102 protein-coding genes, 1 tRNA gene, 1 pseudogene and 1 riboswitch (1 of these 105 cut by a window edge) are annotated in these 113799 nt (G+C 62.1%); of the genes and pseudogenes, 44 read left to right on the plus strand and 60 right to left on the minus strand.

The features are described 5' to 3' along the window. The 4 genes in view from fliD to ACT5M9_RS20265 are tightly spaced (at most 29 nt apart) and all read left to right on the plus strand, a layout consistent with a single transcriptional unit that may run on beyond the window. Positions 1–741: the 3' portion of a flagellar filament capping protein FliD gene (gene fliD / locus ACT5M9_RS20250; protein WP_457979337.1), read on the plus strand. 672 nt of this gene lie to the left of the window's left edge; the window shows 741 of its 1413 coding nt (coding positions 673–1413); its start codon lies off the left edge, out of view; its stop codon occupies positions 739–741. Positions 742–770: 29 nt separating this feature from the next. After that, positions 771–1193 (plus strand): flagellar export chaperone FliS, encoded by a 423-nt coding sequence (fliS, locus tag ACT5M9_RS20255; protein ID WP_457979335.1) that lies wholly within the window; start codon positions 771–773, stop codon positions 1191–1193. After that, a complete protein-coding gene (locus tag ACT5M9_RS20260; protein ID WP_457979333.1) occupies positions 1190–1516 on the plus strand; it encodes a hypothetical protein in 327 nt (108 codons plus the stop codon). Before fliS ends, ACT5M9_RS20260 begins: the two co-directional genes overlap by 4 nt. Continuing rightward, on the plus strand, positions 1516–3609 hold the full coding sequence (locus ACT5M9_RS20265) for a motility associated factor glycosyltransferase family protein (RefSeq protein WP_457979332.1): 2094 nt from the start codon (positions 1516–1518) through the stop codon (positions 3607–3609). Before ACT5M9_RS20260 ends, ACT5M9_RS20265 begins: the two co-directional genes overlap by 1 nt. An 84-nt stretch (positions 3610–3693) precedes the next feature. Here ACT5M9_RS20265 and ACT5M9_RS20270 read toward each other — a convergent pair whose 3' ends face one another. The 14 genes from ACT5M9_RS20270 to ACT5M9_RS20335 all read right to left on the minus strand — a co-directional run bounded on the left by ACT5M9_RS20270 (position 3694) and on the right by ACT5M9_RS20335 (position 16671). Continuing rightward, positions 3694–4359, minus strand: a complete 666-nt coding sequence (locus tag ACT5M9_RS20270) for a class I SAM-dependent methyltransferase (RefSeq protein ID WP_457979330.1) — start codon at positions 4357–4359, stop codon at positions 3694–3696. Positions 4360–4370: 11 nt separating this feature from the next. Continuing rightward, the gene (gene pseI, locus ACT5M9_RS20275; protein ID WP_457980590.1) at positions 4371–5408 is read right to left on the minus strand and encodes a pseudaminic acid synthase; all 1038 of its coding nucleotides are present in this window, start codon (positions 5406–5408) and stop codon (positions 4371–4373) included. Positions 5409–5423: 15 nt separating this feature from the next. Then, positions 5424–5975 (minus strand): UDP-4-amino-4,6-dideoxy-N-acetyl-beta-L-altrosamine N-acetyltransferase, encoded by a 552-nt coding sequence (gene pseH / locus ACT5M9_RS20280; RefSeq protein WP_457979328.1) that lies wholly within the window; start codon positions 5973–5975, stop codon positions 5424–5426. A gap of 2 nt (positions 5976–5977) precedes the next feature. Continuing rightward, the gene (gene pseG, locus ACT5M9_RS20285; RefSeq protein WP_457979326.1) at positions 5978–7102 is read right to left on the minus strand and encodes a UDP-2,4-diacetamido-2,4,6-trideoxy-beta-L-altropyranose hydrolase; all 1125 of its coding nucleotides are present in this window, start codon (positions 7100–7102) and stop codon (positions 5978–5980) included. Between the two features lie 73 nt (positions 7103–7175). Beyond that, the gene (locus ACT5M9_RS20290) at positions 7176–8465 is read right to left on the minus strand and encodes an aminotransferase class III-fold pyridoxal phosphate-dependent enzyme (RefSeq protein ID WP_457979324.1); all 1290 of its coding nucleotides are present in this window, start codon (positions 8463–8465) and stop codon (positions 7176–7178) included. After that, the gene (locus ACT5M9_RS20295) at positions 8462–9217 is read right to left on the minus strand and encodes a cytidylyltransferase domain-containing protein (RefSeq protein WP_457979322.1); all 756 of its coding nucleotides are present in this window, start codon (positions 9215–9217) and stop codon (positions 8462–8464) included. The genes ACT5M9_RS20290 and ACT5M9_RS20295 overlap by 4 nt, the downstream gene beginning before the upstream one ends. After that, the gene (locus ACT5M9_RS20300) at positions 9214–10059 is read right to left on the minus strand and encodes an aldo/keto reductase (RefSeq protein WP_457979320.1); all 846 of its coding nucleotides are present in this window, start codon (positions 10057–10059) and stop codon (positions 9214–9216) included. The genes ACT5M9_RS20295 and ACT5M9_RS20300 overlap by 4 nt, the downstream gene beginning before the upstream one ends. Further along, the gene (gene pseC, locus ACT5M9_RS20305) at positions 10050–11192 is read right to left on the minus strand and encodes a UDP-4-amino-4,6-dideoxy-N-acetyl-beta-L-altrosamine transaminase (RefSeq protein ID WP_457979318.1); all 1143 of its coding nucleotides are present in this window, start codon (positions 11190–11192) and stop codon (positions 10050–10052) included. Before pseC ends, ACT5M9_RS20300 begins: the two co-directional genes overlap by 10 nt. Continuing rightward, positions 11189–12193 carry a UDP-N-acetylglucosamine 4,6-dehydratase (inverting) gene (gene pseB / locus ACT5M9_RS20310; protein WP_457979316.1) on the minus strand — a complete coding sequence of 335 codons (1005 nt, stop codon included), beginning with the start codon at positions 12191–12193 and terminating at the stop codon, positions 11189–11191. The genes pseC and pseB overlap by 4 nt, the downstream gene beginning before the upstream one ends. Before the next feature lie 97 nt (positions 12194–12290). Next, positions 12291–13100, minus strand: coding sequence for a cobalamin-binding protein (locus tag ACT5M9_RS20315; protein WP_457980588.1), 810 nt, complete (start codon positions 13098–13100; stop codon positions 12291–12293). Between the two features lie 19 nt (positions 13101–13119). Next, complete coding sequence (locus ACT5M9_RS20320; RefSeq protein WP_457979314.1) at positions 13120–14019, minus strand: cobalamin biosynthesis protein CobD/CbiB; 900 nt, start codon at positions 14017–14019, stop codon at positions 13120–13122. Positions 14020–14078: 59 nt separating this feature from the next. After that, positions 14079–14771, minus strand: coding sequence for a 5'-methylthioadenosine/S-adenosylhomocysteine nucleosidase (gene mtnN / locus ACT5M9_RS20325; RefSeq protein WP_457979312.1), 693 nt, complete (start codon positions 14769–14771; stop codon positions 14079–14081). A 131-nt stretch (positions 14772–14902) separates the two neighbouring features. Beyond that, positions 14903–15658 carry a substrate-binding periplasmic protein gene (locus ACT5M9_RS20330; RefSeq protein WP_457979310.1) on the minus strand — a complete coding sequence of 252 codons (756 nt, stop codon included), beginning with the start codon at positions 15656–15658 and terminating at the stop codon, positions 14903–14905. Positions 15659–15741: 83 nt separating this feature from the next. Then, positions 15742–16671: a ZIP family metal transporter gene (locus tag ACT5M9_RS20335; RefSeq protein ID WP_457979309.1), complete on the minus strand. Its 930-nt coding sequence runs from the start codon at positions 16669–16671 to the stop codon at positions 15742–15744. A 339-nt stretch (positions 16672–17010) separates the two neighbouring features. On the opposite strand from ACT5M9_RS20335, the gene ACT5M9_RS20340 reads away from it, so the two are divergent. Next, on the plus strand, positions 17011–18642 hold the full coding sequence (locus ACT5M9_RS20340; protein ID WP_457979307.1) for a methyl-accepting chemotaxis protein: 1632 nt from the start codon (positions 17011–17013) through the stop codon (positions 18640–18642). Between the two features lie 115 nt (positions 18643–18757). Here ACT5M9_RS20340 and gloA read toward each other — a convergent pair whose 3' ends face one another. The 8 genes from gloA to rsxA all read right to left on the minus strand — a co-directional run bounded on the left by gloA (position 18758) and on the right by rsxA (position 25850). Beyond that, complete coding sequence (gene gloA / locus ACT5M9_RS20345; RefSeq protein ID WP_457979305.1) at positions 18758–19171, minus strand: lactoylglutathione lyase; 414 nt, start codon at positions 19169–19171, stop codon at positions 18758–18760. A gap of 97 nt (positions 19172–19268) precedes the next feature. Further along, positions 19269–19910, minus strand: a complete 642-nt coding sequence (nth, locus tag ACT5M9_RS20350) for an endonuclease III (protein ID WP_438549686.1) — start codon at positions 19908–19910, stop codon at positions 19269–19271. 48 nt (positions 19911–19958) lie between these two features. Next, positions 19959–20714, minus strand: a complete 756-nt coding sequence (gene rsxE, locus ACT5M9_RS20355; protein ID WP_457980587.1) for an electron transport complex subunit E — start codon at positions 20712–20714, stop codon at positions 19959–19961. Between the two features lie 38 nt (positions 20715–20752). After that, positions 20753–21385, minus strand: coding sequence for an electron transport complex subunit RsxG (gene rsxG, locus ACT5M9_RS20360; RefSeq protein WP_438549685.1), 633 nt, complete (start codon positions 21383–21385; stop codon positions 20753–20755). Positions 21386–21428: 43 nt separating this feature from the next. Next, positions 21429–22481 carry an electron transport complex subunit RsxD gene (gene rsxD, locus ACT5M9_RS20365; RefSeq protein WP_438549684.1) on the minus strand — a complete coding sequence of 351 codons (1053 nt, stop codon included), beginning with the start codon at positions 22479–22481 and terminating at the stop codon, positions 21429–21431. 3 nt (positions 22482–22484) lie between these two features. Further along, on the minus strand, positions 22485–24695 hold the full coding sequence (rsxC, locus tag ACT5M9_RS20370) for an electron transport complex subunit RsxC (protein WP_457979303.1): 2211 nt from the start codon (positions 24693–24695) through the stop codon (positions 22485–22487). 2 nt (positions 24696–24697) lie between these two features. Continuing rightward, entirely contained in the window at positions 24698–25264 is a 567-nt protein-coding gene (gene rsxB / locus ACT5M9_RS20375; protein ID WP_438549682.1) for an electron transport complex subunit RsxB, read from the minus strand. Positions 25265–25268: 4 nt separating this feature from the next. Beyond that, on the minus strand, positions 25269–25850 hold the full coding sequence (rsxA, locus tag ACT5M9_RS20380) for an electron transport complex subunit RsxA (RefSeq protein ID WP_349921806.1): 582 nt from the start codon (positions 25848–25850) through the stop codon (positions 25269–25271). Between the two features lie 114 nt (positions 25851–25964). Between rsxA and ACT5M9_RS20385 the strand changes: the two genes are divergently transcribed. Both ACT5M9_RS20385 and ACT5M9_RS20390 read left to right on the plus strand, forming a co-directional pair. Continuing rightward, a complete protein-coding gene (locus ACT5M9_RS20385; protein ID WP_457979300.1) occupies positions 25965–26861 on the plus strand; it encodes a DMT family transporter in 897 nt (298 codons plus the stop codon). 51 nt (positions 26862–26912) lie between these two features. Next, positions 26913–27110: a hypothetical protein gene (locus tag ACT5M9_RS20390; RefSeq protein ID WP_457979299.1), complete on the plus strand. Its 198-nt coding sequence runs from the start codon at positions 26913–26915 to the stop codon at positions 27108–27110. A 63-nt stretch (positions 27111–27173) separates the two neighbouring features. On the opposite strand, the gene ACT5M9_RS20395 is transcribed toward ACT5M9_RS20390, so the two are convergent. The 3 genes and pseudogenes from ACT5M9_RS20395 to ACT5M9_RS20405 form a co-directional block, all read right to left on the minus strand. Beyond that, on the minus strand, positions 27174–27644 hold the full coding sequence (locus ACT5M9_RS20395; protein WP_520395679.1) for a methyl-accepting chemotaxis protein: 471 nt from the start codon (positions 27642–27644) through the stop codon (positions 27174–27176). Positions 27645–27713: 69 nt separating this feature from the next. Next, positions 27714–28487: pseudogene (locus ACT5M9_RS20400) on the minus strand (PAS domain-containing protein); the annotation flags it as partial. A gap of 411 nt (positions 28488–28898) precedes the next feature. Continuing rightward, positions 28899–29351 carry a DUF4124 domain-containing protein gene (locus ACT5M9_RS20405; RefSeq protein ID WP_457979297.1) on the minus strand — a complete coding sequence of 151 codons (453 nt, stop codon included), beginning with the start codon at positions 29349–29351 and terminating at the stop codon, positions 28899–28901. Between the two features lie 310 nt (positions 29352–29661). Here ACT5M9_RS20405 and ACT5M9_RS20410 point away from each other — a divergent pair, with 310 nt between their 5' ends. The 5 genes from ACT5M9_RS20410 (at position 29662) to ACT5M9_RS20430 (ending at position 34737) form a co-directional block, all read left to right on the plus strand. Then, positions 29662–30018 (plus strand): ArsR/SmtB family transcription factor, encoded by a 357-nt coding sequence (locus ACT5M9_RS20410; protein ID WP_457979295.1) that lies wholly within the window; start codon positions 29662–29664, stop codon positions 30016–30018. A gap of 34 nt (positions 30019–30052) precedes the next feature. Continuing rightward, positions 30053–31117, plus strand: coding sequence for an ACR3 family arsenite efflux transporter (gene arsB, locus ACT5M9_RS20415; RefSeq protein WP_457979293.1), 1065 nt, complete (start codon positions 30053–30055; stop codon positions 31115–31117). A 35-nt stretch (positions 31118–31152) separates the two neighbouring features. Next, a complete protein-coding gene (arsC, locus tag ACT5M9_RS20420) occupies positions 31153–31575 on the plus strand; it encodes an arsenate reductase (glutaredoxin) (RefSeq protein WP_457979291.1) in 423 nt (140 codons plus the stop codon). Positions 31576–31907: 332 nt separating this feature from the next. After that, the gene (fabV, locus tag ACT5M9_RS20425; RefSeq protein WP_457979289.1) at positions 31908–33101 is read left to right on the plus strand and encodes an enoyl-ACP reductase FabV; all 1194 of its coding nucleotides are present in this window, start codon (positions 31908–31910) and stop codon (positions 33099–33101) included. Positions 33102–33261: 160 nt separating this feature from the next. Next, entirely contained in the window at positions 33262–34737 is a 1476-nt protein-coding gene (locus tag ACT5M9_RS20430; protein WP_457979287.1) for a YfcC family protein, read from the plus strand. Between the two features lie 65 nt (positions 34738–34802). Here the strand turns inward: ACT5M9_RS20430 and ACT5M9_RS20435 are convergent, their stop codons facing one another. After that, positions 34803–36017 carry a pyridoxal phosphate-dependent aminotransferase gene (locus tag ACT5M9_RS20435; protein ID WP_457979285.1) on the minus strand — a complete coding sequence of 405 codons (1215 nt, stop codon included), beginning with the start codon at positions 36015–36017 and terminating at the stop codon, positions 34803–34805. 338 nt (positions 36018–36355) lie between these two features. Here ACT5M9_RS20435 and ACT5M9_RS20440 point away from each other — a divergent pair, with 338 nt between their 5' ends. Beyond that, positions 36356–36565, plus strand: a complete 210-nt coding sequence (locus ACT5M9_RS20440; RefSeq protein ID WP_457979283.1) for a DUF1653 domain-containing protein — start codon at positions 36356–36358, stop codon at positions 36563–36565. Positions 36566–36629: 64 nt separating this feature from the next. On the opposite strand, the gene ACT5M9_RS20445 is transcribed toward ACT5M9_RS20440, so the two are convergent. The 5 genes from ACT5M9_RS20445 to ACT5M9_RS20465 form a co-directional block, all read right to left on the minus strand. Further along, entirely contained in the window at positions 36630–36887 is a 258-nt protein-coding gene (locus ACT5M9_RS20445; RefSeq protein ID WP_349921817.1) for a GrxA family glutaredoxin, read from the minus strand. Positions 36888–37141: 254 nt separating this feature from the next. Further along, a complete protein-coding gene (dacB, locus tag ACT5M9_RS20450; protein ID WP_457979281.1) occupies positions 37142–38596 on the minus strand; it encodes a D-alanyl-D-alanine carboxypeptidase/D-alanyl-D-alanine endopeptidase in 1455 nt (484 codons plus the stop codon). A gap of 85 nt (positions 38597–38681) precedes the next feature. Continuing rightward, positions 38682–40442 (minus strand): DNA repair helicase RadD, encoded by a 1761-nt coding sequence (gene radD, locus ACT5M9_RS20455; protein WP_457979279.1) that lies wholly within the window; start codon positions 40440–40442, stop codon positions 38682–38684. 127 nt (positions 40443–40569) lie between these two features. Beyond that, on the minus strand, positions 40570–41607 hold the full coding sequence (locus tag ACT5M9_RS20460; protein WP_438549669.1) for an HlyD family secretion protein: 1038 nt from the start codon (positions 41605–41607) through the stop codon (positions 40570–40572). Positions 41608–41617: 10 nt separating this feature from the next. After that, positions 41618–41950 carry a DUF3302 domain-containing protein gene (locus tag ACT5M9_RS20465; protein ID WP_438549668.1) on the minus strand — a complete coding sequence of 111 codons (333 nt, stop codon included), beginning with the start codon at positions 41948–41950 and terminating at the stop codon, positions 41618–41620. Between the two features lie 223 nt (positions 41951–42173). On the opposite strand from ACT5M9_RS20465, the gene ACT5M9_RS20470 reads away from it, so the two are divergent. Next, positions 42174–43817: a mechanosensitive ion channel family protein gene (locus ACT5M9_RS20470; RefSeq protein WP_457979277.1), complete on the plus strand. Its 1644-nt coding sequence runs from the start codon at positions 42174–42176 to the stop codon at positions 43815–43817. A 73-nt stretch (positions 43818–43890) separates the two neighbouring features. Here the strand turns inward: ACT5M9_RS20470 and ACT5M9_RS20475 are convergent, their stop codons facing one another. From ACT5M9_RS20475 to adhE, 5 genes are all read right to left on the minus strand, one after another. After that, complete coding sequence (locus tag ACT5M9_RS20475) at positions 43891–45315, minus strand: carbon starvation CstA family protein (RefSeq protein ID WP_457979275.1); 1425 nt, start codon at positions 45313–45315, stop codon at positions 43891–43893. A gap of 164 nt (positions 45316–45479) precedes the next feature. Beyond that, positions 45480–46184: a two-component system response regulator BtsR gene (btsR, locus tag ACT5M9_RS20480; RefSeq protein ID WP_457979273.1), complete on the minus strand. Its 705-nt coding sequence runs from the start codon at positions 46182–46184 to the stop codon at positions 45480–45482. Further along, on the minus strand, positions 46181–47872 hold the full coding sequence (locus ACT5M9_RS20485) for a LytS/YhcK type 5TM receptor domain-containing protein (RefSeq protein ID WP_457979271.1): 1692 nt from the start codon (positions 47870–47872) through the stop codon (positions 46181–46183). Before ACT5M9_RS20485 ends, btsR begins: the two co-directional genes overlap by 4 nt. 353 nt (positions 47873–48225) lie before the next feature. Beyond that, positions 48226–49458, minus strand: a complete 1233-nt coding sequence (locus tag ACT5M9_RS20490; RefSeq protein WP_457979270.1) for a cyclic di-GMP phosphodiesterase — start codon at positions 49456–49458, stop codon at positions 48226–48228. Between the two features lie 110 nt (positions 49459–49568). After that, positions 49569–52244 carry a bifunctional acetaldehyde-CoA/alcohol dehydrogenase gene (adhE, locus tag ACT5M9_RS20495; RefSeq protein WP_438549662.1) on the minus strand — a complete coding sequence of 892 codons (2676 nt, stop codon included), beginning with the start codon at positions 52242–52244 and terminating at the stop codon, positions 49569–49571. Positions 52245–53257: 1013 nt separating this feature from the next. On the opposite strand from adhE, the gene ACT5M9_RS20500 reads away from it, so the two are divergent. The 7 genes from ACT5M9_RS20500 to ACT5M9_RS20530 all read left to right on the plus strand — a co-directional run bounded on the left by ACT5M9_RS20500 (position 53258) and on the right by ACT5M9_RS20530 (position 61013). Continuing rightward, positions 53258–53893: a YchE family NAAT transporter gene (locus ACT5M9_RS20500; RefSeq protein ID WP_438549661.1), complete on the plus strand. Its 636-nt coding sequence runs from the start codon at positions 53258–53260 to the stop codon at positions 53891–53893. A gap of 279 nt (positions 53894–54172) precedes the next feature. Continuing rightward, positions 54173–55792, plus strand: coding sequence for an ABC transporter substrate-binding protein (locus ACT5M9_RS20505; protein WP_457979267.1), 1620 nt, complete (start codon positions 54173–54175; stop codon positions 55790–55792). A 97-nt stretch (positions 55793–55889) separates the two neighbouring features. After that, positions 55890–56810, plus strand: a complete 921-nt coding sequence (gene oppB / locus ACT5M9_RS20510) for an oligopeptide ABC transporter permease OppB (RefSeq protein WP_438549659.1) — start codon at positions 55890–55892, stop codon at positions 56808–56810. Positions 56811–56824: 14 nt separating this feature from the next. Next, complete coding sequence (gene oppC / locus ACT5M9_RS20515; RefSeq protein WP_457979265.1) at positions 56825–57736, plus strand: oligopeptide ABC transporter permease OppC; 912 nt, start codon at positions 56825–56827, stop codon at positions 57734–57736. 54 nt (positions 57737–57790) lie between these two features. After that, positions 57791–58771: an ABC transporter ATP-binding protein gene (locus ACT5M9_RS20520; RefSeq protein ID WP_349921832.1), complete on the plus strand. Its 981-nt coding sequence runs from the start codon at positions 57791–57793 to the stop codon at positions 58769–58771. Further along, positions 58772–59767 carry a murein tripeptide/oligopeptide ABC transporter ATP binding protein OppF gene (oppF, locus tag ACT5M9_RS20525; RefSeq protein ID WP_349921833.1) on the plus strand — a complete coding sequence of 332 codons (996 nt, stop codon included), beginning with the start codon at positions 58772–58774 and terminating at the stop codon, positions 59765–59767. Positions 59768–60056: 289 nt separating this feature from the next. Then, positions 60057–61013 (plus strand): TerC family protein, encoded by a 957-nt coding sequence (locus ACT5M9_RS20530; protein ID WP_457979263.1) that lies wholly within the window; start codon positions 60057–60059, stop codon positions 61011–61013. Between the two features lie 57 nt (positions 61014–61070). Here the strand turns inward: ACT5M9_RS20530 and alr are convergent, their stop codons facing one another. After that, positions 61071–62297, minus strand: coding sequence for an alanine racemase (gene alr / locus ACT5M9_RS20535; RefSeq protein WP_457979261.1), 1227 nt, complete (start codon positions 62295–62297; stop codon positions 61071–61073). Between the two features lie 173 nt (positions 62298–62470). Here alr and ACT5M9_RS20540 point away from each other — a divergent pair, with 173 nt between their 5' ends. Next, positions 62471–62917, plus strand: a complete 447-nt coding sequence (locus ACT5M9_RS20540) for a methyltransferase family protein (protein ID WP_457979259.1) — start codon at positions 62471–62473, stop codon at positions 62915–62917. Positions 62918–62972: 55 nt separating this feature from the next. Here ACT5M9_RS20540 and ACT5M9_RS20545 read toward each other — a convergent pair whose 3' ends face one another. The 4 genes from ACT5M9_RS20545 to ACT5M9_RS20560 form a co-directional block, all read right to left on the minus strand. After that, positions 62973–64232, minus strand: a complete 1260-nt coding sequence (locus tag ACT5M9_RS20545) for a dicarboxylate/amino acid:cation symporter (RefSeq protein ID WP_457979257.1) — start codon at positions 64230–64232, stop codon at positions 62973–62975. 198 nt (positions 64233–64430) lie between these two features. Then, entirely contained in the window at positions 64431–64907 is a 477-nt protein-coding gene (locus tag ACT5M9_RS20550; RefSeq protein WP_457979256.1) for a CC0125/CC1285 family lipoprotein, read from the minus strand. Between the two features lie 121 nt (positions 64908–65028). After that, positions 65029–65105, minus strand: a tRNA-Pro gene (locus ACT5M9_RS20555). A gap of 352 nt (positions 65106–65457) precedes the next feature. Next, positions 65458–66801, minus strand: coding sequence for a dihydroorotase (locus tag ACT5M9_RS20560; RefSeq protein WP_457979255.1), 1344 nt, complete (start codon positions 66799–66801; stop codon positions 65458–65460). Between the two features lie 79 nt (positions 66802–66880). On the opposite strand from ACT5M9_RS20560, the gene ACT5M9_RS20565 reads away from it, so the two are divergent. Next, positions 66881–67756, plus strand: coding sequence for a 6-carboxytetrahydropterin synthase (locus tag ACT5M9_RS20565; protein ID WP_457979254.1), 876 nt, complete (start codon positions 66881–66883; stop codon positions 67754–67756). A 74-nt stretch (positions 67757–67830) separates the two neighbouring features. Here the strand turns inward: ACT5M9_RS20565 and ACT5M9_RS20570 are convergent, their stop codons facing one another. Both ACT5M9_RS20570 and ACT5M9_RS20575 read right to left on the minus strand, forming a co-directional pair. Continuing rightward, positions 67831–68463 (minus strand): LysE family translocator, encoded by a 633-nt coding sequence (locus ACT5M9_RS20570; RefSeq protein WP_457979253.1) that lies wholly within the window; start codon positions 68461–68463, stop codon positions 67831–67833. Between the two features lie 158 nt (positions 68464–68621). Further along, positions 68622–70634, minus strand: a complete 2013-nt coding sequence (locus ACT5M9_RS20575; protein WP_457979251.1) for a methyl-accepting chemotaxis protein — start codon at positions 70632–70634, stop codon at positions 68622–68624. Between the two features lie 256 nt (positions 70635–70890). Between ACT5M9_RS20575 and hinT the strand changes: the two genes are divergently transcribed. The 9 genes from hinT (at position 70891) to secF (ending at position 79057) form a co-directional block, all read left to right on the plus strand. Continuing rightward, positions 70891–71241 carry a purine nucleoside phosphoramidase gene (gene hinT, locus ACT5M9_RS20580; protein ID WP_033129807.1) on the plus strand — a complete coding sequence of 117 codons (351 nt, stop codon included), beginning with the start codon at positions 70891–70893 and terminating at the stop codon, positions 71239–71241. Then, positions 71241–72653 carry a COG3014 family protein gene (locus tag ACT5M9_RS20585; protein WP_457980585.1) on the plus strand — a complete coding sequence of 471 codons (1413 nt, stop codon included), beginning with the start codon at positions 71241–71243 and terminating at the stop codon, positions 72651–72653. The genes hinT and ACT5M9_RS20585 overlap by 1 nt, the downstream gene beginning before the upstream one ends. Before the next feature lie 72 nt (positions 72654–72725). Then, on the plus strand, positions 72726–73127 hold the full coding sequence (locus ACT5M9_RS20590; protein WP_457980583.1) for a YcfL family putative periplasmic lipoprotein: 402 nt from the start codon (positions 72726–72728) through the stop codon (positions 73125–73127). Continuing rightward, the gene (gene lpoB, locus ACT5M9_RS20595; protein WP_457979249.1) at positions 73127–73723 is read left to right on the plus strand and encodes a penicillin-binding protein activator LpoB; all 597 of its coding nucleotides are present in this window, start codon (positions 73127–73129) and stop codon (positions 73721–73723) included. Before ACT5M9_RS20590 ends, lpoB begins: the two co-directional genes overlap by 1 nt. Then, on the plus strand, positions 73713–74597 hold the full coding sequence (locus ACT5M9_RS20600) for a phosphotransferase (protein WP_457979247.1): 885 nt from the start codon (positions 73713–73715) through the stop codon (positions 74595–74597). The genes lpoB and ACT5M9_RS20600 overlap by 11 nt, the downstream gene beginning before the upstream one ends. A gap of 93 nt (positions 74598–74690) precedes the next feature. Further along, positions 74691–75551: a DUF6279 family lipoprotein gene (locus ACT5M9_RS20605; RefSeq protein WP_457979246.1), complete on the plus strand. Its 861-nt coding sequence runs from the start codon at positions 74691–74693 to the stop codon at positions 75549–75551. A 68-nt stretch (positions 75552–75619) separates the two neighbouring features. After that, the gene (locus ACT5M9_RS20610) at positions 75620–76087 is read left to right on the plus strand and encodes a hypothetical protein (protein ID WP_457979244.1); all 468 of its coding nucleotides are present in this window, start codon (positions 75620–75622) and stop codon (positions 76085–76087) included. A gap of 146 nt (positions 76088–76233) precedes the next feature. Next, positions 76234–78036, plus strand: coding sequence for a protein translocase subunit SecD (gene secD, locus ACT5M9_RS20615; RefSeq protein ID WP_457979243.1), 1803 nt, complete (start codon positions 76234–76236; stop codon positions 78034–78036). 103 nt (positions 78037–78139) lie between these two features. Next, positions 78140–79057: a protein translocase subunit SecF gene (secF, locus tag ACT5M9_RS20620; protein WP_457979241.1), complete on the plus strand. Its 918-nt coding sequence runs from the start codon at positions 78140–78142 to the stop codon at positions 79055–79057. 72 nt (positions 79058–79129) lie between these two features. Here secF and ACT5M9_RS20625 read toward each other — a convergent pair whose 3' ends face one another. Continuing rightward, on the minus strand, positions 79130–79732 hold the full coding sequence (locus ACT5M9_RS20625) for a DUF924 family protein (protein WP_457979239.1): 603 nt from the start codon (positions 79730–79732) through the stop codon (positions 79130–79132). A gap of 210 nt (positions 79733–79942) precedes the next feature. Between ACT5M9_RS20625 and ACT5M9_RS20630 the strand changes: the two genes are divergently transcribed. The 6 genes from ACT5M9_RS20630 (at position 79943) to ACT5M9_RS20655 (ending at position 87664) form a co-directional block, all read left to right on the plus strand. Continuing rightward, the gene (locus tag ACT5M9_RS20630) at positions 79943–80854 is read left to right on the plus strand and encodes a DUF808 domain-containing protein (RefSeq protein WP_457979237.1); all 912 of its coding nucleotides are present in this window, start codon (positions 79943–79945) and stop codon (positions 80852–80854) included. Between the two features lie 144 nt (positions 80855–80998). Beyond that, positions 80999–82777 (plus strand): M3 family oligoendopeptidase, encoded by a 1779-nt coding sequence (locus ACT5M9_RS20635; protein ID WP_457979236.1) that lies wholly within the window; start codon positions 80999–81001, stop codon positions 82775–82777. 135 nt (positions 82778–82912) lie between these two features. Continuing rightward, complete coding sequence (locus tag ACT5M9_RS20640) at positions 82913–84721, plus strand: M3 family oligoendopeptidase (RefSeq protein WP_457979234.1); 1809 nt, start codon at positions 82913–82915, stop codon at positions 84719–84721. A gap of 294 nt (positions 84722–85015) precedes the next feature. Beyond that, positions 85016–85555, plus strand: a complete 540-nt coding sequence (gene ycfP, locus ACT5M9_RS20645) for an alpha/beta hydrolase YcfP (protein WP_438549637.1) — start codon at positions 85016–85018, stop codon at positions 85553–85555. Positions 85556–85635: 80 nt separating this feature from the next. Then, complete coding sequence (locus ACT5M9_RS20650; protein ID WP_438549636.1) at positions 85636–86928, plus strand: NAD(P)/FAD-dependent oxidoreductase; 1293 nt, start codon at positions 85636–85638, stop codon at positions 86926–86928. 64 nt (positions 86929–86992) lie between these two features. Next, positions 86993–87664, plus strand: a complete 672-nt coding sequence (locus ACT5M9_RS20655; RefSeq protein ID WP_457979232.1) for a hypothetical protein — start codon at positions 86993–86995, stop codon at positions 87662–87664. Between the two features lie 40 nt (positions 87665–87704). Here ACT5M9_RS20655 and ACT5M9_RS20660 read toward each other — a convergent pair whose 3' ends face one another. Further along, positions 87705–88880, minus strand: coding sequence for an OmpP1/FadL family transporter (locus ACT5M9_RS20660; protein WP_457979230.1), 1176 nt, complete (start codon positions 88878–88880; stop codon positions 87705–87707). A 217-nt stretch (positions 88881–89097) separates the two neighbouring features. On the opposite strand from ACT5M9_RS20660, the gene ACT5M9_RS20665 reads away from it, so the two are divergent. Together ACT5M9_RS20665 and ACT5M9_RS20670 are read left to right on the plus strand one after the other, a co-directional pair. Further along, a complete protein-coding gene (locus ACT5M9_RS20665; protein ID WP_457979228.1) occupies positions 89098–89415 on the plus strand; it encodes a heavy metal-binding domain-containing protein in 318 nt (105 codons plus the stop codon). 149 nt (positions 89416–89564) lie between these two features. Next, positions 89565–90575 carry a S66 family peptidase gene (locus tag ACT5M9_RS20670; RefSeq protein ID WP_457979226.1) on the plus strand — a complete coding sequence of 337 codons (1011 nt, stop codon included), beginning with the start codon at positions 89565–89567 and terminating at the stop codon, positions 90573–90575. A 123-nt stretch (positions 90576–90698) separates the two neighbouring features. Here ACT5M9_RS20670 and ACT5M9_RS20675 read toward each other — a convergent pair whose 3' ends face one another. Beyond that, a complete protein-coding gene (locus tag ACT5M9_RS20675) occupies positions 90699–92963 on the minus strand; it encodes an LTA synthase family protein (protein WP_457979224.1) in 2265 nt (754 codons plus the stop codon). 252 nt (positions 92964–93215) lie between these two features. Between ACT5M9_RS20675 and ACT5M9_RS20680 the strand changes: the two genes are divergently transcribed. Beyond that, entirely contained in the window at positions 93216–94304 is a 1089-nt protein-coding gene (locus ACT5M9_RS20680) for a protein kinase family protein (RefSeq protein ID WP_457979222.1), read from the plus strand. A gap of 103 nt (positions 94305–94407) precedes the next feature. On the opposite strand, the gene lysC is transcribed toward ACT5M9_RS20680, so the two are convergent. Together lysC and argA are read right to left on the minus strand one after the other, a co-directional pair. Further along, positions 94408–95760, minus strand: coding sequence for a lysine-sensitive aspartokinase 3 (gene lysC, locus ACT5M9_RS20685; RefSeq protein ID WP_457979220.1), 1353 nt, complete (start codon positions 95758–95760; stop codon positions 94408–94410). An 86-nt stretch (positions 95761–95846) separates the two neighbouring features. Continuing rightward, positions 95847–96071: riboswitch (Lysine riboswitch) on the minus strand. Positions 96072–96204: 133 nt separating this feature from the next. Next, positions 96205–97533 carry an amino-acid N-acetyltransferase gene (argA, locus tag ACT5M9_RS20690; protein WP_457979218.1) on the minus strand — a complete coding sequence of 443 codons (1329 nt, stop codon included), beginning with the start codon at positions 97531–97533 and terminating at the stop codon, positions 96205–96207. Positions 97534–97779: 246 nt separating this feature from the next. Here argA and msrA point away from each other — a divergent pair, with 246 nt between their 5' ends. Further along, the gene (msrA, locus tag ACT5M9_RS20695; protein WP_457979216.1) at positions 97780–98412 is read left to right on the plus strand and encodes a peptide-methionine (S)-S-oxide reductase MsrA; all 633 of its coding nucleotides are present in this window, start codon (positions 97780–97782) and stop codon (positions 98410–98412) included. A 335-nt stretch (positions 98413–98747) separates the two neighbouring features. Here the strand turns inward: msrA and ACT5M9_RS20700 are convergent, their stop codons facing one another. From ACT5M9_RS20700 to ACT5M9_RS20710, 3 genes are read right to left on the minus strand one after another with little or no spacing between them, the layout of a single operon-like run. After that, positions 98748–99083 (minus strand): DUF3802 family protein, encoded by a 336-nt coding sequence (locus ACT5M9_RS20700; protein WP_438549762.1) that lies wholly within the window; start codon positions 99081–99083, stop codon positions 98748–98750. Between the two features lie 47 nt (positions 99084–99130). Beyond that, positions 99131–99682, minus strand: coding sequence for a GNAT family N-acetyltransferase (locus ACT5M9_RS20705; RefSeq protein WP_457979215.1), 552 nt, complete (start codon positions 99680–99682; stop codon positions 99131–99133). A gap of 8 nt (positions 99683–99690) precedes the next feature. Continuing rightward, the gene (locus ACT5M9_RS20710; protein ID WP_457979213.1) at positions 99691–100068 is read right to left on the minus strand and encodes an MmcQ/YjbR family DNA-binding protein; all 378 of its coding nucleotides are present in this window, start codon (positions 100066–100068) and stop codon (positions 99691–99693) included. 108 nt (positions 100069–100176) lie between these two features. Between ACT5M9_RS20710 and ACT5M9_RS20715 the strand changes: the two genes are divergently transcribed. Then, positions 100177–100965: an alpha/beta fold hydrolase gene (locus ACT5M9_RS20715; RefSeq protein ID WP_457979212.1), complete on the plus strand. Its 789-nt coding sequence runs from the start codon at positions 100177–100179 to the stop codon at positions 100963–100965. 229 nt (positions 100966–101194) lie between these two features. Here ACT5M9_RS20715 and ACT5M9_RS20720 read toward each other — a convergent pair whose 3' ends face one another. The 4 genes from ACT5M9_RS20720 to ACT5M9_RS20735 all read right to left on the minus strand — a co-directional run bounded on the left by ACT5M9_RS20720 (position 101195) and on the right by ACT5M9_RS20735 (position 106417). Continuing rightward, entirely contained in the window at positions 101195–102019 is an 825-nt protein-coding gene (locus tag ACT5M9_RS20720; protein WP_457979210.1) for a hypothetical protein, read from the minus strand. A 202-nt stretch (positions 102020–102221) separates the two neighbouring features. Then, a complete protein-coding gene (locus tag ACT5M9_RS20725; RefSeq protein ID WP_457979209.1) occupies positions 102222–103295 on the minus strand; it encodes a lipocalin-like domain-containing protein in 1074 nt (357 codons plus the stop codon). Continuing rightward, entirely contained in the window at positions 103292–105691 is a 2400-nt protein-coding gene (locus tag ACT5M9_RS20730; protein WP_457979207.1) for an ABC transporter permease, read from the minus strand. The genes ACT5M9_RS20725 and ACT5M9_RS20730 overlap by 4 nt, the downstream gene beginning before the upstream one ends. Before the next feature lie 45 nt (positions 105692–105736). Continuing rightward, positions 105737–106417 (minus strand): ABC transporter ATP-binding protein, encoded by a 681-nt coding sequence (locus ACT5M9_RS20735; RefSeq protein WP_457979206.1) that lies wholly within the window; start codon positions 106415–106417, stop codon positions 105737–105739. A gap of 152 nt (positions 106418–106569) precedes the next feature. On the opposite strand from ACT5M9_RS20735, the gene ACT5M9_RS20740 reads away from it, so the two are divergent. Next, positions 106570–107037: a DUF4357 domain-containing protein gene (locus ACT5M9_RS20740; protein ID WP_011706372.1), complete on the plus strand. Its 468-nt coding sequence runs from the start codon at positions 106570–106572 to the stop codon at positions 107035–107037. A 97-nt stretch (positions 107038–107134) separates the two neighbouring features. Here the strand turns inward: ACT5M9_RS20740 and ACT5M9_RS20745 are convergent, their stop codons facing one another. From ACT5M9_RS20745 to ACT5M9_RS20765, 5 genes are all read right to left on the minus strand, one after another. Then, positions 107135–108328 carry a Bcr/CflA family multidrug efflux MFS transporter gene (locus ACT5M9_RS20745; protein WP_457979204.1) on the minus strand — a complete coding sequence of 398 codons (1194 nt, stop codon included), beginning with the start codon at positions 108326–108328 and terminating at the stop codon, positions 107135–107137. A gap of 157 nt (positions 108329–108485) precedes the next feature. Then, positions 108486–110156, minus strand: coding sequence for a putative glycosyltransferase family protein (locus tag ACT5M9_RS20750; RefSeq protein ID WP_457980581.1), 1671 nt, complete (start codon positions 110154–110156; stop codon positions 108486–108488). A gap of 95 nt (positions 110157–110251) precedes the next feature. Next, positions 110252–111517, minus strand: a complete 1266-nt coding sequence (locus ACT5M9_RS20755) for a hypothetical protein (RefSeq protein WP_457980580.1) — start codon at positions 111515–111517, stop codon at positions 110252–110254. Between the two features lie 127 nt (positions 111518–111644). Next, positions 111645–112202: a hypothetical protein gene (locus ACT5M9_RS20760; RefSeq protein WP_457979202.1), complete on the minus strand. Its 558-nt coding sequence runs from the start codon at positions 112200–112202 to the stop codon at positions 111645–111647. 114 nt (positions 112203–112316) lie between these two features. Further along, a complete protein-coding gene (locus tag ACT5M9_RS20765) occupies positions 112317–113741 on the minus strand; it encodes an FAD-dependent oxidoreductase (protein ID WP_457979201.1) in 1425 nt (474 codons plus the stop codon). Positions 113742–113799: the final 58 nt, after the last annotated feature.

The following is a 113799-nucleotide window of genomic DNA, read 5'->3' on the forward strand; positions in this document are numbered from 1 at the left end:
ATCAACGTGGATGGCAACGTCCTCAAGAGCGATACCAATACCTTCGACGACTCCGTTCAGGATCTCAAGATAACCGTACTGCGCCTCTCGGATGTGGACAAGGACAGCGGCGTGCCAGGAGCGCGAAAGTCCAACAAGGTGGATATCACTACTGATAAGACCTCCATCCAAGAGTTGGTACAGCAGTTTGTCGATGGCTACAACACCCTGCAAGACAAGATGAACGCCTTGGACAAGCGAAGCACCTTCGTTGGCGGGGTAAAGCAGGATGACGGTGGCGCCCTGGCCGGAGATGCGACTACCCGCGCCATCAGCTCTTTCATGAGCAATCTGCTGGTCAGCCCCTCCAAGAACAGTGGCACCTATTCCACCGTCTTCGAGATCGGCATGAAGATGGATAACAAGGGCAAGCTGTCTCTGGACAAGACGAAGTTTAGCGAGGCTATCGACAAGAATTTCGATCAGGTCGTGGCGCTCTTTGGTGGGGATGATGGCTTGGCATCCACCTTGAACAAGGGTCTGAAGGAGTACACCAAGAGTGGCGGCATGCTGTCCCAACGAGAAGATGTGTTGAACTCGGATCTGCGGGCTCTTACTCAGAAGTCGGCGACTGCCACGGCGCAATTGGCCAAGTATGAGGCCTCTTTGCGTGCCCAATACGGCAGCCTGGATGCCCTGTTGGTCAAGATGAATAACTCGGCATCCGCCCTGACGTCGCTGCAAATAAACAATAAGAATTGATTAATCGCGATATTACGAGGACTCATATCATGTACAACCGTAATCTGAAGGCATATAAGGCAACCAGCATCGCGGCTGATTTGACGGTTGCCGATCCTCATCGTGTCATTCAGCTTATGATGCAAGGCTTTCTCGAGCGCCTGGCCCAGGCCAAGGGCGCCATCGAGCGCAGCGATATGGAAGCAAAATCGGTTGCCATCTCCAAGGCGCAAGGGTTGTTGCATGGGTTGCAGGATGCGCTCGATATGAGTCAGGGCTCCATGGCAGAAGATCTTTATGGACTCTATGCGTATATGGACGAACGTATCTGGGATGCCAGTCTGGCACGAGATATAGCGCCGCTCGAGGAAGTCATGGGTCTGATGGTGACCATCAAATCCGGTTGGGACCAGCTGCCAGAGGCAGAAAAACAGCAAGGCTATCAGATGAGACAACAGCTGGGTGTACTGTGAGCGTCACACTCGCCTTCCTTGATGAGGCATTGACGGAAAATGCCCATCAGATGGAGGTGTTGTTGCAACAGCATCAATATGATAGGGCGCTGCTTTGTATGGATGAAAGGCTGGCCTTGATAGCGAGTCTTGTACAGCTAGCCAAGGAGGATCCGGCGCAGCGGCAGGGCGTCGCTATTCTGGCAAATACACTTGCCACTCAAGAAGCCAGCATGACAGCCCTGGCTGCCAGTCACCATCAAACCATTTTCAAGCAGCTGACTCAGGTTGGGAGAGCCAACAAGGCTGGGCGAGCTTATCGAGTGAACAGCAAGGAGTTCTGATGTCCGTCAATATGGATGCAGCCCTGGCCAAGGCCGAACAAGAGGCACTGCGACTTCAACAACAAGCAGAGCAGGAAGCAGCCATGGCGGCGGCGTTACCGCTGCGCTTCGAACAGAACATGGCGGCGTTTCGCCAATATATCCCCCATATTGCGGATATGTATGAAACCTACCAACCCCAGCGTCCGTTCCGGTTCTTCTGCAACGAGAATGGCCAGCCCAATCTGGCATGGCTCGACGATGAGGTCGCCGTTTACGGCAAAGAGCCCTACCTTATTTGCGAGACTCTGGTGAAGGAGTTTATGGAGACGGGGGCACTGTCCAAATTCTCCTTCAGCCAGGAGGCCAATCCCCTTGGCTTCATGCATGTGGAGTACCTCAACAAGCTCAACGCCTATCTTGATGAGATTGCCTCACGGGAAGAAATGCTGACCCAGGTACCCCACGAGGTGCCGAGTGCTCTGGTGTTCGGGGTCGGGTTGGGTTATCACCTCGGTTATCTCTATGAACAGTGCAAGATAGGCACCTTGTTCCTGTTCGAACCGGATCTGGATCTGTTTTACGGCTCGCTGTTCTGTTTCGACTGGGCGCCTCTGCTTGCCTATTTGCATCAAGAGAACCTCGGTCTGCATATTCTGCTGGGGCAGGATGAAGAGACCATCGTCAAGGATTTCTCATCGGCCATTCATAGCCGAGGCTCCTTCCTGATTGCCAATGCCTTCATCATGTGGGGGTATCAGAATGAAAAAATCAGGAAACTGATAGAGAAGGTGCAGCAGGAGTATTACCTGCTGGTGATGGGATGGGGCTTCTTTGACGACAACCTGATCGCCCTGTCTCACACAATCAGCAATATCGAGCGCGCCGTCCCCTTCCTGAAAAGTGGTCTCAGGATCTCGCCCAAGCATCAGCGCACCCCCATTTTCATCGTTGCCAATGGCCCCTCGCTGGACGAGTCCATTGCCGTCATCAGGAAGAATCAAGACAAGGCCATCATCATCTCCTGTGGCAGTGCCATCTCTGCCTTGCACAAGGTGGGGATCAAGCCGGATATCCATGTTGAAACCGAGCGCACCAAGATTGTCTATGACTTCCTGGTCAACCTGGATGATCCCGAGTATCTGCGGGATGTGCTGTTTCTGAGCACCGACGTCATCCATCCCGATTGCGCGACACTGTTCGACCATTCTGCGCTTGTCTTCAAACTCAGCGAACCTGGTATCGTGCTCTATCGCAACTATTTCTCCGGCTTGCAGTCTTGCGCAGGCCTGGGGGGGGTAAACCCGCTGGTGGGTAACATAGGCATCAGTGCACCCGTTCATTTGGGCTTCAAACACCTCTATCTGTTTGGTCTGGACAATGGTTACAAGCACAAGGGACACCATCACTCCAAGCTCAGCTCCTATTACAACAATGAGGAGAGTGCCGGAGCCTTGGGGGATCTGATGTATGGGGATAGTCAGTGGCAGCGGAAAGGCAATTTTGGTGGCATGGTCACCAGCAATGCCATGTTTGATACCTCCCGTCGCGTAATGGAGCAGGTATTGGCCACGAACGACGATGTCCAATGCTTCAACTGCAGCGATGGCGCCAAAATCGAGAAAACCCGAGCCTTGCCAAGTGCCGAGATAAGCCTCCAGATGTCGATTGACAAGCAGGCTCTGATTGGGGAAATCGCCGCGCTCTGTGTACCGATTCCCTTGTCAAAGCAGGATTTTGTCCCGCTGCTCGACATAGAGTTCTTCAATATTTTTGTCGACAAGATGATGGCCGAGTGGCAGCAGGAGTTTTCGTCCCGCAACGAGTTGAACCAGTTGATGCTGCGCAACTTTGGCTACCTCGCCCAGATAGCCGCGACCCGTCAGCAACATATTTCCCAGACCATGGTGGGGTCGATGAACTATGTGTTTACCCTGCTGAGCTCCATCCTCTACTCGTTCGAGGGGGAAGAAGAGACGCTGGCACTGATGAAACCCGCCATCGAGTTGTGGCTAGAATTCCTGGGCAAGGTGAGGGAGATGTATCCCAAGGCTCTCGACAGCGTCGATATGATCGATAACGAGGTGATGGCCCTCTTCAGGAAGAAGGCTTAGCAAGTAAATGAGTAAAGCTGCCTAAAGAGCAGGGCTGGAACTAAACCCAGATATAAAAAATGCCGACCCAAGGGTCGGTATTTTTTATCGCTTCGGATAGGGATTTTGCGCCGCCAGCAGCCGTGTATCCTTTCGCAGGATCTGCACCGAGATCAGCGCATCCGGCTCCAGTTCTGTACCGCCATCATGGTGCTGCACGTGCTCGAACAACCTGTGGTAACTCGGATGCCAGCCAAACAGTTCGCCGTAATTCATCTTGTAGCTGAATAGGTTGGCGTGATGCTGGTAGTCGTTGCGATAGTGCCCCGCCGGTGGATTGAAATCCAAGATGGTCATCAGGCCCCGATCGGCCAGCAGGGCATCGCTGCCGGCGGCGATCTTGAACAGATCCTGCGGGTCGCACAGATAGAGGCAAAAACCGAAGATGATGAGATCGACGGGCTCGATTTCGGGCAAGCTATCGGCCGTGCCCACGCAGAGTTGCAAGCCGGGATAACGGGAGAGGCCATCTTGGATGGCGCAGGCGGAGGGATCCACCCCATAGCAGATAGCACCGTAGTGTTCTGCCAGATGTGCCAGCCGCCAGCCGTTGGCACAACCTATTTCCAAGATCCTGGCGGGCTTGCTGCCCAGATATTCCAGCGCCTTGAAGATGGGATCGCTTCCCAGAGACTTGCCGAGAATGGCAGTCTTGTTACGCTCGTACCACTCGTTCCCTTCCTGTGCCATGAAGACGTTTTTCTGTTGCATAGGGTGATCCATTATTCAAACACATCATTTTTCACTGGTGTATTTGCAAGTATGGGCTGAGTGACAGTTCTTCCTATCACGTCAGCTAGACATTTCGGGGCTAAACCAAATCCAGGTCGCACACTGCGCACGGCATCTGCCGTGATGATCTCTCCAACTTGCAAGTCTTTGACAAAATAGAGGGAACGGCGGAATTTGGCATTTCCTATCTCGCTAGATTTTCGGCTATAGTCCACCTTCCCTAGCGCAGACCACGCTGTGTTAGCACCATCACATAATTGCTTCAATTCTGCAGGCTCTAGTGAAAAGCTGTCATCCGGCCCACCGCCATTGCGGTTTAAAGTAAAGTGTTTCTCAATGATCGAAGCTCCCAGTGCTATGCTCGTGATGGCTGTGGTGTTATCCAGAGTATGATCCGACAACCCTGTTACTAGTCCAAAGCGTTGTTGCATATCCAGCAGGGTACGTAGGTTGTAATCCTCCGCTGGTGCCGGGTAGCCACTGACGCAATGTAATATGGCAAGATCTTTACACCCCCCGGCACGAGCTTCTTCAATAGCATCTCTTATCTCTTCAGCATCAGCCATGCCGGTGGAGATGATCATCGGTTTTCCGGTACTAGCCACATAACGTATCAGTGGCAAATCAATAGCCTCAAATGAAGCTATCTTGTAGGCGGGCGCATTGAGGTCTTCGAGAAAATCTACCGCCGTAGAATCAAAGGGAGAGCTGAAAATGGTAATACCTAGCCGGTGGGCATGTTCAAATAGGGAGGTATGCCACTCCCAAGGCATCTGAGCCTCTTGATAGAGTTGATAGAGGTTCTTGCCACGCCATAGGCCATCGTGGATTTGAAAATCGGGCGTGTTACTGTTGAGCGTAATGGTATCTGCAGTATAAGTTTGCAGCTTGACTGCATCGGCGCCAGCTAGCTTAGCCTCTGTAATCAAACGTAATGCATTTTCTAGCTTACCGTTATGGTTAGCAGACATCTCTGCAATTACATATGGAGAAAAACTCTGTCCGATTCCTCTTCCATTAATAAATATTGTCGGGTTCATCATTTATCTGCTCATGCGTACAGTAATTTTGTCTAATAGTTCAGTGCGATTATGCTCCCACTGGTTTTTGAATATTGCCAATCTATGAATGTCAATATATTTGCAGTCGATAATATGCTGCTCTCGAAAAATACCTTCGACTTCAAAACCGAATTTTTGATGCAAAGAAATGACAGACTTATTGAAACTTAGTACCTCACAATATAACTTGTATAAGTTTAATGTGATAAATGCCTGCTCAAGCATTAAATACTCCATTCTAGTCCCAGTGCCTTTTGGTGCCGAAGGGGATGAATAAAATGCCCAAGCTGAATTTTCATTTTTTAAATCTAGATTATTGAATGCAGCTATACCACATGGCTGTTCTTCATACTCATACATGTAATATATTTGGTCTTTCCTATCTTGCATAGATACCCACCAAGAATAATGCTCTTCCGGTGAAATAACATGCTGAGTATACATGTTTCTTCTTACTTTTGGCTCGTTGCGCCAAGAGAGCATCAGATCAAGCTCTTCTTCTTTTATATCTCTTAATATACCGAGAGTGCCCATTTTCATCTCTCCATTGGAATTGACGCTATGATGTCAATAACTCTACAGACTCCCAAACCATCTGTGATTTCTCTAGCATTTTTCAGCATATTTATACTGGTTTCAGGCTCTGAAACATAATCATGTAGCCAGTTAATAACATTCTCTTCTAGATTATCTGTCAGCATATATACCGCAGCAGCACCTGCCGACATTAAATGATGGGCAACTTCTCGTTGATTATCTGCGATGACAAACATCAATGTGGGAAGACCTAGACAGCAGCGCTCCCAAGATGTACTACCCGCAGCACCGATAGCCAAGTCACTGTCAGCCATCAGCTGAGCCATGTTGCTGACATTGGTTAGCACTTCGGTAGGCCAGGGCAGGGTGGCGGCGAGAGCCTCAACCTGCCCTAGCCAAGGGGCCGTTACTCCCATCACCACACAGATTCGGCAATCATCCGGCAAGGGGGCCTGCCGTAATGCCTCTAACACTCGGCCGGTTGCATTAGGTTTGTCGACTCCACCCATGGTAATCAGCACTTGTTTTAGTGTCGGTATCTGGCGTCGTTCTCGGCTATATTCCCGCAATGAAGCGAATTCCGGACGAAGCAGGGAATAACGGGACCCCACTAGCAATGTACAATAGGGGGGGACTCGTTTTCGGTAGTCATCAGGCTGGCGGCCTAGATTTTGGTCGAGTAATAGATCGCAATCATGCGTACGATCGGCAAGGTCATCGATCGCCATGATATAACCCACATGGGGGCGTAAGATCTTTTCCCAGCATGTATCGAGAGCGTAGTGGTCAACTACCAGCCAGTCGGGTCGACACTCGGCTAAAATGGCCTGGGTTTGTTCCGCATCCTGCTCCCAACTACATCCCAGCCAGCTTGCGTGCGCAAGTTGGGATATACCAGCAGGTTCTTGCTCGGAGTCATGCTTCGCAGCAAGAAGATGGCAGTGATAGTCACGGGCACTGATAAGGTCAGCTAAGTGCCCAGGATGAGCACGGCAGATAAACCAGCATTCGGCCCCTTGTTCACGCAATGCATCGGCCAGGGTTAGGCAGCGCATCACATGACCGGTCCCCGACTCGAGCGATGCATCTACTCGAAAGGCGATATATTTACCGGAAAGTTTCATTGGGGCCCTTCAGCAACTGATAGGTCGTTTCGGTACGGGCCCCATTTGCGGCGTTACCAGTATTAGGCTGCACTTAACGCACCTTGAAGACTGGCTGGATGGGTTCGCCATCCAGGGCCTGGTGGATGGCTCCCTCGGCATCCAGGCGGATCAGCTTTGGCAGAACCTTGGCATAAACATCCAGCAGGGTCAGTATATCCTGCTCACTGTGGGAGAGATTCAGATTATGGCTGCCGAGGCTGAGGATGCCCCTTTTGCACAGCTCCTGCATTAAGTAGCTCTTGAGCAACCAACTGGAGTGGTTGGCTGAATCGCCAATCAGCAGGAAACACCAACTTGGGTGACCTGCTGTTTGCAACCAGTGCGGGGCATCAAGTCTTTGCAGCAAGGCATCAAGCCCGGTCAGCAGCTGCTGGCCTCGCTCCGCCAGTCGTGTGGGGACATCCAGCTGGCGCATCTTCTTGATCACGGCGTTGGCGGCTGCCAAGGCGATGACATCGCCGCCAAAGGTGCCGGAGAAGAAGATATCCTCCATGTGTCGCATGTGCTCACGGCGACCCACCACGGCCGAGATGGGGAAGCCGTTCGCCATTCCCTTGCCGAAGGCGGCGAGATCCGGGGTAACGCCAAACAGAGTCTGAGCACCACCTAGATGGTTTCTAAAGCCAGTAATAGTCTCATCGAAGATGAGCAGGGCGCCGTGCTCATCGCACAGCTGGCGCAGACCGGATAGAAATTCCGGGGTCGGCCAGGCGACGTTCATGGGCTCCAGGATGACGGCTGCAAACTCACCCGGGTGAGCTTCGAACTGGATCCGCAGGGAGTCCAGATTGTTGTAGTCGAAGCGATGGGTGAGCTCGCGCACGCACTCGGGCACCCCCAGGTGGCGGGTGGTGGAGCCTATGTACCAATCCTGCCAGCCGTGGTAACCGCAGACGGCGACCCGTTCGCGGCCGGTGACGGCGCGGGATAGGCGAATGCAGGCGGAGGTGGCGTCTGTGCCGTTCTTGCCGAAGCGCACCATCTCGGCGCAGGGGATGAGCTCGATAAGCTGCTCGGCCACCTCGGTCTCCAACCTGTGGGGCAAGGAGAAGATGGAGCCCAGATTGAGCTGTTCCATCACGGCCTGATTCACATCGGGATCGCAATAGCCCAGGCTGATGGCCAGCAGGCCACTGGCAAAGTCCAGATACTGATTGCCATCCACATCCCAGACCGTCGCGCCCTCACCACGTTCGATAAACAGGGGCGCGGCGCCATAGGGAAAGCAGAGACGGCTCTTGGAGAAGGTCTGGGAACCGAGGGGGATGCTCTGTTCGGCCCGAGCGGAGAGTGCCAGTGAATGCTGATAGCGTGAGGTCATGAATGATGCTCCTTGGCCAGCGAGCTCGCCAGCCCTTCATTGCGCTGATGATGGGTATTCAGGGTTGCGAGATCGGGTTCCCGCGCCAATAGATTGAGAATGTTATCGGTGGTAAATGCCGGATTTGACGGGTAAAGCCGCTGATAGATCTGCTCAACCAGCTCGAAATCGGCGGGTTCATCTACCGTCCAGCGCAGATGGGCCAGACTCGGCTGACGCGCCAATTTCCCGATCTTGAACTGGTCAGCGTGTTGACGGATGTAGTAGGTGACGTGTTCACGCTGAACCTGGCTATGGGCCCGCTCGGCCAGCAGACCCAGGGTGGTGGCACTCAGGATCTCTGCGTCCAGGCCATCCGGGTAGCTGGGGTCCCAGCCGTTGCTGCTGTAGTCGTATCCCCCGGCGAGGTGTAGTTCGATGAGCTCATCGATGAGGACTGGATCCGCCAGTGGGCAGTCGCCGGTGAGCCTGACGACATGGGTGGGCGAAAAGCGTTGGGCGGCCAGGTGGAAGCGCGCCAGCACGTCGTCCAGGGGGCCACGAAAACAGGGGACACCGAGCCGCTCACAGAGCAGGGCGATGGCTTTATCCTCTTCCTGAACGCTGGTGGCGACGATCAGCTTGTCCAGCCGTTTGGCTCGTTTGAGCCGTTCAATCTGGCGCGCGAGCATGGGTTCGCCCAGGAGGGGCCTGAGTACCTTGCCGGGCAGCCGGCTGGAGCTGGCTCTGGCTTGCAGTATCCCGAGGATCATGATGATGTCCATTTGGCCGGGTTGATTAGGTCGGGATCGTCACAGGCCAGGGTGGCGAGCTCGGCGTCTTGCCAAGGATGTAGATGGCCGTAGGCTGCGCCTATGGCCGCCAGCTCGTGGGCATGGCAGACCCCTACCACGAAGCGGCTGACCTGGGGCAGGGCCGCAATCAGTGACAGCGCCTTGTCAAGGGGGCTGAGGTGGGGATGGGAACTGTCCAGCCGCCCTAGCGGGCCGGCGAAGGTCTGGAAATAGTCGGGGCGAAGCGCCGGCTGCATCAGCAGCAGCCCTTGCAGGAAGAGGGAGCGCACGTGGATTTCGCAGCCCATATCCTGCAACCGATCGAGCCAGCCCGAGCGCAGGAAGCGCTGATCCAGCAAGTTGGCGGGCAACTGCACCAGTTGCAGGGGATAGCCCTGTTCGAGCCAGAGATCGAGCTCCTGGGGTGAGTAGACGGAAACCCCCGTTTTGCCCACCTTACCTTGCTGTTGCAGATCCTTGATCCGCTCGAACAGCGCAGGGTTTGCATCCTGGCTGCGATGCAGCAGCAGGCCATCCAAGGTGGGACGAGCAAGCCTGTTCAAGCTCTGTTCAACCGCGGTTGCTACCCCAGCGGCCGTGATCCCCGGAGCCAGCTTGCTGACCAGATTGAAGTCGGCGGACTGCTGGCTGCCTAGTCGTGCCTCGGCATTGCCATAGGCCTGGGCCGTATCCAGGGTATCGATCTTGAGGCGACGGGCCAGGGCCAGGATGGCGCCGAGTTTGTCATCCGGGACCAGGCCTGCCCGGTTGCTGATGCCGTAATCGAGGCCAAACTGCACGGTACCGAGGGCTAGGCGCATAGCACCGACTCCAGGGCCTGGATGACCCTGTCTTGCTCCGCCAGTGACAGCGTGGGGAACAGGGGCAGACTGATAGCCTGCTGGTAATAGGCCTGAGCCCCCGGGTAAGCCGCGGGGTCATGGCCCAGCTCACGGTAGTAGGGTTGGGCCGGGATGGGCATGTAGTGCACATTCACCCCTATGCCAGCATCTCGCAGGCGGGCAAATACCTGGTCGCGGTCGGCGACCCGGATCACGTAGAGGTGATAGCCGGAGTGGCGATCATCGCCTTGGCGCAGGGGGTGCACTGGCAGCCGGGTCAGCAGTTCGTCATAGCGGGCTGCCAGTTGCTGGCGCTGGTCGATAAAGTGGGACAAGCGGCTCATCTGGCTCAGACCCAGCGCGGCCTGGATGTCGGTCAGGCGATAGTTGAAACCCAGCACCTGTTGCTCGTAGTACCAGCCGCCCGGGCTGGGACTGTGCATCTGTTCGGGAGCCCGGGTGATGCCGTGACTGCGATAGAGCCTCAGCTTGGCCGCCAGTTCGTCATTCCGGGTGGTGACGGCGCCACCTTCTCCGGTGGTGATGGGTTTCACCGGATGGAAGCTGAAAACCGTCATGTCGCTGTGGGCGCAACTGCCGATGGGCACTCCCTGATAGCGGGAGCCCAGGGCGTGGCAGGCATCCTCGATGAGGCGAACGCCATATTGTTGGCACAGGACGCCTATCTCTGCCAGATCGCAGGGCTGACCCGCCAGATGCACGGCGACCAGCGCCTTGGGCTGGGCAGCCGTGCCCTGGACGGCTTGCAGTTTGGCGCGCAGCGCCGCCACACACAGGTTGCCTGTGTCGGGTTCCACGTCGATAAAATCCACCTGAGCACCGCAGTAACGGGCGCAGTTGGCGGAGGCGACGAAGCTGATGGCGGAGACCCAGACCCAGTCATCGGGCCCGAGATCCAGGACGGCGCAGGCGAGGTGCAGGGCCGTAGTGCCATTGTTGCAGGCGACCACATGAGGCACCTGGCAGTAATCGGCAAGCCCCTGCTCGAAGGCGGGAACCATCTGACCTTGTGTCAGATAGTCCGATTTCAGGACGGCGACGACGGCATCGATGTCATCATCTGTGATGGATTGGCGTCCGTAGGGGATCATTCGATTAGCACCTGCTGGTTCATCTTCTGTAGCTCGTCTATCGACAAGAAGTGCTGATTGTTTAGGGAATTGTATTCAAAGCCTGGCTCGACCAGGGTGGCGGTCTCCCCAAGGGCATTGGTCGCAAAGTCATTGTTGCGGCTGTTGAAACTGATGCTGGGGGAGATGACGTAATAGTCCTTGAACTCGAAGGTGTGGTAGGAGTCGTCGGCCGGGCACATCACCTCGTGCAGCTTCTCCCCCGGACGGATGCCGATGATCTCCTGGGGCAGATCGGGGGCCATGGCACTGGCGAGATCCGTGATGCGCACGGACGGGATCTTGGGAATAAAGAGTTCCCCCCCCTTCATGCGCTGGAAGTTGGCCAGCACGAAGTCGACCCCCTGCTGCAGGTTGAGCCAGAAGCGGGTCATCTCCGGGTGGGTGATGGGCAGATGGCTGGCACCCTCCTTGATGAGGCGGTCGAAGAAAGGTACGACGGATCCCCGTGAGCCCACGACATTGCCATAACGGACGACGGAGAAGATGGTGGGATTGTTACCCGCCATATTATTGGCGGCCACGAACAGCTTGTCGGAGCAGAGCTTGGTTGCGCCATAGAGGTTGACCGGGTTGGCAGCCTTGTCGGTGGAGAGGGCGATGACCTTCTCCACCCCGTTGCTGAGGGCCGCCTTGATGACGTTCTCCGCCCCCCCGACGTTGGTCTTGATGCACTCCATGGGGTTGTACTCGGCGGCCGGCACCTGCTTGAGGGCGGCGGCATGGACCACGAAGTCTACCCCGTGCATGGCCATGTTGAGGCGCTCTGCATCCCGCACATCCCCGATGAAGTAACGCATGCAGGGGTGGTTGAAACGCTGCTGCATCTCGAACTGCTTGAGTTCGTCGCGGGAGTAAACGATCAGCCGGCTCGGCTGGTAGCGGGAGAGGACGGTTTCGATGAACTTCTTGCCGAAGGAGCCGGTGCCGCCGGTGACCAGGATCGTTTTTCCGTTGAACATGTCGGTGTCCCATTTTGAAGGTGTGTGTCTGACAAAATTAAAAGCATATTTTGTGCCATCTTCCGTTGCCGCTCGGGTGTCCACAACGAGGCAAGGGTCAGGGGGCGGGGCTGGCCTGGGCGATCGCCTTGCATACCTGCTCCACCGCGTTGAGGGTGCGGGGGGTGAAGCGGTGCAGCTCATCCGGGTTGATGAGTTTTAGCTGCCCATGTTTGACGGCGTCCAGCATGGGCCACTGCTGCCAGTGGGTCAGCACGGCGGGATCTTGACTGCCGGCCAGGATGAGGCTCGGGTTGGCCTTGATCACCTGCTCCAGCCCTATCTGGGGGTAGGGGGTCTTGGCACCGGCCGCGACATTGGTGGCGCCGCACAGCTCGATGGCCTGGGCCGGCCATGCCGAGCCACTGACGCTGGTCAGCGGCGGATACCAGAGCTGATAGAACACCGAGACCGGCTTGGGCTTGCCATAGCGGCTCTTGATAGCATTGAGCCGCGCCATATAGGCATCGGCCCGGGCATTGGCGCTCTGCTCGAGGCCAAGCAGAGTGCCGAGGCGGCGCATCTCGTCTGCCAGGGAGGCGAAGTCGGTGGGCTCGGAGTAGAAGATGGGGATACCGAGCTGCTCCACCGGGGCCAGCATGCGGGACTGGGCTGAGTGCCAGGCCACCACCAGATCCGGTTTCTGGGCCAGCAGGGCTTCCAGGTTGATGCTGCGGTAGTTGGCCACCTGGGGCCGGGTTTTCACCTCGGGCGGAAAGTCGGAGGCATCGTCGGTGGCGACGATGCGATCCCCGGCGCCGATGTCGAACAACAGCTCGGTGAGGTGGGGGGTGAGGCTGATGATGCGCTGGGGGGGCTGGCTCCAGCCGACCTGTGGCCAGCCGATCAGGATCAGCAGGGCGCACAGGGATCGCAGTGTGAGTCGATTAACCACGGGCAAGCTCCAGGGTGGTGAGCAGGAGTGCCAACCCCATCCATCCCCAGCCGATCAGCTGCAGACGGTTGAGCAGCCGTAGCGGCAGTCCGGCATCCGGCTCGGCGCCGTCTCCGAGCACGGGGAAGCGTACCAGCTGTCCCTGGTAGTAACGGGGGCCGCCCAGACGGGCGTTTGTGGCTCTGGCCGCCAGGGCGAGCAGGCAGCCCATGGCCGGATAGGGCCAGGGCAGGGCAAGCCGCAGTCGACTGCCGAGCTGCCGCAACTGGCTCATGCACAGGGGCAGCGCCAGCAGCACGATGACGGGGGCGCAGAGCCCCTGATAGAGGGCGGTTGCGGCGCGGCCGAAGTGTGCAAACTCTCTCTGTTTCGGGCTCCAGGCCTGGTTCATCAGCTGGGCGAGACGCCAGAGCAGGGCTCCTTGTACCCCGGCCAGGGCGAAGCCCAGCAGGGGGCCGGCCCACTGGCCGACGAGGCGCAGGGCCGAGGTCTCGCTCACCGCCTTGGTCAGCCCCATGACGGACAAGGCGCTCGTCTCGCGCTTGAGCCAGGGGGCGGCCTGCAGCCGGGCCACCACCAGGGTCTCCTGGCTTGCCAGGGCGCGGGTCGCCCTGGCGAGTTCGCGCAGGGGGCGGGATTCGAGCATCAGCAGCAGGAACAAGAGGTCGAACAGGGGTTCGGACAGGGAGAGGTTGCGCACCGCCCAGAGCCCGGCGGCGCAGGGCAGCCAGACCACCAGCAGGGCCAGCATGCCGGCCTGGAATTGTTGGCGGGGGGAGCCGTCGGGGCGATAGACCCGGTGGCCCAGCCGCACCAGCAGCGGTAGCACGGCCCCTGGCCTGTAACGGGCAGGCCAGGGCAGCAGGGCTTCCAGCAGAGCGGCTCCCAGCATAATGGCCGCCGTCGTCGAGAGCAACACAGCGGTCAGGGGTTCCCAGAGGGTGGTGTCGATCACAGCTTGCCGAGCAGCGCGATGATCATCTCGGCGGAGTGCTGACCCGCCACTTCGATGAAGGCATCGAAGGATTCCACCTGCTCCTTGCCGGCGATGTCAGACATGGCGCGCACCACCAGGTAGGGCACCTTGAACATGTGGCACACCTGGCCGATGGCGGCCCCTTCCATCTCCACCGCCAACATCTGGGGGAAGTCGGCGCGAGCCTTGGCGATGGCCTCCGGCTTGCACATAAACTGATCGCCGGTGCAGATGAGGCCGACCTTGGTCTGGTGCTTGCCTTGCTCGCCGATGCAGGACTCGGCCAGCACGATAAGCTTCTCGTCGCAGGGGAAGGCGGCGGGCTGCTGGGCCATCTGACCCATCTCGTAGCCGAAGGCGGTCACATCCACATCGTGGAAGCGCATCTCGCTCGCGATCACCACATCGCCGATGTGCAGCTCCTGGTCGAAGCCGCCGGCGGAGCCGGTATTGATGACGCAATCCGGGGCAAACTTCTCCAGCAGCAGGCTGGTGGCCACGCTGGCGGCGACCTTGCCGATGCCGGAGCGGGTCAGGATCACCTCTTTACCGGCGAGCCGCCCCTGATAGAACTCGCAGCCACCCAGTTGCAGGGTGCGGGGTTCGCTGAGCTGACTGCGCAGCAGGGCGACTTCCTGCTCCATGGCGCCGATAATACCTACTTTCATCATCTACCTCGTTTGTCTCGTGTCTTCACGACGATGGACGGCTCCGGGGCCGTCTTGCCTGGCGCGGATGATAACAAATGTTGTCGATGGCGCCGAGCATTGTGCGGCGCCATGGGATGATTGCGGAAAAATCAATCGTAGCGCCCGGCCAGGGTCGCCAGTTCTCCCCGGCTGGCGAGCCGTTGCAGGGTGTCGCCAAACAGCTTGAGCCGCTCGGGGGTGGTCTGCCGGTGGAACAAGATGTAGAAGGGGGTCTCTTCCATCACTCTGGGGAGCAGGCGGATCTGGTCATCCAGCCGGTGCTGGCGAAGGTCGGCTTCAAAACCCGGGGAGCGGTAATAGAAGAAACGTCCCCGCTTCATCAGCAGCTTGTCGTAATTGGCCTCACTGTTGATCCCGCCGCTGTCGACGAGCAGGCCGCCGATGGCCTGCAACCGCGCGATGGCACCGCTGCCGTGATTGATGAGGATCACCCCCTCCCGACCCAGTGCCCGCACATCCTCCCAGCCCCGGATCTCGACGGCATCGTCCCGGCGCACCGCCAGGTGGTAGCGAACCGTGAAGATGGAGGGGGTGATGTAGATGAAGTTGTTGCGCCGCGCCGGGCTGTCCCCCACGCCGCAGATGAAATCCAGCTGGCCGTGGAGCACCTTCTTCTCCAGCCGCCGCAGGGGGAGAAAGGCCTGATCCCCCAGGATGCGCAGGGCGGGTTGTTCCCGCTCCATCAGCCGAAACAGGTCGACGCAGATGCCGCCGATCCGCCCATCGGATAGGGTCTGATACTTGGGGGCCGAATCGGGCTGGGCCGCGGTGTGGTAATCTTCGGTGGCACCGGCCCCGCTACCCATCAGCAGCAGGCACAGCAGCCCGGCCATCCTGACCCTCATCCCATCCACTCCCTGGAAAGTCACAGCCCCCGGGCATGGGGGCTGTGTGGTGGCTAGATATTAGGTTAGTTATCAGCGCCTTATCAACCCAGCGCGGTATCCAGGGTCATCATCAGGGCAAAGCCTGCCATCAGCCCCAGGGTGGCATAGGTCTGGTGACCGTTGCGGTGGGTCTCCGGGATCACCTCGTGGGAGACCACGAACAACATGGCGCCGGCGGCGAGCCCCAGGCCAATGGGGTAGGCGATGGCCATGCCGCTGGCAAGCCCCACCCCGAGCAGGGCACCCAGGGGTTCGAGCAGGCCGCTGCCGATGGCCACCAGCACGGCCAGGGAGGGACGAAAACCGGCGGCGCACATGGCGAGCGCCACCGCCAAGCCTTCCGGAATGTCCTGCAGGGCGATGGCTGTGGTGAGCGGCAGGCCGACCGCCATGTCACCCTGAGAGAAGCTGACCCCGATGGCCATGCCCTCCGGCAGGTTGTGTAGCGCGATGGCGAACACGAACAACCAGACCCGGGAGCAGCTCTCGTGGCCGGGACCGCAGGGGCCCGTCTTGTCGTGTTCGTGGGGAGTGAACTGATCCAGCCCCAGCATCAGCAAAACGCCGAGGGTCATGCCGGTCACTACCACGGCGGCGGCGAGAAAACCGTCTCCCGTGATCCCCTCGGCGGCTTCGAGTCCTGGCAGCAACAGGGAGAAGGCGCTGGCGGCCAACATCATGCCGGCGGCAAAGCCCAGCATGCCATCCTCCACCCGCTGGGGCACCGAGCGTAGAAACAGGGCCGGCAGGGCCCCTAGGGCCGTTGCGGCAAACCCGGCGACCCCGCCGATGAGGCCATAGCGGGCCCCGGGGCTGATGTCCCCCGCCAGCAGCATGACGAGGCTCTGCAGCAGGAGCAGCAGGACGGCCACCAGGGCGATGAGCAGGCCGAGGGCGGTGAGGGGACGGGCCTGGATCTGATCGCGCAGTTGGGCGCTCCAGGAGAGGGAAAGAGGGGATGCGTTATCCATGGACGAGACCTTGAGACGATGGCAGAAACGAGGCTTCCATTACATCGCCGGCCGCTCACTTTGTCCACGGCGGCGGGGCGATTGTGACAATCGGCTCAAGTTTGGCGACTGATGGTCGATGCTGTGACGGGCGCAGGGGCCGAGTGAATTCGGCCTGCTGCGACGAAAGGCGATGAGGGTCATGGGGGTCTTGTGATAAGGTGCGCCCCCTGCGAACGGCCGCTTCCCTTGTCGCTCGCGCTTTTTTATCTCCCGTCAGGACGTTTCGGGCCATCGTTTACAGGGACGTGATCGCCACAGTGCACCTGCTTTGTCAGCAGTCGAGGATCACCAACCAAGATGTCTTATAAAAATCTCTCCATCGGCAAGAAGATTGCCGTGGTCTTCGCGGTCATTGCCGCCATCAATGTGATATTCGGTCTCTTTCTCGCGAGCGAACTGCGCGGCATCAAGGATCGGGTTCTGAACTTCACCGATTCCACCCTGCCCAGCGTCATCTCGGTGGAGAACCTGCTCTATGACGTCTCCTATGTGCGCCGCGCCCAGTTCGCCCTGCTGATGATCGACGACGCGGCGGATCTGCAGGCCCGCCGTGGCCGCATTCAGGAGAGCATCGGCAAGGTCGAGCGCGCCCTGAGCGCCTACGAGGCGACGGTGGGGGCAGACAATGAGCGCCAGGTGTTCAACCGCGCCAAGCAGCACTGGCTGCAGTACCTGAGCCAGGTCAACCAGATCGACAACTTGCTGGCCCGGGGGGCCATGGCAGAGGCCAAGGTGGCGCTGTTCCAGTCCAATGCCGCCTACACGGAGCTGGAGCGCTCGGTCAATGGCCTGGTGGACGTGAACCTCGGCTTCGTGCAGGAGAACCGGGGCAGCCTGCTCGGCAGCGTCAACATGGTGACCACCTCCGCCACCCTGAGCATCGGCGCCCTGCTGCTGTTCATGGGGTTCATGACCTGGTTCCTGACCCGCCAGATCTGCCTGCCACTGCACGCCGTGGTGGCCCAGGCCAATGCCATCGCCGCCGGCGATCTCACCCATCAGCTGGATCGCCAGCACATTGGCCAGGACGAACTCGGCATGCTGGCCAAGGCCTCCCTCAAGATGCAGGACAACCTGCGCGGCTTGATTGAAGAAGTGGTGGCCGCCGTGACCCAGCTCGGCGCCGCCATCGAGGAGGTGAGCACCGTCTCCGAGCAGTCGGCGCAAGGGATCCAGAGCCAGCAGCAGGAGATCGCCATGGTGGCGACCGCCATGGCCCAGATGAAGGCCACGGTCGCCGACGTGGCGGGCAATACCGAGGTGGCGTCAGAGTCCGCCAGCTCCGCCAATGCCCTGGCCAGACAGGGCAATCAGGAGGTGCAGGGGGCCCTGGTGGCCATCACACGGGTGGCCGAGGAGATGGAGCAGGCCGGCTCTCTGGTGGCCGAGCTGGAGCGGGAGTCCGCCCAGATCAACGTGGTGGTGGACGTCATTCGCGGCATCGCCGATCAGACCAACCTGCTGGCGCTGAACGCCGCCATCGAGGCGGCCCGGGCCGGTGAGCAGGGCCGAGGTTTTGCGGTGGTGGCCGACGAGGTGCGTACCCTGGCGGGCCGCACCCAGGCCTCTACCGGCGAGATAGTCTCCATCATCGAGACCCTGCAGGCCCGCGCCAACCAGGCGAAAGAGGTGACCGGCCAGAGCTGCGAGATGATCCGCCAGTGCGTGAACCAGAGCGAGCAGACCAGCACCGGCATCCAGCAGATCGAGGTGGCGGTGGGGCAGATCGCCGACATGGCCATCCAGATCGCCAGCGCCTGCGGTGAGCAGGATGCGGTCTCCGACGAGCTCGGCCGCAACGTGGAGCGGATCAACGAATCCTCCAACGAGGTGGCCAGTGGCGCGGATCATACCGCCCGGGCCTGCCTGGAGCTGAGCCAGCTGGCGGCCGGTCTGCGTCAGACCATAGGGCGCTTCCGCCTGGCCTGATGCCTGGCCGAGGTTGCCGAGACGCGGTGCGCCCAGATGCAGGGCGCACCGGGGAGCAAGGCAGATAAAAAACGGGGCCATGGGCCCCGTTTTTTATTGCTCGCAAGCAGTCGGATCAGACGCTATGGCCGAGGCCAGCACCCGCATCCTTCTTGGCGATCAGTTCAATCTTGTAACCGTCCGGATCTTCCACGAAGGCGATGACGGTAGTGCCACCCTTGACCGGACCCGGCTCGCGGGTGATCTTGGCGCCGGCGGCACGCAGGGCCTCGCAGGTGCCATAGATGTCGTCCGCTTCCAGGGCGACGTGGCCGTAGGCGGAGCCCAGCTCGTACTCGCTGACGCCCCAGTTGTAGGTCAGCTCGATGACGGCTTCATCCTTCTCGTCGCCGTAGCCGACGAAGGCCAGGGTGTACTTGTACTCGCTGTTCTCGCTCTTGCGCAGCAGCTTCATGCCGAGCACCCGGGTGTAGAAGTCGATGGAGCGTTGCAGATCGCCGACGCGCAGCATGGTGTGCAGAATTCTCATTGCTTGCCTCTCCAGGTTGGTTGTTTGTACTGATTGCTATTCATTCTATGAGATAAAATGTCGTGAAAAGACGAGGTAGATGCATATGCCTCGATACCTAGCTCTCCGGATAGACTTTTTCTTTGTACTCGCACAGGTCTTCGATGATGCAGGAGCCGCAGCGAGGCTTGCGCGCCAGGCAGGTGTAGCGCCCGTGCAGGATCAGCCAGTGGTGCACATCCAGTTTGAACTCGGCGGGGACCACCTTGAGCAGTTTCTCCTCCACCTGATCCACGTTCTTGCCTACCGCGAAGCCGGTGCGATTCGATACCCGGAAGATGTGGGTGTCGACGGCGATGGTGGGCCAGCCGAAGGCGGTGTTGAGCACCACGTTGGCGGTCTTGCGACCCACACCCGGCAGGGCTTCCAGCGCCTCGCGATCCTCCGGTACCTCGCCACCGTGGCGCTCCAGCAGGATGGCGCAGGTCTTGATGACGTTCTCGGCCTTGGTGTTGAACAGGCCAATGGTCTTGATGTACTGCTTCACCCCGTCCACCCCGAGGGCCAGCATGGCGGCCGGGGTATTGGCCACCGGATAGAGCAGGGCGGTGGCCTTGTTGACGCTCACATCGGTGGCCTGGGCCGACAGCAGGACGGCGATCAGCAGCTCGAAGGGCGAGTCGAAATGAAGCTCGGTGGTGGGGTGCGGGTTGTGCTCCCGCAGCCGCTCCAGAATTTCTCTGCGTTTTTGGTTATTCATCGATTCTCTGTGTCTGTCTTGGCACTCTACGCTAGCGCGGGCAAAGCCCTAGAGCTGAGTGGCACGGGCGCCGGGGGCGGGCACGGCGCAGTGGGCCTTGTCGGCGGCCTGCTTGCGGCCCAGGCGATCGTTGATGGCATTCTTGGCGGCGATGAGCAGCCCCAGCCCGATGAAGCCCCCGGGTGGCAGGATGGCCAGCAGCAGGCTGGCATCGGCGTGGAACAGCTCGATGCGCAGGGACTTGGCCCAGTCCCCCAGCAGCAGATCGGCGCCGTCGAACAGGGTGCCCATGCCGATGATCTCCCGCAGACCCCCCAGCACCAGCAGCACCAGCGTGAAGCCGAGTCCCATCATGAAACCATCGATCGCCGCCAGCAGGGGCGGGTTCTTGGAGGCGTAGGCCTCGGCCCGGCCTATGATGACGCAGTTGGTGACGATGAGCGCGATGAAGATGCCGAGGGACTGGTAGAGGCCATAGGTGTAGGCGTTCATCAAGAGCTGCACGCTGGTCACCAGGGCGGCGATGATCATCACGTAGATGGGGATGCGGATATCCTTGGGCACCAGGTTGCGCACCAGGGAGACGGCGAGGTTGGAACTCACCAGCACCACCAGGGTCGCCAACCCCAGACCCAGGGCATTGGTGAAGGTGGAGGAGACCGCGAGGGTCGGGCAGAGCCCCAAGACCTGCACCAGGGAGGGGTTGTTCTTCCACAGCCCCTGCAGCATCAGCTCCTTGAGCTCCTCGCGGCGGGCATTGCCCTCGGCCGGGGGAGCCGTGTCGATCACGTCCACCTGTTCCATGGACTCTTGCATTGTCTCTTGCATGGTTGGCTCCGGCATCATGGGGCTGCGTCGCAGGAGGGGGCATCCCGCAGTATCTCGGGGTGTTCCTGTTGCAGGCGCAGCAGGTTCTTCACCGCCTTGACCACGGCGCGGGGCGTGATGGTGGCGCCGGTGAAGGCATCGAACTCGCCCCCGTCCTTCTTCACCGCCCAGGTCGCGTCGTTGTCTGCATTGAGGGTACGGCCGACGAAGCTGTCGATCCAGTTGGATTTTTTCAGCTCGATCTTGTCCCCAAGGCCCGGGGTCTCCTTGTGGGCCAGCACCCGCACCGCGCTGACGGCGCCCTTGGCATCCGTGCCGACCACCATACGAATGGCGCCGCTGTAGCCGTCGGGGGCTATGGTCTCGAGCGCATAGCCGGAGGGCTCACCCTTGAGCGTCGCGCTGTAGAGGGGCATGGGCTGATCGCTGCCGAGGTATTCCCGGCTGGTGACGAGCTTGCAACTGGCCACCAGATCGTTGTCATAGCTCCCCTCCGGCAGCAGGGCCGAGAGGATGCGCAGCTTGTCGAGCTGTTGCTGGTGGGCGATGCGATCCTTGGTGAGCTCGTTGGTCAGCACCACCATGGCGGTGCAGGCGAGGGCGAACAGGGCCAGGGTGACACCGTTCTTGCGCATGCTCTTTAACATGAGAAAGCCCCCTGGGCACGGGTTGGAGAGAGAAGACGTTGGATCATTTGCGGCGCGCTCCGTAGACCTTGGGCCGAGTCAGGCTGTCGATGAGGGGCACGCACAGGTTGGCGAGCAAGACCGCGAAGGCGAAGGCATCCGGGTAGCCGCCGAAGCGACGAATTAGGTAGACCAGGGCCCCTATCATGGCCCCATAGATAAGGCGGCCCCTCGCCGTGGTGCTGGCGCTCACCGGATCCGTGGCGATGAAGAAGGCCCCCAGCATGGTCGCGCCGCTGAACAGATGCAGCATGGGGGTGGCGGTGGCGTCCGGGGTCGCCAGATAGCCCAGGGTGGCCGAGAGCAGCAGGGCCCCCAGCACGGCTACCGGGATGCGCCAGTTGATCACCTTCTGCTGCAGCAGGAACAGGCCCCCCAGCAGATAGCCGAGGTTGACCCAGCTCCAGCCGATGCCACCCCAGCCCTCGAAGACCTTGTGGGTCATCACCTCGGTGGCCGTGAGCCCCTGGGTCAGCCCCGTCTTGAAGGTGTCGAGGGGGGTCGCCATGGTCAGGCCGTCCACCCCCTGCTTGAGCTGCATCATGCTGTAGCCGTCGAGGCTGAAGCCGGTGAAGATCACCGAGACCGCATCCCCGAAGCCGATGTCATAGGCGGCGATGCTGGACGGTGGCAGCCAGCTGGTCATCTGGACCGGGAAGGAGACCAGCAGCAGCACATAGGCCACCATGGCCGGGTTGAACAGGTTCTGGCCGAGACCGCCATAGAGGTGCTTGGCGATGATGATGGCAAAGGCCGTGGCCAGCACCAGCATCCACCAGGGCAGCAGGGGAGGCAGGGAGAGTCCGATCAGCACGGCGGTGAGGGCCGCGCTGCCGTCCAGCAGGGCCGGCTTGACGGGACGACCACGTAGTCTCAGCACCAGGGCCTCAGAGGCCAGCGCCGTCACCAGCGCGAGCAGGATCTGGACCAGGGTGCCCCAGCCGAAGAACCAGGTTTGCGCCAGGAAGCCGGGCAGGCAGGCCAGGATCACCAGCAACATCAGGGTCTGGGTCTGCTTGCGGTTATGGGCAAAGGGCGCAGTCGCGATATTGAACATGGATCAATGGCTCTTGTCTGAAAGTGGGTCTGACTCGGGCTGGCCCTGAGCGGCAGCCTGGGCCGCCAATTTTTTGGCCTTGGCGCGAGCGATGGCGGCCGCGATGGCCGCCTTCTTGGGATCGACCTCGGGGGCGGGGGTATCCGCCGAGGGCGCTATCTCTGCGCTTGCCGTCTCGGCCTCCGTCTCCGCAGCCTGGGCCGCCTTCTTGGCCTTGGCGCGGGCGATGGCGGCGGCGATGGCTGCCTTCTTGGGATCGACCTCGGGGGCAGGGGTATCCGCTGTGGGCGCTATCTCAGCGCTTACCGTATCGGCCTCCGTCTCCGCAGCCTGGGCCGCCTTCTTGGCCTTGGCGCGAGCGATGGCGGCGGCGATGGCTGCCTTCTTGGGATCGAGCTCGGGGGCGGATGCATCCGCCGCGGGCGCTATCTCTGCGCTTGCCGTCTCGGCCTCCGTCGCCTGGGCAGCCTTCTTGGCTTTGGCACGGGCCAGGGCGGCGGCGATGGCGGCCTTTTTGGGATCGACCTCGGCGGCGTCTTGCTGGGCTTCCACGGTCACGACCTCTGCCGCTTCGGCAGCCTTGGCGGCGCGGCGGGCTAGCGCCTCCTGCTTGCGTGCCTCCCGGGCCGCTGCCATGTCAGCATTGTCCGGTCGGAGATCCGATGGGGCGGCGGCGCCGGCCGCCTCCTGCTTGGCCTTGAGACGAGCCAGGGCGGCGGCGACCGGGTCTTCACCGCCGGCCTTGGTCATGGCCTGACGGCGCTGGGCGGCCGCCTCGGCGTGGCGTGCCTCTCGGGCGGCCTTGTCCCGCTCGAAGCGAGCCTGCTTGGCCTCGAAGCGCTGCTTGGCGCGCTCGGCCTTCTCGTGCTCGGCACGGGTCTCGCGGATGTCGTCCTTGGCAATCTTGTAGTACTGCACCAGGGGGATCTCGCTCGGGCAAACCCAGGCGCAGGCGCCACACTCGATACAGTCGAACAGGTTGAGCCCCTCGGCCTTGTCATACTCCTTGACCCTACTGTACCAGTAGAGCTCCTGGGGTAGCAGGTTGGCGGGACAGGCGTCGGCGCAGGCGCTGCAACGGATGCAGGCCTGTTCCGGACCGGGGGGCGGCAATTCGGCCCGGGTCGGGGAGAGCAGGCAGTTGGTGGCCTTGACCACGGGAACCATGGCGTGGGGCAGGGTGAAGCCCATCATGGGTCCCCCCATGATGACCCGCTGATCCGCCTCCGGCTGCAGCTCGAAGCGTTGCAGCAGCCAGCGTACCGGGGTGCCGAGGCGCACCCAGGCGTTGCCCGGTTTCTTGAAGGCATCGCCGGTGAGGGTGACGATGCGCTCGATCAGGGGCTCGCCGTCGATGATGGCGCGCTTGATGGCGAAGACGGTGGCGACGTTGAGCACCATGATGCCCATGTCCACCGCCCGCCCTCCCTTGGGCACCTGACGACCGGTGAGCAGCTCTATGGTCTGCTTGGCACCGCCGGATGGGTACTTGGTGGGCACCGACTTGACCAGCACGTCCTCGTCTGTGGCATGGGCGGTCAATGCGGCGATGGCGGCGGGCTTGTTGTCTTCCACCCCGATCAGGGTGAGTTTTGGCTTGAGCAGATGCTTGAGCACCCGGATACCGTCCAGGATCTCGTCCGCATACTCCTGCATCAACCTGTCATCCGTGGTGATGTAGGGCTCGCACTCCAGGCCGTTGACGATCAGGATCTCGGTGAGCTGGCCGCGGCCGTCGAGCTTGCTGTGGGTCGGGAAGACGGCGCCGCCGAGGCCCGCGATGCCAGCCTGCTGGATGCGCTCGAGCAGCTCGCCCCGCTCGAGATTCCAGTAATCGGCGCGGCCGTCGCGCGGTCCCCAGGCGTCCTCACCATCCGGGGTAAGCAGCACGCAGAGATCGTCAAGCCCCGAGGGGTGCGCCACGGTATGGGGCTCGATGGCGGTGACAGTGCCCGAGGTGGAGGCGTGCACCGGCACGATGCGGCCCTTGTCATAGCGGGTCAGGGGCTGGCCCTTCTTGACCCTGTCCCCCACCTGGACCAGCAGATCGCCGGCGGGGCCCGCGTGCTGGCGCACCGGTATGATGAGCTGGGGGGGCAGACCCGCCTGCACCACAGGGGTCAGGCTGGACTGGTGCTTGTTCTCGGGAGGATGGATGCCGCCGTGAAAATCCCAGAGGGAGCCGGCTTTGATACGCTCGAGCAAGGAATGCATGGTTACTCCACTATCTTGACCGGAATGGTGACCTTGGCCAGATCCCATTTCCAGTTATCGACCGTGGTCGGAACCGGGATCATTTCGATACAGTCGGTCGGGCAGGGGTCAACGCAGAGATCGCAACCCGTGCACTCGTTGGCGATGACGGTGTGCATCGCCTTGGTGGCACCCAGGATGGCGTCGACCGGGCAGGCCTGGATGCACTTGGTGCAACCGATGCACATGTCCTCATGGATGAAGGCGACCTTCTTGACGGGCACGGCGGCCTCGTCACCCCCCCCAAGGGGCAGGGGTTCGACCCCCATGAGGTCGGCAATCTTGCGCATGGTGGCATCGCCACCGGGCACGCACTTGTTGATCTGATCGCCGTTCGCCAGCGCCTCTGCATAGGGTTTGCAGCCCGGATAGCCACACTGGCCGCACTGGGTCTGGGGCAGCAGGGCGTCGAGCTGATCGACGATGGGATCGGCTTCCACATGAAACTTGACGGCGGCGAAGCCCAGGATGATGCCGAAGGCCAGGGCCAGCAGGGCCAGCACCAGAATGGCAAAGAGTATATGAGTCATAGCGCTATATCTTGATGAGGCCGGTAAAGCCCATGAAGGCAAGCGACATCAGGCCGGCGGTGACCATGGCGATGGAGACGCCGCGAAATGGGGCCGGCACGTCGGCGGCGACCAGGCGCTCACGCATGGCGGCGAACAGGATCAACACCAGGGAGAAACCGCAGGCGGCGCCGAAGCCGTAGATGATGCTCTGCATGAAGTTGTGGTGCTCGTTGATGCTGAGCAGGGCCACGCCGAGCACGGCGCAGTTGGTGGTGATGAGGGGCAGGAAGATGCCGAGCAGGCGATAGAGGGTCGGGCTGCTCTTGCGGATCACCATCTCGGTGAACTGCACCACCACGGCGATCACCAGGATGAAGCCCAGGGTGCGCAGATAGGCGATATTCAGCGGGATCAGGATATAGTGCTCCATCAGATAGGAGCAGGCGCTGGCCAGCGTCATCACGAAGGTGGTGGCCAGTCCCATGCCGATGGCGGTTTCCAGCTTGCCAGAGACCCCCATGAAGGGGCAGAGGCCGAGAAACTTCACCAGCACGAAGTTGTTGATCAGCACGGTGCCGACCAGTAAAAGCAGGTACTCAGTCATTGACGATGGGGTATCCGGTATGAAGGCGGCCGTATTATCTGATTTTAGGTGCCTTTAAACAACCGCAAGGCGGCATGGTTATTATTCGAATGGCCAATATTCATGGAGGAAGTGGTGCGCCCCTTACCGATCTTTACCCTGACCCTGGCGATGTTGCTCTGGTCCAGCTCCTTTATCGCCCTCAAGCACGTGCTGGAGGTCTGGTCCTTCGGCCAGGTGCTGTTCATGCGGATGCTGGTGGCCGCCTGTTGCTGGCTGCTCTGTTACCGCCAGCTCGACAACTTTCACTATCGGAAGGGGGACTGGCGCTGGCTGGCCCTGATGGGGGCGCTCGAACCCTGCCTCTATTTCCTGCTGGAGGTAAACGCCCTGCGCTACACCAGCGCCGGTCAGGCGGGCATGGTGTGCGCTCTCTTGCCCCTGATGGTGGCCCTGGTGGCCTTCGTACTGCTCAAGGAGCGGGTGAGCCGGCGTCAGCTGCTGGGTTTTGGCATCGCCATCTTCGGCATCGCCCTGCTGGGATTGGGAGAGGGGGAGGATGAGTTCGCGCCCAATGCCCTGCTTGGCAACAGCCTGGAGATGGGCGCCATGCTCTGCGCCGCCACTTATTCCGTGGTGTTCAAGAAGCTCTCCAGCCGTTACGGGGTGATGACGCTCACCGCGCTGCAGGCCTTCGTCGGCACCCTATTCTTCGCCCCCTTCGCCTTCAGCTCGCCCTGGCCAAGCGCCTGGGGCTGGCAGGACATGGCGGTCATCGTCTTCCTCGGCGCTTTCGTGACCCTAGGAGCTTACCTGCTCTACAACTGGTCGGTGACTCAGGTGAGGGTGACGCTGGCGGCGGCCTATGTGAATCTCATTCCGGTATTCACCCTGCTGCTCGCCTACCTGCTGCTGGGGGAAACCCTCAGCCCCCTGCAATGGGTTGCCTGCGCCGCCGTGCTGGCCGGCATCGCCGTGGGCCAGTTGCCGGCGAGGCGCGCCCGGGAGCCGGTTGCCACCGCAGGTCCTTGAACGCCCCTGCATGGACTACAGTCTGGGCAAACACTGTCGAGGAGCAGGCTTATGAGCGAGATGAGGTTATTGGCCAAGGCGCAGGCGCTGCTCGGCCACCACCCCTTCACCCTGACCGACGCCCGGGCGCTGGAGGCGCTGGAGGAGGAGGCCGTGGGGGAGGAGGGGCTCTGCATCGCCGAGCTGTGGGACGTGGCCCTGCTGCAGGCCGACGAGGAGGCCAGGCACTATCTGTCGGGGGAGGATTGACCCGAGGCATTGGACAAAACAACACGGGGCCAGGGGCCCCGTGTTGCTTGATGGGTTGGCGCCCTAGATGGAGAGGCTCTTGACGGTGTCCGAGACCGAGTTGGCGTCCTCGATGATCTCCTTGATGACCCCGGAGATGATGTTGGCCTGATCCTGCCCCGCCACCGCCTTGTCCGAGACGATGGAGACGGTCGCGGTGATGCGGGAGGTGATGTCCGAGTTGTGCTTGATGACGGAGACGATCTCGCTGGTGGAGCTGGAGGTGCGCGCCGCCAGTTGCCGCACCTCGTCCGCCACCACCGCGAAGCCGCGCCCTTGCTCGCCGGCCCGGGCCGCCTCGATGGCGGCGTTGAGGGCCAGCAGGTTGGTCTGATCCGCGATGCCGCTGATGGTGGAGATGATGGATTCAATGCTGCGGGATTGCTGGTTGAGCTGCTCTATCTGCTGGCTGACTTCCCCCACCGAGGTGTTGATGTGGCGGGAGGTCTCCAGCACCTTGTCGATCACCTCGCGCCCGCGAGCCGCGCTGGCCACCGTCTCGCTGGCGATGGTGCAGGCCTTCTGGGCCGCCTCCCGGGTGGAGATGGACTTCTCGACCCGCTCGGTGATGTCGCTCGCCAGCTTGATGATTTTGACCACCTTGCCCTCGTGGTTGAAGATGGGGTTGTAGGTCGCCTCCAGCCAGATCTTCTCGCCGCGATGACCGAGGCGCATGAAGAGGCCGGACTTGATGTCTCCCGAGCCGAGATCCCGCCAGAAGTTGGGGTTCTTCTGGTAAAACTCGGGATCGCAGAAGAGGCGGTGATGCTGGCCGACCACCTCCTCCAGCCTATAGCCGAAGCAGCGCAGGAAGTTCTGGTTGGCGGTGATGACGGTGCCGTCCGGCTGGAAGTCGATGACGGCGAGAGACTTGTCCAGCGCCGCCAGCAGGGCCTGGGTGCGTTCGAGGGACGACTGCTGCTGGGTCACGTCGGAGGCCACCTTGGCCACCCGGACGACCCGCCCCTCGGCGACGATGGGGAAGTAGGTCGCCTCCAGCCACACCGCCTTGCCCGATTTGGCCTGGCGGATGAAGCGACCGCTGCGAAACGCGCCGCCCCGCAGATCCTGCCACAGCTTCTCATACTCGGGGCGCTTGACGTCCTCGGGGAAGCAGAGGGTGCTGTGATGCTTGCCGATCACCTCCTCGCGGCTGAATCCCACTATCTGCAGGAACAGCTCGTTGACGAAGGTGACTATGCCCGCCGGGGTGAACTGGATATAGGGGACCTGGGACTGGATGGCATGCTCGAAGGCGCTCAACTCCGCCATCTTCGCCACCTGTTCACTCGCTTCTTGGTTTGCCTTGCGATTCCAGAACATAGGGAACTCCTCCATGAGATCCTTGAATGGGTCATAACGGTTACTTGAGCTTGTTAACAATAGCGGCAATCTCCGATAAAGCTGAACATGCCGTGAATGAAACTTTTGTGTATTTCGCTGTTTAATTTGGGATTAATTCGTTTATATCCTGCAATTTCACCCATCTGTATTCAAATGAACTCGTTTTTGGCCGGTCCGCGCCAGCTTCTGTCTGGTCCATGGATAACACTATGGTGGGTACCTCACCATTGCCCGAATGGCGGTTCGGCCTCTTCGCTCGCTTGCCGGGGGGCTGGCGTTGCCAGCCAGGGTGGCAGAAGCCTCTTTCGAGACACAGTGTTGGGAGGAAGAGGGATGGGTTGGGGGAGCCTTGGCTCCCCTGTTTATTTCGTATTCTCAGCCCCGAAGGCCGACCCGGCGGGCGTGCTACTTCTGTTGCTGCAGGGTCTTTATCTGCTGGTTAAGGGCTTCCATCTCGCTCTTGTGGCGGCGGGTCATGGCCTGGATCTCGGCGGCAGAGCGTCTCTCGCCGGCCCCATCGGCTTGGGATCCTGTGGTGCCCGTCAGCTGTTCGTTGTAGCGGGTGATCTCGCTGTTCATCTTCAGGGTCTTGGCCTCGGCCTCCGCGCGAAGGGCGGCCAGCTGGCGCTGCTTCTGGCTGGCGGCGAGATCCTTTTCAATCGCCTCTGTCTGCTTGCTGGCCTGGGTCACCGCCTCGGCGGGTGGGGTGTAGATGCGCAGATCCATGGGCTTGGCATTCCCGGCGCAGGGAATGTCGCTGAAAGTGACGTTGCCGTTGACGGTGCACTGGTAAACGGCGGCCTGGGCCAGTGACGGGGCGAGCAGGCTGACGAAACAGATGACCAGAGTGCGTGACATGGATCCCTCCTTGGACCTTTACCCTGCGCTCGGGCAGGGGCTGGGCAGACTGTGCGCCAGCATCACCGGATACTTGAAACAATAGTCGTTTCCCCGGCTCATCCCACCCCAAATCGCCCTCGTTCCGACGCAAAAGGGTGGTGTTGAATCATTCAGGTTTCAGATGACCATCCTCTCGGCCTCTGCGGAGGGCCACGCGGAGAGCCACCGGGGATCGGCTCGCCAGGGATCACCGGTCGTCGGGCTGGCGGGTGTGGCATCACTTCAACTATTCTTGTATAGTTGAAGTGATTGTTCCAGGAGACAGATCATGAACAGAGAAGCCGCCACCAAGGTATTCGAATCCCTCTCATCAGGTATCCGGCTGGATGCCTGGCGCCTGCTGGCCAAGGCCGGGCCCGATGGCATGGTGGCCGGGGAACTGGCCAGCAGCCTGGAACTCGCCGCCAATACCCTCTCGTTTCACCTCAAGGCGATGCTGCATGCCGGTCTGTTGTCGGTCACGCAGGAAGGTCGCTTCTTGCGTTATCGCGCGAACATTTCCCTGATGGTCGAGCTGATCGGTTATCTCACCGAGGAGTGCTGTGCCGGCCACCCGGAGGCCTGCGGCATCGGCTGCATCGATCCCTCTACCCAGCTCGCGCAATCCTGCTGCGCCAAGGCATAACCCATTCACCAAGCGTGTTCTTACCGGAGTTCAAATGTCTGCTGTATGTGATGCGAAGGCCGCGCCGGCCATCGGCTTTTTCGAGCGTTACCTGACCGCCTGGGTGGCGCTCTGTATCCTGGTGGGCATAGGGCTCGGCCAGGGACTGCCGGAACTGTTCAAGGCCATAGGTGCCATGGAGGTGGCCAGGGTCAACCTGCCGGTGGGGTTGCTCATCTGGGTGATGATCATCCCCATGCTGCTCAAGATCGACTTCGGCGCGCTCCATCAGGTGAAGGGGCACATGAAGGGGATCGGGGTCACCCTCTTCATCAACTGGCTGGTCAAGCCCTTCTCCATGGCCTTCCTCGGCTGGTTGTTTATCCGGGGCCTGTTTGCGGACTGGCTGCCGGCCGATCAGCTCGACAGCTATGTGGCGGGTCTGATCCTGCTGGCCGCCGCCCCCTGCACCGCCATGGTATTTGTATGGAGCCGTCTCACCCACGGTGATCCCTACTTCACCCTCTCCCAGGTGGCGGTGAACGACCTCATCATGGTGTTTGCCTTTGCCCCGCTGGTGGCGCTCTTGCTCGGGGTCTCCAGCATAGTAGTGCCCTGGGATACCCTGCTCACCTCTGTGGTGCTCTATATCGTCATCCCGGTCATCCTCGCCCAGGTGCTGCGCAGCGTCTTGCTGCGCAAGGGGCAGGCAAGCTTCGATAACGCCATGGCGCACATTCAACCCTGGTCGGTGGCGGCCCTGCTGCTCACCCTGGTGCTGCTGTTCGCCTTCCAGGGCAATGCCATCATAGAGCAGCCGATGGTGATCGCCTTGCTGGCGGTACCTATCCTGATCCAGGTGTTGTTCAACTCGGGGCTGGCCTACTGGCTGAACCGCAGGGTGGGGGAGAAGCACTCGGTCGCCTGTCCCTCCGCGCTGATCGGAGCCTCCAACTTCTTCGAGCTGGCGGTGGCGGCCGCCATCAGCCTGTTTGGTTTCCACTCCGGCGCGGCGCTGGCCACCGTCGTCGGGGTGCTGATCGAGGTGCCCGTCATGCTGGTGGTGGTGCGCATCGTCAACGCCAGCAAGCCCTGGTATGAAGCCGGCATCCGCTCGTAACCCGTTTTATCCACTTGAATCAAGAGAGGACCGCCATGAGTGCGATCACCATCTATCACAACCCGGAGTGCGGCACCTCCCGCAATACCCTGGCGCTGATCCGCAATGCGGGTATCGAGCCCGATGTCATCCACTATCTGGAGACCCCCCCGTCACGGAGCGAACTGCTGGCCTTGATCGCCGCCATGGGCATGTCGGTGCGTACACTGTTGCGCAAGAACGTACCGCCCTATGAGGTGCTGGGTCTGGCCGAGGCGCGTAGCGATGACGAGTTGATCGATGCCATGCTGGCCCATCCCATCCTCATCAACCGCCCCATCGTCGTGACACCGCTTGGCACCCGGCTCTGCCGGCCGTCGGAGGTGGTGCTGGATATCCTGCTGACCCCGCAGCAAGGGGCCTTCACCAAGGAAGATGGCGAGCGGGTCGTCGACGAGAGCGGCAGACGCATCAAATAACGCCTCACCTTCCTCTCTCGAACCCATATAGCGCCATGCCAGGGGGGCCACTGGCGATGGTGCAGGGCCTCCAACATGGCGCTATGGCAGCCCTTGTCTGGTTACGCGATCCCGATATGGCTGGGAGGGGATCAAGCATTCCACCGGCGGTTCCATCGAAGACCCGGTCCCGTTTGCCTATCGTCTTATCCAGAAGGGCTCTTCATTTCTTGCGGCGGGCTACAGTCCATTCGCCTATTTTGCGCGGGTTCAACACATCAGAGCACCTAATCGCGGCAAGATGAGGTATCTTATGCCCCGATTTCATCCATCAAACGGATAAGAGACAACACATGATCATCAAACCCAAGGTTCGTGGCTTTATCTGCACCACCACCCACCCGGTTGGCTGCGAGGCCAATGTCCGTCGCCAGATCGCCTACACCCAGGCACAGGGAACCATCGAGAATGGTCCCAAGAAGGTACTGGTGATCGGCGCCTCCACCGGTTATGGCCTGGCTTCCCGCATCGCCACCGCCTTTGGCTCCGGCGCCGCCACCATTGGCGTCTTCTTCGAAAAAGCGGGCACAGAGACCAAGCCCGCCACCGCCGGTTGGTACAACTCCGCCGCCTTTGACAAGGCTGCCAAGGAAGCCGGCCTCTACGCCAAGAGTGTCAACGGCGATGCCTTCTCCAACGAATGCCGCGACACCGTGATCGATCTCATCAAGCAGGATCTCGGTCAGATCGATCTGGTGGTCTACTCCCTGGCCTCCCCGGTGCGCAAGCTGCCGGATACCGGCGAAGTGGTGCGCTCTGCTCTCAAGCCCATCGGCGAGACCTACACCACCACCGCCATCGATACCAACAAGGATCAGATCATCACCGCCACCGTCGAGCCGGCGAATGAGGAAGAGATCGCGAACACCATCACCGTCATGGGCGGTCAGGACTGGGAGCTGTGGATGGCGGCCCTGCGTGATGCGGGCGTGCTGGCGGACGGCGCCAAGTCCGTGGCCTACTCCTACATCGGCACCGATCTGACCTGGCCCATCTACTGGCATGGCACCCTGGGCCGCGCCAAGGAAGACCTGGACCGCGCCGCCAGAGCCATCCGTGGTGATCTGGCCGGCAAAGGCGGTACCGCCCACGTGGCCGTGCTGAAATCCGTGGTGACCCAGGCCTCCAGCGCCATCCCTGTGATGCCGCTCTACATCTCCATGGCCTTCAAGATCATGAAGGAGAAGGGCATCCACGAGGGCTGCATGGAGCAGGTCTATCGCATGATGCGCACCCGCCTGTATGGCGCCGATCTGGCCCTGGACGAGCAGGCCCGCATCCGCATGGATGACTGGGAGCTGCGTGACGACGTACAGCAGACCTGCCGCGATCTCTGGCCGTCCATCACCACCGAGAACCTGTCCGAGCTCACCGATTACACCGGCTACAAGCAGGAGTTCCTGCGCCTGTTCGGTTTCGGTCTGGACGAGGTGGATTACGACGCCGACGTGAACCCGGACGTGCGTTTCGACGTGGTCGAGCTCTGAGCCTGACCGCGATGAAGAGGGGCCCTGCGGGGCCCTTTTTTTGTGGGAAATCATCGGGCTTCACCGAGTTTTATTATTCTCGATCACCTTTTTGACTCATCAAACCCGCTAGTCTTGCGCTGATCGGATCACGTGACGGCTCTGCCGAGGAAGGGAAACTATGACCAGCCCCCAAGCGGCGCGAAAGAAGCGCCAACTCCCCACCGTTTATACCCTGCTCTTCATCATCATCGCCCTGATGGCGGCCCTCACCTGGGTGCTGCCAGCGGGCAAGTACAACTATGTCACCGCCGACAGCAAGCAGCCCATAGCGGCCGCGGCCGTGGCGGCTTACAGCGGCGGAGAGCGCCTGTTGCCGGTGCCGGGCAGCTACACCGAGCTGCCGTCTCACCCCCAGGGGGTGTTCGAGGTGCTCAAGGCCCCCATCCAGGGCTTTCACAAGGCGGCCGACGTGGCGCTGTTCGTGCTCATCATCGGCGGCTTCCTGGCGGTAACCATGCAGAGCGGCGCCCTGGATGCGGGGGTGGGCGCAATCGTGCGCGCCTTCGCCGGCCGGGAGCGGCTGCTCATCCCCGTGCTGATCGCCCTGTTTGCCCTCGGTGGCTCCACCTTCGGCATGGCGGAGGAGACGGTGGCCTTCTGGGCGCTTATCGTGCCGGTCATGATGGCGGCGGGCTTCGATCGCATGGTGGCGGCGGGGATCATCCTGCTCGGCTCCGGGGTCGGGGTGCTGGCCTCCACCGTCAACCCCTTTGCCACCGGCATCGCCTCCGGCTTTGCCGGCATCCCCATCGGCGATGGGATAGGCCTTCGTGTCATCCAGTGGCTGCTGCTGGTGATCTTCGCCTCCTGGTTCGTGATGCGCTACGCCAAGCGGGTGCAGCAGGACAGGAGCAGCTCAGTGCTCGCCGATATCCAGTACGATGACGAGTTCGCCCAGATGAAGAGCGGGGACGGGGTATTCAGCGGCAAGCAGAAGCTCACCATGGCGGTCTTCTTCGCCACCTTCCTGCTGATGATCTATGCGGTGGTGCCCTGGTCTGATCTGGGGATCGACCTGTTGCCGACCCTGGGCTGGTGGTTCGACGAGCTCTCCACCCTGTTCTTCAGCGCCTCCATCCTCATCGCCCTCATCAACCGGATGCCGGAGTCCAACTACGTGGCCACCTTCCTCGAGGGGGCGCGGGATCTCATCGGGGTGGCGCTGGTGGTGGCGGTGGCCCGTGGCATCTATGTGGTGATGGAGCAGGGGGTCATCATCGACACCATATTGCACTGGGCGGAGGGGCTGGTGACCGGCCTGTCGTCGTCGGTGTTCATCCTGATGGCCTATCTGGTGCACATCATCCTGAGCTTCTTCATCCCCTCGACCTCGGGGCTCGCCACCGTCTCCATGCCGCTGATGGGGCCGCTCTCGGACTTCTCCGGCATCTCCCGGGATCTGGTGATCACCGCCTATCAGTCCGCCTCCGGCTGGATCAACCTGTTCGCCCCCACAGCCGCGCACCTGGTGGCCGGGCTGGCGCTCGCCAAGATCCCCTACGATCGCTTCGTGCGCTGGGTCTTGCCATTCATCGTCGGGGTGGCCCTCATCACCATGGGGGTGCTGGTGGCCGGGGCCCTGCTGCACGGCTGATAGCCAGGATCCAAACGACAGATAGCAAAAAGGCTCCCGCGGGAGCCTTTTTTCATGAGCCGTGCTTACTGCTTGTAGCCCTTGAGGAAGCGGGCGAAGCGGCCGATGGCCTCTTCCAGCTCCTCTTCCCGGGGCAGGAACACCAGCCGGAAGTGATCCGGTGCGGGCCAGTTGAAGCCGGTCCCCTGCACCAGCAGCAATTTCTCTTGCTGCAGCAGGTCGAACACCATCTTCTGGTCGTCGCGGATGTCGTACACCTTGGGGTCGAGGCGCGGGAACATGTAGAGCGCTCCCTTGGGCTTGACGCAGGAGACGCCGGGGATCTCGTTCAAGAGCTCCCAGGCCTTGTCCCGTTGACGGCGCAACCTGCCGCCCGGCAGGATCAACTCGTTGATGCTCTGATAGCCGCCGAGGGCCGCCTGGATGGCGTGCTGCATGGGCACGTTGGAGCACAGCCGCATGGAGGCCAGCATCTCCAGCCCCTCGATGTAGCCACGGGCACGCCCCTTGGGCCCTGTGATGACCATCCAGCCCTGGCGGAAGCCGCAGGCGCGGTACGCCTTGGAGAGGCCGTTGAAGGTCACCACCATCACATCGTCACACAGGGTGCAGACGCTGGTGTGGGAGATGTCGTCGTAGAGGATCTTGTCGTAGATCTCGTCGGCGAAGATGATGAGGTTGTGCTGGCGGGCGATCTCGATAAGCTCCAGCAGGAACTCGCTGCCGTAGACGGCGCCAGTCGGGTTGTTCGGATTGATCAGCACCAGGCCGCGGGTGCGCGGGGTGATGCGGGCACGGATGTCGTCCAGATCCGGATACCAGTCGGCCCCTTCGTCGCAGCGATAGTGCACCGCATGGCCGCCGGAGAGGGTCACCGCCGCGGTCCAGAGCGGGTAGTCGGGGGAGGGCACCAGCATCTCGTCGCCGTTGTTGAGCAGCGCCTGCATGGCCATCACGATGAGCTCGCTCGCGCCGTTACCGATGTAGATGTCATCGATATCGACCTTGCGCATCCCCTTCTGCTGGTAGTACTGCATCACCGCCTTGCGGGCGGAGAAGAGCCCCTTGGAGTCGCAGTAGCCCTGGCTGTGGGGCATGTTGAGGATCACATCCTTGATGAGCTCTTCCGGCGCTTCGAAACCGAAGGAGGCCAGGTTGCCGATATTGAGCTTGAGAATGCGGTGGCCTTCGTCTTCGAGACGGCGAGCTTCTTTATGCACCGGGCCGCGAATGTCATAGCAGACATCGTCGAGCTTGTGCGACTTGTCGATAGTGAACATGGTGAGCGTGATTCCTTCCCCTGGGGGCGCGTTGGCAGAAAGCGTTTTTTAGTATCAAATATTTCTACCCCTATTCTTCACAGAATTGAATGCTAGAACAATCTAATTTATGGAATAAATCCCTGATATTTGGCCCAGAAACAGTGTTGCCAACTCGTTAAATTCAGCAGGATGTTTTGCCCGTTTACGCACCAGGCAGTGAAAGATTGGGAATGACCCGAGAAAGCCACTGCGGTGTATTGAAATAAGCGGCCCATCTGGCACGATTGGCTGGTCTGAAAAAGGGCGCCCGCCGCCCCCCTGAACGGGGTACTCTCATCCATCATAGAGGCGTTGTCATGCAAGCACCGGCACCCGGTCGTTATCGTCACTTCAAGGGGGGCCTCTATCGGGTGCTCACCCTGGCCCTTCATACCGAGACCCAGGAGCAGCTGGTCATCTATCAATCCGAGCAAGATGGCACCGTCTATGCCAGACCCGTCGCCATGTTCATGGAGTGGATAGAGCATCAGGGACAGGTGGTGAGCCGCTTTACGCCACTGCCGTGAACCCACGCCATCGACCCGTAAAAAAGGCGCCATCAGGCGCCTTTTTGTTGTGCAATCGTTCGGATCAGAGCCCCAGATTGGCTCTGGCATAGGCTTCGAAGTCGGTGCAGCCGCCGATGTGCTGCTCGTCCAGGAAGATCTGCGGCACAGTGGTGACCGGCTTGCCCGCCTTGGCGGCCAGATCGTCCTTGGTGAGCCCTTCGGCGTTGATGTCCACGTAGCGGAACTCGAAGTCATCGCGATCCTCGGTCAGCTGCTCGGCGATCTGCTTGGCACGGACACAATAGGGGCAACCGGGGCGACCAAAAATTTCTACAAACATCTTTTCTCTCCGTTAAGTGAGGCCCTTGAGGTGAGGCTGGCCACAGCATAGTCCCGCCTCATGGCCAGTCAAAGTGGAAATGGCCGATACGGCCATTCGCCATATTCGATGGATCAGCCCTGCTCAAGGCTGTTTATTGCTCGGCAATTTGAATGGGTTGCTGCTGGTAGATGCTCTCCAGAATGCCCATCTCGAACACCGTTCGTGGCATGGAGCCGCCTTGCGGGCAAGGCGACACCTCTGCTCAAGGCTGTTTATTGCTCGGCGATCTGGATGGGCTGCTGCTGGTAGATGCTCTCCAGAATGCCCTTCTCGAACACTGTCCAGGGCCAGGGTGCCTTGCTGGCGCGGTAGCGCTCATGGGTGGCCGGATCCTGGGAGAGGCCGCGCTGGAACACCACGAAGGCCTTGCGCTGACCGCCTGCGGTGTCGATGAAGCCCGCGAGGTTGGAGGTGCCCGTGATGGTGCCGGTCTTGGCGTGCACCTTGTTCTTCATCATGGGGGCGGTGACGCTGCGGCGCCAGGCCAGGGTGCCGTCCACCTGGGAGCTTGGCAGCAGCTTGATGAAGTCGAGCTGGGCGTCGTTCTTCTGGATGAAGTTCAGTACCGACAGCATCTGGCGGGCGCTGATGAGGTTGTGGGCGGAGAGGCCGGAGCCATCTGCCAGGGTGGCGTTGCCCAGATCGATGCCGTTCTTGGTCAGGATGGCGCGCACCGCCATGGTGCCGCTGCGATAGCTGCCCGGCTTGTTGTAGTAGTGACGGCCGACGGTCTTCAGGAAGGTATCGGCGTAGAGGTTGTCCGATTTCTTCAGCATCTTGGAGAGCATGACCGGCAGGGAGACGGAGTAGTGGGTGGCCAGGGTCTGTGCACCCACCGGGGCCTGATGGGTGACTCGCAGCAGGCCGTCGTGGCTGATGCCGGCACGGTTCATGGCCCAGCGGATATTGTCCCAGCCCCAGGCTTCCACGTCGTGGATGGCAAAGCGCAAGCCCTGCGGCTCCTTGTTCGGGGTGATGCAGCCCTTGAGCTCATAGAAGTTGCCCTTGGCCATGTCCACTTCCAGGGCGCAGAACTGGCGCGCCATGTCCCCATAGCTCATCACCTCCACGTTGTCGGCACCGATGCCGATGGGCACGCCGGTGGCGACGTTGCCCACAGCGGGTTTGCCAATCTGGGTGGCGGTGACGGTGCCGTAGGCGCAGTTCTTGTCGATGATGACAGAGGAGACCGGGGCCGCGAAGCAGAGGGTCTGATCCCCCCATGACCAGCCGTTGCCGCGCTCGTAGCCGTTGTAGGCGCCGGTGTTGACGTAGACATTGCCCTTGATGCGGGTCACGCCGAGCTGCTTGAACAGGGCGACCAGATCCATGCGCGACAAAGTGGGGTCGCCGACGAAGTTGATCCAGATGTCACCGTTGATGGCATCCCCCTGCTTGGCACCGGCCTGGGCCTGGATGTCGGTGGCGAAGCGGAAATCGGCGCCGAGCTCGAGGCGGGCGGCCAGGGCGGTGAGCACCTTCATGGTGGAGGCGGGGGCTATCATGTCGTCGGCGTGGCTTGCAAATTCCACCCCGTTGCTGCCCTGCACGATGACGGCGTACTGGCCTCCCTTGGGGGGGGTCAGCGGGGAGGCGTGGGCCTGTAGGGAAAAGAGCGCCGCAAAGAGCGGGGCGAACAGAGCATAAAAACCAATCAACAGCCGCATAAGATCCTCAAACTGAACGAAAGGGGCCAGGCATCTCGCGCTATCCCCGATAATCAAAACCGGTATTTCACCTGCCAGGGTGCCATCAGCCGAGGGTGTCGGCGGTGCGATAGCGCCCCTGATAGTCAAAAATTTTCTCCTTCACCTGCCAGAAGCGCCCGGATTTGCGGGCGATGACGAAGTCCGGGTGGCGAAACTGGCTCTCGGCGGCCAGCACGCTCTCCAGGGTGGTGAATTCGGGCTCAAGGCCCGGGGCGGGCCAATGATGACGCACAAAGCGCTGTTGAAACAAGCGCCGTGCACCGCTCGAGTGAAAGCCGAAGTACTCCACCAGGGTCAGGCCGTCCTCATCGTGGTAGGTCACCTCCAGCCGCTCCCCCTGTTTGCCGCGGCCGCTGGTGAGGCTCAGGCCGGCGCAGCGGATCACCATGCAGTCCTTGAGATTGAGGGCCTCTTTCAGCTTGTCGTCCGGGTCTACCAGCAGCTGATCGCAGGACTGGCAACGACGGGCGGCGATGTCGTTCTCGGCGCCACAGGCGGGACAGCTCTTGGCGCGAAAACGGTAATCGCACTCCTCCCGGTTCCCCTCGTCATCCTCGAACAGCCCCTGACAGCGGCGGCCGTAGTGCTCTATCACCTTGCCATCCTCGTCCGTCTTGCCCCAGAAGGTGTTGGCAAAGCCGCAGGCGGGGCAGGGCACCTGCACCGGCTCCGTGCCGGCGTGGGGGCGAGGCTCGCCCACCTCGGGGGCAAACAGGTTGAAGTTGTTGCCGGCATAGTCGAGCACCAGGCAATCCTCCTTGCCTGGCGAGAGCCGCAGGCCCCGGCCGACGATCTGCTGGTAGAGGGACACCGACTCTGTCGGCCGCAGCATCACGATGAGATCCACGTGGGGGGCATCGAAGCCCGTGGTGAGCACCGCCACGTTGACCAGGAACTTGAGCTCCCGCCCCTTGAACGCCTGGATCAGGGCGTCGCGCTCCGGCCCCGGGGTCTCCCCCGTGATAAGGGCGGCCAGCTCCCCTTTGGCGCCGAGCAGGCCGTGGATCTCCCGGGCATGCTCGACGGTGGCGGCGAAGATCATCACCCCCTGCCGCTTGGCCGCATAGTCCAGCACCTGGCCGATGATGTGGGGGGTGACCCGCTGCTGGCGTTTGAGCTCGCCGTTGAGATCCGCCTCGCTGAACAGGCCGTTCTCCCGCGGGATCAGCCGGCTGAAGTCGTAGTGGACTATGGGGGCATCGACCAGACGCGGCGGCGTCAGGTAGCCATTCTTGACCATGAAGCGCAGAGGCAGTTCGAACACGCAGTCCCCGAACAGCCGCTCCCCGTGGCTCTTCACCATGCCGTGATAGTGGCGGCGGTAGATCCAGCCCAAGCCCAGCCGATAGGGGGTGGCGGTGAGCCCCAGGATCTTGAGGGCCGGGTTGGCGGCTTTCAGGTGAGCAATCACCTGGTGGTACTGGCTGCCATCATCCAGCGAAACTCGGTGGCACTCGTCGATGATGAGCAGGGAGAAGGCCCCGTCGAAGGCGTCCAGATTGCGGGCCACGGATTGCACCGAACCGAACACCACCTGGGCACTGGCCTCTTTGCGCGCGAGGCCGGCGGCGAAGATGTCGGCCTTGAGCCCCCAGGCCTCGTACTTGGCGTGGTTCTGCTCCACCAGCTCCTTGACGTGGGCCAGCACCAGCACGCGGCCACGGGCCTTGCGGGCCAGCTCGGCGATCACCAGGCTCTTGCCGGCCCCGGTGGGCAGCACCACCACGGCGGGATCCGGGTGCTGGCGAAAATGCTGGATGACGGCGTTGACCGCGTCGGTTTGATAGGGTCTGAGGACGAACATGGGGAGACTGGCCGGTGCGAGGTGGCGCCATTATAGGGATCTTGCGCGCAAAATGCAGCGGGCAGGGCACCGTCCCAAATGAAACGGGCCAGCATCAGGCTGGCCCGTTGGCAATAAGCAGGTTTGCTTAGTGGAAGGGGAACAGGTAGTTGAGCCAGCTACCCATGCGCATCAGGATCTTGCGCATGATGGCCACGTGGTGGACATGCTCGGTGTAGATGGCGGCCTGGCCGCTGGAGCCCGCGATCACCTGATACTTGGCCCACTCGGGGTCGGTGATCTCGAGGATGATGGGCAATCGGCCCGGTACCTGGGCCGTGGTCTGGTCGATGAGACCGGCCTGGGCCTGGATGTTACCCGGCGCCATGGCGGGGATCACCGACTGCACCCTGGCCTTGAAGATGCGGCCCGGGATGCCGTCCAGCACCACTTCGGCCTCATCCCCCGCCTTCAGGCGCTGCATGCTGTTCTGCCAGAACCAGCCGACGTAGGAGTTGGCGTCCTCGTTGATGAAGGTCATCACGGGGCGATACATGAAGGGGGCGGCGATCATGCCAGGGCGCAGGGCCAGCTGCACCACGTGACCGTCGGTGGGGGCATAGACCACGGTCTGCTCGAGCTCGTACTTGGCGATGTTGAGCTGGGCGGTGAGATCATCCAGCGACGCCTTCTGCTGGTCGATCTGGGCGACGATGTCGTCCACGTTGGCCTGGGTCACGTCCAGATCACGCTGCTTGCCGATGCCGCGACGCACCAGCTCCAGGGCGCGATCCCGGTCCAGACTGGCGGAGCGCAGCCGGGCGTCCAGGGCTTTCAGGAAATCGGTGTTGGAGGCGAGACGTGCGGTCAGGCTGGCGACGCGCTCCTGGAAGGGCACCGCATCGAGACGGAACAGCACGTCCCCCTTCTTGACCGGCTGGTTGGCCTTGACCGGCACCTCGCTGACGCGGCCCTTGACCAGAGGCACTATGGGGGTGGAGACATAGTAGTTGCGTGCCAACTCCGAATAGGGGTGGTTGTAGTTCATCAGGGTGATGAGGGCCCCGATGATGAAGACGCCACCGAGCACGGCGGTCGGCACGGTCCACTTGTTGAGCGGGATCTTGAAGATCTTGAAAATGCCTATACAGATGGCGGTATAGGTGAGGATCAGTAGCAGGTCCATGGAGAGTTACCTATTTGTCAGTCTGTTCGAGCGTGTTCATGCGGGCTTGCAAGGCGGCTACTTCTTGTCTGAGCGCGTTGAGCTCATCTTCGTCTTTTTGCAGGCGCTGGCTGAAGCCCCAGCCCCGATCCGGGCGATAGACGGTGGCCCAGATCCAGAGGAATGGCCAGAGCACGTGCAGGGTGAACAGGCTCACCCAGCCGGCCACATGTATGGCGTCCTGGTGGGGGTGATTACGATGCTTGGCTATTTCGTACGGAATATCGTGAATGACGATGATCCCGTAGAACATGACCAAGACGACAAACACCAGAATGCCCAGGGCTATGTAGTCAAGTACCATCGATTTCTCCCATCTGAGTCGCTAAAAATGCCCCGATTGTCGAATCGAGGCATCCGGCCATGATGACAGCATATTACGTCGGCGCAAGACTGCAATCAGAGAGTTGGTGTGCTGGTACAGCCATGGTTCATCGGTTGCTCATTTATCGCACAAAATTGATTTGGTTAGATAAAATCAAACTGCAATGGATGCCCGTGCGGGGGCCCAGGGAGAGGTGAGCCTGATGAACAAATGGCGCTGTAGTGAGGGATGGCGGCTTGGTCTGTTGCTGATCTGCCTGTTGTTAGCTCGCGTTGGCTGGACGGCCGAGCCCAGGATGGAGCCCAATGAGCAGGAGTTGGCCCAGACCCTGATCCTGCTCCACGAGCCCATCGTCATGCTGCCGGCAAAGTATGGCAGCCTGGATGGGGCGGCCAGGGTACGGCTGGCCCATGAGCGGATCCAGCGGATGGCGCCCAGCGACCTCATCTCGCCGGTGACGGTGGCGCAGGGCACCCGGCACGGCCAGGACAGCCGGGAGTTTCTGGTCAACGGCAAGCGCATCCTGGTGCTGTTGGCGGGGGATCTCGATGAATTCGACGAGCTGACCCTGGATCAGGCGGCCGAACGCGTCAAAAACCGGCTCGACGGGGTGCGCATCAAGTATCTCGAGCTGCACTCGACCCCCTATTTGCTCAAGGCCGTCGGCAAGACGCTGCTGGTGAGCTTGCTCTTCTTTGCGCTGGTCTGGCTGCTGCAAAGGGGGCTCAGGCGCGTCAAGAAATGGCTCGCCAACCGGCTGTTGCTGCAAAAGGGGCTGATCCCCCACCAGTGGCGCCAGGTGGCGGGCAATGTGGAGGCCAGGCTGCTGAGCCTGCTGGTCTTGCTGCTGATCTTCGGGATCACCTACGGCTGGCTCACCTATGTGCTCGGGCTCTTCCCACAGACCCGGGCCTGGAGCGATCGCCTCGGGGACTCCCTGTTTGCCCTGTGCGCCGACATGCTGGAGGGGATCATCGCCGCCATGCCGGGGCTGGTGACCGTGCTCCTCATCATCGTCATCACCCGCTTCTTCATCCGCATGCTGGCCATCCTGTTCGATCGCATCGAGCGAGGGCAGTTCAGGCTGCAGGGGTTGCATGCGGAGACCATAGGCGCGACCCGGCGATTGCTCTCCGTGGTGATCTGGCTGTTCGCCCTGGCGGTGGCCTACCCCTATCTGCCGGGGGCCGACTCCGATGCGTTCAAGGGGATCAGCGTCTTCTTCGGCCTGATGGTGACGCTCGGCTCAGCCGGCGTGATGAACCATGCCATGAGCGGTCTGGTGCTCATCTACTCCCGCGCCTTGCGGCCAGGGGATCTGGTGCAGATAGGGGATGTGGAGGGCATGGTGACCGAGCTCAACGCCCTCTCCACCAAGCTGGTCACCCGTCAGGAGCACGAGGTGACCCTGCCCAATGCCGTGGTGGTCGGTGGCCGGGTCACCAACCTCACCCGGCTGGCGGGTGCCAAGGGAGTGGCCCTGCTGACCAAGGTGACCATAGGCTACGACACCCCCTGGCGTCAGGTGCACGCCATGCTGGAGCTCGCGGCCAGGCGCTGCCAGCTCATCAATCAGGATGAGCCTCCCCTGGTGCGTCAGCTCAACCTGCAGGACTGGTATGTGGAGTACGAGCTGCAGGTGCGCATGAAAGGGGATCTGCTGCCGGCGCCGGTCAAGACCGAGCTGCACGGCCATATCCAGGATGTGTTCAACGAGTTCGGGGTGCAGATCATGTCCCCCAACTTCATCGCCCAGCCGGATCAGGCGGTGCTGGTGGCGAAGGCGCACTGGTATCAGGCTCCCGCAGAGGCCCCCAGGGGGGAGGGCGTGGGCAAACAGGAATAGCGGTGTGGATAGGTTATTGAAAATGAAGAGGCCCGGCAGCGATGCCGGGCCTCTTGTTTTTCAGGAGGAAGGGTTATCCACGCTCCTCGGCCTGGGTCAGACGGGGGGGTCTGAACTTGACCAGGAAGGCCAGGGTGATGAGGGCGGTAGCCACCAGACCGATGATGGTGGAGGTATCCATCGCCAGCCCGAAGCCGATGGGGGCGTTGGCCAGGTAGGTGATCACCACGGCGGTCATGAAGATGGCGGGAATGGTGCAGACCCAGTGCAGCTTGCCCTCCTTGATGAGGTAGGCGGCGGCGGCCCACAGCATGATGACGGCCGTGGTCTGGTTGGCCCAGCCGAAGTAGCGCCAGATCACCCCGAATTCCGCCTTGGAGATGATGAAGCCGAGCACAAACATCGGGATGGCGATGAGCAGGCGCTTGGCCATGGGCTTCTGGGTCAGCCTCAGGAAGTCGGCGATGATGAGGCGGGCGCTGCGAAACGCGGTGTCACCCGAGGTGATGGGCAGGATCACCACACCGAGGATGGCCAGGATGCCGCCGACGGTGCCGAGCAGGCTGGTGGAGACCTCGTGTACCACGGCCGCCGGGCCGCCGTGCGCCAGGGTGGCGTTGAGGGCTTCGGTGCTGTCGTAGAAGGAGAGACCCAGGGTGCACCAGATGAGGGCTATGATGCCTTCACCTATCATGGCCCCGTAGAAGATGAAGCGGCCGGACTTCTCGTTTTGCATGCAGCGCGCCATCAGCGGGGATTGAGTCGCGTGGAAGCCGGAGACGGCGCCACAGGCGATGGTGATGAACAAGAGCGGCCAGAGCGGCAGCTCGGTGGGGTGCAGGTTGGAGAACTCCATCCCCGTGTTGTAGAAGCCCTTGCCGGAGACCATGAGGCCGATGATGAGGCCGACCGACATGAACACCAGCAGGGCACCGAAGATGGGGTAGAAGCGGCCGATGATCTTATCGATGGGGACTATGGTAGCCAGAATATAGTAGGCAAAGATCGCGGCTATCCAGTAGACCAGATCGGTGGCGGTGAGGTTGGCCAGCAGACCCGCCGGGCTCAGCACGAACACCACGCCCACCAGCATCAAGAGCACCACGGCAAACAGGTTCATGAAGTGCTTGGCGGCGGTGCCGAGGTGCTCACCGACCACGGTCGGCACCGAGGCGCCCTTGGCGCGCACCGACAGCATGCCGGAGAAGTAGTCGTGGACGGCGCCGGCGAAGATGCAGCCAAACACTATCCAGAGCATGGCGACCGGGCCGTAGAGGGCCCCCAGGATGGGGCCGAAGATGGGGCCGACCCCGGCGATGTTGAGCAGTTGCACCAGGTAGACCTTCTTGTCCGACATGGGCACATAGTCCACGCCGTCGGCCATGGTGATGGCGGGGGTGGCCAATTCTGGCCTCGGGCCAAACAGCCGTTCGATGAATTTGCCATAGGTGAAGTAGCCCGCCACCAGCAGGCCGACGCAGAGGAAGAACCAGATCATTGTTACGCTCCAGCATTGTTATTTTATGGTGTGCGCCGGCAGTGTAAGGGGGGGGGTCTGTTAACGGCAGGTAAAGGTCGTGAGCGGCGCCATGGCGATGCGAGTGGCGATGGGGTGTGATCTTGCGCACAGTCCCCTTCTCTATCTGATGCCGAAAGGGTCGCCTATTCCAGGCCCAACTCGTCCTTGAGCGCCTTGAGGTAGCGGCGGCTGACAGGTACCCTGGCGCCACTCGGGGTGACTATCTCTGCCAGCTGGTTGTCCAGCAGCCGGATCTCGAAGATGGCGGAGGGGGCCACAAGATACTGGCGGTGGCAGCGCAGCAGCGGGGTCTTCTCCTCCAGGGACTTCAGGGTGAGCTGGGTGTGGAACTGTTCCCCCTGGCAGGCCACGTGCACGCCGCCGAGATCCGAGAAGGCGTACTCCACCTGTTCGATGGGCAGCAGCCTGACCCTGTTGTGCAGGTAGCCCGGGATGTGGCGTATGGTCGGGGCCAGCGCCGTCACCGGCAAGGGGCTGAGATCCTGCCGCAGCCGCCCCAGGGTCTTGGCGAGGCGGGCAGGCTCCACCGGTTTGAGCAGGTAATCAAACGCGTTCTCTTCGAACGCCTGGATGGCGTAGTCATCGAAGGCGGTGACGAAGACGATGCGGGGCAGGGGATCCAGCATGGCCACCAGATCCATGCCGCTCAGCTTGGGCATCTGGATATCGAGAAACACCACGTCTGGCTTGAGTGACTGGATGAGGGGCAGCGCCTCGATGGCATTGGCCGCCGTGCCCAGGATCTCGATATCGGCCTCGGGGGCGAGCAGCTCCGCCAGCTCTGCACGGGCATAGGGTTCGTCATCGACGAGGATAACGCGGATCATGTCATCTCCTTGGTAAGGCATTCGGGGGGCTTGGGCAGGGTGAAACTGACTCGGGTCCACTGCTCAGGCTCGCAGGCTATCTGGATGCCGAAACGCTCGCCGAAGGCGCTCTTGAGGCGCCGGTCGACGATACTCATGCCAAGCCCATCTCCCCCGGCGCCGGTCTGCCAGGCGCCGGCGTTGTCCTCCACGCAGAGGATGACCTTCTCCTCCTGTTCCTCAACGAAGAGACGGATTTGCCCCTGCTCCAGCAAGGAGCAGATGCCGTGCTTGATGGCATTCTCGATGAGGGGCTGCAGGGTGAAGCTCGGCAGCTTCAACTCCCCCAGATGGGGCGGGATCTCGTTTTGCACGCTGAGACGCTCCCCGAAGCGGGCCTGCTCTATCTCCAGGTAGGATTGGCAGTGCTCCAGCTCCTCCTGCAGGGTGACCAGCCCATCCTGGCGCTTGAGGTTCTTGCGAAAGAAGCGGGAGAGATGCAGCAGCAGCTGGCGCGCACGCTCGGGCTCGCGCCGCGTGATGGCGCTGATGGTGTTGAGGGTGTTGAACAGGAAGTGGGGGTTGATCTGGGCCTGGATCAGCTTGAGCTCGGATTGCACCAGCAGCCGCTGCTGCTGCTCCAGCCGCCCGCTCAGCAACTGCTGTGACAGCAGGTTGGCGATCCCCTCTCCCAGGGTGTGGTTGATCTTGAGGAAGAGCCGCTTCTTGGGCTCATAGAGCTTGATGGTGCCGATCACCCCCTTGTCCCCCTGCAGCGGGATCACCAGTACGGAGCCGAGCTGGCAGTGACCCGAGATGCTGCAGCGATAGGGCTGGCGGTTGCCATCGGCAAACAGCACCCGGTTCTGGGCGATGGCCTGTTGGGTGATGGCGGAGGTGATGGGGGTGCCGGGCTTGTGGTGATCCTCGCCGATGCCGATGAAGGCGAGGATCTTGTCGGTGTCCGTGATGGCGACGGCGCCGACCCCCGTCTCTTCCTGCACTATGTGGGCGATCTTCTGGCTCGCCTCGACGGTGAAGCCCTGGGTCATGATGCCGACGGTGCGGTTGGCGATGGTGAGGGCTTTGGCGGAGAAGACCCGGGAGAATTTCTCATACATCTGCTGCTGATCGCGGATCATGCTGATGAACAGCGCCGCACCGCAGGAGTTGGCGAGGATCATGGGGGTAGCTATGGTGCGCACCAGCAGCAGGGACTTGTCGAACGGGGTGGCGACCAAGAGGATGATGATCATCTGCAACATCTCGGCATAGAGGGTGGTGAAGAAGGCGATCCTCGGCTTGAACAGATCCTCCACCCGGTTGGCCCGCATCAACCGCCAGTGCACCAGGCCCCCCAGTAGGCCCTCGCAGGTGGTGGAGATGGCGCAGGCGAGATCGGTGAAACCACCCAGGGTATAGCGATGCAAACCGCCGGTCAGCCCCACCAGAAAGCCCACCAGAGGGCCCCCCAGCAAGCCCCCCAGCACGGCGCCGACGGCGCGGGTGTTGGCGATGGCATCGTCGATGTCGAGCCCCACATAGGTGCCGAGGATGCAGAAGGAAGAGAAAATGACGTATATCAGGATCTTGTGGGGCAGCCGGACTGAGTAGTTGGCGAGGGGGCGCAGCAGGGGACTCTTGGAGAAGAGGTAGGCGATGACCAGGCTGACACTCATCTGCTGGAGCAGGGAGAGGACTAACTGCATAAAAAACGTTCCTTAAAGCCAAACAGGACTATCAGGCCCTCACGGAGTTTTGTGATCCCGATCTCGCTTCATCCGGTGTCGTGGTGGGGCGGCGCGGCGCAGTGTGCCAGAAAGGCTGAGTAAAACCACATAAAATCAGCATGTTAAATTGATATTTGTGTAATCGGCACGAGATTGATATTGCTGGTGGGTGCATGAATGTATCCGCAGGATACGCCACACGGAGGTGGCATGCTCCGCCCGGCTTTATAGCTGGGCGTTTTTTATTCAGCCCCGATAGGGAACGATTTTAAGGGGCGTCTGGCAATTATTCAGGTTTGTCCAATGAGTTATCCCCAGCTTCTGGGGATAACTCAGAATGCGAAATAGTAACAGAAGCGCCGAGTCAGGTTGAAGAAGGGGCGCTGCCCCTCATCGAGATCCTCCTGACGCAGGGTGGCGACTATGCTGCGCTCGTCTTCCCGCAGATCGAGCATGGCCACCGCCTCCGGCCGCTGGGCCCTGACATAGGGCAGCACCTTGGGCTTGAGGGGCATGGTGGGCTCGGTGGAGAGCACCAGGGCGACGGAGTCGTCATCGAGCCGCACCAGGGAGCCGGGGGGATAGACCCCCAGCACCTTGATCAGCAACCGGACCAGATCCTGGTCGAACTTCTTCTGGGAGAGCTTGTAGAGCTGGGCGATGGCCTGGCTCGGCGCAGCCGGGTTGGCGCTGCTGCGCGGGTGCAGCAGCTCGTCATAGTAATCCACCAGGCCGATGAGGCGGGGGAGGGGCGGTATCTCCCCGCCCTTGATGCCGAGGGGGAAGCCGCTGCCGTCGAGGCGCTCGTGATGCAGATGAGCCACCTCGCGGATCCTGGGTTCAAAGGCCTGCAACTGGTTGAGCATCTCCAGCCCGTACTGGGGGTGCATGTTGAGAAAATTCTGCTCGGCGCGGCTGAGCTCTCCCCGCTTCTGGGTGATCTGGCCCGGGATCCTGAGCTCGCCGATGTCGTGGATGAGCCCTGCCAGCCCCGCCTCCTCGATCTTGATGGGGCTCATCTCCAGCTCCCGGGCCATCAACATGGCGATGAAGGCCACGTTCAGGCAGTGCTGCAGCAATATGTCCGTGTGCTGGCTGCGGATCAGGTGCAGGCCGAGGGGCCCCTGGTGCTCGACCAGGCGGGCGGCGGCGTTGCGCACTATCTGCAGGGTGTTGGCTAGCCCCTCGTCGGGCTTGAGGTTCAGGGAGCCGAGGGCGTCGCGCAGCTCGGACATGGACTGGCCGAACGCCTTGTCGGCGGCGCGAAGGGACTTGCGAAAGGCCTTCTCATCGAAGGAAGGGGTGCCCGGCAGGGGCATCTCCTGCTTGGGTTCGACTGGAATACTCTGGGCATGTTCGGCGCGGAGCAATGGTTCGAGGGGCAGGTCGCTCTTGTCGGGATCCACCATCAGCAGGCTGAGTTCGAGGTGGCGGAGGACGTCGAGTTGTTGCTGGTCACGGATCTTGAAGGCATTGAACATGAAAGGGTGGCTGGTCCAGCCCGTGGGGAGATGGATGTAGTGGCCGACTCTTAACTGCTCGATGGAGGCTTGGATCAGCGCCATATGCTCGCTCTGGTGTCGTGTTTGCCTACCAATAAGCTAGCAAAATTAAACAGATAGACAAATAAAAAAGCCCGCGCATCTGCGCGGGCTTTTGACATCAGGGCTGGTTATCAGGCCTTGGATTTTTTCTTGCTGTCTACCTTGGCTTCCACTTTGGCGGCAACCGGCGCGGCGGCAGGGGCCTCCTCGGTGAAGGGACGACCGTAGTAGGTGTCCATCAGGATGGCTTTCAGCTCGGTGATCAGCGGGTAGCGCGGGTTGGCACCGGTGCACTGGTCATCGAAGGCTTCCAGGGCCAGCTGGTCAACCTTGGCCAGGAAGTCAGCTTCGTTCACGCCGGCTTCACGGATGGAGGCCGGGATACCCAGGGTAGCCTTCAGCTCGTCCAGCCAGGTCAGCAGCTTCTCGATCTTGGCCGCGGTGCGGTCGCTGGCGGCGGTCAAACCCAGATGGTCAGCCACTTCGGCGTAACGACGACGAGCCTGCGGACGGTCGTACTGGGAGAACGCGGTCTGCTTGGTCGGGTTGTCGTTCGCGTTGTAGCGGATGACGTTGCTGATCAGCAGGGCGTTGGCCAGGCCATGCGGGATGTGGAACTCGGCACCCAGTTTGTGGGCCATGGAGTGGCAGACACCCAGGAAGGCGTTGGCGAACGCGATACCGGCGATGGTGGCGGCGTTGTGCACCTTCTCGCGGGCAACCGGGTCGTTGGCACCGTTGATGTAGCTGGACGGCAGGTATTCCTTCAGCAGTTTCAGGGCTTGCAGCGCCTGACCGTCGGAGTACTCGTTGGCCAGCACGGACACATAGGCTTCCATGGCGTGGGTGACCGCATCGATACCGCCGAAGGCGCACAGGGACTTGGGCATGCCCATGACCAGGTTGGCGTCGACGATGGCCATGTTCGGGGTCAGCTCGTAGTCGGCCAGCGGGTACTTCATGCCGGTGGCGTCGTCGGTCACGACCGCAAACGGGGTCACTTCAGAACCGGTACCGGACGTGGTGGTGATGCAGACCAGCTCGGCCTTCACGCCCATTTTCGGGAACTTGTAGATACGCTTGCGGATGTCCATGAAGCGCATGGCGAGATCCTCGAACGCTGTGTTCGGGTGCTCGTACATGACCCACATGATCTTGGCCGCATCCATGGGTGAACCACCGCCCAGGGCGACGATCACGTCCGGCTTGAAGGAGTTCGCCATCTCGGCGCCCTTGCGTACCACGGACAGAGTCGGGTCGGCTTCCACTTCGTAGAACACTTCCACTTCCATGTTCAGCTTCTTGAGCAGACGAACCACTTCGTCGGCATAACCGTTGTTGAACAGGAAGCGGTCGGTGACGACCAGGGCGCGCTTCTTGCCTTCCAGGTCGCCCAGAGCGATCGGCAGGGAACCACGACGGAAGTAGATGGATTTCGGAAGTTTGTGCCACAGCATATTTTCTGCCCGTTTTGCGACTGTCTTCTTGTTGATCAAGTGCTTGGGACCGACGTTCTCGGAGATGGAGTTACCACTCCAGGAGCCGCAACCCAGGGTCAGGGACGGGGCGAGTGCGAAGTTGTACAGGTCACCGATACCACCCTGAGTGGACGGGGTGTTGATCAGGATACGGGCGGTCTTCATCTTGTCGCCGAAGTACTTGATGCGGTCGGCGTTGCGATCCTGGTCGGTATACAGACCGGAGGTGTGGCCGATACCACCGATGTTGACCATGTCGCAGGCCATCTCGACGGCTTCTTCGAAGTTCTTGGCGCGGAACATGCCCAGGGTCGGGGAGAGCTTCTCGTGAGCGAACTCGTCTTCGGCGCACAGTTCCAGACCTTCACCGATGAGGATCTTGGTGGTAGCCGGTACGGTCACGCCCGCCATGGCGGCGATCTTGGTCGCCGGTTGGCCCACGATGTCGGCGTTCAGGGCGCCGTTGATCAGCAGCACCTTGCGCACCTTGTCGGCTTCGTCCTTGGAGAGGATGTAACCGGCGTGGGTGGAGAAGCGCTCCTTGACCTGGTTGTAGATGGAGTCAACCACGATGACGGCTTGCTCGGAGGCACAGACCACGCCGTTGTCGAAGGTCTTGGACATCAGGATGGAGGCGACGGCGCGCTTCACATCGGCAGTCTCGTCGATGACGATGGGCACGTTGCCCGCACCCACGCCGATGGCGGGTTTGCCGGAGGAGTAAGCGGCCTTCACCATGCCCGGGCCACCGGTGGCCAGGATCAGGTTGATGTCGTCGTGACGCATCAGGGCGTTGGAGAGCTCAACGGAGGGTTGGTCGATCCAGCCGATGATGTTCTTCGGCGCACCGGCGGCAATGGCGGCATCCAGTACCAGCTTGGCAGCGGTATTGGTGGAGTTCTTGGCGCGGGGGTGCGGGGAGAAGATGATGGCGTTGCGAGTCTTCAGGGAGATGAGGGCCTTGAAGATGGCGGTAGAAGTCGGGTTAGTGGTCGGAACGATACCGCAGATGATGCCTACCGGCTCGGCGATGGTGATGGTACCCATCTCGTCGTCCTGGCTCAGGATGCCGCAGGTCTTCTCGTCTTTATAAGCGTTGTAGATGTATTCGGAGGCGAAGTGGTTCTTGATAACCTTGTCTTCGATGATACCCATACCGGATTCGGCCACGGCCATCTGGGCCAGGGGGATACGGGCGTTGCTGGCGGCCAGGGCGGCGGCACGGAAGACCTTGTCGACCTGCTCTTGCGAGAAGCTGGCGAATTCACGCTGTGCTTCTTTGACGCGGGCAACCAGTGCATCCAGTTCAGCCAAATTGGTTACTGCCATGTTTATCTCCTGATGATTTGAAAACTGTTTAGTAAGACCTTGGCAATGCCCGGCAATTATAGCCGCCCTGTCAAGGAGAGAATCACCATAACGGGGTATTTACATGTCTTAGTAAACTGCTTTCTGACTCGATTATGAGCGGGGTCGCGCCAGAAAAACTTGATCTGGATCATATGTAACAAAAGAACAAAAGAAATTTTGTTTCAAAGATGTAGGGCGGTCGCGACCGTCGGTGAGCGGGACAGGGGGCCGAGGGGGTGGGTTTCGATAAGCCCATGGTTAATTAATTACATTTCAGTGGTTTATCGATTAATAGTCGATGTGGACATTGGCTCTCATGGCGATAGCCGGGCATGAAGAGGCGGCCCTGAGGCGCTTGCCCGAGGGATGGCCGCCGTCGGATAGCGGGCCGGATCCCGTTGCTTTCCATCAGAAAAGACTTTCCCCCCCGATCTCCTGGCGACTTTTATGCTGGGGCAGGGCATCGACGGGGATGAGCATCTTGCTGCGCCCTGGCGGCGCTTTCGTGGATCAGGGGAGAGGGACCGGTGGCCACCGGCTGCGACCCGGTTTGACCGACTTAGGGTTGGCTCGAGCCCTTGCCGGCAAGCAGGGGGCCATAGCGGCAGGGGGATATTGTCGGAACAGGTGGCGACCTGGCCGCAGGGTTAACGAGCGGGTGGACGGCCAGAGAACGGGCAGTAGGTGATCGTGAATACCTTGTTATCGGCTCAAGTTTCCATCCGGGAAATGCGGCTGTGGTGAAGGGAAATGTCGTAGGGGTCGATAACGGCAGCATAAAGCATCAACGGGGCTGGCCGAAATGTTAATTCGACGGCGTTGGCTTTAACAACTCGATATGTTGATTTTTGTCGATACATTAGAGGAACTAACTGAAAAGCCACGGAAAGGGTGAGATTATTTGATTGGTGAAGGGAAAAACCATGGTGTAAATTTACGCCCAGTTTGGTTGGGATGGCCACTGTGGCCCGAATTGGTTCTGGATGACGCCTATGGCAGCAATTGACTTCTCTTTGTACCTGAAATTTTTCGTTGGTCTGTTCGCCATCATCAACCCGCTGGGTCTGTTGCCGGTGTTCGTCAGCCTGACCGGCCACATGCAGCCGGAGGAGCGGCGCAAGACCAACACCACGGCCCACATCGCCGTGATGGTCATCCTGATGGTCTCCATGTGCATGGGGCAGTTGATCCTCGACGGTTTCGGGATCTCCCTTGCGTCGTTTCGCATCGCCGGCGGCTCGCTCATCACCCTGATCGCCTGGTCCATGCTGCAGGGCAAGCTTGGGGAGGTGAAGCACAACAAACAGGAGAAGGGGGAGCTTGCTGCCCGTGAATCCATTGCCGTGGTACCCCTGGCCCTGCCACTGATGGCCGGCCCCGGCGCCATCTCCTCCTCTATTGTCTATGCCAGCCAGAAGACCCTGCCCCAGATGGCCGGCATGTTCCTGGTGGTGGTGGCCTTCGCCTACTGCTCCTGGCTCATCTTCCGCGCCGCTCCCCTGCTGTTCAAGCTGATGGGCAACACCGGCATCAACGTGGTCACCCGGATCATGGGTCTCATCATGATGTCCCTCGGCATCGAGATCATGGTGGCCGGCATAAAAGGGGTCTTCCCCGGATTGATGTGACTCAGCTCCCCTTTGTCAAAGCCGGTCCCCGTGACCGGCTTTTTTTGTTTCTTTTTTGTGAGTCATTTTCTAGAATCGAGCGGCTTTGTACGAAAAACACCCATCACAAAGTATTTAAATGCTGATAAATGGGGTTAAAGCTGTTTTTTTAACCATTACGAAGCGGTTCCCCTGATGATATCTATTGCATTATCAGAAATCACAGGGAATTATGCTGGCTGCGAGGTGTTTATCTCGCGGATGGACAAATGCATGGAATGTTCTTGTTGGAGTATGGAAATGACTCATAAAAAAACAATTATTAATACCCTCTTGGTGGCAGCATTGTTTGGTGGCATCGGTGCGGCACAAGCCGCCGATGTGCCCACAGGTACCAAGCTGGCAGACGTTCAGCAACTGGTGAAGGGCAATGGATCCGAGCCCGCAACCCTGGATCCGCACAAGACCGAAGGAACGGTAGAATCCAATATCCTGCGTGACCTGTTCGAAGGTCTCGTCACTTCCGGCCCCAAAGGCGAGACCCTGCCTGGCGTGGCAGAGTCCTGGGAAACCAAGGACAACAAGCACTTCGTGTTCCACCTGCGCAAAGACGCCAAGTGGTCCAACGGGGATCCGGTAACCGCCCACGATTTCGAGTTCGCCTTCAAGCGTGCGGTCGACCCCAAGACTGCCTCTCCCTACTCCTGGTACATGGAGATCCCGACTATCGTCAATGCCACCGACATCATCGCTGGCAAGAAGCCGTCTGACACCCTGGGTGTGAAGGCGGTGGACGATCACACCTTCGAGGTGCAGTTGGAGAAGGCGGTTCCCTATTTCGTCAGCATGCTCTCCCACACCACCACCTACCCGGTGCCGAAGAAGGTGATCGAGAAGTTTGGTGACAAGTGGACCCAGCCCGGCAACATGGTGTCCAACGGCGCCTACGTGCTGAAGGACTGGGTGGTCAACGAGCGTGTGGATGTCGAGCGCAACCCCAACTACTGGGACAACGCCAAGACCGTCATCAACAAGGTGACCTATCTGCCGATCCAGTCCACCAACGCCGAGCTGAACCGCTACCTGGCCGGTGAAGTGGATCTCACCTACAACATGCCCATTGAGCGCTTCAAGCAGATGAAGAAAGAGCTGCCCAAAGAGGTGCAGGTCAGCGGCTACGTGGGTACCTACTACTACCAGTACAACTTCAAGCACAAGCCGTTTGACGACGTGCGGGTGCGTACCGCGCTCTCCTACGCCATCGATCGCAACGTGATTGCCGACAAGGTGATGGGCAAGGGCGAGACCCCGGGTTACACCCTGGTGCCTGATTTCGTTGACGGCTTCAAGCCGGTGGCACCGGCCTGGTCCAAGCTGACCCAGGCCGAACGCGATGCCAAGGCGAAAGAGCTGTTGACCGAAGCCGGTTACGGCCCGGGCAAGCCGCTCAAGTTCGAGCTGCTCTACAACACCGACGACAACCACAAGAAGGTGGCCGTGGCCGTCGCCTCCATGTGGAAGAAGTTGGGTGTTCAGGTGAGCCTGGTGAACCAGGAGTGGAAGACCTATCTGGAAACCAAGAAGCAGGGTAACTTCGACGTGGGTCGTGCCGGCTGGATCGCGGACTACAACGAAGCCTCTTCCATGCTGGATCTGATGCAGACCACCCACGGCAACAACGATGGCAAGTACTCCAACACCGAGTTCGACAAGCTGATGAGCGAGTCCCGTAACCAGGTGGATGCCGAGGCGCGCAACAAGCTCTATGTCCAGGCCGAAGACATCCTGGCCAAGGACATGCCGATCGCCCCCATCTACCAGTACGTGACCTCCCGCATGGTCAAGCCCTATGTAGGCGGCTACCCGGCCAACCCGCTGGACAACCTCTACAGCAAAGACATGTACATCATTGCTCACTGAGTAAAGAAACAAGTCGCATAACAAGCAGGCCCGCCGGATGGCGGGCCTTATATTACAACCGCGACCCTTTGGAAGCAGTACAGGACAGGAAATGTCTATGTTGAAATTTATCTTTAAACGTCTACTGGAAGCGATCCCGACTCTGCTGGTCTTGATCACCGTCTCCTTCTTCATGATGCGTTTCGCCCCGGGCAACCCCTTCACCAGCGAACGCTCCCTGCCGCCGGAAGTCTTGGCCAACATCGAGGCCAAATACGGTCTGGACAAGCCCATCGGCGTGCAATATCTGACCTATCTGGGCAACCTGGTCCAGGGCGACCTCGGTCCCTCCTTCAAGTACAAGGACTTCACCGTCAACGATCTGGTCAGTCAGGCACTGCCTGTCTCCGCCAAGATTGGCTCGGTCGCCTTCCTGCTGGCTGTGACCCTGGGGGTGACCTTTGGCACCATAGCGGCCCTCAAACAGAATACCCTCATCGACTATCTGCTGATGTCGTCGGCCATGGCCGGGGTGGTGATCCCGGGCTTCGTGCTGGCGCCCTTGCTGGTGCTCTTCTTCAGCATCTATCTCGGCTGGTTCCCGGCCGGTGGCTGGCAGGGGGGCGGGGCCCAGTTCATGGTGTTGCCGGTATTCGGCATGATGATGTACTACATTTCGGCCATCTCCCGCATCATGCGCGGCAGCATGATCGAGACCATGAATTCCAACTTCATCCGCACCGCCCGTGCCAAGGGCCTGCCCCTGCGTCACATCATCCTGAAACATGCCCTGCGTCCGGCCATGTTGCCGGTTGTCTCCTACCTGGGGCCGGCCTTCGTGGGCATCATCACCGGCTCCGTGGTCATCGAGACCATCTTCGGCCTGCCGGGGATCGGTCAGCTGTTCGTCAACGGTGCCCTCAACCGTGATTACTCCATGGTGCTCGGTCTGACCATTCTGGTCGGCGCCCTTACCATCACCTTTAACGCCGTGGTCGATATCCTCTATGCCGTCATCGACCCCAAGATCCGTTACTAAGTCGGGAGTACATCATGGTAGTCACAACTGAAAAGCGCGAAGCCGTCGAGGCGTTCGCCCAGAAAGTGGAAGTGGTGGAAGGTCGCTCCCTGTGGAAGGATGCCCGTCGCCGTTTCCTGCGCAACAAAGCGGCCCTCACCAGCCTCATCATCCTCTCCATCATCGGATTGGCGGTGATAGTGGGTCCCCACCTGTCCCAATACACCTTCGATGATCCGGACTGGGGTGCCATGCAGACCGCGCCGGACATGGAAACCGGCCACTGGTTCGGCACCGACAGCCTGGGGCGCGACCTGTTCGTGCGCACCCTGCTGGGCGGGCGCATCTCGCTGATGGTCGGCATCATGGGGGCCCTGGTGGCCGTCATCATCGGCACCCTCTATGGCGCCGCTTCCGGCTTCATCGGCGGTCGGGTCGACAGCCTGATGATGCGGGTCCTCGAGATCCTCAACGCCTTCCCCTTCATGTTCTTCGTGATCATGCTGGTGACCTTCTTCGGTCGCAACCTGGCGCTGATCTTCCTCGCCATCGGCGCGGTGAGCTGGCTCGACATGGCCCGGATAGTGCGCGGCCAGACCCTGAGCCTCAAGAGCAAGGAGTTCATCGAGGCGGCCCACGTCTGTGGCGTCTCCAAGTGGAAGATCATCACCCGTCACATAGTGCCGAACGTGCTCGGTATCGTGGCCGTCTACGCCACCTTGCTGGTGCCGGGCATGATCATGTTCGAATCCTTCCTGAGTTTCCTCGGACTCGGCGTGCAGGAACCCATGACCAGCTGGGGTGCCCTGCTGGATGAAGGCTCCAAAGCGATGGAAGTGGCCATCTGGCAACTCTTGTTCCCCGCCGGTTTCATGGTGGTGACCCTGTTTTGCTTCAACTTCCTCGGGGATGGTCTGCGCGACGCTCTCGATCCAAAAGATCGATAAAAACAACCCCTCAGGATCGTTTAGAGAGCCGCGGAAGACGGATAAGGAGTCTTTATGAAATTACTGGATGTGAAAGATCTGCGGGTCGAGTTCAAGACCCCGGATGGCAATGTGGTGGCCGTCAACGACCTCAACTTTTCTCTGGCCGCGGGCGAGACCCTCGGCATCGTCGGTGAATCCGGCTCTGGCAAATCCCAGACCGCGTTCGCCATCATGGGCCTGCTCGCCAAGAACGGCGTCATCACCGGCTCCGCCAAGTTTCAGGGTGACGAGATCCTGAACCTGCCGGAGTCCAAGCTCAACCGCATCCGCTCCGAGAAGATCGCCATGATCTTCCAGGACCCCATGACCTCGCTGAACCCCTACATGAAGGTGAAGGATCAGCTGATGGAAGTGCTGATGCTGCACAAGGGGATGAGTAAGGCGGCGGCGTTCGAGGAGTCGGTTCGCATGCTGGACGCGGTGAAGATCCCCGAGGCCCGCAAGCGGATGAACATGTATCCGCACGAGTTCTCCGGCGGCATGCGCCAGCGGGTGATGATCGCCATGGCACTGCTGTGCCGGCCGCAACTGCTCATCGCCGACGAGCCGACCACGGCCCTGGACGTGACGGTGCAGGCCCAGATCATGACCCTGATGAACGAACTCAAGCGCGAGTTCAACACCGCCATCATCATGATCACCCATGACCTCGGTGTCGTCGCCGGTATCTGCGACAAGGTGCTGGTGATGTACGCTGGCCGTACCATGGAGTACGGCAAGGTCAACGACATCTTCTACCGCCCGAGCCACCCCTATACCGAGGGCCTGCTGCGCGCCATCCCCCGCCTCGACACCGAGGGGGAGGTGTTGCCCACCATCCCTGGCAACCCGCCCAACCTGCTGCGTCTGCCCACCGGCTGCCCCTTCCAGGAGCGTTGCCACAGGGTGAGCGAGATCTGCGGCAAGCAGTCCCCCATACTGACGCCGTTCAACGACGGCCGCGAGCGGGCCTGCCACTGGGTATCGGATGCCATGAGCAAGGGAGGCAACTAAATGGGAACTGACAAGAAACTGCTGCTGGAAGTGTCCGACCTCAAGGTCCACTTCAGCATCAAGAGTGACAAGGCCTGGCCCTGGGCCAAACCCTCCGCCCTGAAGGCGGTGGACGGGGTGACCCTGCGCCTGTACGAGGGGGAGACCCTGGGGGTGGTGGGTGAGTCAGGCTGTGGCAAGTCCACCTTCGCCCGGGCGCTGATCGGCCTGGTGCCGGCCACCGACGGCAAGGTGGTCTGGCTTGGGCAGGATCTGACCAAGCTGGAGCAGGGGGCGCTGCGAGAGAAGCGCAAGGAGATCCAGATGATCTTCCAGGATCCGCTGGCCTCCCTGAACCCGCGCATGACCATAGGTGACATCATCGCCGAGCCCCTCATCACCTTCTATCCCAAGCTCTCCAAGGAGGAGGTGAAGGAGAAGGTGCGCGCCATGATGACCAAGGTGGGCCTCTTGCCAAACCTGGTGAACCGCTATCCGCACGAGTTCTCCGGTGGTCAGTGCCAGCGTATCGGCATCGCCCGGGCGCTGATCCTGGAGCCCAAGATGATCATCTGCGACGAGCCGGTCTCGGCGCTGGATGTCTCCATCCAGGCGCAGGTGGTGAACCTGCTGAAATCCCTGCAAAAGGAGATGGGGCTGTCCCTCATCTTCATCGCCCACGATCTCTCCGTGGTCAAACACATATCGGATCGGGTGCTGGTGATGTATCTGGGCAATGCGGTGGAACTCGGCACCCGCCAGGAGATCTTCGCGAACCCCCTGCACCCCTACACCAAGGCGCTGATGTCGGCGGTGCCCATCCCGGATCCAGACTTGGAGCGCAGCAAGGTCATCCAGATCTTGGAGGGGGATCTGCCGTCCCCCATGAATCCGCCGTCTGGCTGCGTGTTCCGCACCCGCTGCCCGGTGGCGGGCCCGGAGTGCGCCAAGACCCGGCCCATGCTGGAGGGGAACTTCGATCACGCTGTCTCCTGCCTCAAGGTGGATCCGCTCTGATCGTGACCCATGACAAGGGGCGCCCAGGTGGCGCCCCTTTTATTTTGCAAAGGGCAGAAGATGCCCCTTGGCGTTATCTTTCAGGGTTGCTATCATCCGCGCAACAAGGGGAGTAACTTCTCGCCGGTTTGTCGTCATTACGGTGCACGCATTTATGCAGTGGACCCGGCAGCCGGGCAGCGATTGAATCGCTGTAAGTGAGACCTTGCCGAGAGGCAAGGTGTATCTGCTCCAAACGCAAACCCACACCTCTCGGTCGTGGGTTTTGTCGTTTTTGGAGAGGTGAAAAATGGGTGAATGGTGGATGTGGACCGGTTTCTTCAGCATAGTGCTGGTCCTGTTATGGATTGACATACGCTTCGTCGGCGGCGGCAAGGCGCACAAAGTCTCGCTGAAAGAGGCGGGGATCTGGTCCCTCATCTGGGTGAGCGTGGCCCTGTTGTTCAACTTGGCCATCTGGCTCTGGCTGGATCACAGCGCAGGCCGTGAAATCGCGAACCAGAAGGGGCTGGAGTTCCTCACCGGCTACCTCATCGAGAAGGCGCTGGCGGTGGATAACGTCTTCGTCTGGCTGATGCTGTTCGGTTACTTCGCCATCCCGGCCGAGTTGCAGCGCCGGGTACTGCTGTACGGGGTACTGGGTGCCATCGTGATGCGGGCCGGTATGGTGTTCGCCGGTAGCTGGCTCATCGAGCAGTTCCACTGGATCCTCTACCTGTTCGGCGCCTTCCTGCTGCTGACTGGGGTCAAGATGCTGTGGGCCGCCGACAAGGAGCCGGATCTCGCCAACAACCCGCTGCTGGGCTGGATGCGCCGTCGCTTCAAGGTGACCGAGAACCTGGAAGGGGAGAACTTCTTCGTCTGGCGCGACGGTGTGCGTTACGCCACGCCGCTCTTGCTCATTCTGGTGCTGGTGGAGGTGAGCGACCTCATCTTCGCGGTGGACAGTATCCCGGCCATCTTCGCGGTGACCACGGATCCCTTCATCGTGTTGACCTCCAACATCTTCGCCATCATGGGCCTGCGCGCCATGTACTTCCTGCTGGCAGGTGTGGCAGAGCGCTTTGCCCTGCTGAAATACGGCCTGGCGCTGATCCTGATGTTCATCGGGGTCAAGATGCTGCTGCTGGACGTGTTCAAGATACCCACCGGCATAGCGCTCGGCGTAGTAGCGCTGATCCTGCTGACCTCCATGGGGTTGAGCCTCTGGGTCACGCGCAAGAAAGACGGTGTGAAAACCGTCTGATTGCCAAATCACTAAAAAGGGCTCCCGTGGGAGCCCTTTTTCATTTCAGATCCGCGATCAGCGCTTGATCTTCTTGGGGTTGGTGTAACCCCAGATGGTGTACATGTCCGCCAGCAGGGCGCCATTGTACTCTTCCAGATCCGCCTGTTTCACCTCGGCCTCACCCTGGCGGCCGAACAGCACCACCTCGTCACCGGGTTTCACCCCCTTCAGATCCGTCACGTCCACCATGATGGTGTTCATGGAGGTCTTGCCAACCACGGGTACCTTCTGACCCTGGATCAGCACATAGGCCTTGTTGCTGAGCGCGCGACGATAGCCGTCGGAGTAACCGAGCGGCAGGTTGGCCAGCAGGGAGTCTCGCTTGAGGGTGAAGGTGCGGTCATAGCCGACGGTGTTGCCGGCCGGGTAGTGGTTCACCGAGGCGACCTGGGTCTTGAACGCCATCACGCGCTTGTACTCTGTGTAGGAGGGGATGGAGTCGCCGTACAGCAGGCCACCCGGGCGCACCATGTCGAAGTAGGCGTCAGGCACTTCCAGGGTGGCGAAGGAGTTGGCGGCATGGATGGTGATCTTGCTGCGATCCAGCTTGCCCGCCTCCAGCAGCCACTGGCTGTCCAGCTTGAACTGGGCCAGACCCAGCTTGACGTCCTCTTTCTCCTCCACCGGGAAGTGGGTCATGATGCCGACCGGGGTGATACCCTTCAGTTGGAGCATGGCCAGGGCCTCGTCCTTGGCACCAGACTGGCGCAGGTCGATGCCGTTGCGGCTCATGCCGGCGGAGTTCAGGCCGATGTGCACCGGTACCTTGGTGTTGTGACGCAGGGCGATGTCGGAGATGCCCTTGGCGCTCTCCAGGCTGCCGATGAGCTCTTCGAGCTTGTAGGGCAGGGCCTGTTCCACCTCGGTCGGGGTGGCGGCACGGACCCGCATCAGCCGGCCCTCGAAGCCCTTCTCACGGGCCACGCGGGCCTCTTCATTGCTGGCGATGCCGATGCAGGGGATGCCCGCCTTGACCACCGAGGGCACCAGCAGATCGATGCCGTGGCCGTAAGCGTCCGCCTTCATGATGGCGCAGATCTGCGGGCCCTTGTCACCGAGGCGATCCTTGAGGGTCTGGATATTGTGCTCAAACGCACCCAGATCCACTTCCAGCCAGGCGTTGGCGGCGGTCTGCTCCTGGCCGTTGCGGGTGTCGCTGGCCAGCGGCAGGTAGGGGGCGGCGACCGCCTGGCCGGCCAGCAGGCCGAAGACCAGGGTAGCGAGCAGGGTTTTCTTGTGCATGGGATGATACCTTCTTATTGTTCCTGTTGAGGAGGTCTGGGTTCAGACGCGAGAGGCGGTGTTGCTGGGCTGTTGCTTCTATGTAGATGATCTCTTTAACTTTTTACCCAGCCACCGGCGATGCGAGTGTATCTCATTGGCGCCATTCGTGGCACTTTTTGCAGGAAGAAAATATGCGTTTCGAGCTGCGTATCCCACCTTTGTTACTGTTTGTCGTCATCGCCCTCGTCATGTGGCTGGGGGGCGGGGAGGGCAGGGGCTCCGGAGTCTTGTTGATCCTGGCCACGGCTCTGCTGCTGGCGGGGGCTCTGCTTGGGGGCGGAGCCTTGCTGCACTTCGCCCACCAGCGCACCACTGTCAATCCCATCCGGCTGCAACAGAGCCGGGTGCTGGTGACACAGGGGGTCTATCGCATCAGCCGCAACCCCATGTACCTGGGGCTCCTGTGCTGGCTGATGGCGCTGGCCTGTTATCTCGGCGGGATCGCCGTCTGGCTCGGCCCTCTGCTGCTGTTTGGCTGGCTCACCCGCTTCCAGATCCTGCCGGAAGAGCGGGCCCTGCGCGCCCGTTTCGGGGTCGCCTACCTGCAGTACTGCCGCCGGGTGCGGCGCTGGTGTTGAGGCGCGAACAACAAAAAGGCCCGCAGTTGCGGGCCTTTTTTCATGGCGGTGATTGTCACGCCTTGGCGAGTTCGCCCTCGCTCTGGGGCTGGGTCTCCCCCAGGCTGTCTTCGGTCTTGGCCACCACGCTGGCGGCGATGGCGTTGCCCAGCACGTTGGTGGCGGAGCGGCCCATGTCGAGGAAGTGGTCGATGCCGAGCAGCAGCAGTATGCCGGCTTCCGGGATATGGAACTGGTTCAGGGTGGCGGCGATCACCACCAGGGAGGCGCGCGGCACCCCGGCCATCCCCTTGGAGGTGACCATCAGCAGCAGCAGCATGGTGATCTGCTGGGCCATGGAGAGCTCGATGCCGTAGGCCTGGGCGATGAACATGACAGCGAAGGTGCAGTACATCATGGAGCCGTCCAGGTTGAAGGAGTAGCCCATGGGCAGCACGAAGCTGGCGATGCGTTTGTCACAGCCAAATTTCTCCAGACGATCCAAGGTCTTGGGATAGGCGGCCTCGGAGCTGGCGGTGGAGAAGGCGAGCAGTATGGGCTCGCGGATCATGGCGAGCAGGGTCAGGATGCGGCGACGGATGAAGAGGCTGCCCATGGCGATCAGCAGCAGCCAGAGGCAGGCCAGGGCCAGGTAGAACTGGGCCATGAAGCTGCCATAGGTCACCAGGATGCCGAGGCCCTCCTTCGCCACCATGGCGGAGATGGCGCCGAACACCGCGAAGGGGGCGAAGTTCATCACGTAGCCGGTGACTTTCAGCATGATCTCGGCGGTGCTGGCCATCAGGGTGACCACGGGTCTGGCCAGATCACCGAGGGCGGCGGCTGCCAGGCCGAAGAAGAGGGAGAAGACCACGATCTGCAGGATCTCGTTGGTGGCCATGGCCTCGATCACGCTCTTCGGAATGGCGTGGGTGATGAAGTCCTTGAGGGTGATGGCCCCCGCCGCGACGCCTGAGGTCGCGGTGTCATCGGGCAGGGAGAGGGAGAGGCCCACACCCGGCTGCAGCAGAGTGACCATCACCAGACCCAGGGTCAGGGACATGAGTGAGGCCAGCATGAACCAGGCCAGGGTCTTGGCGCCGATGCGGCCCACGGTACGGGTGTCACCCATCTTGGCGATGCCGACCACCAGGGTGGTGAACACCAGGGGGGCGATGATCATCTTGATCAGACGCAGGAAGATGTCGGTCAAGATGGTGATGTTACTGGCAAAATCGGCGGCCTCTGCGGGCGCCAACAGGCGGTAGCCCTGGCCAGTGGCAATGCCAAGCAGCATCGCGATAAGAATGGCTACCGTCAACTTGTTCATTTTCATGGGGAATCCCAGTGTCTATGTGTGCAGTGCAGGCAGCAAGGGTGCCACCTTAGTCCGTTTTTGTGATCCGGGCCATGGAATCCTGACAGCCGGTGTGCTGGCAGCATGCCTAATCGCGAGGGGGAAATCCAGCGGCTTATAACCGAACTTTATGTTGTTATTAGGTGTATGTGATATGGATCTTGCATTTTGCTTATATTAATCACTGTTTATTTTTATGTTTGCGAGATAAACAGCTTCCAAACTCTGATCGTTCGAGGGGGTCTGGCCGAAGGAGAAGGTCAGCAGGGCCGAGATACGGTGCTCCACGTGCATCTCGTCCATGAAGGTATCGGGTTCGTACTCATCGAAACCGAACTGGGGGCGCATCGGGCTGACCCTGACGGCGTCCCGCGCCATGGTCAGCGCCTGCACGTTCACCCACTTGTAACCCTGCGCCTGCGCCATCTCACCCGCCCTCTTGAGCACGTATTTGCGAGCGAGCTCCCTGTCCACCAGATCGTTGCCCACGAACTCCAGCTGCCACTTCGCTGGCCCAAGCTGGGTCTGGGAGAAGCCGGTCTGGCCGTTCCAGAAGGATTTCTCGCTGTCATAGGCGGTGGCACAGCCACCGAGCTGGACAAGCAACAGGCCGCACAGGGCGAGGCCAAGGAGGGAAGAGCGGGGAAGCGACATCAGACAGACCCGAGAGGGAGACAGGCCATCACTACAGCACAACGGGCGGGGAGAGACAATCCGGCCATGAGCCATAAAAAGAAAAGGCCTTGTCGTCTGACAAGGCCTTTCTCTGGGAATTTGGTCGGTGTGAGAGGATTCGAACCTCCGACCCTCTACACCCCATGCAGATGCGCTACCTGGCTGCGCTACACACCGACGGAGTCAGCTCGGCTGACGGGGGCTGAGTTTATGGAGATGCCCACGCCCTGTCAACAGGGGAAACCGCACTTAGCGATCGTTCGCCTGCTTTGCGAGCAACTTCGGATCAAAGTGCGACCAGTCGCCCTGGGCGGCGCCGTTTTTCATGGTTCGCCGGCCAAAAAAACGGCCACCCTGTGGGTGGCCGTCTGGCGCAGTGAGAACACATCCTGCAGAGGGGAGGATCAGCGGTTGAAGGTCAGCCGCTTGTCCAGCACCTTGTCGGTGACCTGACCGTTCTGCCAGGCGATCTGGCCGTTGACCAGGGTCATCTCAAGGATGGCGCTCTGGAAGCGGTTAACCTCTCATATCAGCGGTTGAAGGTCAGGCGTTTGCCCAGTACCTTGTCGGTGACCTGACCGTTTTGCCAGGCGATCTGGCCGTTGACCAGGGTCATCTCTATGGTGCTCTGGAAGCGATAGCCGTTGAACGGTGACCAGCCGCACAGGTAGAGCAGGTTGCTGTCGTTGACCACATAGGGCTTGCCGAGATCCAGCAGCACCAGGTCGGCGAAGTAACCCTCGCGGATGTAGCCGCGATCCTGCACCTGGAAGCGCTCGGCCACCGCGTGGGAGGTCTTCTTGACGATGGTCTCCAGGCTGAAGACGCCGTTGTGATAGAGCTCCAGCAGGGCCTGCAGGGAGTGCTGTACCAGGGGCACGCCGGACGGCGCCTTGAAGTAGCTGTTCTGCTTCTCTTCCCAGGTGTGGGGGGCGTGGTCGGTGGCGATGATGTCCAGCACGTCGTTGCGTACCGCATCCAGCAGGGCATGTTGATCCGCCGCGCTCTTTACCGCCGGGTTGCACTTGATCTGGCTGCCCAGGGTGTCGTAGTCCGCCTCGTTGAAGAAGAGGTGGTGCACGCACACCTCGGCGGTGATGTTCTTGTCTTTGAGATCCTTCAGATCCGGGGTGGCGGTGAAGAGCGACAGCTCTTTGGCCGTGGTCAGGTGCAGCACGTGCAGCTTGGCGCCGTACTTCTTCGCCAGCCCCACCGCCATGCTGGAGGACTTGTAGCAGGCATCGGCGCTGCGGATGCGGCCGTGCTCGCGCATGGGCACATCCTCGCCCCACTTGGCACGGGCCTCGTCTTCCAGCACCTTGATGGACGGAGTGTCCTCGCAGTGGGTGACTATCATCACCGGGCTCTCGCGGAAGATGGCCGCCAGGGTCTCCTGGTTGTCCACTAGCATGTTGCCGGTGGAGGCCCCCATGAAGATCTTGATGCCGCAGGACTGCTTGGGATCGAGCTTCTTGATCTCTTCCAGGTTGTCGTTGGTGGCACCCAGGTAGAAGCTGTAGTTGGCGGCGGCGGAGTTGGCGGCTATCTGGTATTTGGCTTCGAGGACATCGATGGTGGTGGTCTGGGGATTGACGTTGGGCATTTCCATGAAGCTGGTGGTGCCACCGGCCACGGCGGCCCGGGATTCGCTGGCGATGGTGCCCTTGTGAGTCAGGCCGGGCTCCCGGAAGTGGACCTGGTCATCGATCATCCCTGGGATGAGGTGACGACCCGCGGCATCGATCACCACGGCATCCGGGGCGCTGATGTCCGGGGCGATGCGGGCTATCCTTTCCCCCTCGATCAACACGTCTGAGGCATAGATGCGACCTTCGTTGACCAGGGTGGCGTTCTTGATAAGCAATTTGTTCATGGGGGGTTCCAGTTCCTTTGCCGATAATCCGGGGTCATAATATCCCAAACTGCACTTTCTCTGTAGCAAGGTCTGAGTGATGAAGTTATTTGTAAGAGATTTGACCGTTATCGACTCCAGCTATCTGTGTGAACGCCGTGGCATGGTAGGGGAGAGCTGGCTGGTCGACATCGAAATGAGCGGTGAGCTCAACGAGATGAGCATGCTGCTGGACTTTGGCCGGGTGAAGAAGCTCATCAAGTCCATCATAGACGAAGAGGTGGATCACAAGCTGCTGGTGCCGACCGGCTGCGGCCTGGTGCAGATAGCAGAGCTCGATGATGGCGAGTGCACCGTGGATCTGCTGCGCCCCCACCGCTCCATCCATTTGCGCTGCCCGGCTCAGGCGTTCGCCTTCATTCCCGCCCCCCAGGTGGACAAAGAGTCGGTGACCCGCTACCTGCTGGGGGTGCTGGCCACCCGCTTGCCGGGCAATATCAAGGACTTGTCGCTGACCCTGCGCCAGGAGCGCCTCGACGGCGCCTTCTACCACTACAGCCATGGCCTGAAGAAGCACGACGGCAACTGCCAGCGCATCGCCCACGGTCACCGCTCTCCCATCGAGATCTCCGTAGATGGTGAGCGCGACGAGGAGCTGGAGCTGAACTGGGCCGAGCGCTGGAATGACATCTACCTCGGCACCGAAGAGGACAAGGTGGCCCTGTCCGCGCTGAATTTAAGCGATCTTGCCAAGGCCCAGCTGGGTGAGCATCACCTCGGCTTCAAGTACGTGGCGCCCCAGGGGCTGTTCCAGCTGGCCATGCCAGCGGCGGAGGTGGAGATGATCGACACCGACACCACCATAGAGCTGCTGGCCCACTACATAGCCCGCGAAATCAAAAAGCAGGTGGGGGACAAGTTCGTGAAGATCGTCGCCTATGAAGGGGTCGGCAAGGGCGCCATCGCCTACGCCTGATCTGGCATCCAAAACACATAAAGCAAGGCTCCCGATGGGAGCCTTTTTATTGCCTGTGTGGCGGCTCCTAGGCCTTAACTGCGGCCCTGGGCCAGCAGGCGGACGGCAAGCAAGCCTAATACCGTTGCCATCAGATAGCGCTGCACCGCGAGCCAGAGCCGATGGCGGGCAAACCAGCCCGAGATATGGGCGGCAGAGAGCGCTACCCCCAGGTTGACGGCGGCGCTGATGAGCAGTTGCACAGTGCCGAGCTGCAGGCTCTGGCCGAGCACGGATCCCGTCTGCGGGCTGATGAACTGGGGCAGCACCGAGAGGTAGAAGATGGCCACCTTGGGGTTGAGCACGCTGGTGAGCAGCCCCATCAGAAACAGCCGGCCGGGGGAGTGGGCCGGCAGGGTCGATGGCTCGAACGGTGAGCGGGATCCCGGCCGGATGCCCTGCCAGGCCATCCACAGCAGGTAGAGGGCGCCGGCGACTTTCAGCAGCTCATAGCCCATGGGGATCGCCATGAAGAGGGCGGTCAGGCCGACGGCGGCGCACAGCATGTGGACGCTGAAGCCGAGCACCACGCCGCCCCATGACATGAGGCCCGCCATCCGTCCCTGGCAGAGGGAGCGGGAGAGCAGGTAGATCATGTTAGGGCCCGGGGTCAGGGCCATCAGCAGGGAGGCGCCGGCAAACAGCAGCAACTGGCTAAGGGAGATCATGGGAACATCCTGGAGACTGGGGTGACAGAGGAGGCATATGGCTATGCTGGCCCAGGGGCGGGCGGCTGTCCGTGATGCAGATCAGGCTTTCATCTTAAGCCGGGGCGGCAATAAAAAGGGGCCGGCAGGCCCCTCGGAAACGGTGGTTGATGCGGCCCTTAGGCGCTCAGCCGGAAGCGCTGCACCAGCCCCTCCTGCTGCTCGGCGAGGGAGTCGAGCTGCTGGCTGGTCTCGGCCACCCGCTCTATGCCCTGATAGTTGAGATCCGAGATGTCGGAGATGCGGTTGAGGTTGGTGGCGATGTCGGCGCTGGTGGCCTGCTGCTGCTCGGCGGCGGAGGCTATCTGGCTCGACATGTCGCTGATGAGCACGACTATGCCCTGTACCTCTTCCATGGCGTTGTTGGCCTGGGAGCTCTGATCCATGCAGCTGTCCATCTCCCGGGAGCACTCCTCCATGACGTTGACCGCCCGGGCGACCCCCTGCTGCAGGTTCTCGATCATCTGCTGGATCTCGCTGGTGGACTGGGCGGTGCGACCGGCCAGGTTGCGCACCTCGTCCGCCACCACAGCGAAGCCGCGGCCCTGCTCACCGGCCCGGGCCGCCTCGATGGCGGCATTCAGGGCTAGCAGATTGGTCTGCTCGGCGATGCCGCGGATGACGTCGAGGATGTTGCCAATCTGGCCGCTCATGGCACTCACGTCGCCGATGACGGCGCCGGTCTGCTGCAGCTTGCCCGCCAGCTGATGGGTGGTGGTGATGTTGCCGGCCATCACCTTGCGACCCACTTCCGAGGCCTTCTCCACGTCCATCACCCGTTCCAGAGTCTGGTTGGCGGCCTGGGCCACCTCCCGCACAGAGGCTTCCATCTGGGTCATGGCGGCGGCGACCGAGGCGGTCTCCTGACGCTGCTTCTCGAGATCCGCGCGCACCGACTCCGTGGTGTGGCGGTTGTCATGGGCGGCGCTGTTGAGCTGGTTGGAGGCCTGGGAGAGCTGGCGCAGCACGTCCCCCATCTGCTGGATCAGCAGGTTGATCTGGCTGCCGAGCTGGCCGAACTCGTTCTGGCTCTTGAAGCCGACCCGCTGGGTCATGTCCCCCTGGGTCACCTCGGTCAGCACCCGCAGCAGTTCCTTGAGCGGACGGCGGATGGCCTTGCCGAGGGTGTAGGCCACCAGGATGGCGACCAGGATGGCGATGACGATGCTGATGGCCTGGGTGAGGGTGCTCTGGGTCTGCACCCGATCCGAGGCCTGGATGCTGGCGTTCATCAACTGCTGGCTCTGGGCGGTGATCCCCTCCAGCTTGTTCTGGATGGCGAGGATGAGCTGGCTCGCCTGCTTGCTCTGCTCACGCATGGCCTGCTGCTGCTTCATCAGCGCCAGGTATTGGGCGAGCACCCCTTCGTTGCCCGTGGTGTCGCGCACGAACCCATGGACGTAGTGGCCCATGTTGTTGTCGAAGTCCTGGAGCTCACCCTGCAGATCCTTGATGGTGCTGTTGAAGCTCTCGATCTGCATCTTGTTGCGCTTGAGGGCACCCTCGATGGGGGCCGGGATGCTCTGGTTCAGGGCATCCATGGTGGAGAGCTCGATGGCGGAGAGCTTGGTGGTCAGGGTCTCGGACAGCATCTTGATAAAGCTGTCGTCGATGGAGACCATCATGTCACCCAGGTTCTTCTTGAACTGGGGCAGGCTGACCTGAAATTGCCCCTTGGCCTGATTGACCTTGTGCAGCCGGGTGAGCAGGGCCTCGTGTTCGGTGGGTAGGGTCTGGGTGAGCTGCAGGTAGTCCCCCGCCAGCTTGGTCAGGGCCGCCATCTCTCCTTGCAGCTCCGGGTGGGCCGCCACCTGGGCCTTGAGGGCCGCGAGTGTCTTGTCGACCTGGGCCTTGGCCTGTTGCAGTTCGGCCACTTCCCCCGGCAACAGCTTGGGATCCTGCTCGGTCAGCACGTCGGTGAGCCACTTGTTGGCGCTGAGCAGGCTGATCTGGGTCTGGCTGCTGGCGATCACCAGGGGCATGGATTGCTGGGTTACCTGATCCAGGGCCCCATTGAGCTCACTCTGGCCGCGAAAGGTCAGTGCCGCGCTGGCGACCATGACGGCGACCAGGATGGCAAAGCCCAAATAGACTCTCTGTAAGATGGAGAGGTCTGACATTGTTTGTTTCATTATTGTCCCGCTGTCTATGCAAAAGTCCCTTGCCTGAGTACCCCGTCCCTTTGGTACCCTGCATGCCCTGGGTGGCCATGCCTCTGGTACGGAGGACGTCTCCCTGACTATCGGTATTCTTAACAATAACTGAAGTGATTGGGACAACGGCTGTGTCAAATATCGGCTTGTGTCACACTTGGCGGGCCTCGGCGGCGTTTTTGGGATTCGCTTGAGGTTTGTGTAAAATTTTCTTTTTCATATAAAGGAGTTACCCATGGCGCAAGAAACCATTTTCAGCAAAATCATCCGCAAGGAGATCCCCGCCGACATCCTTTATCAAGACGATCTGGTGACCGCGTTTCGCGACATCCAGCCCAAGGCCAAGACCCACATCCTGATCGTGCCCAATGTGCTGATCCCCACGGTCAACGACGTGGAGCCCGACCATGAGCTGGCGCTCGGCCGCATGTTCACCGTGGCGCGCAAGCTGGCGAGCGAGGCCGGGATCGCCGAGAACGGCTATCGCCTCATCATGAACTGCAACCGCCACGGCGGGCAGGAGGTCTACCACATCCACATGCACCTGGTCGGTGGCCAGCCCCTGGGACCCCTGCTCAGCCTGTGATACGCCCCGTTGCCCTGACCGGCCTGCTGTTGGCCGGTCTGCTGCTGGGGGGCTGCGCCTCCCATTGGCAGGATCTCTTCGTCTCCTACTCCGATCAGATGGTGCCCCAGCGCAACCTGCTGCTGCAGGGCAAGGCCGCAGAAGCCTTGCCCGAGGTGCGTGAGTCGACGCCGGGGGATGACACCTATGTGCTGGACAGGCTGGAGCAGGGGCGCATCGCCTGGCTCGCCGGTCAGGATGCAAACAGCAAGCAGGCCTTCGCCGCCGCCGACAGCCGCCTCGCCTGGGAAGACGAGCAGGCCCGATACCGGCTGAGCCGCGGCCTGGCCCAGGCGGGCAGCCTGCTCACCAACGATCAGACCCTGGGGTATCTGGCGCCGGACTACGAGCGCACCATGCTGCACCACTATCTGGCCCTCAATTACCTGCAACGGGGGGACGCCGAAGGCGCCCTGGTGGAGGTGCGCCGGGCCAATCAGGTGCAGGAGCGGGCCCTCAAGACCCGGGCCGACGAGGTGCGAGCGGCCAGGGCAGAGGCGGGCGACGAGGCCCGGATGCGCCAGCTGGTGTCGCGCGGGGTGCCCGATCTCGACCGGCTGGTGGGCAAGGTGAAAAACGGTTTCCAGAATGCCTACACCTTCTACCTCTCCGGCGTGCTCTACGAGGGGAGCGGGGATCTCAACGACGCCTGGGTGGACTACCAACGCGGCTATCAGATAGCGCCGGACAACCTGAGCCTGCAGGATGCCCTGCTGCGCTTGGCGGTGCTGCGCGGCTCCCCGGACGAGCTGCGCGAGACCGAGAAAAAATTGGGACGCAAGGCACCGCCGCTGGTGAAAAACCAGGGCCAGCTGGTGGTGTTGTTCGAAGATGGTCTCATCCCGGCGCGACGGGAATTCTTCCTGCCGCTGCCCATCGCAACCTCGGGGGGTGATTTTCGCACCTTTACGGTGGCGGTGCCCTATTACGACAATAGGGCCGCGACCACGGGCCCGCTCAGCGTGACCCTCGGCAATCGCCACCAGCAGACCAGCTCCCTGGTGCGGCTCGAGGCGCTGGCCGCCAAGGATCTGCAGGAGCGACTGCCCGGCATGTTGACCCGCCAGGCCTTGCGCCTGCTGGCCAAGGAGCAGCTCAGGCGTTCCGCCGCCAAGGAGGGAGGGGATGTGGGCAACCTGGTGGTGGGGATCTTCAATGCCCTGTCCGAGCGGGCCGATACCCGCAGCTGGCTGACGTTGCCTGCCGAGGCGAGCAGCTGGCAGGCCATGGTACCGCCGGGGGAGGTGACCCTCACCCTGGGGGCGGGTAGCGCCATGCGCCAGTTACCGCTCACCGTTCACGGCGGGTGCACCACCCTGGTGTGGGTGCAGCGCCTCGGCGCTGGCCTGAGCACCCGGGTGATGCCCATTTAGGGGGCTGTGAGTCCCCACCCCGGATAACCAAGGCTCCCCTCGGGGAGTGACACATAGCGTGAGGTGACGATGATGAAAGCCCATATGGCGGCCCTGGGCCTGACACTGCTGCTGTCCGCCTGCAGCACCAATACCTCCGGCGTGGCGCTCTATGCGCCGGCGGGGGGTGCGGCCACCCTGGAGACCCACAACGGCTCCCTGGACGCGGCCCTGACCGAACAGAGCCGGCGCCAGCAGAACGGTCTGCTGCAGGTCAACGTGATCCTGACCAACACCCGGTCCGGGGACAACCACCTGCAATACCTGTTCTACTGGTACGATGGCAGCGGTCAGGAGGTGGCCAGCGATGGTCGCGGCTGGACCCCCATCAAGCTCCACGGCCACCAGAGCCGTACCCTGTCAGCCCTGGCACCCAATGAGAGCGCCCAGGGTTACAGGGTCTATGTACGCGAAGTGATTGAGGAATCGAACTGATGAAAATGAATCCTGCCCTGCTTGCCTTGAGTGGCGCCCTGCTGCTCGGCGGCTGTTCCAGCACCACCGTCAGCTATGGCGATCCGACCGAAACCGAGACGGTGACCGTGGATTACGGCTCAAGCGACCTGCAGGCCATCGCCGACAAGATGGCGGACTCCATGCTGGGCTCGCCGGCCACCAGCGAGATCACCGCGGGGGGTCGTCCCGTGATGTTCATGGACAGCATCCGCAACAAGACCTCGGAGCACATCGACACCGAGGCCATCACAGACACCCTGCGCACCAAGCTGCTGCGTTCCGGCAAGTTCCGCTTCGTCGACATGAGCAAGGTGGCGGCGGTCAAGCAGCAGCTCGAATACCAGCAGGGCAGCGGCATGGTGGATCCCGCGACCATGGTGCGCCTCGGCAAGCAGACCGGCGCCCGCTACATGGTCTATGGCAACCTCGCCAGCATCGTCAAGGACAACGGCAAGGTGAAGGACGTCTATTACCAGATGACCATGAACCTGATGGATCTGGAGAACGGCGAGCTGCTCTGGGCCGATCAGAAAGAGATCCGCAAGCAGGCGAAGACCTCCACCTTTGGCTGGTAAGTCGTCTCAGGGGGGGGACGGTGCGAAGGATCTGCGGGGCGATCTCGCCGAGCTTGCCCTGCTCGCCAGCCTGCCGGCCCCCTGGTGTCAGGGACGCCTCGAACCCCTGGGGGAGGGGCTCACCAACTGCAACTACCGGCTGACCCTGCCCTCTGGGCGGCGCGGTTTCTTGCGCCGCGGTCACCCGGATCCGGTGCGCCTCGGCATCGACCGTGCCACCGAGTGGCAGCTTTACCGGGGCGCCATGGGGCAGGGCATCGCCTTGCCCTGTCATCACAGCGATCCGGCCTCTGGCCTGATGTTGCTGGACTGGTGCGACGAGCCAAACTGGGCCTTGTCCCCCCCACCGCCGGACGAGCAACCCAGGCTGCTGGCCGAGGTGCTCGGCCGCATGCACCGCCTGCCGGTGCCCAAGGTGGTGATGGCGGTGCGGGCCCATGCGAAGGGGTATCGCGACCGCCTGGCCCAGGTGCCGGACTGGCTGCCGGCCCTTGAACGGGCCCTGCTTGCGAGCCGGGAGCCGGACGATTGCTGGCTCCCTTGTCATCATGATCTCAATCCGGCTAACTTGTTGGGACCCAAGCCCTGGGTCATCGACTGGGAGTACGGCGCCGCCGGTCACCCTGGCTTCGAGCTCGCCAGCATAGTGCGTACTCACGGCTGGTGCGAAGAACAGCAGCGCCAGTTGGAGAGCTGCTATCTTGAAGGCAGGGAAGGCGCTCATAAGCTGCTCAATGGCAAAGGATTTCAGGCCGATGCCTTCCTGCCATGGGTCGATTACATCGGCCTGCTGTGGGGGCTTTTGATGGCCGAGCAACAGCCTGGGCCCGATTATCAGGCCCTGATCGACAAGAACCGCCAGCGTCTGGAATAGCGCTGGCCCCTGGATTGCGGCGGATGGTCCCCGGCGCCACAGCCGAACAACAAGCCCTGCACGACGCTAGTTTCTCAACGATTGGAGGCATGCATGCGAACCACCCTCTCATGGCGTCAACCCCGTAGCTGGAGCCTGCTGCTGCTCTGCCTGCTGCTGACGGGCTGCGCCACCCGGGTCATCTACTACTGGCTCGACTCCGCCATCGTCTGGCAGCTGGACGACTACTTCTCACTGGATCGCAACCAGAAGAAGCTGCTGGATACCGAGGTGAAGGGGCTGATGGCCTGGCATCGCCAGCACGAGCTGCCCATCTACGCCAGGGATCTCGACGCCCTGGCCAAGGCGGTGGCAAGCCCCATGACCCCGGAGCAGGTCTCCCTGCATCTGGACAAGACCCAGGCCAGCCTGACCCGCACCCTGGAGAACGCCATTCCCCGCACCGTGCGCCTCGCCCGAACCCTGACGGACGCCCAGGTGGCCCACTTCATGGGGGACAGGGTGAAGCGCCAGCAGGAGCGTCAGCACGACTTTGCCACCGAGTCTAAAGAAGAAATGCTCAAGGGTTTCAGGGACAAGATGAACGAGCGGCTGGTGTTCTGGATTGGCAAGGTCAAGCCGGCTCAGGCCCCGCTCGTCGCCCAGTGGGCCGAGTGGCAATACGAGATGATGGGCCCCTGGCTCGAGTTTCAGGGGGCCTGGACCAAGGAGCTGGATAGGCTGATGAAGCAGCGTCAGAGCCCGGACTTCGGCAAGGAGCTGACCCGCTTGCTGCAGCAGGGGGATGGCCTGATGGATGGCCGCTTCACCGGTTACACCGATCAGTCCCGCCAGCGCACCATCAAGTGGCTCAGCGATCTCAGCCAGTCCATGGATCTCTCCCAGCGGGCACACCTCTACACCCTGCTCAAGGACTATGCCGAGGACTTCGAGGAGATGACCCGGGGCCGCTGATCATCCTCATCCACCCCACGAGGGCGGCAGGCTGCAAGGCCTGCCGCCCTTGTCCTTATGGGGGTGCTGTGGTAGCTTGCCCCCTCTGTTACTCAGGAATTAACTGTTTGAGTCGTCTGGATAACGTGAAACTGGCCGCGATGGCACTGCTCATTGCGCTCACCCTGTTGTTCTCTACCCTGCCGGTGGGGGGCGTCGCCCTGTCCGCGGCGCAGCAGGGCAGCGAGCAGAGCCAGATCGCGCACCTTGCCAGCCAGAGCGACGACGGCGTGGTCAAGTTTGTCGGCACTAACCAGACTCACCTGCTGCGCCTCGAACACTCACTGCGCAGTGACAACGCCCCGGGCAAGGTGGTCTACGAGCTGGTGCAGAGCTGGTCCCAGCAGGCCATCTTGTTGCTGCTGTGCGGCCTGCTGCTCCATCTCGCCCTCCATTACCCCAAGCAGAGTTTCCGGCATCACTTCGCCACCCTGCATAGCCGGCGCCTGCAGCGCCGACACCTGCAATACCGCTTCTCCCAGAGTTTCCTCGCCTGACTCCGATGGGGTCAGACTGCCATCTGTCGCCTCATCGTCTCTCCGTAACCGTTCAGTTTGACTGAACGGTTAGGCTGCTTTGTTTCGTTTTTTTACGCGGTGTGCGTGGTCACATCCGTCGCTTTCGCCTGACAGAGGCCGATCTCATGAGAAAAAAGAGTCATCTCATCCTGAACCGCATGAGCCTGTGGCAGTACGCCCTGCTGCTGCTCATGCTGCTCACCTTCACGTTTTATTCCCTGCCCACCTTCTTCGGTGAGCAGCCCTCCCTCGGCCTGCACGGCCAGCGCACCCTGACCGAGGCTCAGCGCACCCTGTTCGAGCAGCACAAGATCCCTCTGCTCAAGGAGGTGCAGCAACAGGAGCGGGTGGAGCTGGTGTTCGAGAGCCAGGCCGATCAGCAGCGGGCCAAGCAGCTGCTGGAGCAGCAGGGCTTCGAGAGCGCGGCCCTGACCCTGGAGTTCTACTCCAACGCCCCGACCTGGATAAGCCAGCTCGGCGCCGCCCCCATCAAGCTCGGGCTGGATCTGCGCGGTGGCTCCCAGCTGCTCATCGGGGTGGATCTCGACTTCGTCATCGACAACCAGACCAAGAACCTGGTGGACATGCTGCGCACCCAGTTTAGGGAGGCGCACCTGAGGGGGGCCAACGTGGCGCGGATCGCGACCGGGGAGGTGCGGGTCATTCTGCCGGCGGGAGTGGAGCAGGGGCCCTGGCTCACCATCATCCGGGATACCGCCGGTACCCGGCTGGATCAGTGGACCCAGCAGCGCAGCGGCAACGAGTTGAAACTGGTGATGAGCGAGGCCGAGCGAACCCTGCTGGCCAACAACGCCGTGACCCAGAACCTCTCCATCCTGAAGAAGCGGATCAACGAACTCGGCATCGTCGAGGCCTCGGTCCAGCGTCAGGGTCAGGACGGCATCCGTATCGAGCTGCCCGGGGTGCACAACCCCAAGCAAGCCAAGGAAGTGATCGGTGCCACCGCGTCGCTCGCCTTCTATCAGGCCAAGCCGGACAGCCACTTCTTCATGGCGGATCGCAACGGTCAGGCGGTGGGCATGGCCCGCAAGCCGGTGCTGACCGGTGAGCACATCGTCGATGCCCGCGCCGGCATGGGGGAGATGGGTCAGCCCCAGGTGAGCATAGTGCTCGACAGCCTGGGGGGCAGCAAGATGAACCAGTTCAGCCGCCAGCACGTGGGCAGCGCCATGGCCACCGTCTTCACCGAGTACAAGACCAATGCCCAGGGCAAGCTGCGGGCCCAGAGCGAGGTGATCAACGTCGCCACCATACAGACGGCGCTCGGCAACCAGTTCCGCATCACGGGGCTCGCCAGCGTACCGGAGGCCCAGGAGCTCGCCATGCTGCTGCGGGCCGGCGCCCTGACCGCCCCCCTCAAGATCCTGGAGGAGCGCTCCATAGGCCCGACCCTGGGTCTTCAGAACATAGAGGCGGGTTTCACCGCCCTGGCGTTCGGCATGGCCGGCATGATGCTGTTCATGATGGCCTGGTATCGCAAGTTCGGCTGGGTCGCCATCACGGCGCTCATCGGTAACCTGCTGATGCAGGTGGGCATGCTGGCGGTGCTGCCGGGGGCCGTGCTGACCCTGCCGGGGATCGCCGGCCTGGTGCTCACCGTCGGCATGGCGGTGGATACCCATGTGCTGATTTTTGAGCGGATCAAGGACAGGCTGCGGGAGGGGGGGACTCTGGCCAATGCCATCGACTTTGGCTATCGCTCGGCGTTCAGGACCATCTTCGATGCCAACCTCACCACCCTGATCTGCGCCGTGGTGCTCTACTCCATTGGCTCGGGGCCGCTGCAGGGCTTCTCCATCACCCTGATCCTGGGGCTCATCTCCAGCATGGTGACCGGGATCTGGGGCACGCGCGCCATCATCAATCCCCTGTGGGGCGCGAGCCGCGCCAAGCTGCTGAGGGTATGAGCATGAGCCATCGTGTGTACCAAGTTGCCGCGCGTCCGAGCCTGCTCCGCGCCATCCGCTTCCCCGAGGGAAGCCCGAGCCATCTGCCGTCGAGGGAAAAACAATGCTGAGAATGATCACTGCCATGGGGCTGACCCGCTGGCGTTACATAGGTTTGTGGATTTCCGTGCTGCTGACCGTCGCCAGCATCGCCGTGCTGGCCATCAAGGGGCTCTCCCTCGGCCTCGACTTCACCGGCGGCATACTGCTGGAGTTCCGGATCCAGACCCTGAAGGAGGCCCATGAGCTCAACGCCCTGCTGAGTGCCCCCCTGGCCGGGGTGGTGGAGCTGAGCTCGGCCGGCGTGCCCGGCGAGTGGCTCATCAAGCTGCCCCCTCACGAGCTGCCCTGGCCGGCCGAGGAGCTGGCGACCATGCTGGGTCAGCAGCTCTCTCTGCCGGTGGAGCTGCTGCGCACCACCATAGTCGGGCCCCAGGTGGGCGCCGAGCTGTTCCAGCAGGGGATGTTGGCGGTGCTGGTGGCCTCCCTCGCCATCTCCGCCTACCTGGCGGTGCGTTTCGAGTGGCGTCAGGCCATCGGCATCCTGGTCTCAGTGCTGCACGACGGCCTGGTGGCCATCGGGCTGCTGTCGCTGTTCAACATCGAGTTTGACCTCAACGTGATCGCGGGCCTGATGGCGGTGATCGGGTATTCCCTGAACGACAGCATCGTCATCTCCGACCGGCTGCGAGATCTGCTCGGTTCGCGTACCCAGATGGGGATCCACGAGTGTTCGGACGTGGCCATCAAGGCGACCTTCAGCCGCACCATGATCACCTCGGGCACCACATTGTTCACCGTGGGGGCCCTGCTGCTGTTTGGAGGGGATGCCCTCTACGGCTTCTCCTTCACCCTGTTCGCCGGCATCCTGGTGGGGACTGTCTCCTCCATCACTGTGGCCTCCACCGTGCAGGAGCTGCTGGGGCTCTCACCCCAGGCCTACCAGAAGAAAGAGGAGGAGAGCCTGGCCGAGGCGGCCTGACGTCCTTCGTTCACTTCCTATGCAAACGGGCCAGCTGGCCCGTTTTTTTATGCCTTGGCTTATGGCCCCTGGCTAGAATCCCGAACCTGGCTGCTGCAAGAAGGTGGTCTCTTCCCCCAGATCTGGGCGCCCCAGGATGGCGTTGCGATGGGGGAAACGGCCGAAGCGATCGACGATCACCCGGTGGCGGCGGGCGAAATCAGCGAAGCCCTCGAAGGTGTCCCGGGCCTCGCCGCCGGCCTGCTCCACCGCCAGCGCCTCGAATAGAGCCACGCTCCTGGCCTGCTGCTCGCCGGACTCTGCATGCTCCAGCGGCAGGTAGAAGAAGACCCGGCCCAGCGGCGAGAGCCCCTTGTCCGCCCCCAGCACCAGCCCCTTGAGGCAGAGTTCCCGCGCCTTGGCGTCCTGGGCGAAGGCGGCCGGGGTGCCCCGGTGGATGTTGCGCGGTACCTGATCCAGCAGCAGGATGAGGGCGAGACGCCCGGCGGGCACCTCGGCCCAGTCGTCGAGCTTGCCGGTGGCGGCGGCCTCGGCCAGCTCGCCGAAGCGGTGCTGGATGAGGGCGTCGGTCTCGCTGCTTTTACCCCACCAGAGTGAGGATTGGCGCCGGGCGCGGGTGACATCGTCGGCGTCATCGCCAAACCAGAAATCGAGCAGAGGTTGCCAGGGCTGCATGGAAACTCCTTGGGCCAGAAGGGCTTGCGGGTGAAACAAGGCCAATTGGCCCTGTCATGGGGGCTGCCGAAACGGCGGCTTCTCGCTACACTGTGCCATCTTTTGCCCGAAATGAGGAAGTCCCTCGCCTGTACTATCTGGCGGATCCCAATGATCAGCCTGGTGCTCGTGACGGCCGCTTGCTCGCTACCCAGATGAGGAATACCTGATATGGCCGGAACCAGTTTGTTGGCCCTGCTCGACGATATTGCCAGCGTGCTCGATGACGTGGCGTTGATGACCAAGATGGCGGCGAAGAAGACCGCCGGGGTGCTGGGGGACGATCTCGCCCTCAACGCAGAGCAGGTATCCGGGGTGCGGGCGGAACGGGAGCTGCCGGTGGTGTGGTCGGTGGCCAAGGGGTCGTTTCGCAACAAGCTCATCCTGGTGCCCGCCGCCATCGCCATCAGCGCCCTGGTGCCCTGGCTCATCACCCCCTTGCTGATGCTGGGGGGCGCCTACCTCTGCTTCGAGGGGGCCGAGAAGCTGGCCCACAAGTTCCTGCCCCATGAGGCCGAGGAGGGGAACCATGGCCCCATCCCGGACGATCTGGTGGCCTTCGAGCAGCAGAAGATCAAGGGAGCCATTCGTACCGATTTCATCCTGTCCGCGGAGATCATCGTCATCGCCCTCGGCACCGTACAGGGCTCGAGCCTCGGTCTGCAGATCGCCGTGGTGGCGGGCATCGCCCTGTTGATGACGGTGGGGGTCTACGGCCTGGTGGGGCTCATCGTCAAGCTCGACGACATCGGCCTGCACCTGCTGCAAAAACCGGATGCCGGCGCCCTGCGCCGCGCGTTCGGGCGGGGTCTGCTGGTGACGGCCCCCAAGCTGATGCACCTGCTGGCGCTGGTCGGCACCATCGCCATGTTCATGGTGGGTGGCGGCATCCTGGTCCACGGCTGGCCCTTCGTTCACCACCTCATCGAAGGGGTGGCCGCGAGCCTGGCTCCCCTGGCCGGTGTGGGCGCCGTGCTGGCCGCCGTGACGCCGACCGTGCTCAACGCCCTGGTGGGGGTGCTGGCGGGTCTGGTACTGGTGCTGGCCATGACGCTGGTGAGCCGACTCAAGCCCGCCAAATAGGGCGTAGCGCACCATTTTCCAGACACCTTGTTGGTTGACCAGAATGGGGGCTAGGCAACTGCCTGCCCCCTTCGTACTATCGGGTGGCGACTGCCCACCAGAGGCGGCGCCACCCGATTTGGACGCAGACAAACAAGGACAGTTATGACGCCACTCATCTGGCAGGATGATCACATCTTCGCCGCCCCCGACTGCCCGGCCGTTGACGCCGGTTTCCACCATGCACAGCAGATCCTGACCAGCCTGAAACCGCTGCTGGACGAACTGCCAACCACCCAGGACACCAATACACTGCGACATTTGCTGCGCACCATACGGCGGCAGGCCGAGGAGGTGACGCGGCTGGCCTGGAACGCCCAGACCTATGGCTACAACCGCTTGAGCCGCAATGGTCGCGATGAGCCCGCCAAGGTGCTGCTCTCCCGTGGCCAGCAGTTGCAGGCAAGCCTGGCCCAGCTCATCAAACCCGTGACCCTGTTCTGGATAAATGTGCCTGAGGCGCAGTTGCGGCTGCTGCTGCAGGATCCCGAGCTGTTCGAGCTGGCCTATGACATTCGCCACGCCCGCCGCCTGCGGGATCAGCGCCTCTCGCTCGAGTCGGAGCAGCTGATCGAGGGGCTGGCAGTGGATGGCCTGCAGGCCTGGGGGGATCTCTATGACAGCCTGGTGGGCAGGCTCAGCCCCCGGGTGGAGGGAGAGATCATGGGGCTGGCGCAGGCGGACAACCTGCTCTCCCACCCGGACAGGGCGCGGCGCGCCCACGCCTGGCACGGCATTCAGGCCGCCTGGGCTGGCGAGCAGGAGACGGTGGCGGCCATCCTCAATGCCATCAACGGCTGGCGCAACGAGCTCGCCACCCAGCGCGGCAAGGAGCGCTTGCTCGATGCCCTGGACGTCTCCTGCCATCAGGGGCACCTCGAGCGCCACACCCTGGAGACCCTGATGGGGGAGGCAGATGCCCACAAGGAGCTCGGCAGGCGAGCCTTGCGCGCCATGGCAAGCGCTCAGGGGATCGACGATTTCGCCCCCTGGGATCTCTATGCACCGCCCCCCGCGACGAGTTCGGTCGCCATCAGTCTGGAGCAGGCCCTCCGCCTGGTGGCGGATGCCTTCGAAAGCTTCGACCCCGAGATGGGGGCCTTCGTGCACCTGATGGCGGAGCGGGGCTGGATCGACGCCTACCCGAGCGAGCACAGGCGCAGCGGTGCCTACTGCACCGAGTATGCCCATCCCGCCGAGCCTCGGGTGTTCATGACCTTCGAGGGCACCCTGGACAACGTCATCACCCTCGCCCACGAGCTCGGCCACGCCTGGCACAGCTGGTTGCTGCGGGAGCTGCCGCTGGAGCAGCGGGACTACCCCATGACGCTCGCCGAGACGGCCTCATTGTTTGCCGAGACGCTGGTGCGGGAGGCGCTGCTGGCCCGCATGGAGACCCGGGAGCAGCGGCGGGACATCGCCTGGATGGACGGGGAGCGGGCCGCCAGCATGCTGCTGGACATTCCGTCCCGCTTTGCGTTCGAGCGGGCGCTGGTTGCGGCGCGGGGAGAGGGCTATGTGGGGGTGAGCCAGCTCAGAGTCATGATGAAATCCGCCAAGGAGCAGTGGTATGGTGACAGCCTTTGCCAGTATGACGAGCTGTTCTGGGCCAGCAAGGGTCACTTCTCCATCGCCGAGTTCGGGTTTTACAACTACCCCTATCTGTTTGGCTACCTGTTCAGCCTGGGGCTCCATGCCCAGAAGGAGCGGGTCGGCGGCGACTTCGTCGAGGCCTACCGGGCGCTGCTCACGGACACAGGGCGCATGAGCGCCGAGGATCTGGTGGAGAAGCACCTGGGGATCGACATTCGCGAGCCCGCCTTCTGGCAGGAGAGCCTGCGCCAGGTGGAAGAGGCGGTCAGCCGCCTCGAGCGGCTGGTGTGATCCATCCGCTGCCGGGCTGGCCGGTGAGCCCGCGCTGAGCAGGGGGGCGCCCTCTTGCGCCCCCAAACCCCTTTATGCGTGGCCCGGCACGCCGGGCCACGCCATTTTTTGATAACGAATCAACACGAGTCGACGATGCAACCCACCCAATACCCGCAGCAGTGGCAAAACCAGCATATCTATCCTTCCCTCGACAGCAGCGTGCTGGAGGCGGACATGAGTCTGGCCCGCGCCAGCCTGGACGAGTTGAGTGATTTCATCGGCACCTTGGGCCTGGTGCGCGATCAGGCCGATGCCCTGCAGGATTTCCTGCGGGAGGTGCGCCTGCGTGCCCAGCGCATCCGCAACATCGGCTGGAACGTGGCGGTACTGGCGGCCTCGAAGGGCAGCCAGGATGCCCTGGATCCCCTGGCCAAGCAGCTGGCCTCCCGCGCCCGGGCCCTCAACGCCGATCTCTTCAAGGCGCTGGCACCGGTAGAAGATCTGATGCTGGGCTTGCCGGCGGCCGAGTTCGAGCACCTGATGCAAGACTCCTTGCTCGGGGAGGAGGATTATCGCCTGCGCCACGAGCGGCGCCTGCAGGATCAGCGCCTGCCGGTGGAGGCAGAGCAGCTGGTGATAGGGCTTGGCACCGACGGTCTGCACGGTTGGGGCAACCTCTATAACGATCTGGTGGGCAAGATCCGCCTGACCATAGCCGGGCAGGAGATGGGGTTGGCACAGGCGAGCAACCTGTTGTCGAACCCGGACAGGGCCCTGCGCCGGGAGGCGTTTGATGCCATCACCATAGGGTGGGCCGGCGAGCAGGAGACGGTGGCCGCCATCCTCAACGCCCTCAATGGCTGGCGTCTGGAGCTGGCCCGTCAGCGCGGCAAGACGCGCTTGCTCGATGCACTGGACCTTTCCTGCCACCAGAGCCACATAGATCGCGCCACCCTGGATACCCTGATGGCCGAGACCCATAAGGCCCGGGGTCTGGGCCAGCGAGCGCTGGCGCTGATGGCCGGCAAGCTTGGTATTTCGGACCTTGGGCCGGAGGACTTGTTCGCGCCGCCCCCGGCCGCGACCAGTCGGGCCATCCCCTTCGAGGAGGCGATCGAGATCATTGCCCAGGCGTTCGCCGCCTTCGATCCCGAGATGGGGGCGTTCGCCCGCATGATGGCCGAGCGCGGCTGGATAGACGCGGCGCCCACCCCGAACCGGCGCACCGGTGCTTACTGCACCAAGTTTGCCGATCCGGTGGAGCCACGGGTCTTCATCACCTATGCGGGCACCATGGACAACATCATCACGCTGGCCCACGAGTTGGGGCACGCCTGGCACAACTGGCTCATTCGCGATCTGCCCATGAGTCAGCGCAGCTACCCCATGACGCTGGCGGAGACCGCCTCCATCTTCGCCGAAACCCTGGTGCGCCGCGCCCTGTTCGAGCAGGCGCAGAGCCAGGAGGAGCAGCTGGCCATCGCCTGGGCCGAGGCCGACGGGGCCGCCACCTTCCTGGTCAACATCCCGGCCCGCTTCGACTTTGAGCAGGCCCTGGTGGCGGAGCGCAAGGGGGGCTATGTGTCGGCTGCCAGGCTCAGCGCCCTGACCGACGAGGCCTGGGGCCGCTGGTACGAGGGGAGCCTGGAGCGTTATCACCCCCTGTTCTGGGCCGCCAAGGCGCACTTTTCCATCGCGGGCTTTGGTTTCTACAACTATCCGTATCTGTTCGGCTACCTGTTCAGCCTGGGGGTCTATCACCAGCTGATGGCGCGCAAGGCCGCAGGGGAAACGGACATCGCCCAGGCCTACCGCGCCCTGCTGCGGGATACCGGCCGCATGAGCGCCGAGGCCCTGGTGGAGAAGCACCTGGGACAGGGCATCCGGGAGGCGGCGTTTTGGCAAGGGAGTCTGGCCCTGGTCGAGGAGGCCGTGACGCGCTTCGAGCAGGCCCTGGGTTGAGTGAACAGGATCCGTCTTTGGGCCGGGATCTGTTCCCGATGACTGATGTGATCGAGTGCATCGAACTGACTCTGGGGGAGTGAAGGCGATACCGCCCTCTGGCGGGATCTTCGTCTGGAGAGGCGGGGCAGGGTGGCGCTTTGTTGCACCTCGTCTGGCCGGATCCGGAGGAAAACGGTTTTTCCGGCGGCAGCGGGCGTGATCCAAAGCAAGAAAGTTGGATGTTTTGGTGGCGCCAGGCCCCGCCGCTGGAGTAGTTTCGATAGAACCGACACAGTTTCCGAGGTCTTACCCATGATCATCTATCTGCATGGTTTTGATGCCACCAGCCCTGGCAATCATGAGAAAGTGCTGCAGTTGCAGTTTATCGATGATGATGTGCGTTTCGTGCACTACAGCACGGTTCACCCCCGCCACGACATGAGTCACCTGCTCAAGGAGGTGAAGAAGCAGCTCGACATGAGCACGGACCCCAAGCCCCTCATCTGCGGCGTCGGTCTCGGTGGCTACTGGAGCGAGCGGATCGGCTTTCTGTGCGGCATCAAGCAGGTGATCTTCAACCCCAATCTCGACCCGGCGCACAACATGCAGGGCAAGATAGACAGGCCGGAAGAGTACGAGGACATCGGCACCAAGTGTGTAACCGAATTTCGTAATAAAAATTCAGGAAACTGCCTGTGTATCCTTTCCGTTCAGGATGAAATCCGCGATAATCGGGACACTGAACGTGAATTGAAGAACTATTACGACATCGTATGGGATGAGCGCGAGACCCACAAATTCAAGAACATCTCGCACCATCTGCAACGGATGAAGGCCTTCAAAGAAGCCTGAGCCTGCGCTATCACGTCGACCGATTTCGTTTTAGGGAGCCAATGGCTCCCTTTCGTTTTGAGGAACCAAGGAAAATCATCATGATGAATATTGTCGTTGTTGGCGGCGGTGCCGGCGGTCTGGAGCTGGCGACCAGTCTTGGCCGCAAGCTGGGCAAGAAGAACAAGGCCAGGATCACCCTGGTGGATCGCAACCGCACTCACCTGTGGAAGCCCCTGCTGCACGAAGTGGCCACCGGCTCCATGGATGCGGGCATCGATGCCCTGAGCTACCAGTCCCACGCCAAGAACCACGGTTTCGAGTTCCAGCTCGGCAGCCTGACCGACATCAAGCGCGACGAGAAACGCATCGTGCTGGCCCCCATTCACGACGAGAGTGGCGAGCTGGTGGTGCACGAGCGCGAGCTCCCCTATGACTACCTGGTGATGGCCATCGGCTCCGTCTCCAATGACTTCAACACCAAGGGCATCAAGGATCACTGCATCTTCCTGGACAGCCCCTCCCAGGCTCATCGCTTCTACAACAGCATGATGAACCGCTTCCTGCAGTTCGCCACCGAATACCAGCCCGGTGACAAGGTGAAGATCGCCATCGTCGGCGGCGGCGCCACCGGGGTGGAGCTCTCCGCCGAGCTCTACAACGCGGTGGAGCAGCTTTACGCCTACGGCTTCAAGAACCTCACCACGGAGAGCCTCAAGGTGACTCTGGTGGAGGCGGGCCCCCGCATCCTGCCGGCCTTGCCGGAGCGCATCAGCGGCGCCGCTCACCAGGAGCTGGTCAAGCTCGGGGTGGACGTGCGCACCGCCACCATGATCACCGAGGCTACCGCCGATGGTCTGCACACCAAGGACGGCGAGCTGATTGAAGCAGACCTCATGGTGTGGGCCGCCGGCATCAAGGCGCCGGACTTCATGAAGGACATCGCCGGCCTCGAGACCAACCGCATCAACCAGCTGGTGGTCAAGGAGACCCTGCAGACCACCCGTGACGATCACATCTTCGTCATCGGCGACTGCGCCGCCTGCCCGCAGCCGGACGGCAAGTTCGTGCCGCCGCGCGCCCAGTCCGCCCACCAGATGGCGACCCAGGCGTTCAAGAACATCCTGGCGATGATGAACGGCGGCGAGCTCAAGCCCTACCTCTACCACGACCACGGTTCCCTCGTCTCTTTGAGCCGCTTCTCCACCGTGGGCAGCCTGATGGGCAACCTGATGCGTGGCTCCATGATGGTGGAAGGCTATATCGCCCGCATGGTCTACATCAGCCTGTATCGCATGCACCAGGTGGCCCTGCACGGCTACATCAAGACCGGTCTCATCATGCTGGTGGGCCGCATCAACCGGGTGCTGCGCCCGAGCATGAAGCTGCACTGATACCGCTCAGGGCCCGCCTCTCCCGGCGGGCCCTTCACTTTCCTGCTATGGACGAAACCTGATTGTGAATACCACTTCTTGCGAGGAGGCTGGTTTCCCGGGGCCGATCACCCCACTGACCACGCTCCTGCTGGCGGCCTGCGACATCCTGTTCCTGCTGCTGCTCACCCTGATCCCGACCCTCACCGTCGCCCTCGATCTGCGCTGGCTCCACAACGGGGTGGGGGAGATCTCCATCACCGAACTGCTGCAGGAAGGGGTCCTGCTCGCCATCGTCATCGGCCTCTACTGGAAGGGACGGCGCCTGCCCGAGGTGCGCGCCTTCCTCTGGTTGCTTGCCGGTTTCTTCGGCTGCCTGCTGATCCGCGAGCTGGACGTCTTCTTCGACAAGATCCGGCACGGCTTCTGGCTCTATCCGGCCCTGCTGCTGGCCATGGCGACCCTGCTCCACTGCTGGCGCCAGGGCTGGCAGACGCTGCTCCATGGGGCCGCCCGCTTCGTACAGCACCGCAGCGCCCTGTTCACGCTCTTTGGCCTGCTGCTGGTGGCGGTGTTCAGCCGCATGTTTGGCAGCGGCTCCCTGCTGTGGAACGAGATCCTGGGGGTCAGCACGGCCTTCGAGTTCAAGACCGCCCTGCAGGAGGGGATAGAGCTGCTGGGTTACACCTATGTGGCCTACGGCATCCTGACCCAGGGGGGCTACCTGCGGGAGGGCCCGGGCACCGTCCGGGCGTGAAAAAGCCGCTCCTCGTGAGCGGCTTTTTGTATGGCGGGGTTCAGAAGCGCCTGTGGTAGTTGACGGCGAAGAAGTAGAAGTCCGGGTCGGGGTAGTGGCCGGAGAGGTCGCCGAGCGCGACGCTTGAGCCGTCCATGTGCAGGTATTCGAACCCCATGCCGAGGCTGTCCTGGGGATTGAAGGCATAGCTGGCCCCGGTGCCAAGGCGCACGGCGCTGCCGCTTGGCACCGTCAGCGAGGTGTTCTGCTGATCCTCATAGGCGCTGCTGTCATAGGCGACGCCGCCGTTGAGGGTCCATTGGGGGGTCAGGGCATGTTGAACCCCCACCGCCAGGTGGTAGGTATCCTTGTACATTCCCTTGTCGGTGATGACGCGCCCGGGCAGGGTTATCTCGTTGCTGTTGTACTGGCTCCAGTCCTGCCAACCCAGGTTGCCCATGATGGCCCAGTCGTGGCTGAGTCGGTGATAGGCGCTCAGCATCAGCTGCTGCGGGCTGTTGACCAGCCCGGTGAGTGAGAGGTGGGCGCTCGTGCCGGGCAGATCGGGGAGGGGAAATTCGCGCTCTATGTTGAAGTGGTACTTCACCTCGCTGGTGTAACCGAGGCCGATGCGGGTGTCCGGATTGAACTCATAGAGCAGCCCCAGCTTGCCGTTGAGGGCCCAGTCGCCGTCATCTTGCTTCTGCTCCCCTTGGCCAGTGTCGCGCTTGAGGGCGAACAGGCCGTAGTTGATGCCAAGGGCGACGCCGAGGGACCAGTGCTCATCGATGCGATAGGCCAGGGAGGGCTGCAGGGTAAGGGCGAGCAGGGTAGCCTCCTTGAGCAGCGCCTTGCCGGCCCAGTCCCCGTAGTCGAGCCCCAGCCCGAAGTTGCCATAGGTGGCAACGCCGAACGACCAGCGCTCGTCGAGCTGCTGGCTGTAATAGAAGGAGGCGGCGGGAAACCAGCCGATGACGGTATCGACGTTCGACAGGGTGGGATCGTCCAGATCGTAGGGTGCGTCCCCGTAGAGCAGCTGGCCGCCGACGGTGAGCTGGCGTCCCTCCAGATGGCTCAGGCCCGCCGGGTTCATCAGCTGGACGCCGGGATCCTGGGCCCGGGCGGCCATACCCGCGGTGGCGAGTCCCAGATCGTCGGTGCCCGTCTCGTACAGATAGAGGCCACCGGCCTGGCCTTGGGTGGCGAAGAGGGTGAGGGGCAGCATTAGCCGGGGCATGAGGGGGCTTCTCGCAGCAAGGCTCGTCATCTTGGTCAGGCTCCTGTGAGACATGGCTGTTTTTCCAGCAGTGAGGAGTATAGATGGCATTTGGCTGTCAAATCATGCGCTTGCCATCCACTCACATGGTAGGGGCGGGCTTATGCTTTTGGCGCAGGCTTGCTACTCTGTCGCCGGGAGCGCCCAAGGCGCACAGGATGACATCACAGGAGACACCATGATCCTCTCAACCACCCCTACCCTGGAAGGCAAGACCATTCGTGAATACCGCGGCATCGTCGTGGGCGAGGCCATCCTCGGCGCCAACGTGTTCAAGGACCTGTTCGCCGGCATTCGCGACATCATAGGCGGCCGCTCCGGCGCCTATGAGAAAGAGCTGGCCCGTGCCAGGGAGATCGCCTTCGAGGAGCTCAAGGAGCGGGCGGCGTCGCTCGGTGCCAACGCCGTGGTCGGCATCGACATGGACTACGAAGTCGTGGGCCAGAACGGCAGCATGCTGATGGTCAGCATCAGCGGTACCGCCGTGGTGGTCTAGCCTGGCGCCAGGCCAGCAGGGAGCCGATCGCGAGATCGGCTTTTTTGTGGCTTTCTCTTCCCTTGCCCGGCGAGGAAGGGACAGATTAGGAGGACGCCGTCTCACCGGCAGGTTCCGGCGATCCACCACTCAGCGACAGGGAGCTGTCCATGATCTTGCTCAAACCAACCGGGCTCCAACCTGGGGATACCATCGGCTTCTTCTCCCCCTCCAGCGCGGCCACCGCCTGGGCGCCGCACCGCTTCGAGCGCGCCAAGGCGTATCTGACGGCGCAGGGTTTCAGACTCAAGGCCGGCAGCCTGACCGGCGCTCAGGATCACTGGCGATCCGGCACCATAGCGGCGCGGGCCGATGAACTCAACGCCCTCATTCGCGATCCCGAGGTGCGCGCAATCATGTCGGTCATCGGCGGCAGCAACTCCAACGCCCTGCTGCCCTATCTCGATTATGAGGCGCTGAAACGGGATCCCAAGATCCTGATCGGCTACTCGGATGTGACGGCTCTGCTGCTCGGCATCTACGCCAGGACCGGCCTGGTCACCTTCTACGGCCCGGCGCTGGTGGCCTCGTTCGGCGAGTTGCCGCCCTTGGTGGACGAGACGCTAGCGGGTTTTCAGCGGATCTGCCTGGCCGGTGGGGCCGCCGTTCCCCACATAGTGCCGACCCCGGCGCAATGGACCGACGAACGGCTTGACTGGGAAAACCAGAGCCGGGCCAAGGCGTGCCAGCCGAACCGGCTGATCTCGGTGGGATCGGGCAAGGTGCGGGGGCGGCTCATCGGTGGCAACCTCAACACAATGGCGGGGATCTGGGGCTCCCCCTATATGCCGCCCATCGAGGCGGGAGATATTCTGTTGCTGGAGGACAGCCTCAAGCGGGCGGAGACGGTGGAACGTTCCTTCGCTCACCTCAAGCTGTGCGGGGTGTTCGATCGCATCGGGGCCCTGGTGCTCGGCAAGCACGAGCAGTTCGACGATCAGGGCAGCGGCAAGGGGCCGCTCGATATCCTGCTGGAGGTGGTGGGGGAGCCGCGCTTCCCCATACTGGCGGAGTATGACTGCGCCCATACCCATCCCATGCTGACCCTGCCGCTCGGCATCCAGGCCGAGCTGGATCTTGACGGCCAGCGGCTGATCTTGCTGGAGCCTTGGCTGCGCTAGGTCGGGACAGGGAGATAGGGGAAATAAAAAGAGGCCGCATCAGCGGCCTTCTTTGTCTCTCCATGCCGGATCCAGACAGGGGCCCGGAAGGCATTGGCCAGGATCTGCGGTCCTCTCGTGGCCTCATGGCAGGGCATCGGCCCTGAAGCTGGCCCGGATCTGGGGAACCAGGGGGGAGGGATCGAAGCCTTTCTCCTCTCCGAGCACCGGATGGAGCAGAGGCAGGTCCGGGATGGGGGCGAGGTCCCCCGCCAGCAGGGCTCGGGTGGCCTGTCCCATCTGGTAGAGCTGGCGCACCGGTGCAAACTGATGCTCGAGAGAAAGGGCGCCATCATCCCGGGTGAAGGCCATCATGGGGATCTGGTAGGCGGCGTCCCGCGGCGGTTTGGCGCCGTGAATGCCCTTGCCCGCCGACATCAAGAACGGCTGGTGATCCCCGAAGGCCACCACCAGGTAGCGCTTGTCCGTGGCATCGAGGGCCTTGAGCAGCCGCTCCAGGGAGGCCATGGCATCCACCACCCCGGTGTAGTAGGTGTTGAGGAGCTGCTTGTCCGCCGCGCTCTGATCCGGGCAGGCCCGATCGAGCTGCTGGGCCTGGTAACGATCACCGTCGAAGGGGCCGTGACCCTGCATGGTGACCGCGTAGGCGAACAGCGGCTTGTCATCCTGCTCGCTGCGTCTGAGCAGGTGATCGATAAGGGCGTCGTCCGAGATGTAGAGCCCCTTATGTTCGAGTGTGGTGAAGCGGGTATCGAACCAGCGCTCCTGGTAGCCCAGTGCCGGTATGGCCTTGGCGCGGCCCCAGAACTTCTCCACATAGGGGTGGGCGAACAGGGTCTGATAGCCGCTCTGCCTGGCGCTCTGGGCCAGCCCGGGCACCTGGGCCGAGAGGTAGTAATAGGGCACAACCCCCTGCTTGAGCAAGCCCACCGGCAGGCCGGTGTTCATCTCGAACTCCGCCAGCACCGTCATGCCCCCCGTGGTGGGGGAGTGGATGGTCTTGCGCCACTGCTGCACACTCGCGGGCAGGGCCAGGGTGGGGGCCGGGGCGCAGATCTTGCCCTGCCAGTCGAGCCAGAGGGACTCGTATTGCAGCACGATCACCAGATCGAAGCGGGGGGGCTGGACACCCTGGATCAGGCCGGGGTGGGCGAGCTCAGGGGTGCGATCATTGATCTGCAGGGGATAGCGAAAGACGTTGCCGCTCTGCAGCATCTCGTCCACCAGGTTGAACACGTAGAGGCCGGGGCCGGCGCGGATGATGTCCCTGTGGTAGTTCACCGCCCTGTCCACGTAACGGACGTTGGCACCCAGCAGCTTGTTGCTGGTCTGGGTGGCAAACACGCAGAGGGCGAAGAAGGCGACGGTGGCGGCGGTGGCGCGCAGGATCCAGCGGGAGAGGGCGAAGCGCCAGCACAGGTACAAGAGCCCGAGGAGGCCGAGCACCGGCAGCACAGGGTGCTGGTCCAGCAGTATGTGCACCAGCGCCAGCAGGTTGCCGAGATCGTCCCCCCCAAGCGGCACCCCGTAGATGGCTATCTTCATGAAGTTAGCGAGCAGGCCGATGCCGGAGAGCGCCGTGAACACCAGCCCCATGTAGAGGTTGAAGCCGGCCAGCGCACAGAGGCTCCAGCCCAGCACCATGCTGCCCCAGGCGAGGTAGTAGTGCTCGGGCCGAAAACCGGACCAGAGCAGAAACTCCCCCAGCTTGAACACCACGAAGCCGTGCAGCAGCACGAAGGTGAGGTTGCCGAGCAGCAGGCTGCCCAGCACCCGTGACGCCGGGCTCTGGCGCAGGCGCGGCAGCAGGACTCGCAGCACGGCGGCGCTCGCCAGCAGTACCAGCAGCAGGCTGGTCATCAGGTAGACGAGGTTGAAGCCGCGCTCCGGCAGGGTCTGCAGGATCTGGCTGTATTCACTGCTCTCTGGCCTCTCCTTGAGCAGCAGGCCGATGCGCAGCTGATAGCGGCTGTCCAGGGCATCATCCGGCGCCCGCAGGGTGCTGTTGAGATCCAGGGTGCAGCGCTCCTTGCGGCACTTCTGACGCTTCTCCACCGCCTGGTTCAGCTGATCGATGCGAACGCCTTTGTCGTTGAGCAGCTCCACCCGCACCTTGTCCCCCGCCTGCAGGGGTTTGAGCAACTGCCACTGGCTGCGCACCACCAGGTAGAGACCGCGGCTGTCGCTCTTGTAGAGCAGAGAGTGGCGGTTGAGGGTGGCGATGGGTTGATCGGCGGGCCCGAGGATGAGCGGCTGGGCGCGCCCGAGCCAGCTGACGGGATTGAGCAGGGGCAGGGCCAGGGTCAGCAGCAGGAGGGCACTGAGCAGGCCAAACAGCAGCCTGGAGAGACGGGAAGGGGGGCTGTGACCGAACTGGGGGGCATTCATAAGGGAGCTCATCCTTGGAGCGGGGTTCACAGCCATGGCTGCATCTATTTTGACCCGATGGTGCTGGGCCGGTTCCTCGATGTCAATTTAATGACCGAAAGATGAATATTGCGTGACCGTGTTGACTTGCAAATTGTGATCCCGATCCTGCGGCCGCATCGATTCTGTGATGAAAACGGCATCATGAGCGTTTGCCGCTGGTCTGCCCCCGCCTTGCTGCTTAGTCTCTCAATAACGGTCGGAGGTACATGTATGAATCCTAAGGTTGCGGCACGTCAGGCAAGACTGCTCCAGATGCTGGAGCGCAAGGAGGAGATCCGGATCGGGCGCGAGCGGGATTGTCCCCTGCCGCTGGCCCAGCTGCTCAAGCTGACCGAGGATCACCCGGACGTGCTCAGGGTCTATCGTCATGGCCTCACCGCCGAGGTGTTTCACCTCAAGGTCGAGGGCCACCACTGGTGCCTCAAGCGGCGCAGGGCCGACTCCCTGGTGGCCAATGTGGACGGTCAGACCGCCTTTCTCACCGAGCTGGAGCGGCGCCGGGAGATAGAGAGCCTGCGGGAATTGCACCCCACCATCCTCTCCCACGTGGTCTGCACCTGCTTCGGCTCGGCCCGGGCCGGGGTGCTGGTCTCTCCCTGGCTCAGGGGAGAACCGGTCAAGGCGCTGAACCGGCGCAATCTGGCGCAGATGCTGGCGGTGCAGGCGGAGCTGGCCCGCTGGGGCTGGTTTGACTGGGATCCGAGCCCGGGCAACCTGCTCGACGACGGCCAGCAGATCTCGGTGTTCGATTTTGGCTACATGTGGCCCTTCGATCCCCGCCACGAATTCAATTCAAACGGCCTCGCCGACCCCGAGTTCCATGTGCCCGAGCGTCTCGAGACCCGCACCCTCTCCGGTCTCTGGCTGGACGAGAGGGATCCCCTGCCGCTGTTCCGCCACTGGCGCACCCTCTGCCTCGCCTGGGCGGCGGACGAGCTGCAGTACCTGCACCGGGAGGGGGCGAGCCCCGCCGTGCTGGCCCGGATCCAGGCCCTGCAAGAGCGCTGGCTCGCCGCCCTCGGGAGCGATGAGGCGCTGGCCGCGAACTGGTGGCGGGACATGTATCGCAGCCATCGGCTCGATATCGACGACGATCTCAGCGGCAAGAGCTGCGGCCCCCTCACCCTGCGCCGCCTCGACTGGCTGGAGGAGGCGGTGCGGGATCACTATCCGTCCCTCGTGGGCAGCCTGAGTGACGAGGAGGCCGGGCTCGGCCAGCAGGGCTTGCTGGCGCGGCTCGCGGCCCTGCGCGAACCGATCCGGGCATACCTGCTGCCCCGCCCCGTCTCAATGGCATAAAGGGGCGGGGGAGTGACAGTCTGAGCCAGCGGCGTGCGTTGACAGAAACAGAAGAGGGGCCCAGGGCCCCTCTTCTCATGGATTGGATCTGCTATCAGCCTGCTCAGTCGAGCAGCTCCTGGTGCAGGCGGTTGACGATGTGGCCCGCCTCTCTCTCTTTCACCAGGAAGCAGAGGTTGTGGGCGCTGGCGCCGTAGCAGATCATGCGGATGTTGTGCTCGCGGATGGCGTCGAACACCCGGCTGCCCACACCCGCGGCCTCGCTCATGCGGTTGCCGATGAGGGCCACCAGGGCGAGATCTGTCTCCACCTCTACCTTGCACAGCTGACCCAGCTCCGCCAATACCTTGTCACTCAGGATGGGCTCGCCGTTGCTCTGGCTGCCGGTGTGATCCAGGGTAAGCGACACGCTCACCTCCGAGGTGGTGATGAGATCCACCGAGATGCGGTGGCGCGCCAGTATGCCGAACACCTCGGCGAGGAAGCCGTAGGCGTGGAACATGTTGAGGCTGTGCAGGGTCACCAGCACCTGGGAGCGGCGCAGGGCCACGGCCCGGAACAGCGGGTTGGTGGTGGTGCTGGCGCGGATCCAGGTGCCGCCGGCGGCCGGATCCCTGGCGGAGCCGACGAAGACGGGGATGTCCTGGCGCAGGGCCGGTTGCAGGGTGGCCGGGTGCAGCACCTTGGCGCCGAAGGTGGCCATCTCGGCCGCCTCCACGAAGCTGATCTCCGGGATGGGACGGGCCCGGGTGACCAGGCGCGGATCCGTGGTGTAGATGCCGGGCACGTCGGTCCATATCTCGATGCTGTTCGCATCCAGCGCCTCGGCCAGCAGGGCCGCGCTGTAGTCGGAGCCACCGCGCCCCAGGGTGGTGGTGCGGCCATCGCCATCGGCGCCGATGAAGCCCTGGGTGATGACCAGGCTGTCACCGAGCAGCGGGCCCAGGCTGGACTGGCAGAGTGCGCGGGTCGCCGCCAGATCCACGCTGGCCTTGCCGAATCGGCTGTCGGTGCGCATCAGCTGGCGCGCATCCTGCCACTGGGCCTTGATCCCGCGCTGGTGCAGCAGTTCGGTGAAGAGGCGGGTGGACATCAGTTCGCCACAGGCGATGAGCCGGTCGGCGAGTTCGGCATCGGTGTGCTGGCTGGCCTGACGGGCCATGGTGCGGATCTCGCCGAGCTGGGCGTGGATGAGGGCGCTGACCTCGGCCGGGTTGCCGAGCGCGGTCAGGATCGCCTGCTGGATGTCGGCCAATTTGGCGAGCTGGGCATCCTGGCCCACCTCGTCCAGTTCCCCCTGAGCCAGGCTCACCAGCAGGTTGGTGACGCCGGCGCTGGCGCTCAGCACCACCACCCGGGTCGCCGGATTGGCCAGTACCACGTCGGCACAATGGTTCATGGCCGCGGCATCGGCGACACTGGTTCCGCCGAACTTGGCGACGTTGATCTGGCTCATAACATACTCCTGTCTCAAGGTGAAAATCCGATTTCAGCAGGCAAAAGAGAGGAGGAGGCGATAAATGGCAGGAATAGCGAAGGATCCCGGCCAGAAGCACTCCATCCGCGGTGCCCATCCCACACCGAACCCGCTTTGAATGCGGTGTGGGATGCACACGACCGATGACAACCCGGGGGATTCAGCCCCCGCAGCCGACGTGGTGGTCTCCAGCGACCCGCCTCGTCTCGGCGCTGCTCCCCCTGACCCAAGTTCATCGGACGCTGGCGTCCTCCCTTGGGCTGCCTGGGCAGCGCTCCTCTTCTGGTGCCACCTCGGAAGGCGGCGTGCATGTAGAAATACCCTGCACTGGAATGCACTGTCAATCGAGTTTGCAAAAAAATCAACAATCGACAGGAACCCAACACAAGATCAATCAGTTAGCTAAATGCTTCGTACAAAGAGTTACAGTATTGTCTTGGACAGTACCTTGGATCTGCGCTGCCAGTTGTAGAAGCGCTGGCGCGCCACCGGCAGATCTTCCACCTCCAGTGGCTCGAAGCCCCGCTCCCGGAACCAGTGGATGGAGCGGGTGGTGAGCACGAACAGGCGCTCGATCCCGAGCCGTTTGGCCCGCTCGGCCACCTTGGCGATGAGCTGATCCCCGCGGTTGGAGTTGCGGTACTCCGGGTGGATGGCGACGCAGGCCATCTCGGCCATGGCCTCCTCCATGAAGCAGTAGAGGGCGGCGCAGCCGATGATGAGGCCGTCCCGCTCTATGATGGTGAACTTGTCGATCTCCATCTCCAGCTGCTCCCGGGAGCGGCGCACCAGTATGCCCTCCTCCTCCAGGGGGCGGATGAGATCCAGGATGCCGCCGATGTCTTCGATGGCGGCGGCCCGCGCCCGCTCGGCACTCTCCCGCACTATCTGGGTGCCGAGACCGTCTCGGCTGAACAGCTCTTGCAGCATGGCGCCGTCATCCTGATAGCTGACCAGGTGGGAGCGGGGCACGCCGCCGCGACACGAAGCGATGGCCGCACGCAGGTAGCGGGCGGTGCCGGACATCTCTTCCCCCGCCTGCTCCAGCTCCACCAGGAGCTCTTCGGCCTGCTCGGGGAAGAGCTCGGAGATGGCCTCGCCGTGGCGGTCCATCACCCCCTGGGTGCTGCTGAAACAGATGAGTTTGTCGGCCTTCAAATCCACCGCCACCCGCCGTGCCACCTCTTCCGAGCTCAGGTTGAAGCTCTCGCCGGTGACCGAGCAGCCGATGGGGGAGATGAGCACCATGGCCTGCTGATCCAGCTGGCGGCGGATCCCCTCCACGTCGATGCGGCGCACCCGGCCGCTGTGGCAGTAGTCGATGCCATCCTCCACCCCGAGGGGCTGGGCGGTGACGAAGTTGCCGCTCACCACGCTCAGGCGCGCTCCCTGCATGGGGGTGTTGGCGATCCCCATGGAGAGCTGGGCCGTGATGTCGTACTGCAGCCCGCCACACACCTGCTTGATGATGTCGAAGCTCTGATCGTCGGTGACCCGGATGCGCCTGTGGTACTGCGCCTCTATGCCGGCCCGGGCCAGCGCCTCGTCGTTCTGCGGGCGCGAACCGAACACCAGCACCAGCCTGATCCCCAAGGTCTGCAGCAGGGCGATGTCGGTGACTATGTTGGCAAAGTTGGGGTGGCAGAGGGCTTCGCCCCCCATCATCAGCACGAAGGTGGCGCCTCTGTGCACGTTGACATAGGGGGTGGATTGCCGAAAGGCATAGACCAGGCTGGGTTCGCGTTCACGCACTTGAGACTTCTTCCATAAAAAAACAGCAATTTGCTCAATATATGAAAATAAATTCACAAATCAAGACTAAATATTGATTTGGTGGGCAATCCCGTCATTTATCTTATCCAGGGGGGCGGGGAGGGGGCAAACCGGCCTGGATAAGGCCATGCCCGGCCAAGTTGATCCCATGCCATAACCTGTTATCTTCGTTACTCCTTTTCGTCAGTCGCGGCATCTCGCGAGTTTTATACAAGGACAGGGCATATGGAGCAGATTATTTCACCGGCAGAGGCGCTGCCGGGTCGACGTGAGGCGCTGGTGATAAGCCAGCAGCACGCGGTCAATGGCCACCCGACCCAGGGACCCTGGCCCGAGGGGCTGGAGTCCGCCTGGTTTGGCATGGGGTGCTTCTGGGGCGTGGAGCGCCTGTTCTGGCAGCAGCCCGGCGTCTATTCCACCGCCGCCGGTTATCAGGGGGGCCTGACCCCCAATCCCACCTACAAGGAGGTGTGCAGCGGCCTGACCGGTCATGCGGAGACGGTGCAGGTGGTGTTCGACCCCAGGGTCATCGGCTACGGCGACCTGCTCAAGCTGTTCTGGGAGCAGCACGATCCGGCCCAGGGCATGCGCCAGGGCGGGGATGTGGGCACCCAGTATCGCTCGGTGATCTTCGTCGGGGACGAGAGCCAGGAGGCCATCGCCCAGCAGAGCCTGGCCGCCTTCCAGCAGGCCATGGCGGCGAGCGGTGACGGCCGCACCATCACTACCCGCATCCTGCCGCTGGCGCCCTTCTACTACGCCGAGGATTATCATCAGCAATATCTGAAGAAGAACCCGGAAGGCTACTGCGGCCTCGGGGGGATCGGGGTCTGCCTGCCTCCCAGCCTGAATCGCTGAGTCGCGGACAAGGAGTAAAAAGGGGCCTATCTGGCCCCTTTTTCTTGGAGTAAAAGCTGGTTGAAAGAAAATTGAAAAAAATCTGTCACGGCGGGGAACTTAACTGAACCAGGGCTGACTAATAGGTAGCTACCAAGGATGGCAGCCAAGACCAGACACATTTTTCTTGCCTCGAGATTCATTCAACTTAGACAAGCGCGATGAATTGAAAATGATAGCAAGCAGGGCTGCCCCAGAGGCGGCCCTTTTCATGGGCGGCGTTCTGAGTCGCCCCCTATATGGTCTGTAAAATCAGTGGCTTGGATCGAGTGGGCTTGAGGCCGCGCCAGGCGGCCCTAGCGGATGGCGCTGTCGAACAGGTTCTTGATGAGATCGATGAATTCATCGAGGAAGGCTTGCTGGGCCGGGGTGGGGGCGCGCAGCCAGACCGCGGAGAGCACCTCTTCGAGATCGGCGACCACGGCATCGGCCTCCTGCATGATGAGGAAGCGCACCTTGGCGTCGAGCTGGGGGTTCTGTTCGCAGATGGTCATCAGGTTGCCGGCCACCCGGCCGCTCACCAGATCCTCTATGGTCTGGCTGCCCGTGCCCTGCTGCTGGCTCTCGAACAGGGCCAGACTCTCGACCAGATACTCGATTAGCGCAATGTACCCTTCGCTCTCTACCACCATGATGGCTGCCTTCATTCAATCTGCGGGAAGTGGGCGTATTTTAGTGGCTACCCCTGGCTTGGCAAGCGGCAGTGCAGGCGATGGCGGATAAAACTGACTCCGCCGCGTTCAACGGTTTCCAATCCGGTCTGCTCAAAGCCGTGGCGCAGGAACAACCCCAGGCTGAAGGTGCTCGCCTCCGTGGTGAGCATGCGAAGATCGAGGCGCCGGGCATAGTGCATGGCGGTCTCAAGCAGGCGGCTGCCGAGCCCCAGCCGCTGATGGCTCGCGCTCACATAGAGCAGGCTCAGGTGGCCGTCATCGCTCAGGGTCACAAAGCCGAGGGGCCTGGCTGGCTGGGTACCCTGCTCCGTCATCTGCGCACCCACTTGTTCCGGCGCCTGTTCAATCACCCAGCCATGGTGTTCCTGCAGCTGAGTGACCAGGCCCGGGTGACGGGCCCCCTGGGCCCACTGCTCTACCTGCTCGGGGCTGTAGTGCTCGGGGCCGGCTTGACGCACCGACTGCTCGAACAGGGCGAGCAGGGCCGGGATATGACCCTCGTCCAGAGGAACGACTCGATAGGTGACTGAATTCTGGGATTGAGAGGAGTCAGGCATGGGAGGGCTCATGGTTTGATGGGAGAAGAAGCGTGGGAGGAGGCCTGGGGGCGCTTGGCCTTGGGCAGACCCGCCACAACCCGCTCATAGGAGTGCCGTATCCAGCCCTGCCACAGCTCGGCATCGAGACTCTTGCTCAGGGTGACCGTGTTCCAGTGCTGCTTGTTCATGTGCCAGCCGGGCTTCACCTCGGGGTGGATCTCCCGCAGCAAGAGCGCGAGTTCGGGCTCGCATTTGAGGTTGATGGTCAGGGGCTCGGCCTGCCAGTCCACCAGGGCGAACATCTTGCCGGCGATGCGATAGACCAGGATCTCGGGGCCGAACGGCGTATCTTCGGTGGTGCCGGGCTGGCTTAGCAGGAATTCACGTAACGATACAAGGCTCATACAGGACTCCATGCTGGTCCGATGATAAGTGGCAGCATATTCAGCGGGGCGCCCCATCTGTTAATATGCCAGCCGAGTATATCCCCCAACTCCCCGGGAGCCCATAAGATGTTGTACCACAAGACCTTTGAGCTGAGCCCCGAGCGGGATTGGGTGGTGTTCGTGCACGGCGCCGGCGGCAGCTCCTCCATCTGGTTCAAGCAGCTGCGCGCCTATCGCGAGCACTTCAACGTGCTGTTGCTGGACTTGCGCGGCCACGGCCAGTCCAACCAGTTGCAGCAGGTGGTGCAGGGTCACTACAGCTTCAAGGCCGTGACCGAGGACATACTGCGCCTGCTCGATCACCTGCGCATCCCCCGCGCCCATTTTGTCGGCATATCCTTGGGCACCATCCTCATTCGCCATCTGGCGGAGCTCTGCCCGGAGCGGGTCAAGAGCATGGTGCTCGGCGGCGCCATACTGCGGCTCGACATCCGCTCCCAGACGCTGGTGCAGCTCGGCCGGGTCGGCCAGCACATCCTGCCCTACATGTGGCTCTACCGATTGTTCGCCTTCATCATCATGCCGCGCCAGCACCATCAGGAGTCCCGCAACCTCTTCGTGCGCGAGGCCAGAAAGCTGTGCCAGAAGGAGTTCAAACGCTGGTTCCGCCTCGCCACCGAGGTCAACCCCCTGATGCGCTACTTCAAGGAGCGGGCGCTACCGATCCCGACCCTCTACCTGATGGGGGAGGAGGATCATATGTTTATCGCCCCGGTACGCGAGCAGGTCGCTCGCGATCCCTACAGCCAGCTCGCCATCATCGAAAACTGCGGCCATGTCTGCAACGTGGAGCAGCCGGAGCACTTTAATCGGCAGTCGCTGGCGTTTATATCCAGCCAAACGATCGCGGCGTAAGCCAATTAATTGATAGGGTGGGCGTAGGTTGGGTTGAGCGAAGCGTAATCGAACGAACGGGGAAGAAAGATCTTTTTGGTGGTGGAAATTATTTTATCCAGACTCAGATGTTTACATATAGATGTCGCCCCTTTATTTAAATTTAAAGGGGGGCTTCGTAAATATTCGATTATGCTTTGCTAATCGAACCTACCTCCCTCTGAGTTAGTGATAACAATCTCTTGTAAAATTAAAAAGGGAGCGATGTCATACCTTTTGCTCTAGCCGAGTTCGAATGATACTGGACTACATCCCCATTTTTTTGACGAATTAAAAAGCCCTCCTCTTCCGGAAGAACTGCAACTAAAACTCCTAGAGGATTGGCATTCCCATCATAGATTTCCTCACCAACTTTAGCACGGTCATGCTCTGAAAAGTAAACGCAGTCGTCCTTTATAAAGAAGTGCTTAGGGATTGACCTTGATTTTCTTTCAACATTATTAATTCTACTTTCAAGTGAGCCAATTGCTGATAAAATTAATTGTGTATCACCGGAAACAGTCTGTTTATCTGGCACATTTGCAGCTTTAATCCCAGCCAGTTGAACTACGGAATTAATTACCTTCCCATCTAATTTGGCTGTCTCTTGAAGTGAGACGGATATTTTTGATATATCCTTTTGCACAGTGTCAATTCTAAGCGACTCATCATATTCGATATATCTTAATCCTTGGATGTCAAATACTTTATCTGTTTTCTTGTCTTTTATTAATGTCACTGGTTTATTAAAGGCGTGCCTTATTCCGAGTTCATACATAACATTAGGGTTTCTTGCGCTCAAATCACAAATGACAATATCTGAATCGACAATCATTTGTATTATTCCAATGACGATATAGTCGGTCTTTACTGTATCATCTGCTCTGACAGGGTGATAGCCAGCTTGTATTATTGCAGGTTTTAGTAAATGCTCATATACACGGCTAAAATGTCCACCTTCATAACCATGGGTATCTGCGATTGGCATAATCACAAAACATTTTGGTTTTTCTTTATCTACTTTTTTTTCTGTCACGGAGTTTATTCCTGAGATTCAGCATAGGACTTTCATGAGATTTTTATCGGTCTTATAAGATTCTGATAGAAAATCATATGCAATAGGATTGAAAGGGATCGTGTGAGGACGGTATCAAGCTGGGGAGATTTTGTTGAGCAGAATGTTATCTAAAGAATAAGATTTGAATGTTTTTTTGAAGCCGATCAGATTTTCAAGGCGATCAATACCCCGTCATCTCCAGATAACCCAGCCCTTTGGCATCTCCCTCCACCGTCACAGCTCCCTCCCAGTAGTCGAAGCGGCCGGTCATGGCCTGATTGGGCTGGCGGGCACGGATGGTGAGATTCAGATCGGCAGCTTTTAGTTGCCACTCGATGGGGTAGGGCTGACCCTTGGGGCCACGCCAGGTCTTGCCTGGGGTGAGGGCGATGGATTCGGGGGAGAGCACCCGGCTGCTGCCATCGCGTTCAATCAGGATGCCGTAACGGTTCTCCGGTTCGGGATGGCCTGCCTTGGTGCGAAGGCGAAACAGCATCAGCTCGCGGCCGTCAACAAATTGCAGGGAGAACCAGTCCCAGCCCGCCTGCCAGTCCGCCAACACCGAGCTGCTCCACTCGTGATCGAACCAGCCCTGGCCGCTCACCTTGCGGGTTTCGCCATCCAGGGTCAGGGTGCCGGTAAGCGCCAGGCGGGGGAAGGAGTAGTAAAACGAGGCGTTGCCCGGGCTCTTCTCGCTGTAACCCGATTTGCCTTGCAGCACGGCGGGTTTGCGATTGCTTACCTCAAGTGCCAGCTGGCCGATGGCGCTATCGACGTTGAGGTGCGCCGGGAAGAGCGCATCTCCTTCGGATTTAAGTCGCCACTCCCTTAGCCAATACTCGCCCTTGCTGGCGCCCGCCAGACCCGGCCCCTGGCGACTGGTGCGCTCGTCCTGCAGATGCTTGCCGGTGGCAAGATCCGTGATGGCAAATTGCGCCAGCCAGAGCTGGGGGGTCAGCCAGGGATTGGGGGAGGCGAGCTGCTGATTGGCGATGCCTTGCCGAAATAGCGTCCACTGCAGGCCGTACTCGCGCCCCTGCTCGTCTTTGAGGTTGCCGGTGAGATACCACCACTCGGAGCGATAGTCCGGGTGGGCCGCGTGATCCGTGGGCAAGTTTATTGTTTGCCCCGGTTGTGCCTTTTTAAACTGTTCGCCACCACTGCCGAGCACGGCCCCGAGATCTTGGGCTTGAACGCTGGCGCCCAGCAGGGCATACAAGGCGGCCAGCAGCTTGGCCCGTAGTGAATGCTTCATACCACTCTCCTTGCGGCAAACCAGGAGGCAAGAGCCCCGCACACCGGTGCCAGCAACAGGGCCGTGATGGCGTGGGCGGGGGCGGCTTCGAATGCCAGCCGCCAGCCGAAGGCGCGGGGATTGACCACTTCAATGAGCACCCAGGCGAGGCCATAACCCACCGGCAGGGCGAGCAGGGCGGTGAGCAGCCCCAATCCGGCGCCTTGCCACACCAGCAACTGGCGGCAGCGGTGGGGGCTTAATCCCAGACTCTGCAAGGTCTGCAACTCGGCTTTGCGGGCGAGCCCCAGCACCATAAAGGCGGAGCCGATGCCGACAAAGGCTATCCCCAGGATCAGCAATTTCAGCAGCTCGGTCACCACGAAGGTCTGATCGAACACCTTGAGCGCCGCGGCGTGGATGGCGGGGGCGGGCAAGAGGTTCACCTTCTCCCCAAACTGGGCCCGCAGCCCATCGGCGAGCCGCTCCGGCTGAGGGCTGAAGAGCGCGAGGGATTGCACGGGTCCGGATTCGAAGCCGTGCAAGACCTGCCCCTTGTCGCTGCCGTAATCCTGATAGACGCCGGTGACCTGCACCGATCGCGGGCCCGACTCACTGGTGATCACAAGCCGCTGGCCGACCTTGACCCCGAGGCGCACCGTCAGCGGCTCGCTCGCCAGCACTTCGCCCGGCCCTGCTGGCCAGCGGCCACTTAGCAGGGGATAGGCGGCCTTGAGCTCGGGGATGGCGTCCATCTGGGCCCATTCGATGGGTTGCCCCTGCCAGCGGGCGGGCTGCACCGAGCGGCGGGAGGCAGCGCTGAGCTCGGGGCTTGCGAATATGGCGTCCAGAGTCGGCTGATCCAGCGTGCCCCTGCTGCCCGCCGCGCCCCTGGGGGCGCTCACATAGAGATCCGCGGCGAGGCGCTGGCCCAGCCAGATCTCCACGCTGGTGCGAAAGCTCGACACCATGACGCCGATGCCGATGGCGGCGGCGATGGCGAGTTGCAGCGCCATCACGGCGATGGCGGTGCGATCCAGATGGTATTGGGTCTCGGCGACGGCCAGCCTCAAGGTGAGGCCGCCGCGCCTGCGCCGCAATAGACCCAATACCCAGCGCAGGGCATCCGGCAGCCATAGGGCCATGGCCAGCAGCCAACCGCCGGCGATCAGCAGGGCGCCGGTGAGCCCCGTCTGGGGCAGCCACAGGCAGAGGGCGCAGATCAGCAGGATGGCGAGCGCCAGCAGGCGCCGACGCCAGGGATGGGCGCTTACACGCACCTGGCCTTCGCGCAGTTGCAGGGGCGATTGGCGCAGCAGTGCCCACCAGCCGGGCAGGTTGGCGGCGAGCGTCCCGAGCAGACCCAAGGCTGCGGCCTTGATGAGACCCGTGGGGGAAAGGCGCAAGAGATCGATGGGATTGGGGCCGTAAAGGTCTGCCAGCGCCTGGGTCAGCTGACCCATCAAGCCTTGGGCGAGCAGCACTCCGAGCACCAGGCCAAGCAAGGTACCGACAGAGGCCAAGAGCGCCAGCTCCAGCCCCAACCAGAGCAGCACCCGGCGCGGCGGCATGCCCAGGATTATCAGCTGGGCGAGCTGGGGGCGGCGCACGCTCTGCACGAAGCGCTGGGCGTTGAACACCAGAAACAGCCCCACCGCCATGGCTAGCAGGGAGAGGGCGCTGAGGTTGAGCCCCAGCGCATCGCCGAGCAGGCTGGCATCGAGCGCCGGGCTGATGGGTTCTAGCCAGAGCGGCTTGGGCAGTTTGGCTTGCAGCGCCTTGGCTTCTGCCTCGCTTAGCTTGAACAGGATGCGATCCAGCCGCCCGCTCTTGCCGAGCAGGGGCTGGGCGATGCCGAGATCGGTGAGCAGCAGCCGCTCCATGGGCACGGCGCCGGGCGCGAAGGTGCCCGCGAGCGTCAGCTGGAGTGACCGCTCACCCTGCAAAAAGTGGCGGGTCTCTCCGACGGTCCAACCCAGCCGCACGGCTTCGGGGGTGGCGAGCCAGACGCCGTCGGCCCGCGCCAGGGAAAATGACTCCTTATCGCCGCCTTGTTTGTCCGAGCCGAGCAGAGGGCTCAAGGGGCCCGGGTTCAAGAGATCGATGCCGAGCAGCTGGAAGCTGCGCCCCTGGGCGTCTTTGAGCCAGGCGTGCACCTGGGGCTGGGCCGCGAGGGCGCGCTCGCTGCGCACCAGCGTTACGTAAAGCTGCTCGTCCAGGCCGCCGCTCGGCGCCAGCCGGTAGTTGGCCTCCCCGGCGAGCTGGCTGCGGGCGGCGACGAAGTTGGTCTTGGCGCTCTGGTTGAGCAGCTCGATGGCGACCACCAGTGAGACCCCCAGCATCAGGCCGGTGAGGCTCATCAGCAGCAGCCAGGGGTGGGCGCGGTAGAGGCGCAGCAGCGCCTTCAGGGGCAGCAAGGAGCGGCTCCTTGGGCGGGATCAGGGGTTCGATTCACCACCAGATCAGCCATGGGCCGTGCCCTTGAGTTCCACCAGCCGCCCGCCTTCGAGGCGCAGCACCCGATCGGCCAGGGCGCCATAGGCCGGGTTGTGGCTCACCAGCAGGAGCCCGGCCCCCGTCTCTTTGACCGCCGCCATCATGAGCGCCATCACCTGCGCGGCGTTGTGCTCATCCAGACTGCCGGTGGGTTCGTCGGCGAGCAGCCACTGGGGTTGATGGATGAGGGCCCGGGCCAGGGCGACCCGTTGGCGCTGGCCGCCGGAGAGCTGCTCCGGCCAGGCGTGGCGTTTCTCTTCGATCCCAAGGCGTGTGAGCAGAGCCGTCAGCCGTGCAGGCTCACGGGGCAGGCCGTTGATATCGAGCGGCAGGCAACAGTTCTCCTCCACCGTCAGGGTCGGCAGCAGGTTGAAGTCCTGATAGACGATGCCAAGGTGGCGACCACGCAGGCGGGCCCGCTCGCCGCTCGGCTGGTTGTCGAGGCGGGTCTCATCGAGCCAGATCTCCCCCTTATCCGGGGCAATCAGCCCGGCGATAAGGTTGAGTAGGGTTGACTTGCCAGAGCCGCTCTGCCCCAGCAGCAGGCAGGCTTCACCGGCGTGAAGACGCAGATCCAGCCCCGCAAACAGGGGGGGAGAGGCGGCGTCAGCGTCGAAGGACTTGCTCAGGTTTTTCAGGCTCAGCATGGGATAACCGGTTGATGGTCAATGGCTTTCACAATGTCTGCCACTATGCCAGTTAGTGATCCCGGCTGCAAAAGGGATGAGGATCCTCGCTGGATCCCGCTCGCCAGAGGTGGTTAGAATAGGGGCCTCCATGGGTCACAGGATGAGCAAGGATGTTACACAAGCAAGTCAGTTTTATCGTCGACAGCAAGGGCACCAAGCAGGCTGCCGTGGTCCCCATCGACATCTACAACGAGCTGATGACCCTGCAAAAGGCGCTCTCCGACAACAAACCCGGGGAGCGCGAGCTCTACCACTTCAACGGCAAGGGGGCCGAGGCCCATGGCTACCCTGTGGGCAAGCGGCAAAATCCCGGCTTCATGGTGCAGGCGGGATCCACCGCCAACGGCGAGGATGCGGCCTCCTTGCGCGAGGCGGTGATCGAACTGCGCCTCGAGCTGCTGGATAAAGGGGTGTTGAGCGCGCGGGCCGAGGGGGGCTTCGTGTTTGTGGCCGATCAACTGTTCAACAGCCCTAGCCTGGCCGCCAGCCTGGTAGCGGGCAACAACCGAAGCGGTCTGGACGCCTGGCAAAACAGCGCCGGCTATACCCTCAAGCAGTCGGGATTTGGCAAGAAATAACGGCGGGCGGCGAGGGTTTTCCCTCACGAATCTATGTGCTGTGGCTAAAAGAACGCGGCCCCTCCATTGAGCGAGAGGGGCCGCGTTTTTTAATGGCTCATTTTTTCTTGCCGGTCAGCAGCCAATAGCAGAGCGCCGAGCCAAAGCCGCAGCTGGCGATGGCGATGGCCATGGGTAGGGGGGATTCGGGCGGATCGAGGTTGACCAGGATCCCCACCAGGGCGCCGACTCCGAAGCGCAAGGTGCCGGCCAGCGCCGAGGCGGTGCCCGCGGATTGGGGGAAGTGACCCATCAGGCCCGTCATGGCGTTGGCCCCCACCAGGCTGATGTGACCGACGAACAGCACCACGGGGATGACGATGCCCCAGAGGCCCCCAGTCTGGCTCCAGGCGTTGTAGATGAGCAGGGCGCCCGCGAGCGGCAGCATGGTCAGGCCGTATTGCAGCATACGCTCGGCACCCACCCCCTTCACTAGCCGGCTGTTGACGAAGGTGACCACCATCATCAGCAGGATATTGAGGCCAAACAGCCAGCCGTAGTGCTCGGTCGGCACGTGGAAATACTCGATGTAGACGTAGGGGGAGGCGCTCAGGAAGGCGAACATGCCGGAGCTCGACAGGGCGCCGCACAGCACATAGCCCATGGCGCCGCGGTGGGAGAGCACCCCCCAGTAGTTGCGCAGCACCTGGCCGAGTCTGAGGGGCTGTTTGTGTTCGGGTTTGAGGGTCTCCGGGATCTTCCACTGCAGTACCAGGCAGATGAAGAGGCTGATCCCCACCAGCAGCCAGAAGATCACCCGCCAGTCGCTGTGGGCGCTGATGTAACCGCCCACCACGGGCGCCACCAGGGGGGCCAGCGTCATCACCAGGATGACGAACGACATGGCCCGCGAAAACGCATCCTTCTCGAACAAGTCCCGCAGCAGGGCATTGACCACCACGGAACCCGCGGCGCCGCCGGCCGCCTGCAGCATGCGCCAGGCCAGGAGCTCCGGCAGGGAGTCCGCTATGGCGCAGCCCACCGAGGCGACGGCAAACATGGAGAGCCCCGCCAGGATCACCGGCTTGCGGCCGAAGCTGTCGGCGAGCGGCCCGTAGAACAGCTGGCCGATGGCGAAGCCGCCGAGGAAGGCGCTGATGGTGAGTTGGGCGCCGTCTATGGTGCTGGCCAAGTCCCGGGCGATGGCCGGGATGGCGGGCAGGTACATGTCCACCGCGAGCGGTGTCAGACCCGCCAGGGCGCCGAGCAGGATGAAGAGGAAACGGGGTGAGAGGGTCGAGGCTTGAGGCATAGGCTATCCGTGTCGTGGGCGAGGCGGCAAAGGGCAAGTGTTGAGTCTATCAGCTTTGGCGCCCTAGAGCAGGCTTAACCTGGCCCTGAGGCCGAGGTCTGATCTGCTGCTAGATCAGGGCGCTACCGCCATGTCCTTAAGGCTTACACCTTTGGCCCTAGCCCTGTGCCGTGGTGGCCGGGGCCGGTCGACGGGCGGCATAGGCGACGCGGCCGGCGAGCATGAGCCAGCCGAGTAACCCCAGCAGGGAGAGACCGTTGCCAAGGCGTTCGGGCCAGCGCTGCGTCAGCCTGAGGCTGAGGGTGTGGTTGCCCGCAGGCACCCAGACCTGCAGCAGCCCCTGGCGGTTGGCGCTCACCGTCAGCATCAGCTCCTCGTCCAGCCAGGCCTGCCAGCCGGGGTAATCGTACTGGTGCAGCACCAGCCGGGTAGGGGCGCTGGCGCTCACCGCCAGCTCCAGCCTGCGGGGCTGCCAGGTCAGCACCTTCCAGCTGGCTCCCGCCTGCTCCGTGCTGACGGGGGGCAAAAACTCCTCCTTCCAGGCGAGCAGGCTGGGGGCGAACAGGCCCCCCGGCACCTGGCTGGGCCTGTATTCCCGGGCGCTGCGCTTGCTGTCGAACTCGCTTGCGATGGCGAAGCGATCCGGCGCCTGGGTGAGGGGGGCGTGGCGCACATAGGCGACGGCGCTGGCGAGGGTCAGCAGCAGCAGGCCCCACCAGAGCCACTGCCAGGGCCTGTGGGCCGGGGGGGCGAGGGCCACCACGGCCACCGTCGCCAGGGTGAGCACCAGGTTAAGCCGCCAGGGGAACTGTACCCGCTGCAGGGGAGGCAGAAGCTGCCAGATGGGCTGACTCGGGGGCAGCATCATCAGGAAGGCCGCCACGCCTATGGCCCCCCAACAGAGCAGTTCGGGGTGATAGGGCTCGCGGGTAGCGGCCCAGGCCAGCAGCAGTAACCCCATGGTCAGCACGCTCTGCCAGGCGAGGTGGCCGCGAAAGCGCCAGTCATCCAGGCCAGTGGGCAGGCGATCCAGAAAGTTGCGCCTAAAGTCGAACATGCCGCCACGCATCAGCTCCATGGAGATGGCTCCCTGATCCAGCAGGGCGGGCAGCAGCAGGGCGGCCGCCATGCAGAGCCCGAGCAGCATGCCCCCCAGGGTGAGCCAGCAGGGGCTGAGGGTGCGCCCCCGCCAGGCCTGCCAGAGGGCGCGCAGGCTGATGAGCCCCAGCATCAGCAGCAGGCTGGGCAGGTGGGAGTAAGCCAGCAGCGCCAGGGTCAGGGCCAGCAGGGGCAGGCCAAAGCGCTGGCGCCGGGTGGCGAGATCCTGCCCAAGCAGGATCAGCGGCGCCCAGACGAAGGCCCAGAACTCGGCGAGCGCGAAACGGGCGTAGAGATCCATGGCAAGGTGATAGGGCAGGGCCAGGTAGAGCAGGCTGACCGCGAGGGCCCGGCCCGGGGAGGTGAAGCTGCGCAGCCACAGATAGGCAAAGATCCCGGAGAGCAGCAGCGCCAGACTGGCGCTGGCGAGCAGGGGATAGACGGCCTGGTGGGGCAGGGCGGCAGGGCCCGCAAACAGGGCGCTGACGTAATAGGGGAGCGGCGGATAGAAGAAGAAGGTGGGGCTGCCAAAGCCGCCGTTCATGGCCATCAGCCAGCGGGGATAGAGCTCCCCCTGCCAGAGCTGCTGGGCGAAATAGTGGCCGGAGAGCAGATGATGGAAAAGATCGTGCCCCCGTGTGCCTCCCTGCAGCCAGAGCGGCAGCAGCAGGAGCGTGGAGGCTAGGATCAACACCGGCAGGGCGAGCGCCCACTCCCTCATACCCTTCATCAACGGCCACTCCCTTGGCGAATGCGCAGTGAGTTTAGTCGAGTCGGGAGAGGGAGCCTATAGGGTCTGTTGTCCCCATATGGTGGGCAGGCAGTTCAGCCCTTGCGTGGTATGGCGAGCCAGAGGCCGGGCTCGGCGCCAAAGCGGGGGGCGAACCAGTGTGCCTCGAAGGGGTGGGGCAGGGCATCGGCAGTCAGGGGACGGCGGCTGAGGCGGCAGGCCCCCTGGCTCAGGGCGAGGCGGGCATCCCCCTGATACCAGCCATCGGTGACGGGCAAGGTCGTGCTCTCGCGCAGCAGGCGCACGCCCCACTGGGTCACCAGGGCCGGGCAGTGCCGCTCAGCCATAAGCTTTGCCTGGGCCATGGCGGGCAAGGTGGGCGGGGTCAGGGTGGCGATAAATAGCGCAAGGGCCCCCAGCATGGCGGCGTTCACCACATGTTTCGCCGCAGCCAGCCAGCCAGAGAGCAGGATCAGCCCCAGGTAGACGATGGGCGCCAGGTGGCGGGGATTGTCCGGGTTCTGGCCAAACAGGGTCCAGAGCAGCAGGGCCAGCCAGCCTAGGGTCCAGCTTCTATTGAGAGGTGTTGGCTTGGTCTTTGACCAGAGCGGCCAGAGCAGCAGCCCCATCAGCAGGGGCCAGAGCGGGCCGAGTTGGGCACCGAGGGTCTGGCCCCAGCTCAGCAGCCGTGAGCCGTGGGCCGTCGCCGTGTTGCCCCAGAGATGGAAGTGGCCGTCGGTGAAGCGCCGCCCCTCGGCAAAATAGGCCCAGCCATCCCCTTGCCAGACGAACAGCAGGCAGGCCAGCCCCACCAGGGTTATGGGGGTGAGGAAGGGGAGCCGCTGCCCCCTGTGTTGCCATCCCTGCCAGAGCGGCAGCAGGGCCAGCACGAAGTAGGAGGGGCGAAGGGCCAGCAAGAGCCCCACCATCAGACCCGCCAGGGTGAACCGACGGTATTGCAGTGCCAGCAGGGCAGCGATCCAGGCGGCCAGCGCAGGCCCGTCCGAGAGGCCGGAGAGCGCCAGGGTCGGGGTGAGCGGGAGCGCCATCCCCATCAGCCAGACCGGGGCCAGCAGGGCGGGGCGTTGCCAGAGCCGTGCCGCCAGCCAGGCAGATAATGGGGGGATCAGGGCGCTGCCGAGCAGGCTGGCCCAATGCACGGCGTGGGTGGGATCGTCCACCGCCAGGTTGAGCAGGCGGGCGAGCCAGATAAAGGCGGGGTAGCCGGGAAAGTGGGGGGAGAATTCCAGCACGCTGAAGCGCACCACCCCGTGGGCGAAATTGACGGCATCGTCGGAATCGAGCGCCACGGGGAAGGCAAACAGCCAGCCCATCCAGACCCCTTGCAGCAGGAGCAGCAGCCAGATGGGGGGCGAGCAGGGGGGAACCCAAGGTCGGGGGGTCTCCTTCCCCCTCATCCCCAGCCCTTCTCCCACCGGGGGAGAAGGGAGCAAATAGGCATGCTTGAACACTGATCGGCTGAGGTGATCAGAGGGGCGCCAGCACGGCCATCAGCGCCTGCTCGGCGGCCTTGAACGCCTCGGGATCGGCGGTCTTGGCGCCCACCCCGAACACCCCCGGGTTGCCGATGGCATCCAGCACTTTGGCGAGGGCCCCGTCCGCGGCCTTGCGGTCCCCTTCACTCAGGGAGGGGAGGATGAGATCCAGGAAGCGCTTGCTCTTGACTACCAGCACCTTGGCGGTCTGGTAGTCCCCCAGATTCTGGCCGGCCCCCTCCAGGCGGCGCTCGATCTCGGCCTTGTAGGCGCGGTTGAGCAGTGCTGCGGTCGCAGCCGCATCCTTGGCCTTGATGGCCTCGGCGAGCGGCGCCTGCAGCACCACCTTGTGATGCTGCTCGAGGTAAGCGAGCTCCTCGGTGAGGCTCGCCAGCACGGCGCTGGCATCCTGGCCTTCGCTGGCCGCGGTCAGCAGCTGCTCGCGGGCGTCGATCAGGGGCTCCTTGCCCGCCGCCGCATAGGAGTAGGCCTGGGCCTGCCCCATGGTCGTCAGCAACAAGAGGGCGATAAGAGCGCTGCGTAAGATCATCCTGTTCTCCTTTATCGAGCGTGGCCTCAGGCCACGCTCCGGGTTTCGATCACGGTGTTTTCGTTGCGGTGGTTGAAGGTGACAGGGCGTCTATCCTCTTCCTCTGCCGCCATATCAGGCAACACTCTGGGTTTCGATCACGGTGTTTTCGTTGCGATGATTGAAGATGGCGTGGCGCCTGTCCACCCCGTCGATCACCATGTCGGCGGCCATGAGCCCCATCTCCATGGCGGTGTCGGTGAAGATGTAACGAAAGGTCCCCTGGCGACCGCTCATGATGAGGTTGCCAATGGGCATCAGTTGCTGGATGGCCGCATCCCGCCGCCCCTGATAACCGAGATCCATCAGGGGGTAGGCGTATTCGCTGCGGGCCTCGAAGGTCTCATCGCCAAGCCGGGCAGTATCGACGCCGAGGCTCGCCAGATCCTGGCTCACCCGCTCACGCAGGGTAGCGAGCGGCGCCTGCCAGACCTCGTCCCCGGGATTGCAGGGGACCTCCAGCATGACCGAGGTCTTGCCCGCAGGCGCCATAAAGGGGCTGCGCCGGCGCGGCTCCTGCAAGCGGGTGGCGAGGATATGCGGATCCGAGAGGTACTGCCAGGTGTTGTCCGACAAGTTCTCTTGCGCCAGCGGCATGTTGACGAAACGCAGGGAGCGGTAGTGCAGGTCGCAGGGCAGGCCGAGATGCTGACAGGTGAGCGGCAGGGGCAGGGTGGAGATCACCTGATCGAAGGTCTCGTCATGCTCCACGCCATCTTGTTGCCAGTGTACCCGCTGGATGCGGCCATCTGCCTCGGCGAGGCGGCTGATGGTGGCGCCTGTCTTGAGCTCGACTCCTTCGGCGACCAGCCGCTCGCCTAGCGTGGTGAAGATCTGGCCGAAGCCGTACTTGGGGTAGCGGTACTTGCGGGCATAGGTGCGCACCGAGAGGTTGCCCTTGCGCCTCGGCAGCAGGCGGCGGGCCACGTCTTTCAAGTCGATGAGGCTGATGCGCTGACCGGCCCAGTCGGCGGAGAGGCGGTCCGGGTTGATGCCCCAGAGTTTGCCGGTGTAGCCCTCGAAGAACTGGCGATAGAGGGTGCGACCGAAGTGGCTCTGGATCCACTCGGCGAAGCTCGCCTTGGCAAAATCGCTGGGCTTCCTGGCGAAGGGGAGCAGCAGCAGATCCTTCACCGCCCCCGCCATCAGGGAGAGGGGGGCAGTTCTGAGCAGGTTCGGCAGATTGAGGGGGTAGTCATAGGTGCGCCCGGCGAAGCGGATGACGCTCTTGCGCTCCGCGTGCAGCAGGTCTTCCCCCATCAGCTCGTCGATGAAGGCGAGCAGCTCCGGGTTCTTGGTGATGAAGCGGTGGCCACCGTAGTCGAAGCGGTAGTCCCCACCCTTGCCCGTGAAGCACTGGGTGGCGCACATGCCCCCCACCACGGCCTCCTGCTCGAACAGGGTGACCGCAAATCCCGCCTGACGCAGGCGCCAGGCCGCCATCAGACCGGCCGGACCCGCGCCCAGCACGGCAATCTTCTTACTGCTGTTATCGCCCATCAATCTCTATCCACGAAACAAGGAGAAAAGGGGGCCCGCAGGCCCCATTACTGAAAAA

The sequence above is a fragment of the Aeromonas sp. AE23HZ002T15 genome, assembly GCF_054165525.2.

Bases quoted from the DNA above. Each gene is read 5' to 3' on its own strand.
- fliS (WP_457979335.1), top strand. From the start codon at position 771: ATGTACAACCGTAATCTGAAGGCATATAAGGCAACCAGCATCGCGGCT.
- ACT5M9_RS20265 (WP_457979332.1), top strand. From the start codon at position 1,516: ATGTCCGTCAATATGGATGCAGCCCTGGCCAAGGCCGAACAAGAGGCA.
- ACT5M9_RS20270 (WP_457979330.1), bottom strand. From the start codon at position 4,359: ATGCAACAGAAAAACGTCTTCATGGCACAGGAAGGGAACGAGTGGTAC.
- pseH (WP_457979328.1), bottom strand. From the start codon at position 5,975: ATGGGCACTCTCGGTATATTAAGAGATATAAAAGAAGAAGAGCTTGAT.
- pseG (WP_457979326.1), bottom strand. From the start codon at position 7,102: ATGAAACTTTCCGGTAAATATATCGCCTTTCGAGTAGATGCATCGCTC.
- ACT5M9_RS20290 (WP_457979324.1), bottom strand. From the start codon at position 8,465: ATGACCTCACGCTATCAGCATTCACTGGCACTCTCCGCTCGGGCCGAA.
- ACT5M9_RS20295 (WP_457979322.1), bottom strand. From the start codon at position 9,217: ATGATCCTCGGGATACTGCAAGCCAGAGCCAGCTCCAGCCGGCTGCCC.
- ACT5M9_RS20300 (WP_457979320.1), bottom strand. From the start codon at position 10,059: ATGCGCCTAGCCCTCGGTACCGTGCAGTTTGGCCTCGATTACGGCATC.
- pseC (WP_457979318.1), bottom strand. From the start codon at position 11,192: ATGATCCCCTACGGACGCCAATCCATCACAGATGATGACATCGATGCC.
- pseB (WP_457979316.1), bottom strand. From the start codon at position 12,193: ATGTTCAACGGAAAAACGATCCTGGTCACCGGCGGCACCGGCTCCTTC.
- ACT5M9_RS20320 (WP_457979314.1), bottom strand. From the start codon at position 14,019: ATGCTGGGAGCCGCTCTGCTGGAAGCCCTGCTGCCCTGGCCTGCCCGT.
- mtnN (WP_457979312.1), bottom strand. From the start codon at position 14,771: ATGAAAGTAGGTATTATCGGCGCCATGGAGCAGGAAGTCGCCCTGCTG.
- ACT5M9_RS20330 (WP_457979310.1), bottom strand. From the start codon at position 15,658: ATGAGGGTCAGGATGGCCGGGCTGCTGTGCCTGCTGCTGATGGGTAGC.
- ACT5M9_RS20335 (WP_457979309.1), bottom strand. From the start codon at position 16,671: ATGGATAACGCATCCCCTCTTTCCCTCTCCTGGAGCGCCCAACTGCGC.
- ACT5M9_RS20340 (WP_457979307.1), top strand. From the start codon at position 17,011: ATGTCTTATAAAAATCTCTCCATCGGCAAGAAGATTGCCGTGGTCTTC.
- gloA (WP_457979305.1), bottom strand. From the start codon at position 19,171: ATGAGAATTCTGCACACCATGCTGCGCGTCGGCGATCTGCAACGCTCC.
- nth (WP_438549686.1), bottom strand. From the start codon at position 19,910: ATGAATAACCAAAAACGCAGAGAAATTCTGGAGCGGCTGCGGGAGCAC.
- rsxE (WP_457980587.1), bottom strand. From the start codon at position 20,714: ATGGAACAGGTGGACGTGATCGACACGGCTCCCCCGGCCGAGGGCAAT.
- rsxG (WP_438549685.1), bottom strand. From the start codon at position 21,385: ATGTTAAAGAGCATGCGCAAGAACGGTGTCACCCTGGCCCTGTTCGCC.
- rsxD (WP_438549684.1), bottom strand. From the start codon at position 22,481: ATGTTCAATATCGCGACTGCGCCCTTTGCCCATAACCGCAAGCAGACC.
- rsxC (WP_457979303.1), bottom strand. From the start codon at position 24,695: ATGCATTCCTTGCTCGAGCGTATCAAAGCCGGCTCCCTCTGGGATTTT.
- rsxB (WP_438549682.1), bottom strand. From the start codon at position 25,264: ATGACTCATATACTCTTTGCCATTCTGGTGCTGGCCCTGCTGGCCCTG.
- rsxA (WP_349921806.1), bottom strand. From the start codon at position 25,850: ATGACTGAGTACCTGCTTTTACTGGTCGGCACCGTGCTGATCAACAAC.
- ACT5M9_RS20390 (WP_457979299.1), top strand. From the start codon at position 26,913: ATGAGCGAGATGAGGTTATTGGCCAAGGCGCAGGCGCTGCTCGGCCAC.
- ACT5M9_RS20405 (WP_457979297.1), bottom strand. From the start codon at position 29,351: ATGTCACGCACTCTGGTCATCTGTTTCGTCAGCCTGCTCGCCCCGTCA.
- ACT5M9_RS20410 (WP_457979295.1), top strand. From the start codon at position 29,662: ATGAACAGAGAAGCCGCCACCAAGGTATTCGAATCCCTCTCATCAGGT.
- arsB (WP_457979293.1), top strand. From the start codon at position 30,053: ATGTCTGCTGTATGTGATGCGAAGGCCGCGCCGGCCATCGGCTTTTTC.
- arsC (WP_457979291.1), top strand. From the start codon at position 31,153: ATGAGTGCGATCACCATCTATCACAACCCGGAGTGCGGCACCTCCCGC.
- fabV (WP_457979289.1), top strand. From the start codon at position 31,908: ATGATCATCAAACCCAAGGTTCGTGGCTTTATCTGCACCACCACCCAC.
- ACT5M9_RS20430 (WP_457979287.1), top strand. From the start codon at position 33,262: ATGACCAGCCCCCAAGCGGCGCGAAAGAAGCGCCAACTCCCCACCGTT.
- ACT5M9_RS20435 (WP_457979285.1), bottom strand. From the start codon at position 36,017: ATGTTCACTATCGACAAGTCGCACAAGCTCGACGATGTCTGCTATGAC.
- ACT5M9_RS20440 (WP_457979283.1), top strand. From the start codon at position 36,356: ATGCAAGCACCGGCACCCGGTCGTTATCGTCACTTCAAGGGGGGCCTC.
- ACT5M9_RS20445 (WP_349921817.1), bottom strand. From the start codon at position 36,887: ATGTTTGTAGAAATTTTTGGTCGCCCCGGTTGCCCCTATTGTGTCCGT.
- dacB (WP_457979281.1), bottom strand. From the start codon at position 38,596: ATGCGGCTGTTGATTGGTTTTTATGCTCTGTTCGCCCCGCTCTTTGCG.
- radD (WP_457979279.1), bottom strand. From the start codon at position 40,442: ATGTTCGTCCTCAGACCCTATCAAACCGACGCGGTCAACGCCGTCATC.
- ACT5M9_RS20460 (WP_438549669.1), bottom strand. From the start codon at position 41,607: ATGGACCTGCTACTGATCCTCACCTATACCGCCATCTGTATAGGCATT.
- ACT5M9_RS20465 (WP_438549668.1), bottom strand. From the start codon at position 41,950: ATGGTACTTGACTACATAGCCCTGGGCATTCTGGTGTTTGTCGTCTTG.
- ACT5M9_RS20470 (WP_457979277.1), top strand. From the start codon at position 42,174: ATGAACAAATGGCGCTGTAGTGAGGGATGGCGGCTTGGTCTGTTGCTG.
- ACT5M9_RS20475 (WP_457979275.1), bottom strand. From the start codon at position 45,315: ATGATCTGGTTCTTCCTCTGCGTCGGCCTGCTGGTGGCGGGCTACTTC.
- btsR (WP_457979273.1), bottom strand. From the start codon at position 46,184: ATGATCCGCGTTATCCTCGTCGATGACGAACCCTATGCCCGTGCAGAG.
- ACT5M9_RS20485 (WP_457979271.1), bottom strand. From the start codon at position 47,872: ATGCAGTTAGTCCTCTCCCTGCTCCAGCAGATGAGTGTCAGCCTGGTC.
- ACT5M9_RS20490 (WP_457979270.1), bottom strand. From the start codon at position 49,458: ATGGCGCTGATCCAAGCCTCCATCGAGCAGTTAAGAGTCGGCCACTAC.
- adhE (WP_438549662.1), bottom strand. From the start codon at position 52,244: ATGGCAGTAACCAATTTGGCTGAACTGGATGCACTGGTTGCCCGCGTC.
- ACT5M9_RS20500 (WP_438549661.1), top strand. From the start codon at position 53,258: ATGGCAGCAATTGACTTCTCTTTGTACCTGAAATTTTTCGTTGGTCTG.
- ACT5M9_RS20505 (WP_457979267.1), top strand. From the start codon at position 54,173: ATGACTCATAAAAAAACAATTATTAATACCCTCTTGGTGGCAGCATTG.
- oppB (WP_438549659.1), top strand. From the start codon at position 55,890: ATGTTGAAATTTATCTTTAAACGTCTACTGGAAGCGATCCCGACTCTG.
- oppC (WP_457979265.1), top strand. From the start codon at position 56,825: ATGGTAGTCACAACTGAAAAGCGCGAAGCCGTCGAGGCGTTCGCCCAG.
- ACT5M9_RS20520 (WP_349921832.1), top strand. From the start codon at position 57,791: ATGAAATTACTGGATGTGAAAGATCTGCGGGTCGAGTTCAAGACCCCG.
- oppF (WP_349921833.1), top strand. From the start codon at position 58,772: ATGGGAACTGACAAGAAACTGCTGCTGGAAGTGTCCGACCTCAAGGTC.
- ACT5M9_RS20530 (WP_457979263.1), top strand. From the start codon at position 60,057: ATGGGTGAATGGTGGATGTGGACCGGTTTCTTCAGCATAGTGCTGGTC.
- alr (WP_457979261.1), bottom strand. From the start codon at position 62,297: ATGCACAAGAAAACCCTGCTCGCTACCCTGGTCTTCGGCCTGCTGGCC.
- ACT5M9_RS20540 (WP_457979259.1), top strand. From the start codon at position 62,471: ATGCGTTTCGAGCTGCGTATCCCACCTTTGTTACTGTTTGTCGTCATC.
- ACT5M9_RS20545 (WP_457979257.1), bottom strand. From the start codon at position 64,232: ATGAAAATGAACAAGTTGACGGTAGCCATTCTTATCGCGATGCTGCTT.
- ACT5M9_RS20550 (WP_457979256.1), bottom strand. From the start codon at position 64,907: ATGTCGCTTCCCCGCTCTTCCCTCCTTGGCCTCGCCCTGTGCGGCCTG.
- ACT5M9_RS20560 (WP_457979255.1), bottom strand. From the start codon at position 66,801: ATGAACAAATTGCTTATCAAGAACGCCACCCTGGTCAACGAAGGTCGC.
- ACT5M9_RS20565 (WP_457979254.1), top strand. From the start codon at position 66,881: ATGAAGTTATTTGTAAGAGATTTGACCGTTATCGACTCCAGCTATCTG.
- ACT5M9_RS20570 (WP_457979253.1), bottom strand. From the start codon at position 68,463: ATGATCTCCCTTAGCCAGTTGCTGCTGTTTGCCGGCGCCTCCCTGCTG.
- ACT5M9_RS20575 (WP_457979251.1), bottom strand. From the start codon at position 70,634: ATGAAACAAACAATGTCAGACCTCTCCATCTTACAGAGAGTCTATTTG.
- hinT (WP_033129807.1), top strand. From the start codon at position 70,891: ATGGCGCAAGAAACCATTTTCAGCAAAATCATCCGCAAGGAGATCCCC.
- ACT5M9_RS20590 (WP_457980583.1), top strand. From the start codon at position 72,726: ATGAAAGCCCATATGGCGGCCCTGGGCCTGACACTGCTGCTGTCCGCC.
- lpoB (WP_457979249.1), top strand. From the start codon at position 73,127: ATGAAAATGAATCCTGCCCTGCTTGCCTTGAGTGGCGCCCTGCTGCTC.
- ACT5M9_RS20605 (WP_457979246.1), top strand. From the start codon at position 74,691: ATGCGAACCACCCTCTCATGGCGTCAACCCCGTAGCTGGAGCCTGCTG.
- secD (WP_457979243.1), top strand. From the start codon at position 76,234: ATGAGAAAAAAGAGTCATCTCATCCTGAACCGCATGAGCCTGTGGCAG.
- secF (WP_457979241.1), top strand. From the start codon at position 78,140: ATGCTGAGAATGATCACTGCCATGGGGCTGACCCGCTGGCGTTACATA.
- ACT5M9_RS20625 (WP_457979239.1), bottom strand. From the start codon at position 79,732: ATGCAGCCCTGGCAACCTCTGCTCGATTTCTGGTTTGGCGATGACGCC.
- ACT5M9_RS20630 (WP_457979237.1), top strand. From the start codon at position 79,943: ATGGCCGGAACCAGTTTGTTGGCCCTGCTCGACGATATTGCCAGCGTG.
- ACT5M9_RS20635 (WP_457979236.1), top strand. From the start codon at position 80,999: ATGACGCCACTCATCTGGCAGGATGATCACATCTTCGCCGCCCCCGAC.
- ACT5M9_RS20640 (WP_457979234.1), top strand. From the start codon at position 82,913: ATGCAACCCACCCAATACCCGCAGCAGTGGCAAAACCAGCATATCTAT.
- ycfP (WP_438549637.1), top strand. From the start codon at position 85,016: ATGATCATCTATCTGCATGGTTTTGATGCCACCAGCCCTGGCAATCAT.
- ACT5M9_RS20650 (WP_438549636.1), top strand. From the start codon at position 85,636: ATGATGAATATTGTCGTTGTTGGCGGCGGTGCCGGCGGTCTGGAGCTG.
- ACT5M9_RS20660 (WP_457979230.1), bottom strand. From the start codon at position 88,880: ATGCCCCGGCTAATGCTGCCCCTCACCCTCTTCGCCACCCAAGGCCAG.
- ACT5M9_RS20665 (WP_457979228.1), top strand. From the start codon at position 89,098: ATGATCCTCTCAACCACCCCTACCCTGGAAGGCAAGACCATTCGTGAA.
- ACT5M9_RS20670 (WP_457979226.1), top strand. From the start codon at position 89,565: ATGATCTTGCTCAAACCAACCGGGCTCCAACCTGGGGATACCATCGGC.
- ACT5M9_RS20675 (WP_457979224.1), bottom strand. From the start codon at position 92,963: ATGAATGCCCCCCAGTTCGGTCACAGCCCCCCTTCCCGTCTCTCCAGG.
- ACT5M9_RS20680 (WP_457979222.1), top strand. From the start codon at position 93,216: ATGAATCCTAAGGTTGCGGCACGTCAGGCAAGACTGCTCCAGATGCTG.
- lysC (WP_457979220.1), bottom strand. From the start codon at position 95,760: ATGAGCCAGATCAACGTCGCCAAGTTCGGCGGAACCAGTGTCGCCGAT.
- msrA (WP_457979216.1), top strand. From the start codon at position 97,780: ATGGAGCAGATTATTTCACCGGCAGAGGCGCTGCCGGGTCGACGTGAG.
- ACT5M9_RS20700 (WP_438549762.1), bottom strand. From the start codon at position 99,083: ATGGTGGTAGAGAGCGAAGGGTACATTGCGCTAATCGAGTATCTGGTC.
- ACT5M9_RS20705 (WP_457979215.1), bottom strand. From the start codon at position 99,682: ATGCCTGACTCCTCTCAATCCCAGAATTCAGTCACCTATCGAGTCGTT.
- ACT5M9_RS20710 (WP_457979213.1), bottom strand. From the start codon at position 100,068: ATGAGCCTTGTATCGTTACGTGAATTCCTGCTAAGCCAGCCCGGCACC.
- ACT5M9_RS20715 (WP_457979212.1), top strand. From the start codon at position 100,177: ATGTTGTACCACAAGACCTTTGAGCTGAGCCCCGAGCGGGATTGGGTG.
- ACT5M9_RS20725 (WP_457979209.1), bottom strand. From the start codon at position 103,295: ATGAAGCATTCACTACGGGCCAAGCTGCTGGCCGCCTTGTATGCCCTG.
- ACT5M9_RS20735 (WP_457979206.1), bottom strand. From the start codon at position 106,417: ATGCTGAGCCTGAAAAACCTGAGCAAGTCCTTCGACGCTGACGCCGCC.
- ACT5M9_RS20740 (WP_011706372.1), top strand. From the start codon at position 106,570: ATGTTACACAAGCAAGTCAGTTTTATCGTCGACAGCAAGGGCACCAAG.
- ACT5M9_RS20745 (WP_457979204.1), bottom strand. From the start codon at position 108,328: ATGCCTCAAGCCTCGACCCTCTCACCCCGTTTCCTCTTCATCCTGCTC.
- ACT5M9_RS20750 (WP_457980581.1), bottom strand. From the start codon at position 110,156: ATGAAGGGTATGAGGGAGTGGGCGCTCGCCCTGCCGGTGTTGATCCTA.
- ACT5M9_RS20760 (WP_457979202.1), bottom strand. From the start codon at position 112,202: ATGATCTTACGCAGCGCTCTTATCGCCCTCTTGTTGCTGACGACCATG.
- ACT5M9_RS20765 (WP_457979201.1), bottom strand. From the start codon at position 113,741: ATGGGCGATAACAGCAGTAAGAAGATTGCCGTGCTGGGCGCGGGTCCG.